Origin of the sequence: Stenotrophomonas sp. 1278, assembly GCF_029892765.1 — a bacterium.
GTDB lineage: Bacteria > Pseudomonadota > Gammaproteobacteria > Xanthomonadales > Xanthomonadaceae > Stenotrophomonas > Stenotrophomonas indicatrix.
Window position 1 is genome coordinate 1 of sequence record NZ_JARXWD010000016.1, and the last position, 97398, is coordinate 97398.

The following is a 97398-nucleotide window of genomic DNA, read 5'->3' on the forward strand; positions in this document are numbered from 1 at the left end:
GGCCAACCGCCACCGGAAATCTGTCAGAGGCGGGGCGGTGTCGGAGTGCGGGGTGTCAGCCGCATGGATGCGGCTGCCAAGCCTACAGGGACGTACTTGCGGCGTCCCCGCACTCCGACACCGCCCCGCCAACCACGGAATGCCGCTCTTGCTGTTGCTCTGGCAGTGGCCTCTGCAGGTGCAGGGCGCAGCCCTGCCGAAACACACTTACCGCACTTGCTCCTGCTTGCGCACGATCGCCATCGCGATCTCCAACGACTGCTCGTAGTTCAATCGCGGGTCGACGGTCGAACGATAGGCGCGTTCCAGGTCACGTTCGGTCAGTTCGCGCGCACCGCCGGTGCATTCGGTCACATCCTCACCGGTCAGCTCCAGATGCACGCCGCCCAGGCGGGTGCCTGCGGCCGCGTGCAGGTCGAAGGACATCTCGACCTCGCCGCGCACGTTGTCGAAGCGCCGCGTCTTGAAGCCGTTGGCGGTGCTTTCGGTATTGCCATGCATCGCATCGCACACCCACAGCACGCGACGACCATCGCGCTTGACCGCATCCAGCAACGGCGGCAGCTTCTGCGCGATCTGCGCCGCGCCCATGCGGTGAATGAAGCTCAGGCGGCCCGGCTCGTCATCCGGGTTGAGCACATCGATCAGGCGCAGCAACTGGTCCGGCGTCACCGACGGCCCCACCTTGATCGCGATCGGATTGCGCACGCCGCGCAGGTACTCCACGTGCGCGCCATCCAGCGCGGCGGTACGCATGCCGATCCACGGATAGTGCGTGCTCAGGTTCAACCAGCCCTGCTGGCGCGGCACCTGCCGGGTCAGCGCCTGCTCGTAGGGCAGCAGCAGCGCTTCATGCGAGGTGTAGAAATCGATGCGGTTGAGGTTGTGCACGCGGGCCCCGGCCAGGGTCTCCATGAAGTGCACGGCATCACCGATCGAGGCCACCATCTTCTGGTACTCGGCGGCCAACGGCGAATGGCTAACCCATTCCAGGTTCCAGTATTCGGGATGGTGCAGATCGGCGAAGCCGCCATCGATCAGCGCCCGCACGAAGTTCATCGTCATCGCCGAATGCGCGTGGGCCTGCAGCATCCGCTTCGGGTCGGGCAGACGCGCCGCCTCGGTGAAGGCCGGCGCATTGATCACATCGCCGCGGTAGCTGGGCAGGGTCACGCCGTCGCGGGTCTCGGTATCGGCCGAGCGCGGCTTGGCGTACTGGCCGGCGAAACGGCCGACGCGGATCACCGGCTGGCGCAGGCCGTGCACCAGCACCAGGCTCATCTGCAGCAGCACCTTCAACCGGTTGGAGATAGTGCCCGATTCGCAGTCGCTGAAATTCTCCGCGCAGTCGCCGCCCTGCAACAGGAAACGCTTGCCTTCCTGGGCGTCGGCCAACTGCTGCTTCAGCGCCAGGATCTCCCACGAGGTCACCAGCGGCGGCAGCCGCTTCAGCTCGTGCAGCGCGGCATCCAGTGCCACCGGATCGGGATAGGTCGGCATCTGCAGCGCGGTCTTGCCCCGCCAGCTCTCCGGTGACCAGGCGGCGCCAGCAGCGATGGCGGCAGGATCGGGGGCGGGCGGAACGGCGGACAGGCTCATCACGGACATCCGGGGGTGGGGGGCGGTCATGGTCGCAGAGCCAGCCGCTGGCGCAAAGGGCTGGGCCGGTCATGACTGCCTGAACGGTGTGGAAAGGGGCCGTGTGATCGGCCAGAAACGGCATGGTCGCCATCGCCGGACAAGCGCATGATCGGTACGCAGTTGTTACGGAGTAACACTCCCTCATGGACCGGCCCCCCTCCCCCCTTCCCTGCCCATTTCCCATGAAGCCCTCCCTGCTCACCACCGCCATCACCTTCGCCCTGATCCTCACCAGCCAACCCGTGCTTGCCGCAGACACTGATGGCAGCGCGGCTGCGGTCAAGGACCTCGACGTAGTCACCGTCAGTGCTCAGCTCGACCAGGCCCGCAACGCCCTGTCACCGGACATCGGCAGCAGCCAGTACCAGATCACCGCCGAGGACATCCAGAAGCAGCCGCTGGGCGCCTCTGCCCCGCTCAGCCAGGTGCTGCTGCAGGCCCCGGGCGTGGTCCAGGACTCCTACGGCGGCGTGCACGTGCGCGGCGACCACGCCAACCTGCAGTACCGCATCAACGGCGTACTGCTGCCCGAATCGATCTCCGGCTTCGGCCAGACCCTGGATGCCCGCACCATCAAGAGCATCCGCCTGATGGATGGTGCGCTGCCGGCGCAGTTCGGTGAACGCACCGCCGCGGTGGTCGATATCACCACCCGCAGTGGCGCCGAGCTGGGCAACGGCGGCAGCGCTGGCATCACCGCCGGTTCGTTCGGCAAGGTCAACCCGAACGCCTCCTGGTGGGGCAACCAGGGCCGCTGGAGCTGGTTCCTGACCGGCAACTACGACCAGAACGAGGTCGGGCTGGAGAACCCCACCAGCGCACGCAGGCCGCTGCATGACGACACCCACCAGGGGAAGGCTTTTGCCGACCTGACCTATCTGGTCAACGACAGCACCCGCCTGAGCGTGTTCGCCGGCTTTGCCAACAACCGCTTCCAGATCCCGGTCAACCCGGGGCAGGCCCCGCAGTTCGGCTACCTGGACACCACCACCTTCGATTCCAGCCTGCTGGACGAAACCCAGCGCGAGGCCACCCGCTTCGGCATGCTGGTGCTGCAGGGCACGCTCGGCCAGACCGCGTACCAGCTCTCGGCCGGCCAGCGCTACAGCGATGTGGCCTTCAACCCGGACGTCGTGGGCGACCTGGTGTTCAGCGGCGTCGCCTCGCAGGTCCGGCGCAGCAACCGCGCCAACACCCTGCAGGCCGATTTCTCCACCCCCCTGGGCGACAACCACACCCTGCGTTATGGCTTGTATGGCAACTACGAACACGCCGCCGCCAACAACAGCAGCTGGGTCTTCCCGGTCGACGCCGATGGGCGGCAGACGAGCACCACGCCGCAGCTGATCCCGGACCGCAATGCCTTCCACGCCAGCACCGCAGCCTTGTACGTGCAGGACGAGTGGCGCATCGGCGATGACTGGACCGTCAATTACGGCCTGCGCGGCGACCGCTTCAAGGCCTTCGATCACACCGAGGGCCAGCTCAGCCCACGCCTGGGTGTGGTCTGGAACGCCAGCGACAGCACCACCGTGCACGCCGGCTATTCGCGCTACTTCACCCCGCCCGCCAGCGAACTGGTTGCCGGCAGCGATCTTGCCCTGTTCGATGGCACCAGCAACCAGCAACCCGCCGATGGCAGCAACACGCCGTTGTCCGAGCGCAGTGACTACTACGATATCGGCGTGTCACAGCAGGTCGGCGACCACCTCACCCTCGGCCTGGATGCCTACGACCGACGCGTGCACCGCCTGCAGGACGAAGGCCAGTTCGGCGCCGCCTACATCTATTCCACCTTCAACTATCGCCGCGGCCACATCCATGGTCTGGAGTTCAGCGCCGACTACAGCAACGGGCCGATCAGCGCGTACTTCAACGCGGCCTACAACAAGGCCATGGGCACCCAGGTCATCACCAGCCAGTACAACCTCGATCCGGATGCACTGGCCTACGTGCAACAGAACTGGATCCATCTGGACCACGACCAGAAGCTGACGTCTTCCGGCGGCGTCAGCTATGCGTTCGCTGGCCACAATCGGGTCGGTGCGAACTACGTGTACGGCAGCGGCCTGCGCTCGGACATCGAGGGCGTGCCCAATGGCGGCGAACTGCCGTCGTACCTGCAGGTCGATCTCAGCGCCGCGCATGACTTCAACGCCGACAGCGGTCATCCGCTGCATGTGCAACTGGCGGTGATCAACGCGCTGGATCGCAGCTACCAGCTGCGCGATGGCGGCGGCATCGGCGTGTTCGCACCGCAATGGGGACCACGTCGCGGCGCCTATCTGAGCCTGCAGCAGGACTTCTGAGGTACCACCGACTGCCGGCCAGCGGCCGGCACTACCGGAAAACAGTAGAGCCACGCCATGCGTGGCTCCGGACTGGCTCAGTGCTTGACCTTGCGCAGCGACACCACCAGCGCCCACAGGGCCAGCAGCACGAACCAGACCCCCGACCACATCGGCATGGTCAGGCCAAGGAACGTCCAGTCGATGTTGCCGCAGTTGCCGGTGCCGGTCAGCACGGTACGGAACACTTCCAGCGGCCCCATGGTCTCGCGCAGGAAGGCCAGCGGCGGGCCACAGGTCGCCCCCATTTCCGGCGGCAGCATCTGCACGTAGACATGGCGCGCGGCGATGCCCACGCCCACGGCGGCAGCGATGAAAGCGAGGATGCCGTAGGTCGCCCGCCCCGGACGGTTGGACGGCCCATGCAGGGCGCCGATCAGGAACAGCAGGCCCAGGGCCGCGAACGCCAGGCGCTGGAAGATGCACAGCGGACACGGTTCCAGCCCCATCTTCAGCTGCAGGAAAATCGCGTAGCCCAGCAGGCCCGCGCAGATCAGGAAGCCCAACAGGAACTGGGCGCGGAAAGGCCAGCGCAGAGGATTCATCGGCAACGCTCGTGTAGTACGGACCGCAAGCGTAACCGAGAGTGCGCGCCGTTCGAACCGCCACAACGTCGCGCCCGTCGGAACACGCCGGCGCGCGCGCCGCAACATGCGGGATCATCCACGCCCGGCGTGGATCTCCATCCGTCGCCCAGAAACGGAAAAACCCGGCACGAGGCCGGGTTCTTCGCCGAATGACGGGTGTCGCGCGTCGATTACTCTTCGACGGCTTCAGCCACGACCGGACGGTCAACCAGCTCAACGTAGGCCATCGGCGCGTTGTCGCCGGCGCGGAAGCCGCACTTCAGCAGGCGCAGGTAACCGCCCGGACGGTTCGCGTAGCGCGGGCCCAGGATGGTGAACAGGTTGCCGACGGCTTCGTTGTCGCGCAGGCGGGCAAAGGCCAGACGACGATTGGCGACGGAGTCGACCTTGGCCAGGGTGATCAGCGGCTCGGCGACGCGGCGCAGTTCCTTGGCCTTCGGCAGGGTGGTCTTGATCAGCTCGTGCTTGAACAGCGAGGCAGCCATGTTCTTGAACATCGCTTCGCGGTGGGCGCTGGTACGGCTGAACTTACGGCCGGATTTCTGGTGACGCATGGTGATATTCCTTGGTTAATGATGTGGCTTTGCGGATCGTTGTCGCCTTCCTGGCGCTGCTGCTCGGACTGCGGTTGGTCCTGGCCATCCGTCCTGGACGACCTGCCCGCGAACCTTCGTTCGTCGTGGCGGTATTGCCTTGGTGCAATGGCCCCGTCGTTGCCGACGGGGCCATGCGGTCTTGCAGAAAGGCGGTATCAGCCCAGCATGCCGTGGCTGGCGACGCCGGCCGGCGGCCAGTTCTCCAGCTTCATGCCGAGCGACAGGCCACGCTGGGCCAGCACTTCCTTGATCTCGGTGAGCGACTTCTTACCCAGGTTCGGGGTCTTCAGCAGCTCGACTTCGGTCTTCTGGATCAGATCGCCGATGTAGTAGATGCTCTCGGCCTTGAGGCAGTTGGCCGAACGCACGGTCAGTTCCAGATCGTCGATCGGGCGCAGCAGCACCGGATCCACGCCGTTGTTGGCCGGCTTCGCCGCACCGCGGTCGCGATGGGTGAAGTCACCGAACACCGACAGCTGATCGCTGAGGATGTCGGCAGCGGTACGCACTGCTTCTTCGGCGTCGATGGTGCCGTTGGTCTCGATATCGATGACCAGCTTGTCCAGGTCGGTGCGCTGTTCGACACGAGCCGCTTCCACGGCATAGGCGACACGGCGGACCGGCGAGAACGAGGCATCCAGGACCAGACGGCCGATGGCACGGGTTTCTTCGTCCGGACGACGACGCGCAGCTGCCGGCTGATAGCCGAAACCACGCTCGATCTTCAGACGCATGTTCACTGCCGTGTCCTTGGTCAGGTGGCAGATCACGTGGTCGCCGTTCAAGATCTCCACATTGTGGTCGACCTTGATGTCGGCAGCGGTGACAACGCCCGGACCCTGCTTGGACAGGGACAGAGTCGCGTTGTCGCCGGAGTGCATACGGATGGCCACGTCCTTCAGGTTCAGCAGGACTTCCAGCACGTCCTCCTGCAGACCTTCGACCGTGGTGTACTCATGCAACACGCCGTCGATTTCGACTTCCGTGATGGCGAAGCCCGGGATGGACGACAGCAGCACGCGACGCAGGGCATTACCCAGCGTATGCCCGTAACCCCGCTCCAAAGGTTCGATAACGACCTTTGCACGGGTGTCGGTAATGCGTTCGATCTGCGGACCGCGAGGACGCAGAACCTGGTTGGCGGTAACCGTCATGTTGCGGGTTCTCCTAGTGAACCCCCGGCCGTCGCCGGGGGCTCTCCAATGTGAATTACTTCGAATACAGCTCGACGATCAGCGCTTCGTTGATGTCCGCAGGCAGATCCGAACGATCCGGAACAGCCTTGAAGATGCCGGAGAACTTGCCGGAATCCACTTCAACCCACGACGGGCTCAGGTCATGCTGGGCGGCGACGGTCAGGGCTTCCTGGACGCGCAGCTGCTTGGCAGCCTTTTCAGACAGGGCGATGGCGTCGCCAGCCTTGACCTGGTACGAGGCCAGGTTGACCGACTTGCCATTCACGGTGACGCCGCGGTGCGACACCAGCTGACGGGCAGCCGGACGGGTCACGGCGAAGCCCATGCGGTAGACAACGTTGTCCAGGCGGGTTTCCAGCAGCTGCAGGAGGTTCTCGCCGGTGTTGCCCTTCTTGGTCGAGGCCTTCTTGTAGTAGTTGCGGAACTGACGCTCCAGCAGACCGTAGATACGCTTGACCTTCTGCTTTTCACGCAGCTGGGTAGCGTAGTCGGACAGCTTGCCCTTGCGGGCAGTGGCGCCATGCTGGCCGGGCTTCTGCTCCAACTTGCACTTGGAGTCCAGCGCACGCGCCGGGCTCTTCAGGGACAGGTCGGCGCCTTCGCGACGGGCGAGCTTACAGGTAGGACCGATATAACGAGCCATTTCTTATCGCTCCCTTTAGACGCGACGCTTCTTCGGCGGACGGCACCCGTTGTGCGGGATAGGCGTCACGTCGATGATGTTGGTGATCTTGTAGCCGACGTTGTTCAACGAACGCACGGCCGACTCACGGCCCGGACCCGGACCCTTGATGCGGACTTCCAGCGACTTCACGCCGTAGTCCAGCGCAGCACGACCGGCCTTTTCGGCAGCCACCTGGGCTGCGAACGGGGTCGACTTGCGCGAACCGCGGAAGCCAGCGCCACCGGAGGTCGCCCACGACAGAGCGTTGCCCTGACGGTCGGTGATGGTCACGATGGTGTTGTTGAACGAAGCGTGGACGTGGGCAACGCCGTCGGTGACGACGCGCTTGATCTTCTTCTTGGTCTTAGCAGCAGGCTTAGCCATTTATATGTCCCTTACTTCCTGATCGCCTTGCGCGGGCCCTTGCGGGTGCGGGCGTTGGTACGGGTGCGCTGGCCACGCAGCGGCAGACCGCGACGGTGACGCAGGCCGCGGTAGCAGCCCAGGTCCATCAGGCGCTTGATCGCGATACCGATTTCACGGCGCAGATCGCCTTCCACGATGTACTTGCCGACTTCGGCGCGCAGGCGCTCGATTTCCGGCTCCGACAGATCGCGGATCTTGGTGGTCGAAGTGACGCCTGCGACTTCGCAGACCTTCTTCGAACGGGTACGGCCGATGCCGTAAATGCTTTGCAACCCGACCCAGACATGCTTCTGGGCTGGCAGGTTGACGCCTGCAATACGCGCCATGACGCGGTTCTCCAGCTGAGTGATGGCCGACAGCGCGCTCGAGGCACGCCGATCCGGCAGGATGGATCAAAAAAGTGAACCAGTGATACTAACAAGGTTCCGGTTTACTTGGAAGCCCGTGAAACCAGAGGTTTCATGAACCCGGCCCGGGGAGTGTGCCCAGGCTCCGGCGCCGGATGGGGTTGGACCTGGAGTTGCCTCCCGGGCCGCCCGCGCTACTCCAGCGCGGGACCACCTCATCACACCCCCACCCGGAACCGCTGCGGGGGCCGCCCTTCGTTTGTGTGGCCAGAGTCCGCGAAGCGGAGGACCATCACGTCAGGAAGACGAAAGTATAACAGGCTAATCAGCCGCGAGCAAAACCGCCGCGGTTGCCGCCCTTCAGGTTGGCCTTCTTCAGCAGGCTCTCGTACTGGTGGGACATCAGGTGCGCCTGCACCTGGGCGATGAAGTCCATCACCACCACCACCACGATCAACAGCGAAGTACCGCCGAAATAGAACGAGGCGTTCAGCTGCGTGCGCATCAGTTCCGGCAGCAGGCAGACGATCACCAGGTAAGCCGAACCGGCAGCAGTCAGTCGGGTCAGCACGCCGTCGATGTAGTCGGCGGTGGCCTTGCCCGGACGGATACCCGGAATCAGCGCGCCCGACTTCTTCAGGTTGTCGGCGGTTTCCTGCGAGTTGAACACCAGCGCAGTATAGAAGAACGCGAAACCGGTGATCAGCGCAGCGAACACGATCATGTGCAGCGGCTCGCCCGGACCCAGGGCATTGGCGACCTTCTGCAGGGTCTGGCCAAAGGTGCTCTGGTTGGCAGCTTGGCCGGACCACATCGCCAGGGTGGCCGGGAAGGCCAGCAGGCTCGAGGCGAAGATCGCCGGGATGACGCCGGCCATGTTCAGCTTCAGCGGCAGGAACGAGGTCTGGTTCATGTACGCGTTGCGACCGCCCTGGCGGCGCGCGTAGTTCACCGTGATCCGGCGCTGACCACGTTCGACGAACACCACGAAGAAGGTGAAGGCGAGCACGACGATGGCGATCAGCAGCAGCTGGATGAACTGGATGTTGCCGTCGCGGTAGGCGTCGAAGGTGTGGATGACCGCACCCGGCAGGCCCGCCACGATACCGGCGAAGATGATCAGCGAGACGCCGTTGCCGATGCCGCGCTCGGTCACCTGCTCACCAACCCACATCAGGAACATGGTGCCGGCGGTCAGTGCGACCACGGCAGTGAGCACGAAGCCCATGCCCGGCATGTACACGACCGGTGCACCGGTCGGCGACACCTGGCCCTGCAGCGCCAGCGCGATCGAACCGCCCTGCACCACTGCGAGCAGCACAGCGCCGATGCGCGAATACTGGGTGATCTTGCGGCGGCCGGACTCACCTTCCTTCTGCATCGCCTTCAAGGCGGGGAAGATGTGCACAGCCAGCTGCATCACGATCGATGCCGAGATGTACGGCATCACGTTCAGCGCGAAAATGCTGAAACGGTGCAGGGCGCCGCCCGAGAACATGTTGAACATGTCCACGATGCCGCCGCCCTGCTGTTGCATCATGGCAAGCATGGCATCGGGATTGACGCCCGGCACCGGCACGTAGCAGCCGATGCGATAGACGATCAAAGCCCCGACGACGAACAGCAAACGTTGGCGAAGTTCAGTGAACTTGCCCATTCCGCCCGCGAGGTTACCGATGCCAGCTTGCGCCATGATTCTCTTACTCCGTTACGCTGCCGCCGGCAGCTTCGATCGCAGCCTTGGCACCGGCCGTGGCAGCAACACCCTTCAGGGTGAACGCCTTGGTCACTTCGCCCTTGACGACGACCTTGGCCTTCTTGGCAGTGCTCGGGACCAGCTTGGCAGCACGCAGGACAGCGAAGTCGATCTCGCCGGCCGGCAGCTTGTCCAGCTGGTACAGCAGCACTTCAGCGGTGTCCTTGGCGATCGGCGAACGGAAGCCGATCTTCGGCAGACGACGCTGCATGGGGGTCTGGCCGCCTTCGAAGCCAGCCTTGATCTTGCCGCCACCCTTACGGGCAAACGAACCCTTGTGGCCGCGGCCGCAGGTCTTGCCCAGGCCGGAGCCGATACCGCGACCGACGCGGGTACGCTCTTTACGAGCGCCCGGTGCCGGGCTCAATTCATTCAGATGCATGGTCATTGGATTATTCCTCAACCTTGACGAGGTAGTGGACCTTGTTGATCAGACCGCGAACCTGCGGGCTGTCCTTCAGTTCACGCACATCGTTGAGCTTGCCCAGACCCAGCGCACGCACCGACAGGCGATGACGCGCCTGGGCACCACGCAGGCCGCGAACCAGACGGACCTTGACGGTCTTGTTGGTTTCATTAGCCATGGTTGAGATCCTCCACCTTCTTGCCGCGCTTGGCCGCGATGCGAGCCGGCGACTGCGCTGCAGTCAGGCCCTTCACGGTGGCACGCACCAGGTTGATCGGGTTGCGCGAACCGGTGGCCTTGGCCAGCACGTTCTTCACGCCAACTGCTTCCAGCACGGCGCGCATGGCACCACCGGCAATGACGCCGGTACCTTCGGAAGCCGGCTGCATGAACACGCGCGCTGCGCCGTGACCATCCTTGATGGTGTGCCACAGGGTGCCGTTGTTCAGATCGACGGTGACCTGGTTCTTGCGAGCCTGCTCCATCGACTTCTGGATGGCGACCGGCACTTCGCGTGCCTTGCCATAACCGAAACCGACCTTGCCTTCGCCGTCGCCGACAACAGTCAGGGCGGTGAAGGTGAACTGACGGCCACCCTTGACGGTCTTGCTGACGCGATTGACCGCGACCAGCTTTTCGATCATGCCGTCATCGACTTTCTCTTCGCGGTTACGGTCGCGATCGCGACCCCGCTGCTGACGTTCTTCTGCCATGTTTATTCCTTGGTTGTTGGGTTATGTACGGCTCGAGGCCGCTTATGGTTGTGGAGTGGTGCGTTGTTGCGGTGGGCCGCTGCAGAAGAACGGCGCCGCCCAGCCTCACTCAGGCTGGCGAGCAGGCGGGCATGGGGACCGGAGTCCCCTGCCCTGATCCCTTAGAACTGCAGGCCGGCTTCGCGGGCAGCGTCAGCCAGGGCCTTGATGCGGCCGTGGTAACGGTAACCCGAACGATCGAAGGCAACCTTCTCGACGCCGGCGGCCTTGGCACGCTCAGCGACGATGCGGCCAACCTTGGCGGCGGCATCGGCGTTCTTGCCGTTCTTCAGGCCTTCCTTGATGTCGGCCTGGGTGGTGTTGGCGGCAGCCAGCACCTTCGAGCCGTCAGCGGTGAAGACCTGTGCATACAGGTGCTGGCCGGTGCGCAGCACCGACAGGCGGGCCACACCGAGCACACGGATGTGGGCACGGGTCGACTTGGCGCGACGCAGGCGGGCGATGTTCTTGTTCATGATCTTTTTCCCTGGAAAGCGGAAGGTCCTAATTAGGCCTTCTTGGCTTCCTTGCGAATGATGACTTCGTCGGAGTACTTCACGCCCTTGCCCTTGTACGGCTCCGGCTTGCGGAACGCACGGATCTTGGCGGCAGCTTCACCGACGGCCTGCTTGTCAGCGCCCTGCACCAGGATTTCAGTCTGGGTCGGGGTGGTGATGGTGATGCCTTCCGGCGCCACGAACACGATCGGGTGCGAGTAACCCAGCGACAGGCTGAGGTCCTTGCCCTGCATCGCGGCACGGTAACCCACGCCGACCAGCTCAAGCTTGCGCTCGAAGCCTTCGGAAACACCCTTGACCATGTTGGACAGGATGGCGCGGACGGTACCGGTCAGCGGGATCAGCTCCACGTTGTCGGTGCTCAGGGTGGCAACGCCGTTTTCGACATTGATGTTGATGCCAGCCGGCTTGGCCAGCGACAGGGTGCCCTTCGGGCCCTTGGCGATGACGTTGTCGTTCTGGACGTTCAGTTCAACCTTACCCAGGTCGATCGGCTTCTTGGCTACACGGGACATGGTCTACTCCTTTCGCCTTAGGCCACGAAGCACAGGACTTCGCCGCCGACGCCCAACTGGCGCGCCTGCGCATCAGTCATGATGCCCTTGGAAGTGGAAATGATGGAAATGCCCAGGCCGTTCATGACCTTCGGCAGTTCGCTCTTGCCGCGGTACTGGCGCAGGCCCGAACGCGAGAAGCGCTTCAGGGTCGCGATGACCGGCTTGCCTTCGAAATACTTCAGCACGATTTCCAGCTCGGACTTGTTGTTCTCGAGCGCGGTCACGCGCAGGTCGGCGATGTAACCCTCGTCCTTCAGGACCTGGGCGATCGCAACCTTGATCTTGGACGACGGGGCTTTCACCGTCTGCTTGCCAACCGCTGCCGCATTCTTGATGCGGACCAGCAGGTCGGCGATGGGATCAGTCATGCTCATATGAGTACCTTTGAGTGCACCGATATCCGCTTTCGCGAAAATCTGTTGTCTCCTGGAAACGGGCCAGGCCCCCTACCCCTACGCGTTGCGCAGAGCAAGACGCGGGAGTATACGCCAAAAGAGCCCGACTTGCGTCGGGCTCTTCGGTTTTTTGCACAGGGAAAGCTGAACGTCTCCCCTCCCCGGCTGCGAAGCCCCCCCGGGGGGAGCCCTCGCTGGCAGGACCGGCTGGGGTTACCAGCTGGCCTTGCGCAGGCCCGGAACGTCGCCACGCATGGTGGCTTCACGCAGCTTGTTGCGACCCAGGCCGAACTTGCTGTACACGCCACGCGGGCGGCCAGACAGTTCGCAACGGTTGCGATGGCGGCTCGGCGACGAATCGCGCGGCAGCTTCGACAACTTGGTGGCGGCCTCGATCTTCTCTTCGTAGCTCGCATCCGGGGAGGACACGATCTTCTTCAGAGCAGCACGCTTGACAGCGAACTTTTCAGCCAGCTTCTTCCGCTTGATGTCGCGGTTGACCATGGAGGTCTTTGCCATTTCGGTTTCCTCGACGAATCAGTTACGGAACGGGAACTTGAACGCTGCCAGCAGCGCCTTCGCTTCCGCGTCGGTCTTCGCAGTGGTGGTGATGGCGATATCCATACCGCGGATCGCGTCGACAGCGTCGAAGTCGATTTCCGGGAAGATGATCTGTTCCTTCACACCCATGTTGAAGTTGCCGCGACCGTCGAAGGAACGACCGGAAACACCACGGAAGTCGCGCACGCGCGGCAGCGAGATGTTGATCAGGCGGTCCAGGAACTCGTACATCTTGTGGCGACGCAGCGTGGTCTTGCAGCCGATCGGCCAACCATCACGGATCTTGAACGATGCCACCGAGATACGCGACTTGGTGACGATCGGCTTCTGGCCCGAGATCTTGGTCATGTCGCCAACGGCGTTTTCCAGGATCTTCTTGTTGGTGGCCGCTTCGCCGACACCCATGTTCAGGGTGACTTTGACCAGCTTCGGCACCTGCATGGAATTGGTGTAACCGAACTGCTTCATCAGCGCCGGCACCACTTCTTCCTTGTAAAACTTTTCGAGACGGGAAGTCATCTTCTCATTCCTCAGGCGTCGAGCGCCTCACCGCTGGAGCGGAACACACGCAGTTTGCGTCCATCCTCCAGCACCTTGAAGCCAACGCGCTCGCCCTTGCCCGAAGCCGGGTTCAGCACATTCACGTTGGAGATATGGATCGACGCTTCACGCTCGACCACGCCGCCGGCAACACCTGCCTGCGGGTTCGGCTTGGTGTGGCGCTTGACGATGTTCACGTTGGCGACGACCAGACGGTCGCCATCGACGCGGACGACTTCGCCCTGCTTACCCTTGTCCTTGCCGGCGTTGACGACAACCTGGTCGCCCTTCTTGATACGGTTAGCCATGATTATCTCCTGTCGCTCACAGCACTTCGGGAGCGAGCGAGACGATCTTCATGAACTTCTCCGAACGAAGTTCACGAGTCACCGGCCCGAAGATACGGGTCCCGATCGGCTCCTGCTTGTTGTTAAGCAGAACGGCGGCGTTGCCGTCGAAGCGGATCAGCGAGCCGTCGGCGCGACGCACACCCTTGCGGGTACGCACCACGACGGCGTCATACACTTCACCCTTCTTGACCTTGCCGCGCGGAATCGCATCCTTCACGGTGACCTTGATGATGTCGCCGATGCCGGCGTAACGGCGCTTGGAACCACCCAGCACCTTGAAGCACATCACTCGCTTGGCACCAGAATTGTCGGCGACGTCAAGGTAGCTCTGCATCTGGATCATGATTCAGACTCCTTATTCAGCCGCACGCGTGATGACTTCCACCACGCGCCAGTTCTTGGTCTTGGACATCGGAGCAATCTCGGTCACGCGGACGACATCGCCTTCCTTGCAGGCGTTGTCGGCATCGTGGGCGTGCAGCTTCGTCGAGCGCTTGATGTACTTGCCGTACAGTGCGTGCTTGACCTGACGCTCGACCAGGACGGTAACCGTCTTGTCCATCTTGTTGCTGACGACACGGCCTTCGACCGTGCGCAGCGCTTTGTTTTCAGTATTGTCGCTCATAGCGGCCATCCTTACTTCGTGCTGCCGAGCAGGGTCTTGACGCGAGCAATTTCGCGACGCACCCGGCGGATGTCGTGTGTCTTCGGCAGCTGGCCGGTGACCTGCTGCATACGGACAGAGAACTGTTCCTTACGCAGGTCGATCAGGTGGGCCTTGAGGTCGTCAGCCGACTTTTCACGGAGAGTTTTGATATCCATCAGCGCACCGTCCGGGTCACGAAAGTGGTGGTGACCGAGAGCTTGGCAGCGGCCAGGCGGAACGCCTCGCGTGCCACTTCCTCGGTAACACCCTCGATTTCATAGATCATGCGGCCGGGCTGGATCTGGGCCACCCAGTATTCCACGTTGCCCTTACCCGAACCCATTCGAACTTCGATGGGCTTCTTGGTGATGGGCTTGTCGGGGAACACTCGGATCCACATCTTGCCGCCGCGCTTCACGTAGCGGCTGATCGAACGGCGAGCCGCTTCGATCTGACGCGCGGTCAGCTGACCGTGGGCGGTTGCCTTCAGGCCGTACTCGCCAAAGCTGACAGCGTTTGCGCTCCAGCTGAGGCCTTCGTTACGGCCCTTGTGCACCTTGCGGTACTTGGTTCGCTTGGGTTGCAACATTGTCGTTACCTCGCTTCACGAGCCGGGCGCTGACGGTCACCGCGGTCGCCGCGATCATGACGATCGTTGCGCGACGGGGTGTCGTCCTGCTTTTCCTGGCCAACCTGGGAGAAATCGAAGACCTCGCCCTTGTAGATCCAGACCTTGATGCCGATGATGCCGTAGGTCGTCTTGGCTTCAGCGAAGCCGTAGTCGATGTCGGCACGCAGCGTGTGCAGCGGCACGCGGCCTTCGCGGTACCACTCCGAACGGGCGATTTCTGCACCGTTGAGGCGGCCACCGACGTTGACCTTGATGCCCAGGGCACCCAGGCGCATCGCGTTGCCGACCGAGCGCTTCATTGCGCGGCGGAACATGATGCGACGCTCCAGCTGCTGCGCGATCGATTCGGCAACCAGCTGTGCGTCCAGCTCGGGCTTGCGCACTTCGGTGACGTTGATGTGCGCCGGGACGCCCATCATCTCGCTCACTTCCTTGCGCAGCTTCTCGATGTCCTCACCGCGCTTGCCGATCACCACGCCCGGACGGGCGGTGTGGATCGTCACGCGAGCGGTCTTTGCCGGACGCTCGATCAGGATCTTGCTGATGCCGGCCTGCGCCAGCTTCTTGCGCAGCATTTCGCGCACTTTCAGGTCGGCTGCCAGGTAACCAGCGAACTCGGCCTTGTTGGCGTACCACTTGGAGTTCCAGTCCTTGGAAATGCCGAGGCGGATACCAATCGGATGAACTTTATGACCCATGGTCTTTTCCTTATCCGCTTACTTGGCGGCGCCCACAACCACAGTGATGTGGCTGGTGCGCTTGAGGATGCGGGTACCGCGGCCTTTCGCCCGCGCCATGAAACGCTTCAGGGTCGGACCTTCATCTACCATGATGGTCTGAACCTTCAGCTCGTCGACGTCGGCGCCCTGGTTGTTCTCGGCATTTGCAATAGCCGACTCCACCACCTTCTTGATCAGGTGGGCAGCCTTCTTGTCCGAGAACTTCAGCAGGTTGACGGCACGCTCGGCCGGCAGACCGCGCACCTGGTCAGCGACCAGACGTGCCTTCTGCGGGGAGATGCGCGCGGTGCGCAGGATGGCTTTCGCTTCCATTGTCATCTCTCCTTACTTGCCCGACTTCTTGTCACCACCGTGACCCTTGAAGGTCCGGGTGATGGCAAATTCGCCGAGCTTGTGGCCGACCATGTTCTCGTTGACGAGAACCGGGATGTGGTTCTTGCCGTTATGCACGGCAATGGTGACGCCTACCATGTCAGGCAGGATCATCGAACGACGCGACCAGGTCTTGATCGGACGCTTGCTACCCGCAGCGGCAGCCACCTTAGCAACCAGGTGGTGATCGACAAACGGGCCCTTCTTGAGTGAACGTGCCATGGTCGATTAGCCCCTACGATCGCGGACGATGAACTGCTGAGTGCGCTTGTTATGGCGCGTCTTGTAACCCTTGGTCGGAACACCCCACGGGGTGACCGGATGCGGGTTACCCTGGCCGGCCTTCGCCTCACCACCACCGTGCGGGTGGTCAACCGGGTTCATGGCAGCACCACGAACGGTCGGGCGGACGCCGCGCCAGCGCTTGGCACCGGCCTTGCCCAGCTTTTCCAGGCTGTGCTCGTCGTTGCCGACTTCGCCGATGGTCGCGCAGCACTCAACCGGAACCTTGCGCATCTCACCCGAGCGCAGGCGCAGGGTGGCGTAGATGCCTTCACGAGCAACCAGCTGCACGGCAGCACCTGCAGCGCGAGCAATCTGAGCGCCCTTGCCCGGCTTCAGCTCGATGCAGTGGATGGTGGTACCGACCGGGATGTTGCGCAGCGGCAGGGTGTTGCCCGCCTTGATCGGAGCATCCGAACCAGCGATCACCTGATCACCAGCCTTCAGACCCTTCGGGGCGATGATGTAGCGACGCTCGCCGTCGACGTAGCACAGCAGGGCGATGTGCGCGGTGCGGTTCGGATCGTATTCGATGCGTTCCACGCGCGCCGGGATGCCCAGCTTGTTGCGCTTGAAGTCAATCAGGCGGTAGTGCTGCTTGTGGCCACCACCGACGTGACGCACGGTGATGCGGCCGTGGTGGTTACGACCACCGGAACGGCTCTGCGACTCGACCAGCGGAGCGTGCGGAGCGCCCTTGTGCAGGTCGGGAGTAACCACGCGCACGGCCGAACGGCGACCGGGAGAAGTGGGCTTGAATTTCATCAATGGCATGGGATGTACCTCAGGCCTTGGCCGTTACATCGATCGACTGGCCGTCGGCCAGGCGAACGTACGCCTTGCGCCAATCGCCGCGGCGGCCAGCACGGTTACGGAAGGACTTGTTCTTGCCCTTGACGTTGACCACGTTGACTGCTTCGACCTTGACGTCGAACAGCTGCTCAACCGCGGCCTTTACATCGGCCTTGGTGGCTTCGTTCGAAATTTCGAAGACGTACTGATTGGAGAGTTCCTGCAGGCGCGCGGTCTTTTCGGAGACACGCGGGGCGAGCAGCACGCTGAAGATTTTTTCGTTGCTGTTCATGCCAGCCACTCCTCGACCTTCTTGACCGCGTCAGCGGTGATGACGACCGTGTCGGCACCGACCAGCGACACCGGATCCAGGCCCTGGACGTCACGCACTTCCACGTAGGGAATGTTGCGAGCCGACAGGTACAGGTGCTCGGAGGCTTCTTCAGTGACGATCAGCGGGCGCTTGCCCACTTCCAGGCCGGCCAGCTTGGCGATCAGAGCCTTCGTGTTGGTCGCTTCGACATCGAAGGACTCCACGATGGTCAGACGGCCCTGACGGTTCAGCTCGGACAGGATCGCGCACATGGCGGCACGGTACTGCTTACGATTGACCTTCTGCTCGAAGCTGCGCGGCTTTGCCGCGAAGGTGACACCGCCGCCGACGAAGATCGGAGCCGTCAGTGCGCCATGACGCGCGCCGCCGCCCTTCTGCTTCTTCGACTTCTTGGTGGTACCTGCCACTTCGGAGCGAGTCTTCTGCGCCTTGGTGCCGGCGCGACCGGCGTTGCGGTAAGCAACGACGACCTGGTGAACCAGATCTTCGCTGAAATCGCGACCGAACACGGCGTCGGAGACCGAGACCTTGTTATTGCTACCCGTGATAACGAGTTCCATCGTCATCTCTCCTTATGCCTTGCTCGCCGGACGGACGATCACGTCGCCACCCGCCGCGCCCGGAACGGCGCCGCGAACCGCGATCAGACCGCGTTCGACGTCGACCTTGACAACTTCCAGGTTCTGGGTGCTCTGCTGCACGGCGCCCATGTGACCGGACATCTTCTTACCCGGGAACACGCGGCCGGGCGTCTGGCGCTGACCCAGCGAACCCGGCGCGCGATGCGACAGCGAGTTGCCGTGGGTAGCGTCACCCATACGGAAGTTGTAGCGCTTGATGGTGCCCTGGAAGCCCTTACCCTTGGTGACACCCTGGACGTCGACGATCTGGCCGACTTCAAAGATGTCCGCCTTGACTTCGCCACCCACGGCGAAATCGCCGAGCTGGGCGTCTTCAACGCGGAATTCCCACAGGCCACGGCCCGCTTCCACTTTCGCCTTGGCGAAGTGGCCGGCTTCCGGCTTGTTGACCAGGGCAGCGCGACGCGCACCGACGGTCACCTGCACGGCGCTGTAGCCGTCAGTTTCGACGGTCTTGATCTGCGCGATGCGGTTGGGGGTTGCTTCGATCAGGGTCACCGGGATGGAACGGCCATCTTCGGTGAACACGCGGCTCATGCCAGCCTTGCGGCCCACGAAGCCCAACGAATACTTCTTCGTCATGGTCGTAGTCCTCAGGTCAGCTTGATCTGAACGTCGACGCCGGCAGCCAGTTCGAGCTTCATCAGCGCGTCCACGGTCTTGTCATTCGGGTCAACGATATCGAGCACGCGCTTGTGCGTGCGGGTCTCGTACTGGTCACGCGCGTCCTTGTCGACGTGCGGGGAGACGAGGATGGTGTAACGCTCGATCTTGGTCGGCAGCGGGATCGGGCCACGCACTTGCGCGCCGGTCCGCTTCGCCGTCTCAACGATCTCGCTGGCCGAACGGTCGATCAGACGATGATCGAACGCTTTCAGCCGGATCCGGATCTTTTGGTCCGCCATGGCGGTAGGTTCCTTCGATAAAAGAGCGACAGACAAAGCCTCTGGGTTGCTTTGCCCCATGAAATCCCTGAATACAGACGGCCCGCATTCCCGCAGGCCGACAAGGTCAATCCGTAGACCCCAAATGCATAGGCAGACCCGTGAAACCGGCCTGCCCAGACGGAGAAGCATAATGGCACGCAAGGCAGCTGTCAACAGTCTCCTGTTGACGCCGCCTGAATGGCATTGACCCTTCCTGGTCCGGGGAACACAAGGCACATCCTGTGCCTACTTTCCCGTTTGATACGCCCCGATGCCCTACCCAGGCAACATCGGGGCGCAGAGTCTAGCAGATTACTCGAGGATGTTGGCAACCACGCCAGCACCGACGGTACGGCCACCTTCGCGGATGGCGAAGCGCAGGCCGGCGTCCATGGCGACCGGGTTGATCAGGGTGACAACCATCTTCACGTTGTCGCCCGGCATCACCATCTCGACGCCTTCCGGCAGCTCGACCGCACCGGTGATGTCGGTGGTACGGAAGTAGAACTGCGGACGGTAGCCCTTGAAGAACGGGGTGTGACGGCCGCCTTCGTCCTTCGACAGCACGTACACTTCGGCGTCGAACTTGGTGTGCGGCTTGATCGAACCCGGCTTGGCCAGAACCTGGCCACGCTCGACGTCGTCACGCTTGGTGCCGCGCAGCAGCAGACCGGCGTTGTCGCCTGCCTGACCCTGGTCCAGCAGCTTGCGGAACATTTCCACGCCGGTCACGGTGGTCTTCTGCACCGGGCGGATGCCGACGATTTCGATTTCTTCGCCGACCTTGATCACGCCGCGCTCGATACGACCGGTCACCACGGTGCCGCGGCCCGAGATCGAGAACACGTCTTCGACCGGCATCAGGAACGCCTTGTCGACGTCACGCTCCGGGGTCGGGATCCAGGTGTCCAGCGCCTCGACCAGCTTGATGACGGCCGGCACGCCGATGTCGCTCTGGTCGCCTTCCAGCGCCAGACGGGCCGAACCCGAGATGATCGGGGTGTCGTCGCCCGGGAAGTCGTACTTGCTCAGCAGCTCGCGGACTTCCATTTCGACCAGTTCCAGCAGCTCGGCATCGTCAACCATGTCGGCCTTGTTCAGGAACACGACGATGTACGGCACGCCGACCTGACGCGACAGCAGGATGTGCTCGCGGGTCTGCGGCATCGGGCCGTCAGCGGCCGAGCACACCAGGATCGCGCCGTCCATCTGGGCAGCACCGGTGATCATGTTCTTGACGTAGTCAGCATGGCCCGGGCAATCGACGTGGGCGTAGTGACGAACGGTGGATTCGTACTCGACGTGCGCGGTCGAGATCGTGATGCCACGTGCCTTTTCTTCCGGCGCGGCGTCGATCGCGGAGTAATCCTTGAACTCGCCACCGAAGCGCTCGGCACCGATCTTGGTCAGTGCGGCGGTCAGCGTGGTCTTGCCATGATCGACGTGACCGATGGTGCCGACGTTGACGTGCGGCTTGGTGCGCTCGAACTTACCCTTTGCCATTTCGTTCTACCTTTTAGTTCGTAAGTGGTTTGGAGGACCTGAGCGTTACGCTCAGGACTTCTTCATGACTTCGTCGGCGATGTTGTTCGGCGCCGGCTCGTAGTGGTCAAATTCCATCGTGAAGGTGGCGCGGCCCTGGGTCTGCGAACGCAGCGAGGTCGCGTAGCCAAACATTTCGCCCAGCGGGATCATCGCGTTGATGATGCTGGCCGAACCGTCACCGGTGGTATCAGAACCCTGCAGAACGCCGCGACGACGGCTCACGTCGCCCATCACGTCACCCTGGTAATCCTCCGGGGTCACGATCTCGACCTTCATGATCGGCTCCAGCAGGACCGGCTTGGCCTTGCGGAAGCCTTCCTTGAAGGCCATCGAGGAAGCGAGCTTGAACGCCATTTCCGAGGAGTCGACGTCGTGGTACGAGCCGAACACCAGCTTCACCTTGACGTCCACGACCGGGAAGCCAGCCAGCGGACCGTTGGTGATGGTTTCGCGCAGACCCTTTTCAATCGACGGAATGAATTCCTTCGGAATCACGCCACCGGTGATGTCGTTGATGAACAGGAAGTCGTCCTTGATACCCGCGGCGATCTTCGGATCTGCACGATCAGCATCGGTGATCGGCGACAGCTCGATCACGACGTGACCGTACTGACCCTTACCACCGGACTGCTTGGCGTGCTTGTAGTCCGACTTCACGTCCGACAGGGTGATCGTTTCGCGGTAAGCCACCTGCGGCTTGCCGACGTTGGCTTCAACGTTGAACTCGCGCTTCATGCGGTCAACGATGATGTCCAGGTGCAGCTCGCCCATGCCCGAGATGATGGTCTGGCCGGATTCTTCGTCGGTCTTGACGCGGAACGACGGATCTTCCTGGGCCAGACGACCCAGTGCCAGACCCATCTTTTCCTGGTCGGACTTGGTCTTCGGCTCGACGGCCATCGAGATGACCGGTTCCGGGAACACCATGCGCTCGAGGATGATCGGCTGATCCATGGAGCACAGGGTGTCACCGGTGGTGGTGTCCTTCAGGCCCACGGCGGCGGCGATGTCGCCTGCCAGCACTTCCTTGATTTCTTCACGGTTGTTGGAGTGCATCTGCAGGATACGGCCGATGCGCTCCTTCTTGCCCTTCACCGAGTTCAGCAGCTGGTCGCCTGCATTCAACGTGCCCGAGTAGACACGGAAGAAGGTCAGCGCGCCGACGAACGGGTCGGTGATGATCTTGAAGGCCAGGGCCGAGAAGGGAGCCTTGTCGTCAGACTTGCGGCTCATTTCCTTGGTTTCATCGTCAACGTCGGTACCGGTCACGTCCGGCACGTCGATCGGCGACGGCAGCAGCTGGATCACGCCGTCCAGCATGGCCTGCACGCCCTTGTTCTTGAACGCCGAGCCGCAGTACATCGGCACGATGTCGGTCGCCAGGGTGCGCACGCGCAGGGCTTCGATGATCTCGGCCTCGGTCAGCTCATCGCCGCCCAGGTACTTGTCCATCAGCTCTTCGCTGGCTTCGGCAGCCGCTTCGATCATGAAGGTACGGGCTTCGGTCGCTTCAGCCAGCAGGTCGGCCGGCACATCGCTGTACTCGAACTTCATGCCCTGCGAAGCCTCATCCCAATGGATGGCCTTCATCTTCAGCAGATCGACGACGCCCTTGAAGCCTTCCTCAGCGCCGATCGGCAGCTGCATCGGAACGGCCTTGGCACCCAGCTTCGCCTTCAGCTGGCCGACGACCTTGGTGAAGTTGGCGCCGGTGCGGTCCATCTTGTTGACGAACGCGATGCGCGGCACCTTGTAACGGTTGGCCTGGCGCCACACGGTTTCCGACTGCGGCTGCACGCCACCGACGGCACACAGCACGAAGACGGCACCGTCGAGCACGCGCAGCGAGCGCTCCACTTCGATGGTGAAGTCGACGTGCCCGGGGGTGTCGATGATGTTGAAGCGGTGCTCCGGCAGGGACTTGTCCATGCCCTTCCAGAACGCGGTGGTCGCAGCGGACTGGATCGTGATGCCACGCTCCTGCTCCTGCTCCATCCAGTCCATGGTGGCGGCGCCGTCATGCACTTCACCGATCTTGTGGCTCTTGCCGGTGTAGAACAGGATGCGCTCGGACGTGGTGGTCTTGCCGGCATCGATGTGGGCCATGATGCCGAAATTGCGGTAACGCTCGATGGGAGTGGAACGGGCCACGGGGAGCCTCTCAGATTTCTTGGATTTCGGATGGCCGAACGCCGCCTTTCGGCGGCCTTCGGATTGGCGCAGCCCTTCTGGGGCCGCGAGGCAGCACCGAGATGGTGCTGCCCTGCCTGTTTTACAAGGCCGTCAAACTCACCAGCGGTAGTGGGCGAATGCCTTGTTGGCTTCGGCCATGCGGTGGGTTTCTTCGCGCTTCTTGATGGCGCCGCCACGGTTTTCCGAGGCGTCGATCAGTTCAGCAGCCAGCTTCTTCGGCATGGTGTTCTCACCACGCTTGCGCGCGGAGTCGATCAGCCAACGCATGGCCAGAGCCATCTTGCGCGAGGCGCGCACTTCGACCGGCACCTGGTAGGTGGCACCACCGACGCGGCGGGACTTGACTTCGACCGACGGAGCCACGTTTTCCAGAGCCTTCTGAACCAGCTCGACGGAATTCGGGTTCTTCTCACCGATCACGTCCATGGCGCCATAGACGATCTTTTCAGCGACCGACTTCTTGCCGCTCAGCATCACCATGTTGATGAAACGGGCGATGGTTTCGCTTCCGTGCTTCGGATCCGGCAGGACTGCGCGCTGCGGCGTATTACCTTTACGAGACATGTGTGCTTTCCCTTAGCTCTTCGGACGCTTGGCGCCGTACTTGGAACGGCCCTGGCGACGCTTGGCAACGCCAGAGGCGTCGAGCGAACCACGAACGGTGTGGTAACGCACACCCGGCAGATCCTTGACGCGACCGCCACGGATCAGGACCACGGAGTGCTCCTGCAGGTTGTGGCCTTCACCGCCGATGTAGGAAATCACTTCTTCCTGGTTGGTCAGGCGAACCTTGGCAACCTTGCGAAGGGCCGAGTTCGGCTTCTTCGGAGTAGTGGTGTAAACGCGCGTGCAGACGCCACGGCGCTGGGGGCACTTTTCGAGAGCCGGCGAGGCGCTCTTATAAGTGGTTGCCTGCCGCGGCTTGCGGACAAGCTGATTGATCGTCGCCATCAGTATGTTCTTCTGAGAGAGGCCGAAAAAAACCGGCCATGAATGCGGATATGTGCGAGCAGGCGAAAGACCGGCCTGCTGAGACAGACGATTGTAGCAACCTGGCGAAAACGCGGTCAAATGCGCACACGCCAAGCCAGCCCTGATCCTGGGCCGTTACAGGGGAGCCTTCTCCATGCCCCCCGTTCAGGTTGTCGCCCGACCCATCGCTGGGCCGGGGCGGCATCCTACCTCATCGACGGCGAACAGACCAGCGGCCTGGGCCCTCGAGTGCAGATCCCGCCGAGGCGGGTCCTGCGTGATACGTGTCCGGCACGGAGCCGGACCATGAAGCAGGGACCGGCCGATGGCCGCCCCCTGCCCGATCGAGGTCCGGCCTGAGCCGGACCGGCCGATCAATCCTCGGCCTGCTCGGCGTCGGTCGACTCCACCACCACTTCCGGTGCTGCCACGGCCACGGCGGCTGCAGCTGCCGGGGTGCCGGCCAGGGTCTGCATTTCCGAGTCCGTCAGCCCGCTCGCATTGCGGCGGCGGTTGGCGTGGTAGGTCAGACCGGTACCGGCCGGAATCAGACGGCCGACGATCACGTTTTCCTTCAGGCCGCGCAGGTTGTCCTTGGTGCCGCGGACGGCAGCCTCGGTCAGCACGCGGGTGGTTTCCTGGAAGGAAGCAGCCGAGATGAACGATTCGGTAGCCAGCGATGCCTTGGTGATGCCCAGCAGGACCGGATCGAAACGAGCAATCAGCTCGTTGCGGGTGGTCAGGCGTGCATTTTCCTCGATGACGCGCTGGCGCTCGACCTGTTCGCCGTTCAGGAACTTGCTGCTGCCCTGATCGGTGATCTCGACCTTGCGCAGCATCTGGCGGGTGATCACCTCGATGTGCTTGTCGTTGATCTTCACGCCCTGCAGGCGGTACACGTCCTGGATTTCCTTGACCAGGTAGGCGGCCAGCGGCTCGACACCCAGCAGACGCAGGATGTCCTGCGGGCTCGGTTCGCCGTCGACGATGGTTTCGCCCTTGGTCACGTGCTCACCTTCGAACACGATGACCTGACGGTACTTCGGAATCAGCTCTTCGTGTTCCGAACCATCGGTGTCCTTGATGATCAGGCGCTGCTTGCCCTTGGTGTCCTTGCCGAAGCTGATGATGCCCGAACGCTCGGCCAGCACTGCCGGATCCTTCGGCTTGCGGGCTTCGAACAGATCGGCCACGCGCGGCAGACCACCGGTGATGTCGCGGGTCTTCGACGCTTCCTGCGGGATCTTGGCAACCACGTCACCCACGCCGACGGCAGCGCCGTCCTGCAGGTTGACGATCGAGCGCGGCGGCAGCAGGTACTGCGCCGGCAGGTCGGTGCCCGGAATCGACAGGTCGTTGCCCTTGCCATCGACGATGCGGACGATCGGGCGCAGATCCTTCGCCTGGGCGCCGCGGCGCTTCGGGTCGGTGATTTCGCGCGACGCCAGGCCGGTCAGCTCATCGGTCTTCTCGATGACGGTAATGCCGTCGACGAAGTCGATGAAGCGGATGAAACCGGCCACTTCCGAAACGATCGGATGGTTATGCGGATCCCAGTTGGCCACGGTCTGGCCAGCCTTGACCGCATCACCGTCCTTGGAGGTGATGGTCGCACCGTACGGCAGCTTGTAACGCTCACGCTCACGGCCGTGCGCATCGAGCACCGACATTTCACCCGAGCGCGACACCGCGACCAGCGAGCCGTTGGCATGGGCAACCGACTTGAGGTTGCTGAACTTGACCGAGCCGGTGGTCTTGACGGTGATGTTGTCGACCGCAGCAGCTCGCGATGCCGCACCACCGATGTGGAACGTACGCATCGTCAGCTGGGTACCCGGCTCACCGATGGACTGCGCGGCGATGACGCCGACCGCTTCACCGATGTTGACCAGGTGACCACGGGCCAGATCGCGGCCGTAGCAGCGAGCGCAGACGCCGAAGGCCGATTCGCAGGAGATCGTCGAGCGGACCTTGATGGTCTGCACGCTGGCCTCTTCAAGCTTGGCGACCCAGGCTTCGTCGAGCAGGGTGTTGCGGGTGACGATCGGATCTTCGTCGTTGCCCGGCAGGAACACGTCCTCGGCAACCACGCGACCCAGCACGCGATCCTTCAACGGCTCGACCACGTCGCCGCCTTCAACGATCGGGGTCATGATCAGGCCTTCGGTGGTACCGCAATCCACCTCGGTGATCACCACGTCCTGCGCCACGTCGACCAGACGACGGGTCAGGTAACCCGAGTTCGCGGTCTTCAGCGCGGTATCGGCCAGACCCTTACGGGCACCGTGGGTGGAGTTGAAGTACTCCTGCACGTTCAGGCCTTCGCGGAAGTTCGCCTTGATGGGCGTCTCGATGATCGAGCCATCGGGACGGGCCATCAGGCCACGCATGCCGGCCAGCTGACGGATCTGCGCCTGGCTGCCTCGTGCACCGGAGTCGGCCATGATGTACAGGGAGTTCATCGACTTCTGGTCGATGGTCTCGCCCTTGGCATTGATGACCTTCTCGGTACCGATGGTGTCCATCATCGCCTTGGCGATGCGCTCATTGGTGCGCGACCAGATGTCGACCACCTTGTTGTAGCGCTCGCCGGCGGTGACCAGGCCCGACTGGTACTGCTCCTGGATTTCCAGCACTTCGGCTTCGGCCTCGGTGAGGATGCCCTTCTTCTCGTCCGGGATCAGCATGTCGTCGATGCCGATCGAGACGCCGGCGCGGGTCGCGTAGGCGAAGCCGGTGTACATCAGCTTGTCGGCGAACACGACCGTGTCCTTCAGACCCAGCTGGCGGTAGCTGGAGTTGATCAGGCGGCTGATGTTCTTCTTGGTCAGCTCGGTGTTGGCCAGCGCGAACGGCAGGCCTTCCGGCAGGATTTCAGCCAGCAGGGCGCGACCGATGGTGGTATCCACGATCGAGGTCTTGCTCTGCTTGTTGCCTTCCTCGTCGGTCACCACCTCGGTGATGCGGACCTTGACGCGCGCGTGCAGTTCCACCACGCGGTTGTCGTAGGCGCGCTTGACTTCGGCGATGTTGGCGAAGGCCATGCCCTCGCCCTTCTTGTTTTCCAGCGAGCGGGTCATGTAGTACAGACCCAGCACGACGTCCTGCGACGGCACGATGATCGGCTCGCCGTTGGCCGGCGACAGGATGTTGTTGGTGGACATCATCAGCGCACGCGCTTCCAGCTGGGCTTCCAGCGAAAGCGGCACGTGGACGGCCATCTGGTCACCGTCGAAGTCGGCGTTGAACGCGGTGCAGACCAGCGGGTGCAGCTGGATGGCCTTGCCTTCGATCAGGACCGGCTCGAAGGCCTGGATGCCCAGACGATGCAGGGTCGGCGCACGGTTCAGCATCACCGGATGCTCGCGGATGACCTCTTCCAGGATGTCCCAGACTTCGGCTTCTTCGCGCTCGACCAGCTTCTTGGCGGCCTTGATGGTGGTGGCCAGGCCACGACGCTGCAGCTTGGCGAACACGAACGGCTTGAACAGTTCGAGCGCCATCTTCTTCGGCAGGCCGCACTGGTGCAGGCGCAGGTACGGACCGACCACGATGACCGAACGGCCCGAGTAGTCGACGCGCTTGCCGAGCAGGTTCTGGCGGAAACGACCCTGCTTGCCCTTGATCATGTCGGCCAGCGACTTCAGCGGGCGCTTGTTGGTGCCGGTGATGGCACGGCCGCGACGGCCGTTGTCCAGCAGCGCATCGACCGATTCCTGCAGCATGCGCTTTTCATTGCGCACGATGATGTCCGGCGCGCTCAGTTCGAGCAGGCGGCGCAGGCGGTTGTTGCGGTTGATGACACGGCGGTACAGGTCGTTCAGATCGGAGGTCGCGAAGCGGCCACCATCCAGCGGAACCAGCGGACGCAGGTCCGGCGGCAGCACCGGCAGGACGGTCATGACCATCCACTCCGGACGGTTGCCCGATTCCAGGAAGGCTTCGATCAGCTTGATGCGCTTGGTCAGTCGCTTCAGCTTGGTTTCCGAACCGGTGCTGGCGATCTCTTCGCGCAGGCGGGTCATTTCCGACTGCAGGTCGATGGTGCGCAGCAGCTCGTACACGGCCTCGGCGCCCATGGCGGCGTCGAAGTCGTCGCCATGCTCCTGGCGGGCCTGCAGGTACTGTTCTTCGGTCAGCAGCTGGCGGCGCTCCAGGGCGGTCAGGCCCGGCTCGGTCACCACGTAGGCTTCGAAGTACAGCACGCGCTCGATATCGCGCAGGGTCATGTCCAGCATCAGGCCGATGCGCGACGGCAGCGACTTCAGGAACCAGATGTGCGCGACCGGCGAGGCCAGGTCGATGTGGCCCATGCGCTCGCGACGCACCTTGGCCAGGGTCACTTCGGTGCCGCACTTCTCGCAGACCACGCCGCGGTGCTTCATGCGCTTGTACTTGCCGCACAGGCACTCGTAGTCCTTGACCGGTCCGAAGATGGCGGCGCAGAACAGGCCGTCACGTTCCGGCTTGAAGGTACGGTAGTTGATGGTTTCCGGCTTCTTCACTTCGCCGAAGGACCACGAACGGATAAGGTCCGGCGAAGCCAGCGCGATCTTGATCGCGTCGAAGTCCAGCGTCTGGCGCTGCTGGTTGAAGAGGTTGAGCAGGTCTTTCATGGTGTTCTCCAGAAGGAGGAATGCTGTGTCGATGGGCTTTCAGTTCACTGCCAGCGGCGCGGCGGCGGTGGCCGCCGCGCCGGCATGGATCAGTTGTCTTCCAGTTCCATGTTGATGGCCAGCGAGCGGATTTCCTTCACCAGGACGTTGAAGGATTCCGGCATGCCCGCGACCATCTCGTGCTCACCGTCGACGATGTTCTTGTACATCTGGTTGCGGCCCTGCACGTCATCGGACTTCACCGTCAGCATTTCCTGCAGGGTGTAGGCCGCGCCGTAGGCTTCCAGCGCCCAGACTTCCATTTCACCGAAGCGCTGGCCGCCGAACTGCGCTTTGCCGCCCAGCGGCTGCTGGGTGACGAGCGAGTACGGACCGGTCGAACGGGCGTGCATCTTGTCGTCGACCAGGTGGTTCAGCTTCAGGTAGTGCATGTAGCCAACGGTGGTGTGGCGATCGAAGGCTTCACCGGTGCGGCCGTCATACAGCTGGGTCTGGCCACTGCTCGGCAGGTCGGCCAGTTCCAGCATGCGCTTGATTTCCGCTTCGGTGGCACCGTCGAACACCGGCGTTGCCATCGGCACGCCGTCGAACAGGTTGCGGGCCAGGCGCAGCAGTTCCTCGTCGCTGAACTGCGAGAGGTCGACACGGTTGGCCACGTTGGTGTCATCGTGGTTGTAGATGTCGTCCAGGAACTTGCGCAGGTCGGCGACCGCGGCCTGGGCTTCCAGCATTGCCTGGATCTTGCGACCCAGACCCTTGGCTGCCCAGCCCAGGTGCACTTCCAGGATCTGCCCGATGTTCATACGCGACGGCACGCCCAGCGGGTTCAGCACGATGTCCACGGTTTCGCCCGAGGCCATGTACGGCATGTCCTCGACCGGCACCACGTTGGACACCACACCCTTGTTGCCGTGGCGGCCTGCCATCTTGTCGCCCGGCTGGATGCGGCGCTTCACTGCCAGGAACACCTTGACCATCTTCAGCACGCCCGGGGCGAGGTCGTCGCCAGCGGTGATCTTGCCGCGCTTGTCGGCGAAGCGACGCTCGAATTCCTTCTCGTGCGCCTGGATCTGCTTCTGTGCGCGCTCGATGGCTTCGGCGGCGTCCTCGTCCTTCATGCGCAGCACGAACCAGTCGGCCTTCTTCAGGCCATCCAGGTAGGCGTCGGAGATGACGTCGCCCTTCTTCAGGCCGGCGCCACCGTTGACCACCTTGCCGACGATCTGCGAACGCAGACGGGCATAGATGGCTGCTTCCAGGATGCGGAACTGGTCGTCGAAGTCCTTCTTGACGCGCTTGATTTCAGACTCTTCGATCTGACGGGCGCGCTTGTCCTTCTCGATGCCGTCGCGGGTGAAGACCTGCACGTCGATGACGGTGCCGTCCATGCCCGGGGGCACGCGCAGCGAGCTGTCCTTCACGTCCGAAGCCTTCTCGCCGAAGATCGCGCGCAGCAGCTTCTCTTCCGGGGTCAGCTGGCTTTCGCCCTTCGGGGTGACCTTGCCGACCATGATGTCGCCGGCGCGGACTTCGGCACCGATGTACACCACGCCGCTTTCGTCCAGGCGGTTCAGCGCCTGCTCGGAAACGTTCGGGATGTCGGCCGAGATTTCCTCCGGCCCCAGCTTGGTGTCACGCGCAACGCAGGTCAGCTCTTCGATGTGGATCGTGGTGTAGCGATCCTCTTCCACCACGCGCTCGGAGAGCAGGATGGAGTCTTCGAAGTTGTAGCCGTTCCACGGCATGAAGGCGATCAGCATGTTCTGGCCCAGGGCCAGTTCACCGATGTCGGTGGACGGACCATCGGCCAGCACGTCGCCACGCGCCACCACGTTGCCCACTTCCACCAGCGGACGCTGGTTGATGCAGGTGTTCTGGTTGGAGCGGGTGTACTTGATCAGGTTGTAGATGTCCACGCCGGCGTCGGACGCGTCGGTGATCTCGGCTTCATTGACCTTGACCACGATGCGGGCGGCGTCGATCTGCACGATCTCACCACCACGACGGGCGTTCACGGTCACGCCCGAGTCACGCGCCACGGCGCGCTCGATGCCGGTACCGACCAGCGGCTTCTGCGCACGCAGGGTCGGCACGGCCTGACGCTGCATGTTGGCGCCCATCAGTGCGCGGTTGGCGTCATCGTGCTCCAGGAACGGAACCAGCGCGGCCGCGATCGACACGGTCTGCATCGGCGAGACGTCCATGAAGTGGACTTCCGCCGGCGGCTTCAGCAGCGATTCGCCCTGGTAACGGCAGGGGACGAACTGCTCGGTCAGCACGCTGTTGGCATCGGTCAGGGCGTTGGCCTGGGCGATGACGTACTCGTTTTCTTCGATGGCCGACAGGAACTCGACTTCGTCGAAGACCTTGCCGTCCACGACCTTGCGGTACGGGGTCTCGAGGAAACCGTACTGGTTGGTGCGGGCGTACACGGCCAGCGAGTTGATCAGGCCAATGTTCGGGCCTTCCGGCGTTTCGATGGTGCAGACGCGGCCGTAATGGGTCGGGTGCACGTCGCGCACTTCGAAGCCGGCGCGCTCACGGGTCAGGCCGCCCGGGCCCAGGGCCGAGACGCGACGCTTGTGCGTGACTTCCGACAGCGGGTTGTTCTGATCCATGAACTGCGACAGCTGCGAGGAGCCGAAGAATTCCTTGATCGCCGCAGCCACCGGCTTGGCGTTGATCAGCTCCTGCGGGGTCAGGCCTTCCGACTCGGCCATCGACAGGCGTTCCTTAACCGCGCGCTCGACGCGGACCAGGCCCACGCGGAACACGTTCTCGGCCATTTCACCGACCGAACGCACGCGACGGTTGCCCAGGTGATCGATGTCATCGACCACGCCGCGACCGTTGCGGATCTCGGTCAGGACCTTGATCACGTCCAGGATGTCCGAGCTGTCGCCGTGGGCGGCAACCAGGCGCTTGGACTCTTCGTCGTTGCGCTCGCCGTAGTACTTGCGGTCGTACAGCACGGCTTCGCCGGTGGTTTCCTTGCGGCCCACGCGACGGTTGAACTTCATGCGGCCGACTGCGGACAGGTCGTAGCGCTCGAAAGTGAAGAACAGGTTGTGGAACAGGTTCTGCGCGGCATCCTTGGTCGGCGGCTCGCCCGGACGCATCATGCGGTAGATCTCGACCAGGGCTTCCAGCTGGGTCTTGGTCGGATCGATGCGCAGGGTGTTGGACAGGTACGGGCCACGATCCAGGTCGTTCACCCACAGGGTGCCCACGGCATCGACGCCGGCCTTGCGGAAGGCCTGCAGCTGTTCGTCGGTGATTTCGTCGTTGGCCTGGGCCAGCAGTTCGCCGGTGGAGGCATCGACCACGTCGTGCGACAGGATGCGGCCGACGATGTAGTCGTCCGGCACGGCCAGGGCGGCGATGCCCGAGGCTTCCAGCTGCTTGATGTGGCGCGCGGTGATGCGCTTGCCGGCTTCCACGATGACCTTGTCGCCGTCGGCGAGGTCGAAGCCCAGGGTTTCGCCGCGCAGGCGCTCGGGCACCAGCTCCAGCTGGACGCCTTCATCCGGGTTGATGTGGAAGGTGTTGATCTCGAAGAACTCGGCCAGCATCTCTTCGTTGCTGTAGCCAAGCGCACGCAGCAGGATCGACACCGGCAGCTTGCGGCGACGGTCGATACGGGTGAACAGCGCGTCCTTCGGGTCGAACTCGAAGTCCAGCCAGGAGCCGCGGTAAGGAATGATGCGGGCGCTGTACAGCAGCTTGCCCGAGCTGTGGGTCTTGCCACGGTCGTGGTCGAAGAACACGCCCGGCGAGCGGTGCAGCTGCGAGACGATGACGCGCTCGGTGCCGTTGACGATGAAGGTGCCGTTGTCGGTCATCAGCGGGATTTCGCCGAGGTAGACCTCCTGCTCCTTCACGTACTTGATGGCCTTGGTCGACGACTCGCGGTCGTAGATCACCAGGCGCACGGTCACGCGCAGCGGCGCACCGTAGCTCATGCCACGCTGACGGCACTCACGCTCGTCGAAGACCGGATCGCCCAGCTTGTAGCCGACGTATTCCAGGGCAGCATTGCCGCTGTAGCTGGCGATCGGGAAGACCGACTTCAGTGCAGCGTGCAGGCCGTGGTCCGTGCGCTTGGCCGGATCGACGTTTTCCTGCAGGAATTCACGGTAGGAATCCACCTGGATGGCGAGCAGGAACGGCACTTCGAGAATCGAACGCTGCTTGCCGAAATCCTTGCGGATACGCTTTTTTTCGGTGAACGAATAGGACGTCATGAGGTCTTCCACCTTGTTGTGCGAGTCGTGCGCCCACGACCCGAAGGGAACTTGAAATTGTCAGTTGGAAGTCGCTGGTATTGCCGGCACCAGCACGCCTTCTCCCGCTACTTCCAACTGCCAACTCGTCTGCATCCACTCCCCCGCCGCCGCGCGTTGCGCTGGCCGGCCAGGGTTTGACCGCAGCCCGTGTTGGGCTTTTTCACCGTATTTCCGTAGAACCGCGCCACGATTGGCCGGGCCTACAACAACGACCAAAGGCCGGGGGCTTACGCCCCCAGCCTTGGCTGCATCGCCGGATTTCGATGGCGACGCAATGGAAGTGCTTACTTGACTTCGACAGTCGCGCCAGCAGCTTCCAGGTCCTTCTTCATCTTCTCGGCTTCGTCCTTCGAAGCGTTGTCCTTCAGGACGCCGCCGGCTTCGGCCAGGTCCTTCGCTTCCTTCAGGCCCAGGCCGGTGATGGCGCGGACGGCCTTGATGACTTCGACCTTCTTGTCGCCAGCGGTCTTCAGGGTGACGACGAATTCGGTCTGCTCTTCAACGACGGCAGCCGGGCCAGCCACAGCAGCGGCGACCGGAGCAGCGGCGGAGACGCCGAACTTCTCTTCGATGGCCTTGACCAGCTCCATCACTTCCATCAGGGACTTCTCGGCGATGGCGTCGACGATCTGTTCGTTGGTAAGGGACATGATAATTACCTTTGGATGTTTTTCTGGATTGAGGTTCCGTCAGGAACCACGATTAGTCGAAACTCAGGCGGTCTCGGCGGCCGGTTCAGCAGCGTCGGCGGCGACGTCGCCACCATTCTGCTTGTCGCCGATTGCCTTGATGGCGCGGGCGAACATCGTGACCGGCTCGGTCAGGACGCGTGCCAGCATTGCCAGGGCCTGGTCGCGGGTCGGCAGCGAGGCCAACACGTCGACATGGCTTGCCGGGAACACTTCACCACCGATTGCGACGACCTTGGCCTTAAGCTTGTCGTTGCCCTTGGCGGCATCCTTGATCAGGCGACCGGCAGCACCGGGCTCCTCGAGCGAGAACGCGTACAGCAGCGGACCAACCATCTGGTCCTGTGCGACTGCGAACTCGGTGCCTTCAACGGCACGCGACGCCAGGGTGTTCTTGACAACTTTCAAGAAAACGCCGGTTTCACGAGCCTGCTTACGCATCGCGGTCATCTGAGCGACCGTGGTGCCAGCGTATTCGGCTGCGATCAAGGAGTGGGCCTTGGCGGCGATGTCTGCCAGCTCCGCGACTACTTCTTGCTTCTGGGACAGATTGAGAGCCATTGCACTCCTCCGATTGAACTCCGCTTACGGCTCCTGCCGTGTGCGGTCCTGTGCGGCATCCGTCCTGGACGCCGGGAACATCGGAATGATGTTCCGGGGGGTGGGCCGTTCTAGACCTGGAGTGGGCCAACCTGGGTAACCCCAGACGTGCGTGAACCAGAAAAACTCCAGAAGGGCACCATCTACGCAGGGTGATTCCGGGGAATCGATTAAGCGTTCGTGACTGCTCCGGCGGCGACTCCCTGCCAAATCGAGCTTCCGTGCCCGTCGCCGGCATGCCACGACCGCACCTGCGGTCTTTGACGGCTACCACCGGCGATGGGTTGCCGGCGATGCCTTCAAATGTCACGGTCGCGGGACCCGAGGGACCCGCGACCGCTTGAAACGATTACTTCAGGCTCAGCGACGACTGGTCGACGGTGACGCCCGGGCCCATCGTCGAGCTGACCGAAACCTTCTGCAGGTAGGTGCCCTTCGAGGTGGCCGGCTTGGCCTTGATCAGGTCCAGCAGCAGCGCGGTCAGGTTCGACTTCAGCGCGTCTTCGGCGAAGTCGGCCTTGCCGATGGTGCAGTGGATGATGCCGGCCTTGTCGGTGCGGTAACGCACCTGACCCGACTTGGCATTCTTCACAGCCTCACCCGGGTTCGGGGAGACGGTGCCGACCTTCGGGTTCGGCATCAGGCCGCGCGGGCCCAGCACGGTACCCAGCTTACCGACAACGCGCATTGCGTCCGGGGTCGCGATCACGACGTCGTAGTTCAGATCGCCGGCCTGCATCTTCTCGGCCAGGTCGTCCATACCGACGGCTTCGGCGCCAGCGGCCAGGGCTTCATCAGCCTTGGCACCGGCCGGAGCGAAGACAGCGACGCGGACCGACTTGCCGGTACCAGCCGGCAGCACGGTGGAGCCACGGACCTGCTGGTCGGACTTCTTCGCGTCGACGCCCAGGCGCACAGCAACGTCGATCGACTCGACGAACTTGGCCTTGGTGGCGGTCTTCAGGATGTTGATTGCGTCCTCGAAGGCGTATGCCTTGCCCGGAACGATAGCGGCCTTGATGGCCTTCTCACGCTTGGTCTGTGCCATCTTCTTAACCCTCCACCACGAGGCCCATGGAACGGGCAGAGCCAGCGATGGTACGCACGGCGGCGTCCAGGTCGGCGGCAGTCAGATCCGGTTCCTTCGCCTTGGCGATCTCTTCCAGCTGCTTACGGGTGACCTTGCCGACCTTCTCGGTGTTCGGGCGCTTGGAGCCCGACGAGATGCCAGCGGCCTTCTTCAGCAGGGTGGTGGCCGGAGTGCTCTTGGTGATGAAGGTGAACGTACGGTCCGAATAGGCCGTGATGATCACCGGAACCGGCAGACCCGGCTCGAGCTTCTGCGTGGCGGCATTGAAGGCCTTGCAGAATTCCATGATGTTCAGGCCGCGCTGACCCAGCGCAGGACCGACCGGCGGCGAGGGGTTGGCCTGACCGGCCTTCACCTGCAGCTTGATATAACCGACAACTTTCTTTGCCATGTGAGTACTCTCCGGGTGCTAGCGCCTTGCGACAACAGGCTCCCCATCGGACCGGGAATCACGCGTCCCGGCATCGCGTTTTGAAATCATGCCGAAGGCCACCTTTCGGTGGCCTCGTCCCGCCAGCCTCCCAACGGGAGCCGCGCAGCATATCAGGTTTTTTCTTCACATGCCTGAAGCGGCATATGAATGCAGATCAGACGGCCTTTTCGACCTGACCGAACTCAAGCTCGACCGGGGTGGCGCGACCGAAGATCAACACCGAGACGCGCAGACGGCTCTTCTCGTAATTGACCTCTTCGACGACACCATTGAAGTCGTTGAACGGCCCTTCGGTGACGCGGACCATCTGGCCCGGCTCGAACAGCACCTTCGGACGCGGCTTCTCGACGCCTTCCTGGACACGGTTCAGGATCGCCTCGGCCTCGGAGTCGGCGATAGGCAGCGGACGATCGGCGGTTCCGCCGATGAAGCCCATGACGCGCGGGGTTTCCTTGACCAGATGCCAGCTTTCGTTGTCGATGCGCGGAATACCGGCTTCTTCGTGAGTCTCGATCTGGACCAGCACGTAACCGGGGAAGAACTTGCGCTCGGAACGGCGCTTCTGGCCGGCGCGCATTTCGATCACTTCCTCGGTCGGAACCAGGACGTCGCCGAAGCGCTCTTCCATGCCGTCACGGACGATGCGATCGCGCAGAGCCTGCGCCACCGACTTCTCGAAGCCCGAATAGGCGTGAACGACGTACCAACGCTTCATGCATTTCTCCTTAGCGGCTCAGGAACCACTGAGTCAGTTTCTGGATGAGGAAGTCGAACCCGCCCAGCAGCAAGCTGAGAATCAGGACGACGACAATCACCACCCAGGTCATGCGAATGGCTTCCTGGCGGGTCGGCCAGACCACTTTACGCAGTTCAAAGCGCGACTCGGAGAGGAATTCGCGTGTGTCGCGCCCCTTGCCGGTCAGCATGAACACGCCGATACCGCCAACCAGGCCGACCACGACCGCCAACGCACGCAGCTGACCCGCCCACGCGCCCAGCTGGGCAGCGCGACCGGAGTCGGCGGAGAACCAGAACCAGACGAACAGACCTGCCAGCACCAGCAACGATGCGAGGACGTACTTGACGATATCCCCGCCTTGCGCGGAGGTGTCCTTGGAATGTTCGATCTTGCTATTCATCAGGCTGTGTCTGCTTTAGCGGCAGGGCCGCTCGGTAAGGTGGGCAGATGGCACGCCAGGAGGGACTCGAACCCCCAACCTGCGGTTTTGGAGACCGCTGCTCTGCCAATTGAGCTACTGGCGTACGTTGAAAACTTGCCTTCCCTTAGACGGCGAAGGCGGACCGAGGTTCCCGGCCCGCCACTCGCCAGACCGGCAGCGCTATGCGACCGCCGGCATGCAGGCTTACTCGAGGATGTTGGCAACCACGCCAGCACCGACGGTACGGCCACCTTCGCGGATTGCGAAGCGCAGGCCGGCGTCCATGGCGACCGGGTTGATCAGGGTGACAACCATCTTCACGTTGTCGCCCGGCATCACCATCTCGACGCCTTCCGGCAGCTCGACCGCACCGGTGATGTCGGTGGTACGGAAGTAGAACTGCGGACGGTAGCCCTTGAAGAACGGGGTGTGACGGCCGCCTTCGTCCTTCGACAGCACGTACACTTCGGCGTCGAACTTGGTGTGCGGCTTGATCGAACCCGGCTTGGCCAGAACCTGGCCACGCTCGACGTCGTCACGCTTGGTGCCGCGCAGCAGCAGACCGGCGTTGTCGCCTGCCTGGCCCTGGTCCAGCAGCTTGCGGAACATTTCCACGCCGGTCACGGTGGTTTTCTGCACCGGACGGATGCCGACGATTTCGATTTCTTCGCCAACCTTGATCACGCCGCGCTCGATACGACCGGTCACCACGGTGCCGCGGCCCGAGATCGAGAACACGTCTTCGACCGGCATCAGGAATGCCTTGTCGACGTCACGCTCCGGGGTCGGGATCCAGGTGTCCAGCGCCTCGACCAGCTTGATGACGGCCGGCACGCCGATGTCGCTCTGGTCGCCTTCCAGCGCCAGACGGGCCGAACCCGAGATGATCGGGGTGTCGTCGCCCGGGAAGTCGTACTTGCTCAGCAGCTCGCGGACTTCCATTTCGACCAGTTCCAGCAGCTCGGCATCGTCAACCATGTCGGCCTTGTTCAGGAACACGACGATGTACGGCACGCCGACCTGACGCGACAGCAGGATGTGCTCGCGGGTCTGCGGCATCGGGCCGTCAGCGGCCGAGCACACCAGGATCGCGCCGTCCATCTGGGCAGCACCGGTGATCATGTTCTTGACGTAGTCAGCATGGCCCGGGCAATCGACGTGGGCGTAGTGACGAACGGTGGATTCGTATTCGACGTGCGCGGTCGAGATCGTGATGCCACGTGCCTTTTCTTCCGGCGCAGCGTCGATCGCGGAGTAATCCTTGAACTCGCCACCAAAGCGCTCGGCACCGATCTTGGTCAGTGCGGCGGTCAGCGTGGTCTTGCCGTGGTCGACGTGACCGATGGTGCCGACATTGACGTGCGGCTTGGTGCGCTCGAACTTACCCTTGGCCATGGCTGCTTATCTCGAATTCGTCTGGTGTGGTGCTGAAGATGGTGCTCACAAAAGGAATCGAACCTTCGACCTCTTCCTTACCAAGGAAGTGCTCTACCGACTGAGCTATGTGAGCGAGTTTTGCATTATGGCATGAACTCGATAATATTCAAAGTTCATTCAATGGAGCGGGAGACGGGAATCGAACCCGCACCATCAGCTTGGAAGGCTGAGGTTCTACCATTGAACTACTCCCGCACCGGGAATGTGCCACAACGTGAAGCTGGTGGAGGGAGGTGGATTCGAACCACCGAAGGCGTAAGCCAGCAGATTTACAGTCTGCCCCCGTTGGCCGCTTGGGTATCCCTCCTTACCACCCCATTCCGTGCCGCCGAAGCGTTGCGGTGTGTGGTGGTGAGCCCGCAATTCTGGAGATGAAGCCGGGGTCTGTCAACGCTTTTTTTCACTTTTTTTCACGCGCGTCGCAAACCCCTTGATACGCAAGGGTCTGCTCAAGGCAGCGCGATTGTCTCGTCGGCAAAGATGGCCACATGGGCAACGCCATCGGCCCCGATCCAGCCCCGATACATGCCCTGGGTGTTGAACGGCGCTGCCGCTTTTCCATCTGCAGAGAGCACGATCGCCCCGCCGTCGCCGCCCATCTGCGGAATCGCGTCGTTGATCACGCCCTTGCCCGCCTGTTCCGGCGACTGACCGAGGTAGCGCATGCGCGCGCAGATCTCATGGGCTGCCGCGGTACGGATGTAGTACTCGCCCCAACCGGTACCCGACACCGCACAACGCGCATCGGCCCAGGTGCCGGCACCGATGATCGGCGAATCGCCGACACGTCCATAGCGCTTGTTGGTCATGCCGCCAGTGGAGGTGCCTGCAGCAAGATGCCCCTGTGCATCCAGGGCGACCGCACCGACCGTGCCGAAGTGCTTTGCGGTTTCCAGGTCGGCATGCGCCTGCCCGCTCGCTTCTTCCTTCAATGCACGCTGCAGCTGCCGCCAGCGCTTGTCGGTGCGGAAGTAGGAGGGGTCGACCAGGGTCACGCCCTGCTCGGTGGCGAAGGCTTCGGCGCCCTGCCCCACCATCATCACGTGCCTGGACTTCTGCATCACCGCCTGCGCGAGGAGGATCGGGTTGCGCACGCGCTGCACGCCGGCCACTGCTCCGGCCGCCTGGGTGGCACCGTCCATCACCGCCGCGTCCAGTTCATTGCGGCCTTCGTGGGTGAACACCGCGCCCTTGCCCGCGTTGAAGGTCGGATCATCCTCGAGCACGGTGATGGCCGCGGTGACCGCCGCCAGTGCCGGACGCCCGGCTGCAAGTTCGGCATGGCCCTTCAGCAATGCCGCCTTCAGCGCAGCGCGCGCGGCCTGTTCTTCTGCCGCGGAGAGATCCTTGCGCTCCACCCCGGCACCGCCGTGGATGACCAGCAGCGGTGATGCGGTGGGTGCGGCCTGGGCCAGCAGTGGCAGGGACAACAGCGCGGACAGCGCCAGGCGCAGTTTCATGGAAGCAGATCTCCAGCAGGACAAGGATTGGATTGCACGGTAGCGTCGGGCCACGCCTGGTGGAAGGCACAGCGCGGCGGCATCCGCCGGGCATGGCCCGGCGCTACCGGATCATTGGCGGACGACTTCAATCTCGCCATCGCTGATTTCAGCCAAAGCCTGGTAGGCCGCGTCGGCCTGCAGGTCGTCCAGGCGCATGCGACTGCCGCTGGCAACCACGGTGACCGGCACCGCATGGAAGCGCAGCGGTTCGCCTTCCACCAGCCGGTCGGCATCGCGTCCGGGGCTGACCACCCAGACCTTGCCTTCGCCGTCGGCACTGTAGACCTGGGCCTGGCCGTCAGGCTCCACGCACAGGGCCGTGTCTTCGTCGACGCCGATGCCGACCATGTCCGGGTCACCGCTGTCATGCGCGGCGCGGGCCACGAACACGATCAGGCGGCCGAGACGGTCGCGCTTGTCGAAGTGGGTGTCGGTGACCACCCGCTGCAGGTAGGGCAACTGCAGGAAGCCGCGGTCCAGGGTCACCGCCTCGCCCATCGGGTCGGCCATGGCGCTGGCCGAATCGATGCTGCCGCCGTCCAGCGCGCCATAGGCGTAGCCGCCGAGGATGGCCAGCCCGGCGCTGGTGCCGGCAATCGGCTTGCCGGCGCGCACGTGGGCATTCAGCGCGCGATTGAGCGCGGTGCCTTTCCAGAAGCGGATGTAGCGGGACTGATCGCCGCCGGCGATGAAGATCGCATCGGCCGCGGCCACGACCCGCAGCACGGCCGGGTCATCGGCGCCGCGGCGGTTGTCGAACACCAGGGTCTGCACGGCGGTGGTGCCGCCAATCTCCCGGTACAGACGGTCCTGCAGCTCATCGGTGCCGGAGGCGCGCAGGATCAGCACACGGCCATTGCCGGCCTGGCGCAGCCACCACTGGAAGGCTTCAGGCACCCATTCGCCACCGCCCATCAGCATCATCGCGGGGGCTCGCGGGCGAGGCCGCGGTGCATCCAGATCGCCCACTTCGTAGTAGGCGAAGCCCGGGTCCATCAGTTCCTGTGCCGCCGCTGGCGATGACCAGAAGAGCGCCGACAGCAGCAAGGCGATGAGCGGGCCACGCAGCCCGTAGCGAAGGCGTCGCATTTTGATCTCCCTGAACAAAAACGACCTGCAACCGTTTTCACTCTTTGCCAGACATATCCCCAGTAGTCAAGGACATGAAAAAGGCGTTAAATGCGCGCGCCCATTCCTGAAATGTGAATGGGGGACAGGGCCCCTCCTCTGTGGGCCGGCATTACTTCCGAGAATTTCTCATGCGTAGACAGGCGATGGCGTGGTCGATCCAGCTGGCGTTGATGGGCGTTGCTGCTTCGGCGGCGGCACAGACTCCCGCTTCCTCTTCGGTACAACAGCTGGATGCGGTGCAGGTGACCGGCTCACGCATCCCGCGCGCCCAGGTGGAAGGACCGGCGCCGATCACTGTCATCAACGCAGAGCAGATCCGCTCCAGCGGCTTCACCACCGTGCCGGACGTGCTGCGCGCGATGACCCAGAACGGCGGTGAGACGCAGAGCCAGCAGTCCTCCGGCGGGGCCGATTTCTCGCCGGGTGCGCAGCAGGTCGACCTGCGCGGGTTGGGCCCGAACCACACCCTGGTGCTGGTCAACGGCCGTCGCATCGCCGACTTCCCGATGCCGTTCAAGGGCCGCAGCAACTTCACCGATGTGTCCAACATTCCGCTGGGCATGATCGACCGCATTGAAGTGCTGACCGGCAGCGCGTCGGCGATCTACGGCTCGGATGCAATCGCCGGCGTGGTCAATTTCATCCTGAAGAAGAAGGCCGATGGCACCACCATCGACATGCGCATGGGCACCACCACCGAAGGCGGTGGTGAGTCGTTCGACATGAGCCTGGCCAGCGGCTTCAGCAGCGGCAACTTCAACGCGGTGTACAGCGTCGAACTGCAGTCGCAGACGCCGCTGTGGGCCTACGACCGCGACATCCAGGACTCGACGCAGGACGGCCCGACCGAAGGCGCGCGCATCGCCCGTCGTTCCTACCTGCGCACCGATTACAACGATGACTACCTGGACCCGGGCGCGGCGACCTGCGAGGCGTTGGCCGGGCAGAACCAGGGCAGCACCTACCGCGCGTTCCGTCCGCGCTACGGCTACTACTGCGGCAGCGACAGCTCGATCGGCTACGGCACGATCCTCAGCAAGCGCCGCGGCGCCAACGGCTATGCCTCGCTCAGCTACGACTTCGACAACGGTCAGCAGTGGTTCGCCGACGTGCAGCTGGGCTACCACACGATGTCACTGATGCGCGATGTCACCAAGTGGGGCCGCATGGCCGCCGACGGCGATGAGTCGGGTTACTTCAACAATGAAGCCACCGGCGAGATCGAGTTCTGGCAGCGCCAGTTCTCGCCCGAGGAAATGGGCGGGCTGGACAATGCGATGGTGCGCAGCACGCAGAAGACCTTCAGCGTGACCACCGGCTTCAAGGGCAACCTGACGGGCAAGTGGGACTACGAAGCAGCACTGAGCCATTCGCAGTACCAGTCGCGGATCAGCTGGGCGCAGATCATCGCATCCAAGGCCAACGACCTGTTCCTGGGCCCGCAGCTGGGCGAGGACGAGGACGGCTTCCCGATCTACAACGCCGATCCGTCGCGCCTGTACCGGCCGCTGACCCGTGCCGAGTACGATTCGATCGCCGCACGCACCACCTATACGCCGAAGTCGCGCACCGAGACGGCTGCGTTGACCCTGACCAATGGGTCGCTGTTCACCCTGCCCGGTGGCGATGCCGGCTTTGCCGCGACGGTGGAAGTGGGCCAGCAGGCCTACGCGCTCAACCCGGACCCGCTGGCGACCGACTATTACTACTACAGCTGGAAGGATTCGGACGGCAAGGGCTCGCGCAACCGCTGGGCGACTGCCGCCGAGCTGCGCATGCCGCTGCATGAGACGGTCAACCTGAGCGTGGCCGGCCGTTACGACCAGTATCGCTATTCGGGCCACACCATCGGCAAGGCGACCTGGAGCGGCGGCCTGGAATGGCGCCCGATCGACACGCTGCTGGTGCGCGGCTCGTACGGCACCGCGTTCCGTGCGCCGGACCTGCACTATGTGTTCGCCGGCCCGGGCAACGACGAGACCAGCGCGGAAGATCTGTACAACTGCCGCGCCGACGCCGCCGATGATTGCGCCGATTACGAGCGCAACGTGATCCGCAGCCGCAGTGGCAACCGCGAGCTGGAACCGGAAACCAGCACCTCCTGGAGCGCGGGCTTCGTGTGGTCGCCGGCCACCGGCCTGGACCTGTCGGCCGACTGGTTCAACATCGACATGCGCGACCAGGTGCAGGACATGGACGTGCGTACGATCCTGGCCAGCGAAGCAAACTGCCGCCTGGGCAGCGCCGACATCGGTTCGCCGACCTGCGTGGATGCCCTGGCCCGCATCACCCGCACCGCCGACGGCCGTCTGTACGGTGTGCACGTCAATCCGATCAACGTGGCGCGCGAGTCCACCTCCGGCATCGACGTCGGCCTGCGCTACCGCCTGCAGACCGGCATCGGCGACTTCATCTTCAATGGCACCCACACCTGGGTGAAGAAGCATGACTTCCAGCGCTATGCCGGCGATGTGACCGAAGACCAGTTCGCGATCAACAGCGGCTTCGATATTCCCCGCACCAAGACCAGCGTCAGCGTGACCTGGGAAAAGGACGCCTGGTCGGCCACCGTGTACGGCTCGCGCCTGGGCAAGCTGCCGACCTCGGACAGCTACGACCAGGTGTTCGACGAGGAAAGCGGCGACAGCCCGTGGATCAAGGCGACCTACCGCTACAACGCTTCGCTGCAGTACCGCTTCGACGATCACTCGCGGTTGTCGCTGTCGGTGGTCAATGTGTTCAACAAGATGCCGCCGAAGGACAAGACCTATACGGCGTACCCGTACTACGACGTGTCCTGGTTCGACAGCGTCGGCCGTACCATCAACCTGCAGTACACCCACAAGTTCGGTGGCAGCGCGCTGTAAGGACGCCCTGCTGCTGGCTCGCCACAGACCCCCGCTTCGGCGGGGGTCTTTTTTTGACCGCCAGCCGCTGCCCCAGCCTGAACGGTTCCCCCGCCGGCGGCGGCCTCCACGGCGGGCGCGCCGCTTTTTAGGACATGGCTGATTCCGGGCGGGTGACGGTCCTCCCTAGGATCGGTGCATGTTCCGATTCCCTCGCCCTTCCCTGCCCCTGGTCGCACCGCCGACCACCGCCTCGGTGCTGCTGCGCTGGCTGACGGTGTGCGTGTTCCTGTGCCTGGCTGCCGCCACCGGCTTCTACCTGCTGACCGCGTTGACCGAAGATATCTCCAGCCACCGCCGCGACATGAATGCCGCCGCGTACAGGGCGCAGATCTACTTCGACCAGCGTGAGGCCCTGCTGCGCTATCTGGGCGATTCGGTGGTGGTGGGTGATCCGTCGGCGCCGTCCAGCGAGGGCGTACGCCAGCTGCCGTTGGACGGGCCGGGTGGCAAGCCGGGCCAGCGCCTGCTGCTGTCGCCGCGCGCAGAACACACGCTGCAGACCCTGCAGACCCATCTGCTGCTGGTCGACGCGCAGGGAACGCATTGGCTGGCCGGCGGCCAGGCCGACGTGGACATCGCCGGCCTGCCCACGCTGCATGTACTGCGGCAGCGCAGCGGCACGCTTGCCGGTACCGATCCGGTGTACTGGCTGCGCGCGGGCGACGCCGGGGTCGCTCTGGCACAACCGGTACAGGCCGGACCGCAACCGGGCCAGTGGTTGATGCTGCTGCTGGACAGTGCGGCCGCCTCGGACATGATCGATGGCCAGGGCATCGGCGGCTACGCCCTGCTGGACCGCGACGGGCAGCCCGCCCTGTCGAGCCTGGCTCCGCGCCTGGACAGCGCAGGCTGGAAAGCACTGCAGCAGCGCCAGGACGACAGTTTCGGCGTGCTCTGGAGCACAGGCCTGCCACGCGGCGTGGCCTTGGTGAAGGGCGTAGGCAATGACGGCTGGCGGCTGGTCTATCACCTGCCTCCACGCCTGCTGCTCGGCGACATGGCGACCTCGCTGCTGATCAGCAGTGCGTTGCTGCTGCTGGCGGGCATCGCGCTGCGCCTGCTGCGGCATCGCGTCGACCGCCAGTTGATCCAGCCGGCCCTGCTGCAGCACCGGCGCCTGCTGGAAAGCCTGGATTTCAGTTCCACGGTGATCGACCTGGCGCCGGTCGGCATCTGTGTCCTGCGCCGCAGCGACCGCCAGCTGCTGCTGTCCAACCAGCTGCTGCGCGACTGGCTGGGCGAGGAAGGCACGGACAGCGATTGGCAGGCACCGTGGCGCGGGCATGCCGGCGAACGCGGTCGCGGGCTGGAGTTCACCGCACGCGACGGTCGCCAGCTGCAGGTACTGCATGCGGCCTGCCGTTACCAGGATGACGACGTGCTGCTGTGCGTGTTCCATGACATCTCACGCCATCGCCAGGCGCAGGCGGCGCTGTCCTCGGCGCGGCAGGCGGCCGACGCCGCCAACCAGGCCAAGAGCGCGTTCCTGGCGACCATGAGCCATGAGATCCGCACGCCGCTGTACGGGGTGCTTGGCACGCTGGAGCTGCTCGGTCGCACGCCCCTGGATGCGCGCCAGTCGCAGTACCTGCGCACCATCGAGAGTTCCTCGTCGGTGCTGTTGCAACTGATCAGCGACGTGCTGGATGTGTCCAAGATCGAGTCGGGCCAGCTGAGCCTTGAGCCGGCATCGTTCTCGCCGCGCGAGCTGACCGAGAGCGTGCTGCGCAGCTTCGCCGCTGCGGCGACGCGCAAAGGCCTGCAGGTACTGGTGTGCACCGATCCCCGGTTGCCGACACGGGTGCTCGGTGATGCCGACCGGATCCGCCAGGTGCTGGGCAACCTGCTCAGCAATGCCATCAAGTTCACCGAGCATGGCCGGGTGGTGCTGCGCGTACGACTGGTGCAGCGCGAAGGCGAGTCGAGCGTGCTGGCCTGGCAGGTCACCGATACCGGCGTGGGCATCGCCACCGAGGAACAGGCACGCCTGTTCGAGCCCTTCCGTCAGGTCCGTGGCGCTGCCAGTGCGCAGGGCACCGGGCTGGGCCTGTCGATCAGCGACCGCCTGGTGCGCTTGATGAGTGGCGAACTGCGCGTGGTCAGCGAGCCGGGACTGGGCAGCAGTTTCACCGTGCGCCTGCCCTTGCCGGTGCTGGCGGCGACCGAGGATGGCCCCGCGTTGCTGGCCGAACCGCCGGTCTACGTGCGCGGCCGCGATCGCGAGCTGGTCGATAGTGCCTGTGGCTGGCTGCGCCGCTGGGGTGCCAATGCGCAGCCGCTGCAGGGCGATCCTGCCCTGCTCGACCACGCCGGCGCGATCCTGATGGATGGCGAGGCGGAACAGCCGTTGGCCTGGCAGGGACCGCGGGTGCTGGCCTCGATCGATGGTGGCGACCAACCGGCACCTGCCGCCGATGGCGCGCTGCTGGTCACCCTGCATGGCATGTCCTCGATCGCCTTGGCGGTGGCACGCCAGCAGCGCCAATGCGCAACGCTGCCGACCGCAGCGCGCGATGTGCAGCCAGGCCCGCTGGGACTGCGGGTGCTGGCCGTGGAAGACAATCCCATCAACCGGGTGATCCTGGCCGAACAGCTGCAGGCCCTGGGCTGCGAGGTGGAGCTTGCGCAGGATGGTGTCGAGGCGTTGCAGCTGTGCCAGACCCATGACTTCGACCTGGTGGTCACCGACATCAACATGCCGCGCATGGACGGCCACACCCTGGCGCGCCGGCTGCGGGCGGAGGGCGTTCTGCTGCCGGTGATCGGCGCCACCGCCAACGCTACCGCCGAGGAGCGCGAGCGCTGCCTGGCCAGTGGCATGCAGGGCTATCTGAGCAAACCCATCGACATCGCACGCCTGCGTCAGGCGCTTTCCGCCGTTCGCCAAGGAGATCCTGCATGACCCGCCGTGTCCTGATCCTGGAAGACCAGCCGTTCCAACGCGGCTATCTCGTCAATCTGTTCAGCGCGCGCGCCGGCGTGCAGGTCGACGCCTGCGAAGACGTCGATGCGGCTATCGCCCTGTGTGCCTGCCAGGCCTATGACCTGGTGGTGAGCGATCTGTTGATGCCCGGCCAGGATGGCATCCAGTTCATCCAGGCACTGGCCGCGCAGCCGCGTCCGCCTCGGCTTGCCGTGGTCAGCGCAGCCTCGCGGCGGATGATGAGTTCGGCACGGTTGATGGCTGAATCACTGGGCCTGGACGTGGTCGGGCTGCTGGCCAAGCCGGTCGCCGCCAGCGATGTCGATGCGCTGCTCGATGCACTGGCGCAGACCCGGCCAGCCGTACGCACCAGCCCGGCCGCGCTGACTCCCGAGCCGGACGCGGTGCAGCTGCGGCAGGCGCTGGCCGACGGCAGCCTGACTGCCTGGTTCCAGCCGAAGAAGTCGTTGCAGTCCGGGCGCGTGGTTGCCGCCGAAGCACTGGTGCGCTGGCGCCATCCGCAGCTCGGAACACTGGCGCCTGGAAGCTTCCTGCCGGCACTGTGCCGCCATGGCCTGGAGGGCGAACTGCTGCGCGCGATGCTCACCGCCAGCATCCAGGCGCAGGCGCGCTGGCGCTCCCAGGGATTCCGCGTGCCGGTATCGATCAACCTGCCACCGCATCTGCTGGAGCAATCCGATCTTCCCGATGAGCTGCTGGCATTGACCCTGGCCGCCGGCGGCAACCCGGCTGACCTGTGCTTCGAACTGATGGAGAACAGCACCACCCGCCACGTCAGCGACTTCTATGCAGGCGCGTGCCGGTTGCGGATGAAGGGGTTCGGCCTGGCCCAGGACGACTTCGGCCAAGGCCTGAGCTCGGTGCACAACCTGGTCAACACCCCCTTCACCGAGGTCAAGATCGATCGTGCGCTGGTCAGCGGCTGCGCGCGCGATCCCGCCCTGCACCTGACCTTGACCACCGTGATCGCGCTGGCCAACCAGCTCGGCCTGACCATCGTTGCCGAAGGCGTGGAGAGCGATGCCGATCTGGCCGCGCTGCGCCAGCTCGGCTGCAACCAGGTACAGGGCTTCCTGATTTCGCAGGCGCTGCCCTCGGACGACTTCACCCGACTGCTGGACGAAGATGCTCCGGATGAGGGCGCGCGCGGCAGCCGTGCAGCATCGCGCTGACAGTCGAGGCTGGAAGGCTTCACAATCCCATCAAGAGTCATTGACGATCCTCTCTGCGCGGCGGTACCGGCCGTGCCCCGGGCCCTTCGGGGCCGCCATCGACCGCCTACTGCTCCGAGACCTGCCCATGCCGGCCGAGGCCGCTCCCGTACGCCGACTCGCCCGCCGCTCCCTGCGCGTACATGCCCTGCTGATTGGCGTGGTGGTGCTGGCAACCCTGCAGGCCGGCCTGCTGCTGTCCACCGGCAGCCAGCTGTTCAACGAAGAACAGAGCAAGATCCGCTATCACTTCCGTCGCCTGGACGGCACGCTGCAGGAACAGGACCGCTTCCTGCGGCAATGGCGCCTGCATGACGTGGGCAGTCGCGGGCAGCCAGTGGACGAATCTGCCTCGCGTGTGCCGCCCAGCCCCTTGTTCGCCAGTTTCGCCCGGATCGGTGCCGACAGCGGCGCTTCGGCACAGGCAGCGGACGAACTGGGCGACCGCTTCCTGCGCTTCTACGGCGCCTTCTGGGCGGCCTCCCGGTTTCCGCCTCCGCAATGCCTGCTGGTCGATGGCCAGGGCCGCCGTGGCCTGCTTGCGCCGATCCAGACAACGCGTGGTGATCCGGGCCAGAGCAGCCCGCATCACCTGCATCCGGCACTGGCCGCCATCCACCAGGTCCTGCGCGAACGTCCAGCGCTGCGCCGCGGCAGCGTGGTCTGGACACCGGTGGCCTGGCGCGAAGGCCAGACCCGGCTGCTTGCCATCGCGCACGCGCCGCAGGATGCCCGCCTGTGGGGCGAGAACGAGGACGAGTCACTGGCCGCCGTGGCCTGCCTGCTGGATCCCGGCCGCGTCGATGACTACCGCCAGGTGATGGGTACGCCGGTGTTCGAACGGATGTCACTGTTCGATGGCAACGGCCGCCTGCTGCTCGGTGATGCCAGCGATGCCAGCCGCGCCGCTACGTCCTGGCGCGCGGGACTGGACGGCCTGCTGTTCCGAATGCGCAGCGAACACGGCTGGCTGGCGGTGTATCACGTGGGCTGGCAACAGGTGTTCCAGCACCCGCGCGGGCCCCTGCTGGGCAGCATGGTGGTGGCACTGCTGCTGGCCACCGGTGGCGTGCTGATCCTGCGTGCCTACCGGCGTTCAGTGATCGAACCACTGCGCCGCAACCATGCGCGGTTGCTGGAAAGCGAAGCCTTCAGCCGCACCATCCTCGACAACGCACCGATCGGATTGTGCCTGCTGCGTCGCACCGATGGCCGCGTGCTGCTGGACAACGCGCTGGCGCGTCAGTGGTTGGGGGAAGACCACGACGAGGGTGGCTGGCACGGGCCCTGGCGACGCAGTGTGCTCGCCGCCGGCGGCACTGCCGCGGGCGACGGCCTGGCCTACACCACGCCGGACAACCGCCACCTGCTGATCACCGCCACGCCCGCGCGCTATCGCGGCGAACCGGCTGTGCTGTGCCTGTTCATCGATCTCAGCAGCCAGCACGAGGCCGAGCAGGTGCTGCAGCAGGCACGGCGCGCGGCCGACCAGGCCAACCGCGCCAAAAGCCAGTTCCTGGCCACCATGAGCCATGAAATACGCACCCCGCTGTACGGCGTGCTCGGCACGCTGGAACTGCTTGGCCTGACCCCGCTGGATGCGCGCCAGCAGGACTACCTGGACACGATCCAGCGCTCGTCATCGACATTGATGCAGCTGATCAGCGACATCCTGGATGTCAGCAAGGCCGAGGCCGACCAGCTGAGCCTGGAACCCGGCGCGTTCGATCCGGTGCGGTTGACCGAGGACGCACTGGACTCCTACGCCGCTGCCGCCGCACACAAGGGCCTGCAGTTCTACGCCTGCATCGACCCGGACGTACCGGCTGCGGTCAACGGTGATGCCGCGCGCATCCGCCAGATCCTCAACAACCTGATCAGCAATGCGCTGAAGTTCACCGACAGCGGTCGGGTCGTGGTGCGCCTGGGTGCACAGCACGTCGATGATCGCTGCTGGCTGCGCTGGCAGGTGGCCGATACCGGCATCGGCATCGCCAGCGAGCACCAGGCACATCTGTTCGAACCCTTCTTCCAGGCCAACCCGGGCACCGATGCCATGCGTGGCACCGGACTGGGCCTGGCGATCTGTGCACACCTGACCGCGATGATGGACGGCCACCTGCGGGTGGTCAGCGAAAGCGGCCTGGGCAGCAGTTTCTCGGTCGAACTGCCGCTGCCTGAGGCAACGCCCGACCCACTGCAGGCGGCTTCACCGCAGTTGCCGGCAGGGCTGCCGGTGCAGGTTCGCGGCAGCGTTCGCGAGTTTGCACAATCGATATGCGATCGGCTGCAGCAGCGTGGCGCACAGGCCAGCGTGCACCGCGAGGATGCGCCGGCGCTTGTCGACCCTGGCACGGTGATGCTCGACCTTGTGCTGGACGAGGGTGCGCCTGCGTGGAGTGGACCGCAGGTGGTGGCCTGCCGCGAAGGCGGAATGCAGCCGCAACAGGTGCAGGGACATTGGCAGGTCGGCGTGCATCGCCTGGATGCGATCGTGATGGCGCTGGCGGCTGCAGCCGGGCGAGCACTGCCCGCCGAGGTCAACGGGCGTCTGCCCGCGACACGCAGGTTCGGCGGGCTGCAGGTGCTGGTCGCCGAAGACAACCCGATCAACCAGGCGATCCTGCGTGACCAGCTGGAGCAGCTCGGCTGCCACGCCGTGGTCGCCAGCGACGGCAATGAGGCCCTGCGCTATTGGCCACAGCGTCCTTTTGCCCTGGTGTTGACCGACCTCAACATGCCGGGACTGGACGGTTACGGTCTGGCCCGTGCATTGCGCGCGCGTGGGGTAGGCGTACCGATCCATGGCGCAACCGCCAACGCCGACCCGGCCGAACGGCAACGCTGCCACGAGGCAGGGATGCAGGGGGTGCTGGTCAAGCCGATCACCCTGGCAGCACTGCAGCGCCTGCTGACCCAGGTCACGGCCGGGCCGCATAGCGAACCCAGCGACGACGATGCCGATGCTCCGCTGCAGGTTCCGGAAAAGATGCAGGCGTTGTTCGTGCAGACCATGCAGGCCGACCTGGACAGCCTGCAGCGGGCGATCGGCGATGCCTCGCCCGAACGCGTGGCACAGGTGCTGCACCGCATCCGCGGCGCGCTGGTGATCGTCGGCGCACCGGCACTGGTGGCACACGGCCAGCAGATCGAACAACAGATCGGCGACGGCGACACGCTGCCTGCGCTGGCCGGGGCGCTCGACCATTTCCAACGGCGCCTGCAGCGGCTGCTGGAACCATTGACGCACGTCGCCGCCCCCTCACCTTCCCGCAACCCGACACTGCCATGACCACCCGCATCCTCATCGCTGACGACCACCCGATCGTGCTTGCCGGCATCCGCGATGTCCTGGCCGGCGAACTGGACCTGGACGTGGTCGGCGAGGCCGCCGATCCGGCGACTCTGATCGAGTTGATGACGAGCACCCAGCCCCATGCGGTGATCACCGATTACAGCATGCCCGGTGGTGACAGCTTCGGCGATGGCATCAAGCTGATCTCGTTCCTGCGCCGCAGCTTCCCGGACACGCATGTACTGGTATTGACGATGGTCTCCAACCCTTCGCTGGTGGCGGCCATGTATGCCGCTGGCGCGGGCGGCGTGGTGCTCAAGAGCCACGGCCTGGGCAGCCTGGTGCAGGCGCTGCGCACGGTGCTGGCCGACCGCATCTATCGCCCGCCCGGACTGATGCCGGTTGCCGCGGCGGAACCGGCCGATGCCGCGGTGGTGCTGGCGCGTCTTTCTCCACGGGAACTGGAAGTGATCCGCCTGTTCACCGGCGGCATGAGCGTGGGAGACATCGCCCGCCAACTGCAGCGCAGCGCGAAGACGGTCAGCACCCAGAAGATCAGCGCGATGCGCAAACTGGGCGTGGACAGCGACCAGGCGCTGATCGAGTACTGCCTGCAGGCCTCGTTGTTCGCCTGAGGCGTCCACAACGCTGAACCGTGCCCGGCCCATGCGCCGGGCACGAAGTGCTTTAGGAAACGCCTGATTCCATAGGACAGGGCTGATTTCTAGTCTGGATGCATCCCGCCACGGTGACGACGTCCCATCGTCATCGCGTTACCGGCGGGAGGGAAACCGGATGGCGCCTGCAGCGGCCATCGCACGCGGTTTCCACAGCGACGCGGCCCTGCCGCGCCAGATCGCGCAGCCGCGCTGCGCCCTGCCACAGGAATCCAACAGCATGAACGCCTCTCCCCCACGGCGCCGCCGTGCGCCCGCCTGCGCGCGCGTGGCGCGCCTTCCCCTGATTCCCAGCCTGCTGGCCAGCGCCTTGTGGGCCGCCCTGCCCGTGCATGCGGCCGAACTGCAGGGGCCGTTGAAGGTTACCGATGGTGGCAGCCTGCAGCTGGGCGCCGACGACACCCTGCAGCACAGTGCAGGCGGCTACGCGCTGGAGGCCAATGGTGTTGGCAGCAGCATTACGGTCGATGGCAGCTGGATCTCGAGCACCGGCGGCGGCAGCGGCATCCTTGCCAGCGCCGGTGGCAGCGTCGTCATCGAGGGCGGCATCCTGCAGATCGGCAACGGCAGCACCACCGTCGGCTATGCGCTGAACGCCAGCGGTGCGGGTAGCGTGATCCGGGCCAACAACCTGGTCATCAATGCTTACCGGAACGGTTCGGGCTACGGCACGGTCAATGCCACCGGTGGTGGCAAGCTCTGGTTGAATGGCGGCAGTGTGAGCAGCGCCGGACATGCTCTGTACTCCACTGGGCGTGGCAGCGAACTGCACGTGACCGGTACGGAGATCAACAACGGTGCCAACAGCGCAGTGTACGCCGAGGGTGGCGCGCTGCTGTCGCTGGAATCGCTGAAGATGACCTTCGACGAAGCCAGCAGCGGCTACAGCGGCCGTCTGTCCTCCGGCGGCAGCGGCAGCGTGCTGTCGCTGCGCGACGTGGACGTGGTCAACGGCTACTTCGACATCGACAACGGTGGCACGCTGCAGATCGTGGGCGGCAGTGCCAGCAGCAGCGGCAGCAGCATCCGCCTGCTCGGCAACAGTGGCAACCGCGTGTACTCCACTGCCGATATCACCGGCGGCCGTTTCGAGACCGTCGGCGGCTACGGCGTCAACGTCAACAGCTGGGCCAAGCTGACCACCAACGGTGCCCACTTCACCGTGCGCGACGGCTATTCCGGCATCTGGCTGTCCGGCGCGGACTCGCTGGCCGACCTCACCGATACCAGGCTCAGCACCTATGGCGACAACGGCTACGGCCATGGCGTGGACGTCTGGGGTGGTACCGCCACGATCACCGGCGGCAGCATCGATACCCACGGCGATGGGGTCTACGGCCTGCGTGCCTCGGGCAGCAATCCGCCGACGCCCTACTCGCGCATCCGCGCCAAGAACCTGGACATCACCACCTACGGCACCGGCGGTGGCGGCGTCTTCCTTGGCGGCAGCACGGCCGATGCGCAGCTGGACGGAGGCTCGATCACCACACTGGGTGCATCCTCGTTCGGCATCGTGCAGATGAACACGGCCAAGCTCACCGCCGACAACCTGAGCATCCATGCGCAGGGCACGAATTCGGGTGCCTATCGCTCCTACATCACGGTGTTCGGGCCGTACTGGGACCGCCTGGTGTTCAACAACAGCAGCCTGCAGACCCAGGACGGCCCCGCGCTCTGGCTGCAGGGCAGCAACCACGAGCTGACGCTCAACAACACCGATGTCATCGCGCGCCGGCAGGGCAACCTCGACGGTGGCCGCCTGCTGCGGGTGAGCGACACGGTGTTCACCGATGGAAGTTCAGTCGCCACCGCAGACATTCTGTTCACTGCCGACAACAGCCGCCTGACCGGCGATGTGGTGGTCGACAGCGCCACCGCCAACGTGCAGATGACGCTGCGCAACGGCACCGTGTTCAACGGCGCGCTGCGCAGCGACTCCGGCTACCAGGTCGCGCAGCTGGCGATGGACGGCAGCAGCCAATGGAACGTGCGTTCCAGTTCCAGCGTCGGCTCGCTGGACCATGCCGGCACCATCGCCTTCGTCGCCCCCACCACCGACGACTTCAAGACCCTGACCGTCACCGGCGACTATGTCGGCAACGATGGCCACTGGCTGTTCAACCGCGCGCTGGGCGACGATGCCTCGCTGGGTGACCAGCTGGTGATCCAGGGCAACAGCAGTGGCACCGCCTCCGTCAGCGTGCGCAACGCAGGGGGCGCCGGTGCCCTGACCAGCGAAGGCATCCGCCTGATCAGCGTGGGCGGCCAGTCCGATGCGCAGTTCTCGCTGCAGGGACGCGCGGTGGCCGGCGCTTACGACTACTTCCTGTACAAGGGCGGCGTCTCCACGCCGGATGACGGCAACTGGTACCTGCGCTCGGAATACGTCCCTCCGGTCGACCCGCCGGAACCGCCCGGTCCGCCGATTGATCCGCCGATTGATCCGCCGACTCCGCCGATCGATCCGCCTGCTCCGCCGATCGATCCGCCGGTAGTTCCGCCGGTCGATCCGCCACTGCCGCCGGCACCGCCGCGCGTGGAGCGTCCGGAGCCGGCGGTATACATGGCCAACCAGAGCAGTGCGCTGGGCATGTTCCGGCACAGCCTGTACGACCGCAGCGGTGATCCTGCCGAGGCGAACGGTGGTGGCAGCGACGCCATTGCTTGGGCACAGGTGCGCAGCAGCGCGCCCGGCAGCCGCGGCCACCAGGTGGATGTGGACAGCGAGCTCAACAGCGTGCTGCTGGGCGTCGGTCGTCGCTTCGAAGCCAATGCCGGCGGTCAGCTGCAGGCAGGTGTGATGGCCGGCCAGGGCCGGGCACGCAATGACAGTCGCTCGCAGGTGACCGGTTACACCGCGCACGGTGTGGTCAACGGCACCAGCCTGGGCCTGTATACGACCTGGTTGCAGGACGCGCGGATGGAGCACGGTGCGTATGTGGACGGCTGGCTGCAGTACGGGCGTTTCCGCAACAGCGTGCAGGGCGAAGGGCTGCAGAAGGAGCACTATCGTTCGCACAGCTGGACCGGTTCGGCCGAGGCAGGCTATGTGCTGCCCGTGCAGCGCACGGCCCAGCGCGGTGTCTACCTGGAGCCACAACTGCAGGTGATCCACAGCCGCTACGACGCCGACCGCGTGGTCGAGGCCAACGGCACGGTGGTTGAAGGACTCGACAAGGACAGCACCACCACGCGTGTGGGGCTGCGCCTGTACACGCGTTCGCTGACGCAGCGCCAGGGGCAGGTACAGCCGTTCGTCGCGGTGAACTGGTGGTCCGGTGGCAACGACGCGACCATCGCCGTGGACGGAGAACACCTGCGCCGGCAGTTGCCGCGTGACATCTACGAAGCCAAGGCCGGCGTGCAGGTGAATCTGTCGGGCGGCTGGCGCGGCTGGGGTGAGATCAGCCACCAGACCGGTGGCATGGGCTTCCGCGATACCAGCGGCCAGCTGGGCGTCTCTTACCGCTGGTAAGCGCTGCGACGGGTGATCCCAGCGAGGGGTCCGGCGATGTGTCGTCGGACCCCTTGTTGTTTTCCACACCACGCGTGGAAATCGATGGGGGTTGGATGTGGACAAGTGGCCATGAGCCACGCACGACAAGCGTTTTCAGACCTGGTCATTTTTTATCCAATCAATCCACCGCGCCCGCAGGTGCATGTTTTCCACACAGCAGGTGGAAAGCGCTGCGGACTTGATGTGGACAACCCGGCTTGAACGTTATGCCGCAAGCGTTTCAGGGTGTGGCTGTTTTTTGTCCAAGCGCTTTGATGGTTTTCCACACATCGCGTGGAAAGCCGTGGGGGTTTGGTGTGGACAAGTAGCTGCGAGCCCTGCACGGCAAGCGTTTCAAGGCGTGGTGAATTTCTGTCCACGGCCACCGGCAGCACTGCGCTGGCGCTTCCGCAGCAGAAGCGCGCAGCGGCACTGCTCGTGCGCCCCTTCTGACAGGCGCCCGATACAACAAGACCCCGCATTGCGGGGTCCTGTGGACAATCACTGCGCTGCGTCGTCGATCAGACGTTGAAGCGGAAATGCAGGATGTCACCTTCCTGCACGCGGTATTCCTTGCCTTCCAGGCGCAGGCGACCGGCTTCCTTCGCACCGGCTTCGCCCTTGTACTTGATGAAGTCGTCATACGCGATGGTTTCGGCGCGGATGAAGCCCTTCTCGAAGTCGGTATGGATGACCGCGGCAGCCTGCGGCGCGGTGGCGCCCTTGCGCACGGTCCACGCGCGGACTTCCTTTACACCGGCAGTGAAGTAGGTCTGCAGGCCGAGCAGGCTGTAGGCCGCATTGATCACACGGTTCAGGCCAGGCTCGGTCAGGCCAAGGTCGGCCAGGAAGGTATCGCGGTCTTCGTCATCCAGCTGCGACAGCTCTTCTTCGATCGCCGCCGACACCGGCACCACCTGCGCGCCTTCTTCGGCGGCACGGGCGCGCACGGCGTCCAGGTGCGGGTTGTTCTCGAAACCGTCTTCCAGCACGTTGGCGATGTACATCACCGGCTTCAGGGTCAGCAGGAACAGATCGCGCACCAGCGCCTTCTCTTCCTCGTCCAGGCCCGCCGAACGGCCGGCCTTGCCATCGGCCAGCGCGGCCTGCAGCTTGGCCAGCACCGGCTTGCGTGCCGCTGCGTCCTTGTCACCGCCCTTGGCCGCACGCTCGGCGCGGTTCAGTGCCTTCTCGACGCTGTCCAGGTCGGCCAGGGCCAGTTCGGTATCGATGGTGTCGATGTCCGAGATCGGGTCGACCTTGTTGTTGACGTGGATGACGTCAGCGTTCTCGAAGCAGCGCACCACATGGGTGATCGCATCCACTTCGCGGATGTGGGCCAGGAACTTGTTGCCCAGGCCTTCGCCACTGGCCGCACCGGCCACCAGGCCGGCGATGTCGACGAACTCCACCGCGGTCGGGATGACCTTCTGCGGGTTGATGATCGCCGCCAGCTCGTTCAGGCGCGGATCCGGCACCGGCACGATGCCGACGTTGGGCTCGATGGTGCAGAACGGGAAGTTCGCCGCGGCGATGCCCGCCTTGGTCAGCGCGTTGAACAGGGTCGACTTGCCGACGTTGGGCAGGCCGACGATGCCGCATTTGATACCCATGGGTGACAGCTCTCTGGGGTGAAAGTGATTGGTGAAACAGCGCACGCGCCGCTTGACCAATCCATCTCGGTGTCGTCGATCAACATCTGTGCCAACCAAGGTTGGCACCTACCGGGGCCGGTTGGCACCTACCGAGGCCGGCTGGCACCTACCGGGGCCGGTTGGCACCTACCGGGGCCGTTGGCACCCGTTGCCGGCCAGCGGCCGGCACTACCGGTTATTTCGGGGTGTGCAGCCGCTTCATCGCTTCGCTGAAATCGCCCTGCACCGCCAACGGCAGCACGTCGATCGCATCGTCGATGGCGCGGGAGATCAGTACTTCATCGTCCTTGGAGGGGCGTCCCAGCACCCAGCCCACCACGCGGTCCTTGTGGCCGGGATGGCCGATGCCCACGCGCAGGCGATGGAACCTGCCGTGGCCGAGCAGGCGGATGGTGTCGCGCAGGCCGTTCTGTCCACCGTGGCCACCGTCGAACTTCAGCCGCGCCACGCCGGGCGCGAGGTCCAGTTCGTCGTGAGCCAGCAGGGTGTCCTCCGGCTCGATCTTCCAGAACCGCTGTGCGGCGGTGACCGACTTGCCGCTGAGGTTCATGAAGGTGGCCGGCTTGAGCAGCCACACGGTCTGTCCGGCAATGTCGACCTTGGCGGTCTCGCCAAACAACTTGCTGTCCACGTTCCATCGTGCACCGGCTTTTTCAGCCAGGGCCTCAACGAAATGAAACCCGGCATTGTGCCGGGTCCGGGCGTGCTCCGATCCGGGGTTGCCCAGACCGACGATCAGTCGCAATCCTGCCATCGTTCCATCCAGATACGGCGCCTGCCCCGAAGGACAGGCGCCGCGGGGTATTACTCGGCCGCTGCTTCTTCAGCGTCGGCAGCATCCTGCTTGCCGTGCTTGGCAGTGACGATGGCGTCGTCGTGGTCCTTGCCCAGCGCCAGCGCCGGGATTTCCACGCCCTTCGGCAGCTTGATGTCCGACAGGTACACAACGTCGCCAGCCTTCAGCTCGCCCAGGTCGATTTCGATCGACTCCGGCAGGTCCTTCGGCAGGCAGCTGATGGCCACTTCCTTCAGTTCGTGGGCGACCACGACGTCGGCAGCCTTGCCAGCCGGCGAGGTGTCTTCGTTGATGAAGTGCAGCGGAACCGAAGCGGTCAGCTTCTCGTTCTCGTTCACGCGCAGGAAGTCCAGGTGCATGATCAGCTGCTTGTACGGATGGCGCTGCATGTCACGCAGCAGCACCTTCTGCACCTGGCCGTCCAGGTTCAGGTCCAGGATCGAGGCATAGAACCACTCGTTCTGCTGGGCCAGCCAGATTTCGTTGTGGTCCAGGCTGATGGCGACCGGTTCGGCGTTGCCGCCGTACACGATCGCCGGGATCACACCAGCGGTACGCAGGCGGCGGCTCGCACCCTTACGCTGCAGTTCACGCTTGGTGACCTTGATTTCATGGGTCTTCGACATTTTCGACTACTCGGTTGTTGCCTTGCCTTGCGGCTTGGCGGTTGAAGGCACTTCCGCGACCAGAAGCGCCCGGTGTGTCCCTGCCGTTGCCGGCGAGGACGAAAAATCAATCCACGTACAGCGAGCTGACCGACTCGCCGAAGGCGATGCGGCGCATCGTTTCGGCCAGCATTTCCGCCACGCTCAGCTGGCGGATCTTGCTGCACACCCGCGCGGCGTCCTTCAGCGGGATGGTGTCGGTCACCACCAGCTCATCGAGCTGGGAATTGGTGATGTTGTCCACCGCCGGGCCCGACAGCACCGCGTGGGTGCAGTAGGCGGCGACCTTCAGCGCACCGCGCGCCTTCAGGGCAGCAGCAGCGGCGCACAGGGTGCCGGCGGTGTCGACGATGTCATCGACCATCACGCAGGTCTTGCCTTCGACGTCACCGATGATGTTCATCACGGTGGAGACGTTGGCGCGCGGACGGCGCTTGTCGATGATCGCCAGATCGGCGTCATCCAGGCGCTTGGCCACTGCACGGGCGCGGACCACGCCGCCCACGTCCGGCGACACCACGATCAGGTTCTCGGTGCCGTAGGCGCGCCAGATGTCGGCCAGCAGCAGCGGCGAGGCATACACGTTGTCGACCGGAATATCGAAGAAACCCTGGATCTGGTCGGCGTGCAGGTCGACGGTCAGCACGCGATCAGCGCCGGCGGTGCTGAACATCTTCGCCGCCAGCTTGGCGGTGATCGGCACGCGCGAGGAACGCATGCGGCGATCCTGGCGCGAGTAGCCGAAGTACGGCACCACGGCGGTCACGCTGGCCACCGATGCGCGCTTGAGCGCGTCGATCAGCACCAGCAGTTCCATCAGGTTTTCCGCGCTCGGCGCCGAGGTCGGCTGGATCACGAACACGTCCTGCTTGCGGACGTTCTCTTCGATTTCCACCTGCACTTCACCATCGGAGAAGTGCGAGACCAGCGCCTTGCCCGGGCGGACTCCCAGTTCCTTGCAGATGTTCTGCGCCAGACGTTTGTTGGCGTTGCCGGAAAAGACCAGCAGGTTCGGGGACTCTTGCATCATGATTGTCTCGGGCGGGGACGAGTGGCGGGGATCCGGTAGCGGCAAGGACCACGTCGGCCCCTGCTGCTGACAACACCGCGGCTGTTCCCACGTCCCGCGCAGGTGATGCGCTGGAAGGCGCGGACGCAGCCGCATTGGCAGGGGCGGGAGGATTCGAACCTCCGAATGCCAGGATCAAAACCTGGTGCCTTGGGCCTCTTGGCGACGCCCCTGCATTGATGAATCAGTGTTGCTCGAGTGCATCCAGCAGTGGCGAACGTGCAACGCCCGCAGCCACCCTTGCCCGCAACTCCTTCGACAACTTCGCTCGTCCCTGCTCGGCGGCAGCCTGCGAATCGAACTCGACGAAACAACCACTTCCCGAACCGGTCAGTCGTGCCGTGCCGATGTCGCTCAACGCAGCAAGCACCGCCTCGACGGCAGGCTCACGGCGGCGCAGCACCGGTTCGAACACGTTCCCGACCAGCGTGCCGGAAGCGAAGTCCTCTATTTTCGCCTGTGGACTGTCGCGCGTCAAATCCGGATCTGCGAACAGCAGCGGGGTCGGCACATGAACGCCCGGTTCGACCACCACATACCAGGCCTGCGGCAGGGTGATCGGCCGCAGCCGCTCCCCCACCCCCTCGGCCCAGGCGTTGTGGCCACGCACGAACACCGGCACATCGGCGCCGAGGCGCAAGCCCAGCGCCGCCAGCGTATTTTCGTCCAGCCCCGCGCCCCAGAGCCGGTTCAGCACCACCAGCACGGTGGCCGCATCGGACGAACCGCCGCCGAAACCGCCGCCCGCAGGAACGTGCTTTTCGACGACGATATCGACACCTTTCTCGACATTCGCCACCTCTTTGAGCAATCGCGCTGCGCGAACCGCCAGATCATCCGCCTCCGCGACACCGGCCAGGCCATCGCCCTGCCGCCGCACCTGGCCGTCTTCACGCAGGCGCAGGCCGATCCGGTCGCCCCAGTCGAGCAGGCGGAACACGGTCTGCAGCTCGTGGTAGCCGTCGGCACGGCGGCCGGTGATATGCAGGAACAGGTTCAGCTTGGCCGGGGCCGGCCACCAGGACCAGCCCGCGTCATCCACCCGCGCGTTCATGGCGCGCCCTGCCCCCACTGGTCGACCAGCAGGCGCACCTTGGCGTCACCATTGACCGCCTCGACCCTGCGCGGCAGGGCCGGACGCCCGGCTTCGGCCGGGTACCAGTCCAGATACTGGATCACCCAGCCCATCTGCTGCATGCGCCGCGGACGGCCATCGGCATCACGCTCGATCTTTTCCGGCCCAGCGCTGTCTCCGGCGACCAGGCCGCGTACCCAGTCCGGCAGCTGGTTGACCGGGATGTCCCAGCCGGTGGCTTCCAGCAACAGGGCCTGCGCGTCTTCACCGTCTCGCGGACCACCGGCCAGTCCTTCCAGACGGCCGGCTTCATGATGGCTGTCACCGCTCAACTTCCAGCTCTGGCGGGTGACCGGCGCGCTCAGTTCGACGACATAGCGTTGGCCTTCCTGTTTCCAGTCGATGCGGCCGCTGCCACCATCCTTGCCCTTGCTGACCGCCACCCGGCCCTGGAAATTCCACTCCGACGCCGATCGCAGCGCGTCCACGCGTGCGGCCTCGGCGGCGGTCGCTTCGGCGGAAACGGTGGTGACCACGGCCGGCGCCGGCGTTTTCTGCCGGCCAACGGTGGTACAGGCACTCAGGGCCAGGGTCACGGCCACCAGCAGCAACGGCCGGATCGTGGAAACACTCATGGGTTGAATTTCTCGCGGGCGCGCAGCAGCGCGCGGTTTTCAGGGTCGAGCCTGGCCGCTTCCTCGAAGAAGTGACGGGCTTCATCGTGCTTGCCCAGCACCCACAGCACCTCGCCTACGTGGGCGGCGATTTCCGGGTCCTTGGCCAGCGTCCAGGCGCGGCGCAGCTGTACCAGCGCGTCGGCGTTGCGCCCCAGCCGATACAGCACCCAGCCATAACTGTCGACGATGGCGGCGTTGTCCGGTTCGGCCACGCGCGCGCGGTCGATCAGTTCGAGCGCTTCCTGGTAGCGACCGGTCCGGTCGGCCAGGGTGTAGCCCAGTGCATTCAATGCCGGCACGTTCTCCGGCTCGGTCACCAGGATCTTGCGCAGGTCGGCCTCGGCACGGGCGATGTCATCGCGGCGCTCCCAGGCCAGCGCACGGGCATACAACAGGCCGTTTTCGTCCGGATACGCGGCCAGGCCACGGGCCAGTGCGTCGATCTCGCCGGGAAGGTCGTCGGCGCGCTGGCGCAGCTCGGCTTCCAGCAGATACGCATCGCGCCGCACATCGTCATCCACGCTGGCATCGGACTGGATGGCATGCACTTCATCCAGCGCCAGCGACTGCCGGCCCGCCAGACCCTGCGCATTGGCCGCGCGCAGGCGCGCTTCATTCAGCTCATCGCCGCCAGGAACGCTGTGATACCAGTTGACCGCCTCCGGGTAGCGCTTGAGGTACTCGGCGATCTTGCCCAGCAACAGGCGCTGCGCCGGGTCCGGCTTGGCCGCCTGCCGCGACAGTTCGTTGTACAGATTGGACAGCGCGGCCTTGTCGCCCTGCTTGGCCAGCAGCGAAGCGCGCATGCCCCACGTCTGCACATCCTGGGGACCGACCGCCAGCACGCGCTCGGCCGCTGCCGGCTGGCCGAGGCTGTCATAGGCGATGGCCACCGCGTTGCGCAGCTCCGGGTCCTGACGGGTCTTCGGCTCCACCCCATGCAGCAGCGACAGCGCCTGGTCGGTCTGGCCGGCCTGCTGCAGCTGGCTGGCGCGCAGCAACGCCACGCGTGGCTCCTCGGGGAAGCGCTTGACCACCTCATCGATCATGCGCCGTGCCAGCTCGGGCTTCTCCATGCGCAGCGCAAGGCGTCCAAACTCCTGCCAGGCCTCGATCTTCTGGGGAATGGCGTTGGCATCGACCAGCTCGCCCAGCACCTGGGCCGGCACGGCCGGATCGCGGCCACCGCCGATCAAGGCGCCCAGGGCGAACTTCCAGCCCTCATCCCCCGGGTCCTGCAACAAGGCCTGAAGCTCGCTGCGCGCAGCCTTCACGTCGCCCTGGCGCATCGCCAGCGCACCGGCGGCGCTGCGCATCGCCAATGAACGCGGCGCACGCTGCTGCCACAGGGCCAGGCCCTTGGCCGCGGCGCCATCTTCGTTGGCCAGCATGGCGATACGGGTCGCCCGCTCGGCCAGGCCGGCGTCGCCGTCGGTCTGCTGGGCCGCCTGCAGGTACCAGCGCGCGGCCTCGGCCAGCTTGCCGGCCTGCAGGGCGAACTCGCCGGCCAGCACCGGCTCCAGCGCCAGTTCCTCAGTCACCGCAGGCCGTGCAGGCGCCTTGGCGGGCACCGCCGCCAGGGCCTGCGCACAGGCCAGAGACAGCAGCAGAACACTGGGGATGCGAATCAATGCGGGCATCGTCGGCATCGGGGCCTTAAAATGTCGTCCAATGGCCAGCAGCTTATCGCAAGCAACTGAACAATGACCCTGTGGGTGCTCGGACTGAATCACCAGACCGCACCGGTGGAACTGCGCGAACGCGCAGCCTTCGCCGGTGACGCGTTGCCGCGCGCGCTCGGTTCGCTGCGCGATACCCCGCAGATCGCCGAGGCGGTGCTGCTGTCCACCTGCAACCGCACCGAACTGTATGCCGTGGCCGAGTCCGCGCAGGCGCTGGACCAGTGGCTGCAGAGCCAGGCCGGCGACCTGCAGGGCTACCTGTACCAGCACGCCGATGCCGATGCCGTGCGCCACCTGTTCCGGGTGGCGACGGGGCTGGATTCAATGGTGCTGGGTGAGCCGCAGATCCTGGGCCAGGTGAAGGACGCCTGGTCGACCGCGCGCGACCACGGCCTGCTCGGCCAACGCCTGGACCGCCTGTTCCAGCAGACGTTCTCGGTGGCCAAGCGCGCGCGTACCGATACCCAGGTCGGTGCCAACCCGGTATCGGTGGCCTCGGCAGCGGTGCGCCTGGCGCAGAACGCATTTGCACGCCTTGACGATTCCACCGTGCTGCTGGTCGGCGCCGGCGAGACCATCGAGCTGGCCGCACGCCACCTCAGCGAAGGCAAGGTGCGGCGGCTGCTGATCGCCAACCGCACCCTCGCCCATGCGCAGGAACTGGCCAGCCGCCATGGCGGTGTGGCGCTGCCGCTGACCGAACTGGAGCGTCACCTGGCCGAGGCCGATGTAGTGTTCTCGGCCACCGCCGCCCGCGAACCGGTGATCCACCGTGCTGCAGTGGCCAACGCCCTGCGCGCACGCCGGCACAAGCCGATGCTGCTGTTCGACCTGGCCGTGCCGCGCGACATCGAGGCCGACGTTGCCAGTCTCAACGATGCGTTCCTGTACACCGTGGACGACCTCGAGCGCGCGGTGGAAGACAACCGCCGCAGCCGCCGCGAGGCGGCCGCCGAAGCGGAAACGATCATCGACCTGCAGGTCTCGCGCTTCGTCGAAACCCTGCAGGCCAGTGCCCACCAGGCACCGCTGCGGCAACTGCGCGCCTTCGGCGAGGCCACCCGTGCCGAACTGCTGGAGCGCGCGCGCCAGCAGCTGGCCAACGGCAAGCCGGCCGACGAAGTGCTGGAACTGCTTGCCCATGGATTGACCAACCGCCTGCTGCACCCGCCGACCGCCGCCCTGCGCGCGGCCGCGCTCAGCGGCGACGCCGACCTGACCCGCGCCGCCGAGCGCCTGTTCCCGGCTGCGCCGGGTTACCACCACCCACCTGTGAGAACCGATGACGCCGACCCTGCGCCGTAAGTTGGAAGCGCTGGCCGAGCGCCGCGAAGAACTGGAACGTCTGCTCGCCGAACCGGAGGTGGTCGCCAACAACGCGCGCTTCCGCGATCTTTCGCGTGAGTTTTCCCAGCTCGAACCGATCGCCACCGCGCTGGCCGATGAAGTGCGTGCCAAGGCCGACCTGGCCGCGGCCGAAAGCATGCGCACCGATCCGGACCTGCGCGAACTGGCCGACGAGGAGATCGCCGCCGCCCAGGCCCGCCTGCAGGAACTGGAGCAGGAACTGGCGCTGCTGCTGGTGCCGCGCGACCCGCGCGATGAAGGCAACCTGTTCCTGGAAGTGCGCGCCGGCACCGGCGGCGACGAGGCGGCGATCTTCGCTGGCGACCTGTTCCGCATGTATGCCCGCTACGCCGAGCGACAGGGCTGGAAGGTCGAGATCGAATCGGACAACCCCGGCGAACATGGCGGCTACAAGGAAGTGGTGGCGCGCGTGGTCGGCCGGGGCGCGTTCTCGCGCCTGAAATTCGAATCGGGCACCCACCGCGTGCAGCGCGTGCCGGCCACCGAATCGCAGGGCCGCATCCACACCTCGGCGGCCACCGTGGCGATCATCCCGGAAGCCGACGAAGTCGATGAGATCGTCATCAACCCGGCTGACCTGAGGATTGATACCTACCGCTCCTCCGGCGCCGGTGGCCAGCACGTCAACAAGACCGAGTCGGCGATCCGCATCACCCACGTGCCCAGCGGCGTGGTGGTGGAGTGCCAGACCGAACGCAGCCAGCATGCCAACCGGGACAAGGCGATGAAACGCCTGAAGGCGCAGCTACTCGATGCCGAGCGCCAGCGCCACGACGCAGCGCAAGCCGAATCTCGGCGCCTACAGGTCGGCAGCGGCGACCGCAGCCAGCGCATCCGTACCTACAACTTCCCGCAGGGCCGGATCACCGACCACCGCGTGGAAGGGCTGACCCTGTACGACCTGCCCAACGTACTGGCCGGCGATCTCGATCCGCTGCTGCAGCGATTGAGCCACGAGCACCAGGTCGACGCCCTGGCCCAGCTTTCGGCGGGCTGACCAGCATGTCGGCCTGGCAGCAGCGGCAGCAACTGCAGCAGGCGATCACGCGCCAGCCCGGCGACTTCGTCGCCTGGGTGATGCTGGCCGACCTGGAACTGGAAGCCGGCGATATCGCGGCCGGCGAGCAGGCCGCGCGGCGCGCACTGCAGCTGCGGCCCAATCATCCTGAAGCGCTTGCACGGCTCGGCCGGGTGGCGTGGATGGCAGGAGCGCATGCCGATGCCGCTACGCTGCTGGGCCAGGCCTCGGCGCTGGCACCGGAGCACCCGGGCATCGCGTTGTGGCTGGGGCACGCGCTGGAAGATGCCAACGATGCCGAAGGTGCATCAGCGGCCTATCGCCGCGCACATGCACTGATGCCCGATGAGCCATATATCGCCGCGCAACGCCTCGCCTGGCAGCGTCGCCTGTGCGATTGGCAGGACGTGGATGCGCTGGCCGATCAGGTGCGCGGTGCACTGGTGTCCGGCCAGGGCGTAGTGGAACCCTTCGCGTTTCTCAGCGAAGACGCCAGCGCGGCCGAACAGCTGGCCTGCGCGCGTGCACGCGCCGCCGCTGTGGCGGCATCGGTGCGGCCCCTGCCGCCGGCGAAGCTGCGCGTACGAGGCCCACTTCGCGTGGGCTTCCTTTCCAACGGCTTCGGCGCCCATCCCACCGGATTGCTGACGGTGGCGCTGCTGGAGCAGATGAGCCGCGACCCGGCCCTGCAACTGCATCTGTTCGCGCTCAACGCGGACGATGGCAGCCGCATCCGCCAACGCCTGCAGGCCGCCACCCGGCTGCATGACGTGGTGGGATTGCGCCACGCCGATACGGCCGCGCGCATCCGTGCACAGGGCATCGACCTGCTGCTGGACCTGCGCGGCTGGGGCGGTGGCGGCACGCCGGAAGTACTGGCGATGCGCCCTGCCCCGCTGCAGTTGAACTGGCTGGCCTACCCCGGCACCTCCGGTGCATCGTGGCTGGATGCAGTGATCGCTGACGACTTCGCGCTGCCGTCCTCGCTGGAACCGCACTACAGCGAACGCGTGCTGCGCCTGCCGCGCGCGTTCCAGCCCTCCGACAACACCCGCGTGCTGGAACCGGCGCCGGACCGTGCGGCGTGTGGGCTGCCCGCGCAGGGCACGGTGTTCTGCTGCTTCAACAACAGTTACAAACTCAACCCGCGCAGCATGGGCCGTGCGTTCGCGGTGCTGCAGGCAGTACCTGGCAGCGCGCTGTGGCTGCTGTCCGGCCCCGGCCAGGCCGATGCAAGGCTGCGTTCCGCCGCCAAGGCTGCAGGACTGGATCCGGCGCGCCTGGTGTTCATGGCCAAGCTGCCGCATCCGCAGTATCTGGCCCGCTATCAGCTGGCCGACCTGTTCCTGGACACCAACCCGTACAACGCGCACACCACCGCATCGGATGCGCTGTGGGCCGGCTGCCCGGTGCTGACCAGCCCCGGCGCTACCTTCGCCGCGCGCGTGGCCGGCAGCCTCAACCATCATCTGGGGCTGGAGCACATGAACGTCGCCGACGATGCGGCCTTCGTCGCCACCGCCAGTGCACTCGGCAACGACCCGGCCGCGCTGGCTGCCCTGCGTGCCGAACTGGCGCAGGCACGCGAGCGCAGCGGCTTGTTCGACATGACGGCCTTCGCGCGCGATCTGTCCGCACTGCTTCAGCAGTTGGCCCGCGAACAGGGCTGGCAGGGCCTCGACACGCCCTGACATCGCCCTGCGCTACGCTCGGGCTTCCCTCCCGCGTGGCATGACGATGGCCAAGCTCAAGCGCAAGGAATACGACGAACTGCTGCAGCCGCTGCAGCTGGAACTGACGGCGATGGCACGCTGGGTGCAGCACAGCGGGCAACGCCTGCTGGTGCTGTTCGAAGGACGCGATACCGCCGGCAAGGGCGGTGCGATCCAGGCCATCAGCCAGCACCTCAACCCACGCCAATGCAGGGTGGTGGCGTTGCCCAAGCCCACCGACCGCGAAGCCACGCAATGGTATTTCCAGCGCTACGCCACGCATCTGCCGGCCGCCGGCGAGATCGTGCTGATGGACCGCAGCTGGTACAACCGCGCGGGCGTGGAACGGGTGATGGGCTACTGCAGCGAGACCGAGTACCAGCAGTTCCTGCATCAGGCACCGGTGTTCGAACAGCTGCTGGTGGATGACGGCATCCTGCTGTTCAAGTACTGGCTGTGCGTGGACCAGGAGCAGCAGGAGAAGCGTTTCGCCGAACGCCATCTTGATCCGTTGAAGGGGTGGAAGCTGTCGCCGGTGGATCTGAAGTCGCGCAGCAAGTACAGCGCGTACACCGAAGCGCGCGAGGCGATGCTGCGCGCGACCCATCGCGACGGTGCGCCGTGGACGCTGGTGGATTTCAACGACCAGCGGCTGGGTCGCCTGACTCTGGTCCGCAATCTGCTGGACCGGCTGCCGGACACGCGGGTGGATGTGCCTTTGCCCGAGCTGCCGAAACTGAAGGGCAAGCTGCATCGCGAGCACTACGACGTGCTGAAGCCGATCGAGGATTTTCCGGTCGAAGAATAGGGTGGGTCGGCAGGGCCTGCGGCCCTGCACCTGCAGAGGCTTCAAGCAACGGCCGAAGCAACAGCAAAAGCGGCATTGCGTGGGATGGCGGGGCGGTGTCGGAGTGCGGGGACGCCGCAAGTACGTCTTTGTAGGCTTGGCAGCCGCTTGCTCGTGTGCGCAGTCCTGCGCACACGGCAAGGCCGGGGTTGGGCGTCCTGCCCAACCCGCCCGAGGCACGCCTCGGGCCCATGCGGCTGACACCCCGCACTCCGACACCGCCCCACCTTCGACAGATTTCCGGTGGCTGTTGGATTCACGCCATGCGTGAATGTATGTCCATCGAAATCGAATATTTCGACAATTGAACGAAGAGCATCCACGCATGGCGTGGATCTACGTGTCGACCAAGGTCGACACCCATCAAGAGCAGGCCATGTAATTCCCGCAGCTTGCGGAGAATTGTCGAAGGCGGGGTGGGTCCGGTTGCGGGGGCGTGAGCCGCATGGATGCGGCGACCGAGCCTACAGGGACGTATTTACGGCGTCCCCCGCAACCGGACCCATCCCGCCCCCCCTCAGGAAACCTGCTTCTGCTGTTGCTTCGGCTGTTGCTGTTGCTGTTGCTGTCGAGGTTGCCGGCCAGCGGCCGGCACTACCGCTTCGGTGGGTGCAGGGCGCAGCCCTGCCCCTCCCCTTATTTGGCAGCAGCAATCTGCTTTTCGATGTCCGCCGCGGTGACCGGGCCCAGGAAGCTGTGGGCCAGCTTGCCCTGCGGGTCGATCAGATGGGTCAGCGGCAGGCCACGCGGGGTGGCGAAGTCGGCCGGCGGGTCGAACGGATCGACGACCACGATCGGATAGGTCACCGGATGCTTGGTCAGGAACGCCTGCATCTCCGGAATCTCGATGTCCTCGTAGGCCAGGCCCACCACTTCGATGTTGCTGCGCATGGCATGCAACGCCGACAGCTCGGGCATTTCCTTGCGGCAGGGCGCGCACCAGGTCGCCCAGAAATTCACCACCACCCACTTGCCACGATGCGCGGCCAGGTCGTAATCGCTGCCATCGACGGCCTTCATCTTCAGCGTCGGGAACTCGGCAGTAACGCGCTCGGCGGGCGTATCCTCCACCGGCGCCGGCGCGGCCGGAGTCGGTGCCTGTGCCGGCGGCTGGCTGCTGGCCGGGGTCGGCTCCTGTGCGGGTTTGCAGGCGGCCAGGGCCAGCAGCGCAGCCAGCAGCAACGGGGTCTTGCAGGTCATGGGGCGTCTCCAGAATCAGAGTAGATGTCGCTGACGCGACGCTTGAGGCGTTCACGCAGCGGCAGGCGCAGTTCATCCAGTGCGGCCAAGGCGGCCCGGCCGAGGCTGTCATCGCGGTAAGGCAGGTGTTGTTCGGCCACCGGAATGCGCAGCTGCGTGCATTCGTACAGATCGCCCAGGCTGACCTGGTCCAGGTCGCGGGCCAGCAGCCACTCGCCGCGCTCATCGCGGCGCAGCAGACCGATGCCCTCCAGGTGGCAGGCCAAGTCCTGCAGCAGCGAGTCGGTCAGCATCGGTTCCAGCCGCAGGATCTCGTCGTCGGCCAGGCCCCTGCCCTTGGCACGTGCATGCTGGAAGCGCCCGAGCAGGCGCAGCAGGCCATAGAACTCGTACCCCTGCGGCAGGCGCAGCTCCACCGGCTGGTAGCGGAAAGCCGCCATTGACGACGCCAGCGACGCGCCCAGCAGCACGGCCACCCAGCAGAGGTAGATCCACAGCAGCAGGATCGGCACGAAGGCCACCGTGCCATACAGCTTCTGGTAGGACTGGAAGCTGCCCAGGTAGGCGCCGATGCCCCACTTCACCAGCTCCAGGATCACTGCGGCGAGAATCGCGCCCGGAACCGCATGGCGCCACTTCACGGTGTGGTGTGGCACCACCCGGAACATCAGGGTGATGCAGACGAATTCGATCAGGATCGGCGCCAGCCGCAAGGCGAGATCGGCCAGCCAGCGCCCCTCCTGCGTGCCGAACAACGGCATCGCGAACACCCGCGCCGACACCGCCAGCGATGCAGCGGCGAGCATCGCGCCCAGGGTCAGCACCGTCCAGTAGACCAGGAAGCGGGTCAGCCGCGGCCGACTGCTGCCGACGCGCCAGATCTGGTTGAAGGTCTCTTCAACACTGTTGAGGGTGATCAGCAGCGAGATGACCAGGGCGATGAAACCGGCGGCAGTGAGCTGGCCGGCGCTGGCCGAGAACTGCCGCAGGTAGCCTTCGGCAGCGCGCGCGGCATTGGGCACGAAGTTGGAGAAGACGTAGTCGCTGAGCTGGTCGCTCCAGCGATCGAACACCGGGAAGGCCGAGAGCACGCCAAATACCACGATCGCCAACGGCACCAGCGCGAACACCGTGGTGTAGGCCAGCGCGGCGGCGGCCTGGAACAGGCGGTCGTCGAGGAAGCGGCGCCACAGGAAGCGGCCGAAGCTGGCGGCGCGTGCGCGATCCCGCGCGCGCTCCATCCACAAATTGAGCGTATCCAAAGGTTCCATCGGCGCAAGGGTACCCGATGCGGAATCGGTGCAGGATAGCCATACTGGCGTCCACACGATGAGGAGAGCTGGGCGCGATGGGCGAAATCCTGGTGCTGTACTACAGCCGCGGCGGTTCGGTGGCACGGCTGGCGCGCCAGATCGCGCGGGGCATCGGCGAGGTTCCGGGCATGGCAGCGCGGCTGCGCACGGTGCCGCCGGTGGCTGCCGTTACCCAGACCGCGCAGCCGCCGGTACCCGACGATGGCGCGCCCTATGTAAGCGTGCAGGACCTGGCGGAGTGCCAGGGACTGCTGCTGGGCAGCCCTACCCGTTTCGGCAACATGGCCGCGCCGGTCAAGCATTTCCTTGACGGCCTCGGCGCCGAATGGGTGAACGGCACGCTGGCCGGCAAGCCGGCCGGGGTGTTCACGTCCACTGCGTCGATGCATGGCGGCCAGGAGTCGACCCTGCTGTCGATGCAGGTACCGCTGCTGCACCACGGCTGCCTGATCGTCGGCATTCCGTTCACCGAGCCGGCGCTGAGCCACACCACCAGTGGCGGCACGCCGTATGGCGCCAGCCACGTGGCCGGCGCCGCCGACGACCCGCAACCCACCGACGATGAGGCGGTACTGGCGCGGGCGCTGGGCCGGCGCGTGGCCGACATCGCGCAGCGGCTGGCGCGATGAGCACCGCGCCGCGCACCGTGCTGCTGCTGGCCCTGATGGGGCTGGCGGCGCTGTTTGCCGGCTGGTTCATCAACGACAGGCACTGGCTGGCCACCCAGCTGGTGTTCACTGCGCCGCCGATGGCGCTGGCCATCGCCCTGCGGCTGGGCTGGCGCAAGGCCGGGTTCTGGGCGGCGGTGCTGGCCCTGGGCTGGTTCAGCCACGGCGTGATGAGCGCCTGGAGCCATCCCGAGACCCGCTGGCTGGCACTGATCGAAATCGTGCTGGCGCTGCTGGTGATCTTTTCGGCCAGCCTGCCCGGCCTGCGCGCCCGTTTCGGGCGGCGGCGCTGACGCTGCGCCCGGTGGGCCGTATCATCTGCGTTCCCGGCCCCGCGCCGCTGTACCTGCCTTGGTTTCGCGCATGCACATGATGGAAGAGCTCCTGGTCGTCACCACCGGTGGCACGATCGACAAGATCTATTTCGACGACAAGTCGGACTACCAGATCGGCGACCCGCAGATCGGCATGATCCTGCGCGAACTGGGGGTCACGTTCCGTTTCAACGTGATTCCGATCCTGCGCAAGGATTCGCTGCACATCAACGACGACGATCGTGAGCTGATCCGCGCGACGATCGCCGCGCAGCCCACCCGCCACGTGCTGGTGACCCACGGCACCGATTCGATGGTGCAGACCGGCAAGGTGCTGGCGACGATCCCGGACAAGACCATCGTGATGACCGGTGCGCTGAGCCCGGCGCGTTTCCGTGGTTCGGATGCGGAGTTCAACATCGGCTGTGCGATCGGTGCGGTGCAGTCGCTGCCGGCGGGGGTGTTCATCGCGATGAACGGCCGGATCTTCGACCCGCAGCATGTGCGCAAGAACGTGGCGGCGAACCGGTTCGAGTCGGTTTGAGGGATTGAAGGCGCGCTGTCGCGCGGATGGGTTCAGCGTTTTGGTTGCTGCTGGGTTGAGGGGGTGATCCCCCCGACGCAGGACACGCCATAAACCCATCCCTGGGGGCTCGATGGCGCCTTGCTCGTGTGCGCTGTCCTGCGCACACGGCAAGACCGGGGTTGGGCGTCCTGCCCAACCCGCCCGAGGCATGCCTCGGGCCCATGGCGCCAACGGTCCTGCGTCGGGGGGATCACCCCCTCCTGACAGATCATCGCGCGCGGCCAGCAAGGTCAAGGGCAGAGCAAGAGCAAATGCACTGCTGCACATTGCTTTCTCCGCTTCGCCGCCCCTAAAAAAACACCCCGGCCGAGGCCGGGGCGTGCCCATGGAGAGGGGCTTGGGCTCAGTACTGGGCGTTGACGGTCACGCCCGAGAAGGTGCTGTAGGCCTTCACCCGCACGTACCAGGTACCGGCGGTGGGGCTGTTGACGGTGCAGGTCTCGTTGTTGCCGCTCAGGTACGGGCGGCAGGTGTAGACGGTGTCGGTCGGGGCACTGCCCTGGCGCAGGTACAGGTCGGCATCACCGCTGCCGCCGCTGATCGCCACGCGCAGCTGCGTGCTGCCAGCCGGGACGTTGACGGTATAGCTGAGCGATGCGCCGCTGGCTGCGCCGAGGCCGGTAACCGGCACGTTGTTCTGCAGCACGGTGCCACCCGGGTTGGGCGTGGTGCCGTTGATCGCGGCAGTCACCGCGGCATCGGCGTCGATGATGCCGGCGCCGCAACCACCCGAGCACGCACCCGGCAGCGGACGCGCGGTGCTCTTGATGATGCTTTCCACCTGCGCCGGGCTGAGCGGGCTCGGTGCCACCGACTGCATCAGTGCAACCACGCCCGCCACGTGCGGTGCCGCCATCGAGGTGCCGTTGTAGGACGCATAGCTGGCGCTGCCCGGGGTGGTGGTGCCGCTGTTGAGGGTGGACAGGATGCTCTGGCCCGGTGCGGAGATGTCGATGCCGGTGCCGTAGTTGGAGAAGCTGGCACGCGCACCCGCCGAGGTGGTGGCCGCCACGGCGATCACGTTCGGGCAGTTCGCCGGTACCGCGCTGGAGACGTTGGTGTTGCTGTTGCCGGCAGCGACCACCACGGTGGTGCCGCGGCCGACCGCGCCGTTGATCGCGTTCTGGTAAGTGGTCGAGCAGCTGCCGCCGCCGCCCAGCGACATGTTGATGACCTCGGCCGGATTGGCATTGGCCGGCACACCGCTGACCGTGCCACCGGAGGCCCAGACGATCGCGTCGGCGATGTCGGAGGTGTAGCCGCCGCACTTGCCGAGCACGCGCACCGGCACGACCTTGGCGTTGAAGGCGGTACCGGCCACGCCGGTGCTGTTGTTGGTCACCGCAGCGACCGTGCCGGCCACGTGGGTGCCATGCCAGCTGGAGTTCGAGCCCGGATAACCGGCCTGGCACTCGTTGTCGCCGTACCAGTCACCCTCATCGTTGGGATTGCTGTCACGGCCACCGCCATCGCGCGCCATCGCCGCGTCGCTGATGAAGTCATAGCCGGGCAGGATGTTGGCGTTGAGGTCGGCATGGTTGGTGATGCCGGTATCGATCACGGCCACGACCACGCCGGTACCGGTGGCCTTGTCCCAGGCCGGACGCACGTTGATCGAGGCGTTGGACGTACCGAAGCCCCATTGCTCGCTGAAACGGGTGTCGTTGGGGGTCAGCGTCGCGCGCATGATCTGGTCGACTTCGACGTATTCGACGTTCGGGTCGGCGGCCAGCTTGCGCATCAGCAGCTCGGATTCGGCCTGGTCCAGCGCACGGTCGGTCCTGACCACGGTGGAGCCGACGGCAAGCCTGCGGACCTGCTGCAGGCCCAGCGCGCGGCCCTGGCTGCTGGCGATGCCGGCAGCGGCCGTCTTCAGCGAAGAGGCCAGCGCGGTGGTGTTGGCCACCGGCGCACTGCCGTCGCGGTACTTCACGATGAAGCGCTGGTGGGTCGGCGCGGACTGCAGGCCGCTGAGCTGGACATCACCGGCCAGCGCAGGCGTGGCCAGCAGCAGCGATGACAGGACGGACGCACCAAGGACCACCCACACACGACGCACACGCGGTTGCGTTACCTGGGACATCGGATTTCCCTTCTAATGGTAGGAATGCCGGAATCGGCAGAAGCACCGGCCTGAACCGTGGGCTGGCTTGCGATGGCGAGGTTCGGGTCCGGCGAGCCAGCGGATTCCCCTGACCATCCGCTGTGTTGATGACGCTAGTGGCTCAAACCGGACACCACAAGATTTTCAGCGTCTTTTCAGCAAGATGAAATGTTGGATCTGAGACTTTCCGGGTCGAGGGTTTGTGAAGGTGAAGGAACTTTCGCGTCAGCTGCACGTACCTGACTGCGGAATGTCCTGTCCCGCCATGTCTTTGCCGACATCGGCGAACAGCCGCCGGGCATGGCCCGGCGCTACCGTGGTACGCGTACATTCGCCGGGCATCGCCGCGCGCAGGGGGAGCCGTTGATCCTGGTAGCGCCGGGCCATGCCCGGCGGACGTACGCCTGAAACGCAGAAAGCCCGTCGCGGGGACGGGCTTTCCGGGGATGCGGCCGGGCGTAACCCGGCGCCAGCGTTCAGCGCAGGCGATCAGCCCAGCTTGACCAGCCAGCCGTGGCGGTCCGGCAGGCGACCGTACTGGATGTCGGTCAGTTCCTTGCGCAGTGACATGGTCACTTCGCCAGCCGGCGCATTGATGTCGCCCACCGAGAAGCCTTCGCCCTTCAGCTGGCCGATCGGGGTGACCACCGCAGCGGTACCGCAGGCGAACACTTCGGCGATCTCGCCGGAGGTCACGCCCTGCTTCCACTCATCGATGGTGACCTTGCGCTCTTCGACCTTCATGCCGCGGTCGCGGGCCAGCTGCAGGATGCTCTCGCGGGTGATGCCCTCGAGGATGCTGCCGGACAGTTCCGGCGTGACCAGGGTGCCGTCCTTGTAGATCAGGAACACGTTCATGCCGCCCAGTTCTTCCAGGTACTTGCCTTCGACCGGGTCCAGGAACAGCACCTGCGAGCAGCCCTGTGCCTGCGCCTTCTGCTGCGGCAACAGCGACGCGGCGTAGTTGCCACCGCACTTGGCCGCACCGGTACCGCCCTTGGCCGCACGCGCGTACTCGGTGGACAGCCAGATCGACACCGGGGCGACGCCCTTGGCGAAGTACGGGCCAGCCGGGCTGGCGATGACGTAGTAGCCGGCCTTGTGCGCGCCGCGCACGCCAAGGAACGCTTCATCGCCGATCATGAACGGACGGAAATACAGGCTCGACTCATCGGCCGACGGCACCCACGCGCTGTCGACGGCGATCATCTGCTTCAGCGATTCGACGAAGATCTCCACCGGCAGTTCCGGCAGCGCCAGGCGCTGCGCCGAACGCTGCAGGCGACGGCCGTTGGCATCGGGGCGGAAGGTCCAGATCGAACCATCGGCATGGCGGTAGGCCTTGATGCCTTCGAAGATCTCCTGGCCGTAGTGCAGCACGGCCGCGGCCGGGTCCAGCTGCAGCGGACCATAAGCGCGCACGTTGGCGTTGTGCCAGCCGGCATCCTTGTCCCAGCGCACTTCCACCATGTGGTCAGTGAAGTGCAGGCCGAAGCCCGGCTTCTCCAGGATCTGGGCGCGCTCTTCAGCGCTGCGCGGGTGGTCCGAACGGGTGACGGCGAAGCTGGGAATGGACTGGGACACCGGAGATTTCCTGTTCTGGTTGCGGGTAATGCCGGGCCCGCGTCACTGCGGGCCGTGGGTCAAAGCATGCCGGTTTCGAGGCGCGCGGCCTCGGACATCATGTGCTGGTTCCACGGCGGATCGAAGACCAGCTCGACGTCGGCCTCGGCCACCGTCGGGATCATTTCAAGCTTGCTGCGCACGTCGTCGACCAGGATGTCGCCCATGCCGCACGCAGGCGCGGTCAGGGTCATCTTCACGTCGATCTCGCGCTGCCCTTCGTCGAGGTGCTTGATCTCCACCTCGTAGACCAGGCCCAGTTCGACGATGTTGACCGGAATTTCCGGGTCGAAACAGGTGCGCAGCTGCTGCCAGACCAGTTGTTCGACCTGCTCGTCGCTGGCACCGTCGGGCAGTTCCAGCGGTGCCGGCGCTTCCTTGCCGATGGCATCGCCATCCTTGCCGGCGATGCGGAACAGATTGCCCTCGACGAACACCGAATAACTGCCGCCCAGCGCCTGGGTGATGTACCCATAGCTGCCGGCGGGCAAGGTCACGGTGTCGCCCTGCGGGACCATCACGGCCTCGCAATCGCGTTCGAAGTGGACAGGTTCGCTGCTACGGGAATACATGGGGACCGATATGGGGCTGCGGCATAAGCCACGCAAGCGGTCATTCTAGCGTAGGCGCCCCGCCCTCGCCGGTGCACTGCGGCAAACCACAGTATCCTGTGGGCGACCTTCAGGAGCTTCGATGTCCTCCAATGCCGCACGCGCCAGGACCGTTACCTGGCTCTGGCCCTTCATGTTGTTGCTGGCGCTGGCCACCGCCCCCCTCGCCTGGATGCTGATCGCCCTGTTCACCGGCCGTCCGGTCGGCTGGATGGCGGTACTGACCGCCCTGGAACTGGTATTCATGCTGCGTCTGGGCACGCTCGGTCCCGGCAAGCTGCGCATCGCCCTGGTCGTGCTGGGCACGCTGCTGGTGGCCGCGATCTCGAACTGGGCGATCGCCAGTGCCTGGATGGGCGGTTCGATGGGCCTGAACCCCTGGGACGCCTCGCTGCGGATGGGCCCGCACCTGGCCTGGACGCTGATCACCCTGGCCAATGGCGTGGTCGAGTGGCTGTGGCTGGCGGTGGCCGTGGTGGTCGGAGCCTGGCTGGCGCGCTGAGCGCGCCGGACGTGGGTAGCGCCGGGCCATGCCCGGCGAGCGCAGCGGTCTGCACGCAAAGCCGCCGGGCATGGCCCGGCGCTACCGCACTGCCTCAATGCCCGCCGTCGAGCGCCTTCAGCTCGCTGACCAGCGACGCCGCCGCCTCGGCACCATCGCCGTACAGCATGCGGGTGTTGTCGGCGTAGAACAGCGCATTCTCGATACCCGCAAAGCCGGTGCCCTTGCCCCGCTTGATCACCACCACGTTGCGGGCATTTACCACGTCCAGTACCGGCATGCCGTAGATCGGACTGGCCGGATCGGTGCGCGCCACCGGGTTGACCACGTCGTTGGCGCCGATCACCAGCACCACGTCGGTAGTGGCGAACTCGGGATTGATGTCGTCCATGTCCGCGATCAGGTCGTACGGCACCCCCGCTTCGGCCAGCAGCACGTTCATGTGCCCGGGCATGCGCCCGGCCACCGGGTGGATGGCGAACTTGACCTTCACCCCGCGCGTGATCAGCCGCTGCGCCAGCTCCCAGATCTTGTGCTGGGCCTGGGCCACGGCCATGCCATAGCCGGGCACGATCACCACGCGTTCGGCAAAGCCCATCATCGCCGCCACGTCGGCCGCCTCGATGGGCTTCTGCGAACCGGAAATCGCCTGCGCCTCACCACCGGCGCCACCACCGAAGTTGGAGAACAGCACGTTGCGGATCGGCCGGTTCATCGCCTTGGCCATCAACCGGGTCAGCAGGATGCCGGCCGCACCGACCATCATGCCGGCGATGATCAGCGCCTCGTTGCCCAGCACGTAGCCTTCGAACGACACCGCCAGGCCGGTGAACGCGTTGTACAGCGAAATCACCACCGGCATGTCGGCGCCACCGATCGGCAGCGTCATCAACACGCCCAGCGCCAGGGCCAGCACGAAGAAGGCAACGATGGCCCAGGTGCTGAGCGTACTGGCGGCGATGATGCCCAGCACCACCACGGCCAGCGCCACCAGCAGGTTCATCACCTGCTGGCCCGGCCAGGTCACGCGCTTGTCGAGGCGACCATCGAGTTTGGCCCAGGCGATCACCGAGCCGGACAGCGACACCGCACCGATCGCCGCGCCCACCACCGCCAGCACCAGCACCGTGCCGGACGGCTGCCGCGCGGCCAGATCGGCCAGCGCCTGCGCACTCCAGTGGGTGGTATCGCGGTTGGCCAGGAACGCATAGCGCAGCAGTTCCACCGCACCGATGGCGGCCGCCGAGCCGCCGCCCATGCCGTTGTACAGCGCGACCATCTGCGGCATGTCGGTGACGGCGACCTTGCCCGCCGACCACCAGGCCAGGCCGGCCCCCAGCAGCAGTGCCACCAGGATCAACGGCACGTTGTGCAGTTCGGGCAGGAAGAAGGTCGCCACCGTGGCCAGCAACATGCCCAGCCCCGCCCAGCGGATACCGCTGCTTGCGGTCATCGGCGAGGCCATGCGCTGCAGGCCGAGCAGGAACAGGGTGGCGGCGACCAGGTAGCTGGCCTTGACCAGCCAATCGAGCAGTTCGACGGTGCTGATGTTCAAGCCTGCGGCTCCTTCGGTTCATCGTTGCCGGACTTGCGCACGCTCGGCTTGAACATTTCCAGCATGCGCGCGGTGACCACATAGCCGCCGGCGGCGTTGCCGGCGCCGAGCACCACGGCAAGGAACCCCAGCACCTTCTCCAACGGCGTCTGTGCGTGCCCCAGCACCACCATCGCGCCGATCAGCACGATGCCATGGATGAAGTTGGAGCCCGACATCAACGGGGTATGCAGGATCACCGGGACCCGGGAAATGATCACGTGGCCGGCAATGGCGGCCAGCATGAAGATGTACAGCGCCACGAACCCGTCACTCACCGGCAACGCTCCTGCTCTGTCTTCGTCGCCCCATCATAACCATGGGCTGAACCCTGCGCGCGTCCCGGTCAACCACGGCCGCGCTCACGCGTTGTCGATGGTGACCCCTGCCGAGGAACCGTACCCTGTGCTGGTGAGCAGCCCTGTCCCCTCAACCACCGATGCCGACGCCGTTCCGGCCTCGCTGGAAGCATTCCTGGCCAGCGTCGGGCCGCGCGCCTTCCGCTTCGCCGAGGCCGGCCTGCGCCAGCGTGATGACGCGCTGGATGCGGTGCAGGACGCGCTGCTGCGCATGCTGGACTATGCCGACAAGCCGGCCGCCGAGTGGGCGCCGTTGTTCTGGAGCATCCTGCGCCGGCGGGTGATCGACCTGCAGCGCCGCCGCCGCTTCCGCCTGCCGTTCTGGCGCGACAACCAGGATGCCGATGGCGGCGAGATCGACTGGGCCGACCCCGCACCGGACCCTTCGCAGGCGCACGAGCAGCGCCAGCAGTACCAGCAGCTGGTGCAGGCACTGCGCGACCTGCCCGCCCGCCAGCGCGAGGCATTCACCCTGCGCGTGCTGCAGGACCTGGACGGGGCCACCACCGCCCGCGCCATGGGCTGCAGCGAAGGCGCGGTAAAGACCCATCTGGCGCGCGCCCGACAGGCGCTGCAGAATCAACTGGAGATGCACCCGTGAACCGCCCCCAGCCTTCCGATGACGCCCTGCGCAGCCTGCACGCGCAGTCGCTGCAAGCGCTGTCGCCGGCCACCCTGGCACGCCTGCGCAGTGCCCGTCACAACGCCGGTGCGGCGCGCGCCGGTCGCTGGCGCTGGTGGCTGGCCAGCGCCTGTTCGCTGGTGATCGCGCTGGGCATCGGCGTCCAGTTCGTCGGCCCGGGCGATCATCAGGGCCCGATCAGCACGCCGATCATCGCTGCGGAAGAAGACAATGGCGTGCTGTACGACGAGAATCCCGATCTGTACCTGTGGCTGGGCGACAACGACCTGGCGATGGAGTGAACCATGCTGCGATACCCCTCCCTGCCCCTGCTGATCGCCCTGACCCTGCTGCCCGCTGCATCGGCACTGGCGCAGGCCACCGCGCCAGCGCCTGCCGCGCGGCCGGCACCAGCTGCCGCGCCGCTGCCGAACTGGGAACAGCTGAGCCCGGCCCAGCGCGAAGCGCTGTTGGCACCGCTGCGTGACCGCTGGAACGGCGCCGATTCCGCGCAGCGCCAGCGCATGCTGTCGCACGGCCAGCGCTGGCAGTCGATGAGCCCGGAAGAACGCGACAAGGCCCGCCGCGGCCTGCGCCGCTTCGAGCACATGAGCCCGGAACAGCGTGAGCAGGCCCGGGCGTTGTTCGGCCAGATGCGTGACCTCAGTCCGGCCCAGCGCGATGCCATGCGCGAGCGCTGGTCGCAGATGACCGCAGACGAACGCAGGGAATGGGTGCGGGACAACCCGCCGCCGGCGAAGCCGCGGTAACCCCTATCGAAGCGGTAGCGCCGGGCCATGCCCGGCGGATTCACCGGATGCCGCTGCGCTAGCCGGGCATGGCCCGGCACTACCGACTCAGGCCTGCCAGCGCGTTTTCGCCAGCAGCTCATCTTCCCAGTCGAAGCCCAGCTGGCCGTCGCGCACGAACAGGGCGACGAAGTTCATCAGGTTGCGCGCATACATCTCGCTGGCCTGGGTGGCACCCCGGCTGGCCAGGCCCAGCGGGCCATCGATGGTCACGCCCTGGTGCTCGATGCATTGGCCGGGCTCGGTCAACGCGCAGTTGCCACCGCTCTCGGCGGCCAGATCGACGATCACGCTGCCGGCGGCCATGCCTTCGACCATCGCGGCGGTGACGATCGTCGGCGCCTGACGTCCCGGCACCGCGGCAGTGCAGATCACCACGTCCACGCTGCGCAGGTGGTCGCCAAGACGGCGCTGCTGTTCCCCACGCTCTTCATCGGTCAGCGCCCGCGCATAACCGCCCTCGCCGACCGCGCTCACCCCCAGGTCGAGGAAGCGCGCACCGAGCGACTGGATCTGTTCGCGGGTTTCCGGGCGCACGTCGAAGCCCTCCACCTGCGCACCCAGGCGGCGTGAGGTGGCAATGGCCTGCAGGCCGGCGACACCGGCGCCGATCACCAGCACCTTGGCTGGACGCACGGTACCGGCCGCCGTGGTCAGCATCGGGAAGAAGCGCGGCGCGCGTTCGGCAGCAATCAATGCCGCCTTGTAGCCGGCCATGCCGGCCTGCGAACTGAGTACGTCCATCGCCTGTGCGCGCGTGGTGCGCGGCAGCTGCTGCAGCGGGAACAGGTGCAGGCGGTCATCCGATGCCAATGCGGCCAACGCAGGGTCGGCCGCCGGGGTCAGCAGGCCGACCACACTGGCGCCCGGCTTGAGCTGGGCCAGCACCTCGGCCGGTGGCGCCTGCACGCACAGCAGGATGTCGATCTCGGCCCAACGGGCGGCGTCGAAGGCGCGGGCACCTGCGTCGTCGTAGGCGGCATCGGTGAAACCGGCCGTCTGGCCCGCACCCGGCTGATACCACACGGTGATGCCCAGCGCACCGAGCTTGCGCGCCGTTTCCGGCGTGAGCGCAACGCGTCGTTCGCCCGGCGCGGTCTCCTTGATCCCCAGCAACGCCACGGCCATGCAGATTCCCGCTGATCGGTGAGTGGGTCCGATCCTAGCAGGCGTACGTGGCTCAGTGCAGCGTCGCACCACCCGGGTCGAGGCGGTCGAGCACGCCCTGCATGGCGCTGTCGAAGGCGCCATCGTCGATGTGGGGACGCAGGCGACCCAGCCGCACCATCACCGCCAGTTCCTCGGGTGAGGCCACGCAGAAGCGCACGCCACGCCGGTTGACGAACAGCAGGCGCGAGGAAATCGGGCTGATCCACGACAGTTTGCCCGCCTGCACCTTGCCATCCTTGTCGACGAAGTCCAGCCAGTTGCCGATCTCCATCCGGCGGAAGCGGTCGGCATCGGCATTGTCGAAATCGTCGGTATTGAAGGTACCGCCCAGTTCCACTGCCGGTGTTTCCGGGGCCGGCGGCGCGGGCAGCACCACCTGCGGCAGCTCCGGCAACGCGCGCTGCAGCTCCGGTCGCGATTCGGCGATGCCCTGCAATGTGTCGTGCAGCGCATCGATGGCTGCGGTGGCTGCGTCGCCATGCACGCCGACGCTGGCAAACACCTTGGCCAGCATCGGCTGCCAGGCCTGCAGCCACGGCTTGCCGACGATCTGCCGGCGGGCCTCGGCCACTTCCTCAAGCAGGCCATCAGCCAGGGTCAGCGCCTCGGCCACCGAGGCACCCTCCTCGCCCTCGCGCAGCAGCGCCAGGGTCAGATGGTGCTGCCAGGGCTGGCGCAGGAACTCGGCGATGGCCGGCGGCAGGGTGGCATCGCCGATGCGGCGATCCAGTTCGGCGCCGGCACGGGTGCGGGCCATTTCCAGCTTTTCCTGGCCGCGCTGGGTCTCGGCGGCCCGCCGCTCGGCGATTTCCACGCGACGGCGGTGCTGTACCAGGAAATCGCGGAATTCTTCTTCCAGGGTCAGGAAGATCGCCAGGTTCTCGTTGAACTCGGCGACCAGCCGCTCGATGATCTCCTCCACCTTGGCCATCAGCATGCGTTCGGCCTGGCTTTCGCCGGTGTTGCCCTCGCAGGCTTCGGCCAGCGAGTTGAGCAGCTTGCGCGCCGGATGGGTCTTCTGCACGAACATGCGGCGGTCCAGCATCGCCACCTTCACGAACGGAACCACCAGGCGGCCGATCAGCTCGCGCGAGCGGCCTTCCAGTTCGCGCTCATCGAGCATCACGTCGAACAGCATGCCGACCAGGTCGATCGCATCCTCGTCCTGCGCGTCCAGCCGGGTCTGGCCCGGGTCGACGCCCAGCCGGGTAGCGCTGGACAGCACTTCGCTCTTCAGCCGCTGCGCCAACGATTCGCCGTCCTCGCCGATCGCCGCACGCAGGGTCGCACTCGGCGTCGCCTGCAGCAGCGACAGCACCGACATCATTTCGCGCTGGCTCAACGGGCGATGCTGGCCGACCGCGACCTGCGCCGCAGAGGTTGCGTCGTCGCGCACGTGGCGGGTCTGCTGCAGCAGTTCGTGCAGCGCTTCCAGCAGCATGCCCTGCTGGCCGGAATAGGCTTCACCGGACGGGTTCTCCTCGCCACCAGCATGCTGCTGCATGTGGCCACGACGCTCCGACCAGCGCGCGGCAAATCGCTGCGCCCAGGCCGGTGCGGCCTGTTCGTCGTCATTGAATTCGTTGTCAACGCCCGGTGCCGTGCGCTGCTCGACCAGATCATCCAGGCCATGCGGAACGTGCTGCGCCGGGGCCGGCGCAAGTGGTCGGCGCGGCGCACCCATCTGCGACATCACCCCGGCCGCAGCCAGGTGTTCGTCCAGCTTCTCGTAGATGCGGCCTACCGGCGCGCGCAGGTCGCGCTCGCACAGCTTGATCAGCACCAGGTGTACTTCCGGGGCCAGCTCACAGCCGGCGAAGGCTTCGTGGATGGCCACGCCCAGATGCTCGGGGCTGATCGGGTTGCGGTCGGCGTCGAGTTCGATACCGCCGCCCAGCCAGCCCAGGCGGCGGTCGAGCCGCGCCAGCACCGGCTTGAAGTCGCGCAGCAGCACGGTGGCGAAGTTGCGCACCGCCAACCGCGATTCCAGTACATGTTCCGGCACCAGGCTCAGGCCATCCTGGGCCTGCCCGGCCAGGGTCAGCTCGGCAGAGAGCGGCTCGCCTGCAGCCAGACCGTCCCAGGCATGGCCAAGATGGCCGGCAAAGCCAGCGGCAATCTCCTCACGGCGGCGGCGCAGCTCGCGCATCGCGTCCAGGAACAGCAACTGCGACGAGCCGGCATTGCCGGCACGGTCGAACAGGGCATCGTCGAAGCGGGCCAGTGCCGCGCCAAAGGCCTGGCACAACGCCGGCAGGACGATGTCCCGGGCAAGCTGGAGCTGGGCCGGGTCACGGCCCGGCGATCCCATCGGAGTGGGCGCGCTCATCATTCGGGAAGGCTCCCCACCTTCTCTGGTGCGACAGACATCATGGACATCGCGACGGCCGGTACACCCCATGCACCGGTCCCTCGATGGTAGGCCGCCCAGCCCATCGCGGACAGTGAAACAGTCCTCACTTCAAACCTCATGAACGGCGGCCCGGCAATATTACGTATCGTAAGCCGTGCGGGGCCTGCGAGGCGAGGGGAAGCGGGGCTCCGTGATCCGCCAGTGGCATGATGTTCATCACAGTTTGCTATTCAGGGGTCTGACGCGACACAAACGGCGTCATCTACCTCCCCGACTATAATCAGCGACCCGTGATGACCGGTTCAGACTCCATGCCCGACCCTGCCGCCCTGCTTGCCCTGGATGCCCGCCGCTCGGTGCCCTCGCGGCAACTGGGCGAGCCCGGACCGGACCCGGCCACCCTGCAGCGGATGCTGACCTCGGCGGTCCGCGTGCCCGACCACGGCAAGCGCGTACCGTTCCGCTTCCTGAAGATCGCCGGCGATGCGCGTCACACTCTGGGCGACTTCCTGGCCGCGCGCAGCCGTGAGCGCGACCCGCATGCCGGCGACGCCGTGTTCGAGAAGGACCGCCAGCGCTTCAGCCATGCACCGCTGGTGATCGTGGTGGTGGCCAGCCCCCGTCCGGACCCGAAGGTACCGGCACAGGAACAGCTGATGACCGCCGGCTGTGTGTGCTTTGCTCTGTTGCAGGCGGCACAGGCGCTGGGCTTCGGCGCGCAGTGGCTGACCGCATGGATGGCCTTCGATCCTGCCGTGCATGCCCACCTGGGGCTGGCCGAGGGCGAAGGCATTGCCGGCTTCATCCACATCGGCACGCCCAAGGCCGAAGTCCCCGAGCGCGAGCGCCCCGATGCCGCGGCCCTGCTGCAGGACTGGACCGGCCAGTGAACGCCGTGATTCCCGTGGCGATACCGCCGCCGCTGTACCTGGTCGACGCCAGCATCTACGTGTTCCGCGCCTGGCATTCGCTGCCGGACGAATTCCAGGACAGCCAGGGCTGGCCGACCAACGCCGTGCACGGCTTCGCCCGTTTCCTGCTGGACCTGCTGGAGCGCGAACGCCCCCGGCACATCGCCATCGCCTTCGACGAAGCACTGGACAGCGGCTTCCGCCACCGCCTGTACCCGGCCTACAAGGCCAACCGGGACCCGGCGCCGGAAGCGCTCAAGCGCCAGTTCGTGCACTGCAAGGCGCTGTGCGCAGCGCTCGGCCTGGTGGTACTGGCGCATCATGATTACGAAGCCGACGACCTGATCGGCAGCGCCCTGCATGGCCACCGCAGCAGCCATCGCGGCGTGATCATTTCCGCCGACAAGGACCTGTCGCAGCTGCTGCTCGACCATGACGAGCAATGGGATTACGCACGCAACCAGCGCTGGGACGTGGCCGGGGTCAAGGCCCGGCACGGCGTGCACGCGCACCAGATCGCCGATTACCTGGCGCTGTGCGGCGATGCGGTCGACAACATTCCGGGCATCAGCGGTGTCGGTGCCAAGTCGGCGGCCGTGCTGCTGGCCCATTTCGGCAGCATGGACGTGCTGTACGAACGCCTGGACGAAGTGCCGTTCCTGCGCCTGCGCGGCGCGGCCCAGATGGCCGTGCGCCTGCGCGAGCAGCGCGAGCACGCCCAGCTCTGGCGCCAGCTGACCACCATCGCCCTGGACGCACCCTTGGAAGGCTGCCAGCCCGGCATGCCGCGCCAGGCGGCCGATCCAGAGCTGCTCGGCGGCCTGTGCCAGACCCTGCGCTTCGGCCCCATGACCCGCCGCCGGCTGTTCAGTGCCGCCGGCATTTCCGACCCCTTCCCTACTTCCAGCGAGCCCGCATGAGCCAGCGCAACACCGAAGCACCGCGTGTCGTCTACGAAGGCAAGTACCAGCGCATGGTCGTGCGTGGCAGCTGGGAATACAGCGAACGCACCCACGCCGGCGGCCTGGCCGCGATCATCATTGCCGTCACCCCCGAGGACAAGGTGCTGTTCGTCGAGCAGTTCCGCGTGCCGCTGCAGGCGTCGACCATCGAGATGCCGGCCGGGCTGGTCGGCGACATCGATGCGGGCGAGTCCATCGAAGTTTCCGCTGTACGCGAGCTGGAAGAGGAAACCGGCTGGACCGCCGAGCACGCCGAAGTGCTGATGATCGGCCCCACCTCCTCCGGTGCCAGCAGCGAGAAGATCGCCTTCGTGCGTGCCACCGGCCTGCGTCGCATCGGCGAAGGCGGCGGCGACGAGAGCGAGGACATCACCGTGCATGAAGTGCCGCGCACGCAGGCGGCCGCCTGGCTGGTGCAGAAAATGGCCGAAGGCTATGAAGCCGATGCCAAGCTGTGGGCCGGCCTGTGGATGATCGAGCACCACCTGGACGGCCGGCCCCGTGGCTGACGCCGGCCTGCACGCGCTGCCGGCACTGCTGGGTGCCGACGATCCGGCGATCTTCAGCGTGCACCGTGCGCAGGGCGCCTCACCGTTCCTGCTGCTGGCCGACCATGCCGGCCAACAGGTGCCGCGTGCACTGGCCGACCTTGGATTGCCGCAGGCCGAACTGGACCGGCATATCGGCTGGGACATCGGCATCGGCGGCACCACCCGTGCATTGGCCGAGCGGCTGGATGCGTGGGCGATCGAGCAGACCTATTCGCGGCTGCTGATCGACTGCAACCGGCCGTTGGTTTCGCCCACGCTGATTCCCGAGGTCAGCGACCACACCGTGGTGCCGGGCAATGCCGGGCTGTCGCCCGCACAGCGGCAGCAGCGCATCGATGCGATCCACGCGCCCTACCATGCACGCATCGATGCCGAACTGGAGGCGCGCCGCGATGCGGGACGGCCGACGCTGCTGGTGATGATGCACAGCTTCACCCCGGTGATGAACGGCATGCAGCGCCCCTGGCACGCCGGCGTGCTGTACCACCAGGACACACGCTTTGCCCACGCGTTGCTGCAGGCACTGCGCGATGAAGGCGACCTGGTGGTGGGCGACAACGAACCGTATTCGGTCAACAGCAGCAGCGACTACGCGGTGCCGGTGCATGGCGAAGGTCGCGGTCTGGTGCATGTGGAACTGGAAATCCGCCAGGACCTGATCGCCGATGCCGCCGGGCAGCAGGCGTGGGCGGAGCGGTTGGCGCGTATTTTCAACGCGTTGCAGCCGCAGTTGTTGGCGTTCGGATGACCGCATCCACGCATGGCGTGGATCTACTGCAGCGCTGCCGGACATCCGCATTCGGCGAAAAGAAAGAACGAGGCCGGTTCCCAGTAGATCCACGCCATGCGTGGATGATTTTCGTCAACGCAGCACGGGAACATCCATCCACGGGAAGGGCTTGAAGCCTTGCACCTGCACGCGAACGCCGATCGCTTCAACATCGTCCTTGATCGCCTGCGCGCGATGCCGATCCAGTGCTTCACCCAGCAACATCGGCAGCGCGCGACAGCGTGCCAGCGCTTCGCCCACCGGAATGTCGAGCAGCTGCGCCACGCGCTGTGCCGCTCCCTTGATCTGCTCGCCCGCACACGCCGCCAGCGTCAGCTCGAACGCGGCGAAGATGCCCGGCCCGACACCGGCTGCGCGCGCAGCGTCCTGCTCGGCGGCACCGGCCTCGCCCAGCGCTTCATCGACACCGTCCACCTGCAGGAAGGCGTCGTACTCGGCGTAGTACGCCAGCGCTTCGGCGTAATCCTGCAGGGATGAGAGCGGACGCTGGCGCTTCTGCACATCCAGTACGTCAGCGAACGTGGCCGGTTCCAGGCAGGCCGACAGGCCCAGCGCCTGCACGGCCTCGGGCACTTCACCGTCGTCATCGAACGCGGCGTCTTCATCTGCCGGCAACCAGAAACGCGCCGCCAGCAGATCGCCCTCGCTGGCATGCACCCAGCCGAACGACGCCCATACGTCGTGGTCGTCATTGCAGGCGGCAAACGCGTCCAGCGTCTGGCGAAGATCAAGCAGTGCAATCATGCGTCGTTTGGCAGGGCGTCGGGAGAGCTGCAGTCTACCCGTGCCGGACGCAGGCCCAGCGCGATGACCACGCCGAGCGCGGCGAACAGCGCGGCGCCGTACTGTGCATTGACCATGCCCTGCAGGGCATCAGGACTGGTTGCCGCCTGCGTGCCGCGTGCGGCGTTGGCCACCATCACCAGTACTGCCAGACCCAACGCGCCGCCGATCTGCTGTGCGGTAGCGGCCATGCCGGACGCCACACCCTGCTGCGGCCCCGGCACGCCCTGCCCGGCCACGATCCACATCGCCGTCCAGCTCATGCCCTGGCCCACGCTGAGCACCACGATGCCCGGCAGCAGCGGCCAGTAGCTGGCGCCGTGCGGCATCGCCAGCGCCACCGCGGTGATGCCGATGGCACCGGCAGCGAAGCCCCAAGCCAGCACCTGCCGTGGCGAACGGCGCTGCAGCATGCGCTCGGCAATGCGGATGCCGAAGGTGCACACCAGCGTCGGCAGCAGGAAGGCCATGCCGGCCTGCAGCGGGCTCCAGCCATAGCCATCCTGGAAGTACAGCGCCAGGAAGTAGTACTGCACGCCATAGCTGCTCATGAACGCGAAGGTCAGGCCGAGTGCTGCACGCAGGCCGGGCAGGCGCAGCAGCGCGAACTGCATCAGCGGGTCGCGGCTGCGCTTTTCGATCTGCACGAACACCGTCAGCAGCACGGCTGACAGCAACAGGCAGATGAGCGTGGCCGGCGCGGTCCAGCCCCATTCCGGCCCCTGCACCAGGGTGGTGACCAGCAGGCTGCCGCCGGCGGTGACGGCGAGGCAACCGGCCAGATCGAAGGAACGGCCGCGCACGCGCGGGCCATCGGCCGGCAGCCACGCGCCCGCGGCGACCGCACAGGCCGTGGCCAACGGCACGATCACCGCCAGCACCGCCGGCCAGCCGAACGCCTGGGTCAGCACGCCGCCCAGCAGCGTCCCCAGCGCGAGGCCCGCCGCACTGGCCATGCTCCAGATTGCCAACGCGCGGTTGCGCACCGGGCCTTCTGCATACAGCGTATTGATCAGGGCCAGGGTGGCCGGAAACAGCAGCGCCGCACCGATGCCCTGCGCCGCACGTGCCACGATCAACAGCGTGGCATTGGGCGCCAGCGCACCCAGCAGCGAGGCCAGCGCGAACAGCAGCATGCCCAGCCGGTAGAAGCGGCGGCGGCCCAGCAGATCGGCCGCACGCCCGCCCAGCAGCAGGCTGCCGCCAAAGGCCACCGTATAGGCGCTGACCACCCACTGCAGCTGCTGCGCATTGATCTGCAGCGCGCGGCCCATGTCGTGCAGAGCGACGAAGATGATGGTGGCGTCCAGAGCGATGATCAGCTGCGCGGTGGCCAGCAGGGTCAGCGCCCAGCGCGGGTATTTCAGGGGAGGCATGCGGCGCCCGGTTCGGAGGGGGGACGGCAGTCTCATTGATGCAGCTGAATCAATAAACCCCCTCAGCGCGATTTCTGTCATGATTTTCCGCATGAATGGATCCTCGATGGACCTCAACGCGGTGCGCATGCTGGTGCAGGTGGCTGAGGCGCGCAGCTTCACCGTCGCCGCCGGCCAGCTCGGCTTGAGCCAGTCCGGGCTGTCACGCGCGATCGGCCGGCTGGAAGCCTCGCTGGGGGTAAAGCTGCTGCAGCGGAATACGCGCAATGTCGCGCTGACCCCGGATGGTCAGCAGTTCGTCGAGCAGGTGGGACCGTTGCTGTGCGGGATGGAAGACGCCGAGCGGCTGCTGGCCGACCGCCCCTGCACGCCATCGGGCACGTTGAAGATCAGCGCTCCGTCGATGTTCGGGCGCAAGGTGCTGGTGCCGTTGCTGGGACCGTTGCTGCAGCAGCATCCGCAGCTGCAGGTGGAAGCGGTGCTCAGCGACCGCCTGGTGGATCTGGTGGAGGAAGGCTTCGACGCCGCCCTGCGCACCGGCACCATCGCCGACCAGCGCATGGTGGCGCGTCCGTTGCAGCCACTGCGCTGGGTGACCGTGGCCAGCCCGGCCTACCTGGCCGCGCAGGGTGAGCCGGCCGATGTGGCGGCATTGCAGAACCATGCCTGCCTGGCGGTGCGCAACCTGCGCAGCGGCCGGCTGGTGGACTGGCAGTTCCTGCAGGACGGGCAGCTGCGCGAGGTCACGCCGCCGACGCGGATGGTGTTCGACTGCGGCGACCCGCTGGTGGAGGCAGCGATTGCGGGCATCGGCATCGTGCAGGTGATGGATTTCGCGGTGGCCGACGCGTTGGCCGATGGCCGCCTGCAGCGCGTGCTGCAGCCGTTTGAAGGCCGCAGCCGCGCGCTGTCGTTGGTCTACCCGCCCTCGCGCCAGCACTCACCGAAACTGCAGGTGCTGGCCGAAGCGTTGTTGGCCGGGGATTGGTAGATCCACGCCATGCGTGGATGAGCGTTTCAACGCAAAAGCCGCCGGGCATGGCCCGGCGCTACCGGGCCGTAGTAGATCCACGCCATGCGTGGATGAACGTTTCAACGCAAAAGCCGCCGGGCATGGCCCGGCGCTACCGGTAAGGCGTTGCCGGCCAGCGGCCGGCACTACCACGGCCCGATCAGGCGAAACTATCGGTGGCACGCACCAGCGCGTCGACGTTCTCTGCTTCGAACGCCGAATGCCCCGAGGCCGGGGTGATCTCCAGCTTCGCCTTCGGCCACACCTTGGTCAGGTCCCAGGCGTTGGCCAGCGGGCAGACCACGTCGTAACGGCCGTGCACGATCACGCCCGGGATGTCGGCGATGCGGTGCGCGTCGCGCAGCAGCTGGTCTTCCACTTCGAAGAAACCGCCGTTGACGAAGTAGTGGTTCTCGATGCGGGCAAACGCCAGCGCGAAGTGCGGGTCTTCATGGCTGTTGATGAAGTCGTCGTCCACGTGCAGGAAGCTGGTCGCGCCCTCCCACACTGCCCAGGCTTTGGCCGCGTCCAGGCGCGTTGCTTCGTCTTCGCTGGTCAGGCGGCGATGGAAGGCGGAAATCAGGTCGTGGCGTTCCACCGCCGGAATCGGCTTGAGGTAGTGCTCCCACGCATCCGGGAACAGGCGGTTGGCGCCTTCCTGGTAGAACCATTCCAGCTCCCAGCGGCGCAGCATGAAGATGCCGCGCAGCACCAGTTCGGTCACGCGCTGCGGATGGGTCTGCGCATAGGCCAACGCCAGGGTCGAGCCCCAGCTGCCACCGAACACCTGCCAGCGATCGAGCTTGAGGTGCTCGCGCAGCTTCTCGATGTCGGCCACCAGGTCCCAGGTGGTGTTGTCCACCAGATCGGCGTGCGGGGTGGAACGACCGGCACCGCGCTGGTCGAACAGGATGATGCGGTACTTGGCCGGGTCGTGGAACTGGCGCATCTTGTCGCTGCAGCCGCCGCCGGGCCCACCATGCAGCATCACCACCGGCTTGCCGTCCGGGTTGCCGCACTGTTCGAAGTACAGCGTGTGGCGGTCGTCGACCTTCAGGGTGCCGACGTCGTAAGGGGTGATGGCGGGGTACAGCGTACGCATGCTTGCAGCTCCGTGGTGGTGCCCTGCCCTTGGCAGGAGAACCCCCATTCTAGGCCGGTCGCCGGCCCAGGGTGACCCGGTCGCGCTGCTCCAGGTCCTGCACGGTCTGCACGTCGATGTAGCCGGCCTGCTCGAACAGCGCGCCGATGGCATCGCCCTGGTCCCAGCCGTGCTCGATCAGCAGCCAGCCGCCGGGCTGCAGGTAGTCGCCGCCGCCGACGATGATGCGACGGATGTCATCCAGCCCATCGAGGCCCGAGGCCAGTGCCGTGGCCGGCTCGAAGCGCAGGTCGCCCTGTTGCAGGTGCGGGTCGTCGCTGGCGATATAGGGAGGATTGCTGGCGATCAGGTCGAAGCGTTCACCGTGCAGCGGCGCGTACCAGTCGTGACCACCTTCAGAAAAACGCACGTTGCCCAGCTCGTGGCGCGCGGCGTTGCGGGCCGCCACCGCCAGCGCAGCGGAACTGGCGTCGGTGGCCAGCACCTGCGCCTGCGGTCGTTCGCTGGCCAGGGCCAGGGCGATGGCGCCGCTGCCGGTGCCAAGATCGGCCAACCGCAGTGCACGGTCCGGCGGCAGGCGCTCCAGCGCCAGTTCCACCAGCAGTTCGGTTTCCGGGCGCGGAATCAGGGTGGCGGGGTCGACTTCCAGATCGAGGGTCCAGAAACCACGACGGCCGGTCAGGTAGGCCACAGGCTCGCCAGCCAGGCGCCGGCCCAGCAAGGCCTCGAACGCGGCCTGCTCGGCGGCGGGCAGTGGATCGGTGGCGTGCGCGAACAACCAGCTGCGCGATCGCTGCAGCACATGCAGCAGCAGCAGCTCCGCTTCATGACGGGCCTCTACGCCCCCCAGGCGGCCGCTGGCGTCGGCCACGACCTGGCGCAGGGACGGTTCGAAATCGGCGGGCATGGCAGGCACTGGCGCGGGCGGTGGGCCCGCAATTGTAGAGTCTGGATACCGTTCAGGTTCGCTGGGGCGGGATTCGCTGCCGTGGGATATGAGAGACCTATCGACCGGTTTCCGCAGCCGCTGATGATTTCCCTTGTCATACAGCGGGTTACAGGATGCAGGTGGCCTGATTCATTGCCGGCTCAGCGCACATCAATAGACTGCATCTATCAAATAGATGTAATCAATGCATTATCCTTATCGAAATGGAACCAGTAACCTAGGTCCTGTCGATTCACCCACTCCCCTTCACCCAGAGGAAAAACGATGTCCCTGATCAACACCCAGATCCAGCCGTTCGAAGCCAACGCTTACCTGAATGGCGAGTTCATCAAGGTCTCCGACAGCACCCTGAAGGGCCAGTGGTCGGTCCTGATCTTCATGCCGGCAGCCTTCACCTTCAACTGCCCGACCGAGATCGAAGACGCCGCTGACCATTACGCCGAGTTCAAGAAGGCCGGCGCCGAGGTCTACATCGTCACCACCGACACCCACTTCTCGCACAAGGTCTGGCACGAAACCTCGCCGGCCGTGGGCAAGGCCCAGTTCCCGCTGGTCGGCGACCCGACCCACCAGCTGACCCGCGCCTTCGGCGTGCACATCGAAGAAGAAGGCCTGGCCCTGCGCGGCACCTTCATCATCAACCCGGAAGGCGTGATCAAGACCCTGGAGATCCACTCCAACGAGATCGCCCGTGACGTCTCCGAGACCCTGCGCAAGCTGAAGGCTGCCCAGTTCACCGCCGCCAACCCGAACCAGGTCTGCCCGGCCAAGTGGAAGGAAGGCGAGAAGACCCTGACCCCGTCGCTGGACCTGGTCGGCAAGATCTAAAGCAGCACCGGCCTGCCGCAGCCCCACGCTGCGGCGCGCCCATCCCCGTGCCGGCCACATCGCCGGCGTGGGGGTGAACCCAAGACGGCCGCGCCCGCATCGCCCCTTCCACAGGTCCGCGCTGCCCTCTTGGGTTCACCCCTACCCCCTCGCTGGTCCGCTACCTTCTACAGCGGTGCCACGCCCCCGTTTTGCCTGAAGCCAGGAGAAGACCATGTTGGACGCCAACCTGCAGTCGCAGCTGAAGACCTATCTGGAGCGCGTGACCCGCCCGATCCAGATCACCGCGCATGCCGACGACGGTGCCAAGTCGCAGGAGATGCTGGAACTGCTGCAGACCCTGGAAAGCCTGTCGGACAAGATCTCGCTGCAGGTGCTGCGCGACGGCCAGGGCCGCGTGCCGTCCTTCGACCTGGGCACGCCGGGCCAGGACATCCACCTGACCTTCGCCGGCCTGCCGATGGGCCACGAGTTCACTTCGCTGGTGCTGGCCCTGCTGCAGGTCGGCGGGCATCCGTCCAAGGCCACTGCCGAGCTGATCGAGCAGGTGCAGAACCTGGAAGGCGACTACCGGTTTGAAACCTATTTCTCGCTGTCCTGCCAGAACTGCCCGGACGTGGTGCAGGCACTGAACCTGGCCGCGGTGCTCAACCCGCGCATCCAGCACGTGGCCATCGACGGCGCGCTGTTCCAGGAGGAAGTCGAGCAGCGCGAGATCATGTCGGTGCCGACCGTCTACCTCAACGGCGCGGTGTTCGACCAGGGCCGCATGACCCTGGAGCAGATCGTGGCCAAGCTGGACACCAACGCCAGCAAGCGCGATGCCGAGAAGATCGCCGCCAAGGACGCCTTCGACGTGCTGGTGGTCGGTGGTGGCCCGGCCGGCGCTGCTGCGGCGATCTATGCCGCGCGCAAGGGCATCCGTACCGGCATCGCCGCCGAGCGTTTCGGTGGCCAGGTGCTGGACACCATGGCGATCGAGAACTTCATTTCGGTGAAGGAGACCGAAGGCCCAAAGCTGGCCACGGCGCTGGAACAGCATGTGCGCGAGTATGAAGTCGACATCATGGACCTGCAGCGCGCCAGTGCGCTGGTGCCCGCCGGCGAAGACGGCCTGGTGCAGGTGCAGCTGGAAAACGGCGCGGTGTTGAAGTCGCGCTCGGTGATCCTGTCCACCGGCGCGCGCTGGCGGCAGATGAACGTGCCCGGCGAAGACCAGTACCGCAACAAGGGCGTGGCGTACTGCCCGCACTGCGACGGCCCGCTGTTCAAGGGCAAGCGCGTGGCGGTGATCGGTGGCGGCAATTCCGGCGTTGAAGCGGCCATCGACCTGGCCGGCATCGTGTCGCATGTGACCCTGCTGGAGTTCGATTCCAGCCTGCGTGCCGACGAAGTGCTGCAGAAGAAGCTGCGCAGCCTGGCCAATGTCACCGTGCTGACCAGCGCGCAGACCACCGAAGTGCTGGGCGACGGCAGCCGCGTCACCGGCCTGGTCTACAAGGACCGTGTCGGCGGCGACTCCCATCGCGTCGAACTGGAAGGCATCTTCGTGCAGATCGGCCTGCTGCCGAACACCGAATGGCTGAAGGACACCGTAGCCCTTTCGCCGCGTGGCGAGATCGTCATCGATGACCGCGGGCAGACCAATCTGCCGGGTGTGTTCGCCGCGGGCGATTGCACGACGGTACCCTACAAGCAGATCATCATTGCGATGGGCGCCGGTTCGACCGCCGCACTGAGCGCTTTCGATCACCTGATCCGCTCCTCGGTTCCCAAGAGCAGCGGTGCGGTGGCCGAAGCGGCCTGATCCAACGTTCCCAGGCCATCGGGAGCACCATCAACCGGCTGGGTACGCCCTGCCGGTGCAGTACCCCGAGAGGTCTGAGGATGAACCTGCGTGACCTGAAATACCTGGTGGCCCTGGCCGATCACAAGCACTTCGGCCGGGCCGCCGCCTCCTGCTTCGTCAGCCAGCCCACGCTGTCGACCCAGATCCGCAAGCTGGAAGAGGAACTGGGCCTGCCGCTGGTGGAACGCGCACCGCGCAAGGTGATGTTGACCCCCGCCGGCCACGAAGCGGCCGCGCGGGCACGGGTGATCGTGGCCGAAGTGGAGCAGCTGAAGGAAGCGGCGCGACGCAGCCGCGATCCCGAAGCGGGCACGGTGCGCCTGGGGATCTTCCCCACCCTGGGCCCCTACCTGTTGCCGCACGTGATTCCGCGCATCCGCACGCGCTTCCCCGAGCTGGAACTGCTGCTGGTGGAGGAAAAGAGCGATGTACTGCTGGAGCGCCTGCGCGAAGGCAGGCTCGACGCCGCGCTGTTGGCACTGCCGGTGATCGACGACCAGCTGCACGCCGAATTCCTGTTCGAGGAACCGTTCCTGCTGGCCGTATCCGGCCGCCACCCGCTGGCCACCCGCGAGCATCTGGACGTACAGGAACTGGCCACGCAGAAGCTGCTGCTGCTGGAAGACGGCCACTGCCTGCGTGACCAGGCGCTGGAAGTCTGTCGCCTGTTCGGCGCCAACGAAAAATCCGAATTCCGCGCTACCAGCCTGGAAACGCTGCGACAGATGGTCGCCGCCGACGTGGGCATCACCCTGCTGCCCAGCCTGTCGGTACAGCCGCCGGTGCCGCGCTCGAACAACATCCGCCTGCTCGACTTCGTCGGCGAGGGCCGTCCCAGCCGTCGCATTGCCATGATCTGGCGGCGCAGCTCGGCAATGAACGAGTTCCTGATGGAGCTGGCCGAGCAGTTCAAGCGCCTGCCCGATGCGCTGTTCACGCTGGAGGCGCTGGCCCCGCCAAGCGGCGATGCTGCCACCCCGCCCACGCCGGTGCTGAACGGCTGAGACACCGCAGCCGGGCATCGAAACCGGCGGGAGTCGATTCCAGCCGCATTTGTCCCCACAATACAGTCAGGCGGCGCCAGCAGGTGCCGCCTTTTGCATGGCTTTCAACCAAGGAGCGTCACCATGAACACCGCCAGCGGCCTTCCGCCGTCGATCACTGTTTCCACCCTTGACATGGACCGCCTGGACGCCATGCTCGAATCCCCGGCACACAGCCAGACGCCGGCCGCGCGCACGCTTGCCGACGAGCTCAACCGCGCAACCGTGTTGCCGCCAGACCAGATTCCCGAAGGCATCGTCATGATGCATTCGCGCGTGGAGTGCGAAGATGAAGTGTCGGGCGAGAAGCATGTCCTGACCCTGGTCTTCCCCCGCGAAGCCAATGTCGATGAAGGCAAGGTGTCCGTGCTGGCGCCCGTCGGCAGCGCCCTGCTTGGCCTGGCCGTTGGCCAGAGCATCGACTGGACCGCCCCGGGCGGCCGCAAGCTGCGGCTGCGCGTGAGCGCGGTCCACAACGACCGTCCCTGACCTGCGCTGCGAACCGCGCGCGATCAGTTTCCCTGCAATCCCCGCACCAGGAGCCGTAATGAGTACCCCGTCCAAACTGTCCCAGCTGCGCGAACTGTCCGTGGTCGTTGCCGATACCGGTGACTACGAGGCGATCAAGCGCCTGCAGCCGGTGGACTGCACCACCAATCCGACCCTGGTGAAGAAGGCGCTGGACCTGCCGGTCTATGCGGAACTGATCGAACGCGAACTGGCCTGGGGCCGCCAGCAGGGCGGCGACCGCGAGGCCGTGGTGCACGCCGTGGCCGACCGCCTGACCATCGGCGTCGGTGCGCTGCTGAGCACGCTGGTGCCGGGCCGCGTCTCCACCGAAGTGGATGCCGACCAGGCCCACGACACCGCCGCGACCGTGGCCAAGGCCCGTCAATTCATCCAGATGTATGCCGATGCCGGCGTGCCGCGCGAGAAGATCCTGATCAAGATCGCTGCGACCTGGGAAGGCGTGGAAGCCGCGCGCGTGCTGCAGGCCGAAGGCATCGACTGCAACCTGACCCTGATCTTCAACCCCACCCAGGCGCTGGCCTGCAGCGAAGCCGGTGCGTTCCTGATCTCGCCGTTCGTCGGCCGCATCCTGGACTGGTACGTGGCCAACGGCCAGACCCCGGCGAACATCGACGAGGACCCGGGCGTGGTGTTCGTGCGTGGGGTGTATGCCGAATTCAAGCGCCGCGGTTCGCCGACCGTGGTGATGGGCGCCTCGTTCCGCTCGACCGCGCAGATCGAAGCGCTGGCCGGCTGCGACCGCCTGACCATTTCGCCGGACCTGCTGGAGAAGCTCGACGCCGACCACGGCGCGCTGCCGCGCAAGCTGGTGGCCGGTGCCGCTGAAGCGGTGCAGGTGACGCCGATCGACGCGGCGAAGTTCGCAGCCGACCTGGCGGCCGATCCGATGGCGACCGAGAAGCTGGCGACCGGTATCGATGCGTTTGCCAAGGATCTGCAGGCGCTGCGCGAGCGCATTCGCTCGGAACTGTGATTCCAGCCAACGGCTGAGCCCCTCGTGGCGGGGGCTTGGTCGCGAACTGCATGAAGCAACAGCCGCGCTGGGTCGGGCGGGTTGGGTTCGCGGGGGACGCCGTGAATCCGTCCCTGGAGGCTTGTCCGCCGCATCCATGCGGCGGACACCCCCGCG

General features: G+C 65.6%; 92 protein-coding genes and 5 tRNA genes. 28 read left to right on the forward strand and 69 right to left on the reverse strand.

Features of this window, described 5'->3' with window-relative positions; all coding sequences use genetic code 11:
• Positions 1 to 207 precede the first annotated feature (207 nt).
• Positions 208 to 1599 carry a 3-deoxy-7-phosphoheptulonate synthase class II gene (locus M2299_RS13890; RefSeq protein WP_025879324.1) on the reverse strand — a complete coding sequence of 464 codons (1392 nt, stop codon included), beginning with the start codon at positions 1597 to 1599 and terminating at the stop codon, positions 208 to 210.
• A 224-nt stretch (positions 1600 to 1823) separates the two neighbouring features.
• Between M2299_RS13890 and M2299_RS13895 the strand changes: the two genes are divergently transcribed.
• Positions 1824 to 3950 carry a TonB-dependent receptor gene (locus M2299_RS13895; protein WP_280884552.1) on the forward strand — a complete coding sequence of 709 codons (2127 nt, stop codon included), beginning with the start codon at positions 1824 to 1826 and terminating at the stop codon, positions 3948 to 3950.
• Between the two features lie 77 nt (positions 3951 to 4027).
• Here M2299_RS13895 and M2299_RS13900 read toward each other — a convergent pair whose 3' ends face one another.
• The 47 genes from M2299_RS13900 to M2299_RS14130 all read right to left on the reverse strand — a co-directional run bounded on the left by M2299_RS13900 (position 4028) and on the right by M2299_RS14130 (position 40616).
• Entirely contained in the window at positions 4028 to 4534 is a 507-nt protein-coding gene (locus tag M2299_RS13900) for a disulfide bond formation protein B (RefSeq protein WP_025879322.1), read from the reverse strand.
• Between the two features lie 212 nt (positions 4535 to 4746).
• Complete coding sequence (gene rplQ, locus M2299_RS13905; protein ID WP_025879321.1) at positions 4747 to 5130, reverse strand: 50S ribosomal protein L17; 384 nt, start codon at positions 5128 to 5130, stop codon at positions 4747 to 4749.
• A gap of 197 nt (positions 5131 to 5327) precedes the next feature.
• Positions 5328 to 6326 carry a DNA-directed RNA polymerase subunit alpha gene (gene rpoA / locus M2299_RS13910; RefSeq protein WP_025879320.1) on the reverse strand — a complete coding sequence of 333 codons (999 nt, stop codon included), beginning with the start codon at positions 6324 to 6326 and terminating at the stop codon, positions 5328 to 5330.
• A gap of 55 nt (positions 6327 to 6381) precedes the next feature.
• Positions 6382 to 7011: a 30S ribosomal protein S4 gene (gene rpsD / locus M2299_RS13915; RefSeq protein ID WP_025879319.1), complete on the reverse strand. Its 630-nt coding sequence runs from the start codon at positions 7009 to 7011 to the stop codon at positions 6382 to 6384.
• 15 nt (positions 7012 to 7026) lie between these two features.
• Positions 7027 to 7416: a 30S ribosomal protein S11 gene (gene rpsK / locus M2299_RS13920; protein WP_004145443.1), complete on the reverse strand. Its 390-nt coding sequence runs from the start codon at positions 7414 to 7416 to the stop codon at positions 7027 to 7029.
• Between the two features lie 11 nt (positions 7417 to 7427).
• Positions 7428 to 7784, reverse strand: a complete 357-nt coding sequence (gene rpsM, locus M2299_RS13925) for a 30S ribosomal protein S13 (RefSeq protein WP_025879318.1) — start codon at positions 7782 to 7784, stop codon at positions 7428 to 7430.
• Between the two features lie 346 nt (positions 7785 to 8130).
• Positions 8131 to 9498, reverse strand: coding sequence for a preprotein translocase subunit SecY (gene secY / locus M2299_RS13930; RefSeq protein WP_025879317.1), 1368 nt, complete (start codon positions 9496 to 9498; stop codon positions 8131 to 8133).
• Between the two features lie 7 nt (positions 9499 to 9505).
• A complete protein-coding gene (gene rplO / locus M2299_RS13935) occupies positions 9506 to 9949 on the reverse strand; it encodes a 50S ribosomal protein L15 (protein ID WP_025879316.1) in 444 nt (147 codons plus the stop codon).
• A gap of 4 nt (positions 9950 to 9953) precedes the next feature.
• Positions 9954 to 10145 (reverse strand): 50S ribosomal protein L30, encoded by a 192-nt coding sequence (gene rpmD / locus M2299_RS13940; protein ID WP_025879315.1) that lies wholly within the window; start codon positions 10143 to 10145, stop codon positions 9954 to 9956.
• A complete protein-coding gene (gene rpsE, locus M2299_RS13945; protein ID WP_025879314.1) occupies positions 10138 to 10680 on the reverse strand; it encodes a 30S ribosomal protein S5 in 543 nt (180 codons plus the stop codon). The genes rpmD and rpsE overlap by 8 nt, the downstream gene beginning before the upstream one ends.
• A 161-nt stretch (positions 10681 to 10841) precedes the next feature.
• A complete protein-coding gene (gene rplR / locus M2299_RS13950) occupies positions 10842 to 11195 on the reverse strand; it encodes a 50S ribosomal protein L18 (protein ID WP_025879313.1) in 354 nt (117 codons plus the stop codon).
• 32 nt (positions 11196 to 11227) lie between these two features.
• Positions 11228 to 11752, reverse strand: a complete 525-nt coding sequence (gene rplF, locus M2299_RS13955; protein ID WP_099782946.1) for a 50S ribosomal protein L6 — start codon at positions 11750 to 11752, stop codon at positions 11228 to 11230.
• Between the two features lie 17 nt (positions 11753 to 11769).
• Positions 11770 to 12168, reverse strand: coding sequence for a 30S ribosomal protein S8 (rpsH, locus tag M2299_RS13960; RefSeq protein WP_025879311.1), 399 nt, complete (start codon positions 12166 to 12168; stop codon positions 11770 to 11772).
• Between the two features lie 234 nt (positions 12169 to 12402).
• Positions 12403 to 12708, reverse strand: coding sequence for a 30S ribosomal protein S14 (gene rpsN / locus M2299_RS13965; protein WP_032977438.1), 306 nt, complete (start codon positions 12706 to 12708; stop codon positions 12403 to 12405).
• 18 nt (positions 12709 to 12726) lie between these two features.
• A complete protein-coding gene (rplE, locus tag M2299_RS13970; RefSeq protein ID WP_025879309.1) occupies positions 12727 to 13269 on the reverse strand; it encodes a 50S ribosomal protein L5 in 543 nt (180 codons plus the stop codon).
• Positions 13270 to 13280: 11 nt separating this feature from the next.
• Positions 13281 to 13598: a 50S ribosomal protein L24 gene (rplX, locus tag M2299_RS13975; protein ID WP_025879308.1), complete on the reverse strand. Its 318-nt coding sequence runs from the start codon at positions 13596 to 13598 to the stop codon at positions 13281 to 13283.
• A gap of 16 nt (positions 13599 to 13614) precedes the next feature.
• Positions 13615 to 13983 carry a 50S ribosomal protein L14 gene (gene rplN / locus M2299_RS13980; RefSeq protein ID WP_025879307.1) on the reverse strand — a complete coding sequence of 123 codons (369 nt, stop codon included), beginning with the start codon at positions 13981 to 13983 and terminating at the stop codon, positions 13615 to 13617.
• A gap of 12 nt (positions 13984 to 13995) precedes the next feature.
• Positions 13996 to 14265 (reverse strand): 30S ribosomal protein S17, encoded by a 270-nt coding sequence (rpsQ, locus tag M2299_RS13985; RefSeq protein ID WP_004145355.1) that lies wholly within the window; start codon positions 14263 to 14265, stop codon positions 13996 to 13998.
• A gap of 11 nt (positions 14266 to 14276) precedes the next feature.
• A complete protein-coding gene (gene rpmC, locus M2299_RS13990) occupies positions 14277 to 14462 on the reverse strand; it encodes a 50S ribosomal protein L29 (protein WP_025879306.1) in 186 nt (61 codons plus the stop codon).
• Complete coding sequence (rplP, locus tag M2299_RS13995) at positions 14462 to 14875, reverse strand: 50S ribosomal protein L16 (RefSeq protein WP_025879305.1); 414 nt, start codon at positions 14873 to 14875, stop codon at positions 14462 to 14464. The genes rpmC and rplP overlap by 1 nt, the downstream gene beginning before the upstream one ends.
• Positions 14876 to 14880: 5 nt before the next feature.
• Positions 14881 to 15615, reverse strand: a complete 735-nt coding sequence (gene rpsC / locus M2299_RS14000) for a 30S ribosomal protein S3 (protein ID WP_004145350.1) — start codon at positions 15613 to 15615, stop codon at positions 14881 to 14883.
• Positions 15616 to 15633: 18 nt separating this feature from the next.
• The gene (gene rplV / locus M2299_RS14005) at positions 15634 to 15969 is read right to left on the reverse strand and encodes a 50S ribosomal protein L22 (protein WP_004145348.1); all 336 of its coding nucleotides are present in this window, start codon (positions 15967 to 15969) and stop codon (positions 15634 to 15636) included.
• 12 nt (positions 15970 to 15981) lie between these two features.
• A complete protein-coding gene (rpsS, locus tag M2299_RS14010) occupies positions 15982 to 16251 on the reverse strand; it encodes a 30S ribosomal protein S19 (RefSeq protein WP_004145340.1) in 270 nt (89 codons plus the stop codon).
• Between the two features lie 6 nt (positions 16252 to 16257).
• On the reverse strand, positions 16258 to 17085 hold the full coding sequence (rplB, locus tag M2299_RS14015; RefSeq protein ID WP_025879304.1) for a 50S ribosomal protein L2: 828 nt from the start codon (positions 17083 to 17085) through the stop codon (positions 16258 to 16260).
• Positions 17086 to 17095: 10 nt separating this feature from the next.
• Positions 17096 to 17395 (reverse strand): 50S ribosomal protein L23, encoded by a 300-nt coding sequence (gene rplW, locus M2299_RS14020; protein ID WP_025879303.1) that lies wholly within the window; start codon positions 17393 to 17395, stop codon positions 17096 to 17098.
• Positions 17392 to 17997 (reverse strand): 50S ribosomal protein L4, encoded by a 606-nt coding sequence (gene rplD, locus M2299_RS14025; protein WP_025879302.1) that lies wholly within the window; start codon positions 17995 to 17997, stop codon positions 17392 to 17394. Before rplD ends, rplW begins: the two co-directional genes overlap by 4 nt.
• Before the next feature lie 12 nt (positions 17998 to 18009).
• Positions 18010 to 18660: a 50S ribosomal protein L3 gene (gene rplC / locus M2299_RS14030; protein ID WP_025879301.1), complete on the reverse strand. Its 651-nt coding sequence runs from the start codon at positions 18658 to 18660 to the stop codon at positions 18010 to 18012.
• A gap of 11 nt (positions 18661 to 18671) precedes the next feature.
• Positions 18672 to 18983, reverse strand: coding sequence for a 30S ribosomal protein S10 (rpsJ, locus tag M2299_RS14035; RefSeq protein WP_010341589.1), 312 nt, complete (start codon positions 18981 to 18983; stop codon positions 18672 to 18674).
• A 333-nt stretch (positions 18984 to 19316) separates the two neighbouring features.
• Positions 19317 to 20507: an elongation factor Tu gene (tuf, locus tag M2299_RS14040; protein ID WP_032977440.1), complete on the reverse strand. Its 1191-nt coding sequence runs from the start codon at positions 20505 to 20507 to the stop codon at positions 19317 to 19319.
• 51 nt (positions 20508 to 20558) lie between these two features.
• Positions 20559 to 22700, reverse strand: coding sequence for an elongation factor G (gene fusA, locus M2299_RS14045; protein WP_025879342.1), 2142 nt, complete (start codon positions 22698 to 22700; stop codon positions 20559 to 20561).
• A 138-nt stretch (positions 22701 to 22838) separates the two neighbouring features.
• Complete coding sequence (gene rpsG, locus M2299_RS14050) at positions 22839 to 23306, reverse strand: 30S ribosomal protein S7 (RefSeq protein ID WP_025879343.1); 468 nt, start codon at positions 23304 to 23306, stop codon at positions 22839 to 22841.
• A gap of 12 nt (positions 23307 to 23318) precedes the next feature.
• A complete protein-coding gene (gene rpsL / locus M2299_RS14055) occupies positions 23319 to 23693 on the reverse strand; it encodes a 30S ribosomal protein S12 (protein WP_025879344.1) in 375 nt (124 codons plus the stop codon).
• A 395-nt stretch (positions 23694 to 24088) separates the two neighbouring features.
• Positions 24089 to 28330, reverse strand: coding sequence for a DNA-directed RNA polymerase subunit beta' (rpoC, locus tag M2299_RS14060; protein ID WP_025879345.1), 4242 nt, complete (start codon positions 28328 to 28330; stop codon positions 24089 to 24091).
• An 89-nt stretch (positions 28331 to 28419) separates the two neighbouring features.
• Positions 28420 to 32574: a DNA-directed RNA polymerase subunit beta gene (rpoB, locus tag M2299_RS14065; RefSeq protein ID WP_025879346.1), complete on the reverse strand. Its 4155-nt coding sequence runs from the start codon at positions 32572 to 32574 to the stop codon at positions 28420 to 28422.
• A 326-nt stretch (positions 32575 to 32900) separates the two neighbouring features.
• A complete protein-coding gene (rplL, locus tag M2299_RS14070) occupies positions 32901 to 33266 on the reverse strand; it encodes a 50S ribosomal protein L7/L12 (protein WP_025879347.1) in 366 nt (121 codons plus the stop codon).
• Positions 33267 to 33329: 63 nt separating this feature from the next.
• Complete coding sequence (gene rplJ / locus M2299_RS14075) at positions 33330 to 33866, reverse strand: 50S ribosomal protein L10 (protein ID WP_025879348.1); 537 nt, start codon at positions 33864 to 33866, stop codon at positions 33330 to 33332.
• Positions 33867 to 34254: 388 nt separating this feature from the next.
• Positions 34255 to 34953 carry a 50S ribosomal protein L1 gene (gene rplA / locus M2299_RS14080; RefSeq protein WP_025879349.1) on the reverse strand — a complete coding sequence of 233 codons (699 nt, stop codon included), beginning with the start codon at positions 34951 to 34953 and terminating at the stop codon, positions 34255 to 34257.
• 4 nt (positions 34954 to 34957) lie between these two features.
• Positions 34958 to 35386, reverse strand: a complete 429-nt coding sequence (gene rplK, locus M2299_RS14085; protein WP_004145248.1) for a 50S ribosomal protein L11 — start codon at positions 35384 to 35386, stop codon at positions 34958 to 34960.
• A 196-nt stretch (positions 35387 to 35582) separates the two neighbouring features.
• Complete coding sequence (nusG, locus tag M2299_RS14090; protein ID WP_025879350.1) at positions 35583 to 36143, reverse strand: transcription termination/antitermination protein NusG; 561 nt, start codon at positions 36141 to 36143, stop codon at positions 35583 to 35585.
• 10 nt (positions 36144 to 36153) lie between these two features.
• Positions 36154 to 36567: a preprotein translocase subunit SecE gene (secE, locus tag M2299_RS14095; RefSeq protein ID WP_099841962.1), complete on the reverse strand. Its 414-nt coding sequence runs from the start codon at positions 36565 to 36567 to the stop codon at positions 36154 to 36156.
• A gap of 48 nt (positions 36568 to 36615) precedes the next feature.
• Positions 36616 to 36691, reverse strand: a tRNA-Trp gene (locus M2299_RS14100).
• Positions 36692 to 36792: 101 nt separating this feature from the next.
• Positions 36793 to 37983, reverse strand: a complete 1191-nt coding sequence (gene tuf, locus M2299_RS14105) for an elongation factor Tu (protein WP_032977440.1) — start codon at positions 37981 to 37983, stop codon at positions 36793 to 36795.
• Between the two features lie 39 nt (positions 37984 to 38022).
• A tRNA-Thr gene (locus M2299_RS14110) sits at positions 38023 to 38098 on the reverse strand.
• A 48-nt stretch (positions 38099 to 38146) separates the two neighbouring features.
• Positions 38147 to 38220, reverse strand: a tRNA-Gly gene (locus M2299_RS14115).
• 26 nt (positions 38221 to 38246) lie between these two features.
• Positions 38247 to 38332, reverse strand: a tRNA-Tyr gene (locus tag M2299_RS14120).
• Between the two features lie 142 nt (positions 38333 to 38474).
• Positions 38475 to 39485 carry an isoaspartyl peptidase/L-asparaginase gene (locus tag M2299_RS14125; RefSeq protein ID WP_280884553.1) on the reverse strand — a complete coding sequence of 337 codons (1011 nt, stop codon included), beginning with the start codon at positions 39483 to 39485 and terminating at the stop codon, positions 38475 to 38477.
• Positions 39486 to 39596: 111 nt separating this feature from the next.
• Complete coding sequence (locus M2299_RS14130; protein WP_280884554.1) at positions 39597 to 40616, reverse strand: cyanophycinase; 1020 nt, start codon at positions 40614 to 40616, stop codon at positions 39597 to 39599.
• Positions 40617 to 40786: 170 nt separating this feature from the next.
• On the opposite strand from M2299_RS14130, the gene M2299_RS14135 reads away from it, so the two are divergent.
• The 6 genes from M2299_RS14135 to M2299_RS14160 all read left to right on the forward strand — a co-directional run bounded on the left by M2299_RS14135 (position 40787) and on the right by M2299_RS14160 (position 55169).
• Entirely contained in the window at positions 40787 to 43525 is a 2739-nt protein-coding gene (locus tag M2299_RS14135; RefSeq protein WP_280884555.1) for a TonB-dependent receptor, read from the forward strand.
• Positions 43526 to 43703: 178 nt separating this feature from the next.
• Positions 43704 to 46469 (forward strand): response regulator, encoded by a 2766-nt coding sequence (locus tag M2299_RS14140; protein ID WP_099782940.1) that lies wholly within the window; start codon positions 43704 to 43706, stop codon positions 46467 to 46469.
• Positions 46466 to 47683, forward strand: coding sequence for an EAL domain-containing response regulator (locus M2299_RS14145; protein WP_025879154.1), 1218 nt, complete (start codon positions 46466 to 46468; stop codon positions 47681 to 47683). The genes M2299_RS14140 and M2299_RS14145 overlap by 4 nt, the downstream gene beginning before the upstream one ends.
• 127 nt (positions 47684 to 47810) lie before the next feature.
• A complete protein-coding gene (locus M2299_RS14150; protein WP_280884556.1) occupies positions 47811 to 51014 on the forward strand; it encodes a hybrid sensor histidine kinase/response regulator in 3204 nt (1067 codons plus the stop codon).
• Entirely contained in the window at positions 51011 to 51652 is a 642-nt protein-coding gene (locus tag M2299_RS14155; protein WP_025879152.1) for a response regulator transcription factor, read from the forward strand. Before M2299_RS14150 ends, M2299_RS14155 begins: the two co-directional genes overlap by 4 nt.
• A 262-nt stretch (positions 51653 to 51914) precedes the next feature.
• Positions 51915 to 55169 carry an autotransporter outer membrane beta-barrel domain-containing protein gene (locus M2299_RS14160; RefSeq protein WP_280884557.1) on the forward strand — a complete coding sequence of 1085 codons (3255 nt, stop codon included), beginning with the start codon at positions 51915 to 51917 and terminating at the stop codon, positions 55167 to 55169.
• 542 nt (positions 55170 to 55711) lie between these two features.
• Here the strand turns inward: M2299_RS14160 and ychF are convergent.
• The 8 genes from ychF to M2299_RS14200 form a co-directional block, all read right to left on the reverse strand.
• Entirely contained in the window at positions 55712 to 56803 is a 1092-nt protein-coding gene (gene ychF, locus M2299_RS14165; protein WP_025879150.1) for a redox-regulated ATPase YchF, read from the reverse strand.
• 217 nt (positions 56804 to 57020) lie between these two features.
• Positions 57021 to 57599 (reverse strand): aminoacyl-tRNA hydrolase, encoded by a 579-nt coding sequence (gene pth / locus M2299_RS14170; protein ID WP_025879149.1) that lies wholly within the window; start codon positions 57597 to 57599, stop codon positions 57021 to 57023.
• A 50-nt stretch (positions 57600 to 57649) separates the two neighbouring features.
• Entirely contained in the window at positions 57650 to 58267 is a 618-nt protein-coding gene (locus M2299_RS14175; protein ID WP_280884558.1) for a 50S ribosomal protein L25/general stress protein Ctc, read from the reverse strand.
• Positions 58268 to 58373: 106 nt separating this feature from the next.
• On the reverse strand, positions 58374 to 59333 hold the full coding sequence (locus M2299_RS14180) for a ribose-phosphate diphosphokinase (protein ID WP_025879147.1): 960 nt from the start codon (positions 59331 to 59333) through the stop codon (positions 58374 to 58376).
• 138 nt (positions 59334 to 59471) lie between these two features.
• Positions 59472 to 59548 (reverse strand) — tRNA-Gln (locus M2299_RS14185).
• Positions 59549 to 59559: 11 nt separating this feature from the next.
• The gene (gene ispE / locus M2299_RS14190; RefSeq protein WP_280884559.1) at positions 59560 to 60429 is read right to left on the reverse strand and encodes a 4-(cytidine 5'-diphospho)-2-C-methyl-D-erythritol kinase; all 870 of its coding nucleotides are present in this window, start codon (positions 60427 to 60429) and stop codon (positions 59560 to 59562) included.
• Positions 60426 to 61085: a lipoprotein insertase outer membrane protein LolB gene (gene lolB / locus M2299_RS14195; protein ID WP_025879145.1), complete on the reverse strand. Its 660-nt coding sequence runs from the start codon at positions 61083 to 61085 to the stop codon at positions 60426 to 60428. Before lolB ends, ispE begins: the two co-directional genes overlap by 4 nt.
• Positions 61082 to 62767 carry a tetratricopeptide repeat protein gene (locus tag M2299_RS14200; protein WP_170919620.1) on the reverse strand — a complete coding sequence of 562 codons (1686 nt, stop codon included), beginning with the start codon at positions 62765 to 62767 and terminating at the stop codon, positions 61082 to 61084. The genes lolB and M2299_RS14200 overlap by 4 nt, the downstream gene beginning before the upstream one ends.
• Positions 62768 to 62830: 63 nt before the next feature.
• Here M2299_RS14200 and hemA point away from each other — a divergent pair, with 63 nt between their 5' ends.
• From hemA to ppk2, 4 genes are read left to right on the forward strand one after another with little or no spacing between them, the layout of a single operon-like run.
• Positions 62831 to 64114, forward strand: a complete 1284-nt coding sequence (gene hemA, locus M2299_RS14205; protein WP_025879143.1) for a glutamyl-tRNA reductase — start codon at positions 62831 to 62833, stop codon at positions 64112 to 64114.
• The gene (gene prfA, locus M2299_RS14210) at positions 64092 to 65174 is read left to right on the forward strand and encodes a peptide chain release factor 1 (RefSeq protein ID WP_025879142.1); all 1083 of its coding nucleotides are present in this window, start codon (positions 64092 to 64094) and stop codon (positions 65172 to 65174) included. Before hemA ends, prfA begins: the two co-directional genes overlap by 23 nt.
• A gap of 5 nt (positions 65175 to 65179) precedes the next feature.
• Entirely contained in the window at positions 65180 to 66886 is a 1707-nt protein-coding gene (locus tag M2299_RS14215) for a tetratricopeptide repeat protein (RefSeq protein ID WP_280884560.1), read from the forward strand.
• Between the two features lie 46 nt (positions 66887 to 66932).
• On the forward strand, positions 66933 to 67715 hold the full coding sequence (ppk2, locus tag M2299_RS14220) for a polyphosphate kinase 2 (RefSeq protein ID WP_093818980.1): 783 nt from the start codon (positions 66933 to 66935) through the stop codon (positions 67713 to 67715).
• A gap of 675 nt (positions 67716 to 68390) precedes the next feature.
• On the opposite strand, the gene M2299_RS14225 is transcribed toward ppk2, so the two are convergent.
• Positions 68391 to 68954, reverse strand: a complete 564-nt coding sequence (locus M2299_RS14225; protein ID WP_032977467.1) for a TlpA disulfide reductase family protein — start codon at positions 68952 to 68954, stop codon at positions 68391 to 68393.
• Positions 68951 to 70225, reverse strand: coding sequence for a YihY family inner membrane protein (locus M2299_RS14230; protein WP_280884561.1), 1275 nt, complete (start codon positions 70223 to 70225; stop codon positions 68951 to 68953). Before M2299_RS14230 ends, M2299_RS14225 begins: the two co-directional genes overlap by 4 nt.
• 77 nt (positions 70226 to 70302) lie before the next feature.
• Between M2299_RS14230 and wrbA the strand changes: the two genes are divergently transcribed.
• The 3 genes from wrbA (at position 70303) to M2299_RS14245 (ending at position 71793) form a co-directional block, all read left to right on the forward strand.
• Positions 70303 to 70896, forward strand: a complete 594-nt coding sequence (wrbA, locus tag M2299_RS14235) for an NAD(P)H:quinone oxidoreductase (RefSeq protein ID WP_025879137.1) — start codon at positions 70303 to 70305, stop codon at positions 70894 to 70896.
• Positions 70893 to 71228: a DUF2069 domain-containing protein gene (locus tag M2299_RS14240; RefSeq protein WP_099782928.1), complete on the forward strand. Its 336-nt coding sequence runs from the start codon at positions 70893 to 70895 to the stop codon at positions 71226 to 71228. The genes wrbA and M2299_RS14240 overlap by 4 nt, the downstream gene beginning before the upstream one ends.
• 79 nt (positions 71229 to 71307) lie before the next feature.
• A complete protein-coding gene (locus tag M2299_RS14245; protein ID WP_033830416.1) occupies positions 71308 to 71793 on the forward strand; it encodes an asparaginase domain-containing protein in 486 nt (161 codons plus the stop codon).
• Positions 71794 to 72178: 385 nt separating this feature from the next.
• On the opposite strand, the gene M2299_RS14250 is transcribed toward M2299_RS14245, so the two are convergent.
• The 3 genes from M2299_RS14250 to sufT all read right to left on the reverse strand — a co-directional run bounded on the left by M2299_RS14250 (position 72179) and on the right by sufT (position 76134).
• The gene (locus tag M2299_RS14250) at positions 72179 to 73918 is read right to left on the reverse strand and encodes a S8 family peptidase (RefSeq protein ID WP_033830414.1); all 1740 of its coding nucleotides are present in this window, start codon (positions 73916 to 73918) and stop codon (positions 72179 to 72181) included.
• A 510-nt stretch (positions 73919 to 74428) separates the two neighbouring features.
• Positions 74429 to 75523, reverse strand: coding sequence for a branched-chain amino acid aminotransferase (locus M2299_RS14255; RefSeq protein WP_280884563.1), 1095 nt, complete (start codon positions 75521 to 75523; stop codon positions 74429 to 74431).
• A 59-nt stretch (positions 75524 to 75582) separates the two neighbouring features.
• Complete coding sequence (gene sufT / locus M2299_RS14260) at positions 75583 to 76134, reverse strand: putative Fe-S cluster assembly protein SufT (protein ID WP_280884564.1); 552 nt, start codon at positions 76132 to 76134, stop codon at positions 75583 to 75585.
• Positions 76135 to 76255: 121 nt separating this feature from the next.
• Between sufT and M2299_RS14265 the strand changes: the two genes are divergently transcribed.
• On the forward strand, positions 76256 to 76675 hold the full coding sequence (locus M2299_RS14265; protein ID WP_088101134.1) for a hypothetical protein: 420 nt from the start codon (positions 76256 to 76258) through the stop codon (positions 76673 to 76675).
• Between the two features lie 94 nt (positions 76676 to 76769).
• On the opposite strand, the gene M2299_RS14270 is transcribed toward M2299_RS14265, so the two are convergent.
• Both M2299_RS14270 and M2299_RS14275 read right to left on the reverse strand, forming a co-directional pair.
• Positions 76770 to 78230 (reverse strand): NAD(P)(+) transhydrogenase (Re/Si-specific) subunit beta, encoded by a 1461-nt coding sequence (locus M2299_RS14270; RefSeq protein ID WP_025877971.1) that lies wholly within the window; start codon positions 78228 to 78230, stop codon positions 76770 to 76772.
• Positions 78227 to 78547 (reverse strand): NAD(P) transhydrogenase subunit alpha, encoded by a 321-nt coding sequence (locus tag M2299_RS14275; RefSeq protein ID WP_218788744.1) that lies wholly within the window; start codon positions 78545 to 78547, stop codon positions 78227 to 78229. Before M2299_RS14275 ends, M2299_RS14270 begins: the two co-directional genes overlap by 4 nt.
• Positions 78548 to 78644: 97 nt before the next feature.
• Between M2299_RS14275 and M2299_RS14280 the strand changes: the two genes are divergently transcribed.
• The 3 genes from M2299_RS14280 to M2299_RS14290 are packed head-to-tail and all read left to right on the forward strand — an operon-like array spanning position 78645 to position 80020.
• The gene (locus tag M2299_RS14280) at positions 78645 to 79229 is read left to right on the forward strand and encodes an RNA polymerase sigma factor (protein ID WP_080149966.1); all 585 of its coding nucleotides are present in this window, start codon (positions 78645 to 78647) and stop codon (positions 79227 to 79229) included.
• Positions 79226 to 79552, forward strand: a complete 327-nt coding sequence (locus M2299_RS14285; RefSeq protein ID WP_099841949.1) for a hypothetical protein — start codon at positions 79226 to 79228, stop codon at positions 79550 to 79552. Before M2299_RS14280 ends, M2299_RS14285 begins: the two co-directional genes overlap by 4 nt.
• A 3-nt stretch (positions 79553 to 79555) precedes the next feature.
• Entirely contained in the window at positions 79556 to 80020 is a 465-nt protein-coding gene (locus tag M2299_RS14290; RefSeq protein ID WP_099841948.1) for a DUF3106 domain-containing protein, read from the forward strand.
• 87 nt (positions 80021 to 80107) lie between these two features.
• Here the strand turns inward: M2299_RS14290 and M2299_RS14295 are convergent, their stop codons facing one another.
• Together M2299_RS14295 and M2299_RS14300 are read right to left on the reverse strand one after the other, a co-directional pair.
• Entirely contained in the window at positions 80108 to 81187 is a 1080-nt protein-coding gene (locus M2299_RS14295; protein WP_032977478.1) for an NAD(P) transhydrogenase subunit alpha, read from the reverse strand.
• A 52-nt stretch (positions 81188 to 81239) separates the two neighbouring features.
• Positions 81240 to 83561, reverse strand: coding sequence for a DUF1631 domain-containing protein (locus M2299_RS14300; protein WP_099841947.1), 2322 nt, complete (start codon positions 83559 to 83561; stop codon positions 81240 to 81242).
• Between the two features lie 332 nt (positions 83562 to 83893).
• Between M2299_RS14300 and M2299_RS14305 the strand changes: the two genes are divergently transcribed.
• From M2299_RS14305 to M2299_RS14320, 4 genes are read left to right on the forward strand one after another with little or no spacing between them, the layout of a single operon-like run.
• A complete protein-coding gene (locus tag M2299_RS14305; RefSeq protein ID WP_025877963.1) occupies positions 83894 to 84472 on the forward strand; it encodes a nitroreductase in 579 nt (192 codons plus the stop codon).
• Positions 84469 to 85413: a 5'-3' exonuclease H3TH domain-containing protein gene (locus M2299_RS14310; protein WP_243378945.1), complete on the forward strand. Its 945-nt coding sequence runs from the start codon at positions 84469 to 84471 to the stop codon at positions 85411 to 85413. Before M2299_RS14305 ends, M2299_RS14310 begins: the two co-directional genes overlap by 4 nt.
• On the forward strand, positions 85410 to 85964 hold the full coding sequence (locus tag M2299_RS14315) for an NUDIX hydrolase (protein WP_025877960.1): 555 nt from the start codon (positions 85410 to 85412) through the stop codon (positions 85962 to 85964). Before M2299_RS14310 ends, M2299_RS14315 begins: the two co-directional genes overlap by 4 nt.
• Entirely contained in the window at positions 85957 to 86754 is a 798-nt protein-coding gene (locus M2299_RS14320; protein WP_100435840.1) for an N-formylglutamate amidohydrolase, read from the forward strand. The genes M2299_RS14315 and M2299_RS14320 overlap by 8 nt, the downstream gene beginning before the upstream one ends.
• A 114-nt stretch (positions 86755 to 86868) precedes the next feature.
• On the opposite strand, the gene M2299_RS14325 is transcribed toward M2299_RS14320, so the two are convergent.
• Entirely contained in the window at positions 86869 to 87540 is a 672-nt protein-coding gene (locus M2299_RS14325) for a hypothetical protein (protein ID WP_280884566.1), read from the reverse strand.
• Positions 87537 to 88955 (reverse strand): MFS transporter, encoded by a 1419-nt coding sequence (locus M2299_RS14330; RefSeq protein ID WP_223484635.1) that lies wholly within the window; start codon positions 88953 to 88955, stop codon positions 87537 to 87539. Before M2299_RS14330 ends, M2299_RS14325 begins: the two co-directional genes overlap by 4 nt.
• Positions 88956 to 89061: 106 nt before the next feature.
• Here M2299_RS14330 and M2299_RS14335 point away from each other — a divergent pair, with 106 nt between their 5' ends.
• Positions 89062 to 89946 carry a LysR family transcriptional regulator gene (locus tag M2299_RS14335; protein ID WP_280884568.1) on the forward strand — a complete coding sequence of 295 codons (885 nt, stop codon included), beginning with the start codon at positions 89062 to 89064 and terminating at the stop codon, positions 89944 to 89946.
• 181 nt (positions 89947 to 90127) lie between these two features.
• Here the strand turns inward: M2299_RS14335 and pip are convergent, their stop codons facing one another.
• Both pip and prmC read right to left on the reverse strand, forming a co-directional pair.
• A complete protein-coding gene (pip, locus tag M2299_RS14340; RefSeq protein ID WP_100435837.1) occupies positions 90128 to 91069 on the reverse strand; it encodes a prolyl aminopeptidase in 942 nt (313 codons plus the stop codon).
• 49 nt (positions 91070 to 91118) lie between these two features.
• Positions 91119 to 91976, reverse strand: coding sequence for a peptide chain release factor N(5)-glutamine methyltransferase (prmC, locus tag M2299_RS14345; RefSeq protein ID WP_280884567.1), 858 nt, complete (start codon positions 91974 to 91976; stop codon positions 91119 to 91121).
• A 306-nt stretch (positions 91977 to 92282) separates the two neighbouring features.
• On the opposite strand from prmC, the gene ahpC reads away from it, so the two are divergent.
• The 5 genes from ahpC (at position 92283) to M2299_RS14370 (ending at position 97242) form a co-directional block, all read left to right on the forward strand.
• Positions 92283 to 92846, forward strand: a complete 564-nt coding sequence (gene ahpC, locus M2299_RS14350; protein ID WP_025877950.1) for an alkyl hydroperoxide reductase subunit C — start codon at positions 92283 to 92285, stop codon at positions 92844 to 92846.
• Positions 92847 to 93060: 214 nt separating this feature from the next.
• On the forward strand, positions 93061 to 94653 hold the full coding sequence (gene ahpF, locus M2299_RS14355; protein WP_033830402.1) for an alkyl hydroperoxide reductase subunit F: 1593 nt from the start codon (positions 93061 to 93063) through the stop codon (positions 94651 to 94653).
• 80 nt (positions 94654 to 94733) lie between these two features.
• A complete protein-coding gene (locus M2299_RS14360; protein ID WP_025877947.1) occupies positions 94734 to 95699 on the forward strand; it encodes a LysR substrate-binding domain-containing protein in 966 nt (321 codons plus the stop codon).
• Positions 95700 to 95822: 123 nt separating this feature from the next.
• On the forward strand, positions 95823 to 96227 hold the full coding sequence (gene rnk / locus M2299_RS14365) for a nucleoside diphosphate kinase regulator (protein WP_025877946.1): 405 nt from the start codon (positions 95823 to 95825) through the stop codon (positions 96225 to 96227).
• A 58-nt stretch (positions 96228 to 96285) separates the two neighbouring features.
• A complete protein-coding gene (locus M2299_RS14370; protein ID WP_032977493.1) occupies positions 96286 to 97242 on the forward strand; it encodes a transaldolase in 957 nt (318 codons plus the stop codon).
• Positions 97243 to 97398: the final 156 nt, after the last annotated feature.

Coding starts and splice junctions, on each gene's coding strand:
- M2299_RS13890 (WP_025879324.1), bottom strand. CDS start 1,599: ATGAGCCTGTCCGCCGTTCCGCCCGCCCCCGATCCTGCCGCCATCGCT.
- M2299_RS13895 (WP_280884552.1), top strand. CDS start 1,824: ATGAAGCCCTCCCTGCTCACCACCGCCATCACCTTCGCCCTGATCCTC.
- M2299_RS13900 (WP_025879322.1), bottom strand. CDS start 4,534: ATGAATCCTCTGCGCTGGCCTTTCCGCGCCCAGTTCCTGTTGGGCTTC.
- rplQ (WP_025879321.1), bottom strand. CDS start 5,130: ATGCGTCACCAGAAATCCGGCCGTAAGTTCAGCCGTACCAGCGCCCAC.
- rpoA (WP_025879320.1), bottom strand. CDS start 6,326: ATGACGGTTACCGCCAACCAGGTTCTGCGTCCTCGCGGTCCGCAGATC.
- rpsD (WP_025879319.1), bottom strand. CDS start 7,011: ATGGCTCGTTATATCGGTCCTACCTGTAAGCTCGCCCGTCGCGAAGGC.
- rpsK (WP_004145443.1), bottom strand. CDS start 7,416: ATGGCTAAGCCTGCTGCTAAGACCAAGAAGAAGATCAAGCGCGTCGTC.
- rpsM (WP_025879318.1), bottom strand. CDS start 7,784: ATGGCGCGTATTGCAGGCGTCAACCTGCCAGCCCAGAAGCATGTCTGG.
- secY (WP_025879317.1), bottom strand. CDS start 9,498: ATGGCGCAAGCTGGCATCGGTAACCTCGCGGGCGGAATGGGCAAGTTC.
- rplO (WP_025879316.1), bottom strand. CDS start 9,949: ATGACCATGCATCTGAATGAATTGAGCCCGGCACCGGGCGCTCGTAAA.
- rpmD (WP_025879315.1), bottom strand. CDS start 10,145: ATGGCTAATGAAACCAACAAGACCGTCAAGGTCCGTCTGGTTCGCGGC.
- rpsE (WP_025879314.1), bottom strand. CDS start 10,680: ATGGCAGAAGAACGTCAGCAGCGGGGTCGCGATCGCGACCGTAACCGC.
- rplR (WP_025879313.1), bottom strand. CDS start 11,195: ATGAACAAGAACATCGCCCGCCTGCGTCGCGCCAAGTCGACCCGTGCC.
- rplF (WP_099782946.1), bottom strand. CDS start 11,752: ATGTCCCGTGTAGCCAAGAAGCCGATCGACCTGGGTAAGGTTGAACTG.
- rpsH (WP_025879311.1), bottom strand. CDS start 12,168: ATGAGCATGACTGATCCCATCGCCGACCTGCTGGTCCGCATCAAGAAT.
- rpsN (WP_032977438.1), bottom strand. CDS start 12,708: ATGGCAAAGACCTCCATGGTCAACCGCGACATCAAGCGGAAGAAGCTG.
- rplE (WP_025879309.1), bottom strand. CDS start 13,269: ATGACTTCCCGTCTCGAAAAGTTTTACAAGGAAGAAGTGGTGCCGGCG.
- rplX (WP_025879308.1), bottom strand. CDS start 13,598: ATGGCTAACCGTATCAAGAAGGGCGACCAGGTTGTCGTCAACGCCGGC.
- rplN (WP_025879307.1), bottom strand. CDS start 13,983: ATGATCCAGATGCAGAGCTACCTTGACGTCGCCGACAATTCTGGTGCC.
- rpsQ (WP_004145355.1), bottom strand. CDS start 14,265: ATGAGCGACAATACTGAAAACAAAGCGCTGCGCACGGTCGAAGGCCGT.
- rpmC (WP_025879306.1), bottom strand. CDS start 14,462: ATGGATATCAAAACTCTCCGTGAAAAGTCGGCTGACGACCTCAAGGCC.
- rplP (WP_025879305.1), bottom strand. CDS start 14,875: ATGTTGCAACCCAAGCGAACCAAGTACCGCAAGGTGCACAAGGGCCGT.
- rpsC (WP_004145350.1), bottom strand. CDS start 15,615: ATGGGTCATAAAGTTCATCCGATTGGTATCCGCCTCGGCATTTCCAAG.
- rplV (WP_004145348.1), bottom strand. CDS start 15,969: ATGGAAGCGAAAGCCATCCTGCGCACCGCGCGCATCTCCCCGCAGAAG.
- rpsS (WP_004145340.1), bottom strand. CDS start 16,251: ATGGCACGTTCACTCAAGAAGGGCCCGTTTGTCGATCACCACCTGGTT.
- rplB (WP_025879304.1), bottom strand. CDS start 17,085: ATGCCATTGATGAAATTCAAGCCCACTTCTCCCGGTCGCCGTTCGGCC.
- rplW (WP_025879303.1), bottom strand. CDS start 17,395: ATGAACAGCAACGAAAAAATCTTCAGCGTGCTGCTCGCCCCGCGTGTC.
- rplD (WP_025879302.1), bottom strand. CDS start 17,997: ATGGAACTCGTTATCACGGGTAGCAATAACAAGGTCTCGGTCTCCGAC.
- rplC (WP_025879301.1), bottom strand. CDS start 18,660: ATGACGAAGAAGTATTCGTTGGGCTTCGTGGGCCGCAAGGCTGGCATG.
- rpsJ (WP_010341589.1), bottom strand. CDS start 18,983: ATGGCGGACCAAAAGATCCGGATCCGGCTGAAAGCGTTCGATCATCGT.
- tuf (WP_032977440.1), bottom strand. CDS start 20,507: ATGGCAAAGGGTAAGTTCGAGCGCACCAAGCCGCACGTCAACGTCGGC.
- rpsG (WP_025879343.1), bottom strand. CDS start 23,306: ATGTCTCGTAAAGGTAATACGCCGCAGCGCGCAGTCCTGCCGGATCCG.
- rpsL (WP_025879344.1), bottom strand. CDS start 23,693: ATGGCGACGATCAATCAGCTTGTCCGCAAGCCGCGGCAGGCAACCACT.
- rpoC (WP_025879345.1), bottom strand. CDS start 28,330: ATGAAAGACCTGCTCAACCTCTTCAACCAGCAGCGCCAGACGCTGGAC.
- rpoB (WP_025879346.1), bottom strand. CDS start 32,574: ATGACGTCCTATTCGTTCACCGAAAAAAAGCGTATCCGCAAGGATTTC.
- rplL (WP_025879347.1), bottom strand. CDS start 33,266: ATGTCCCTTACCAACGAACAGATCGTCGACGCCATCGCCGAGAAGTCC.
- rplJ (WP_025879348.1), bottom strand. CDS start 33,866: ATGGCTCTCAATCTGTCCCAGAAGCAAGAAGTAGTCGCGGAGCTGGCA.
- rplA (WP_025879349.1), bottom strand. CDS start 34,953: ATGGCACAGACCAAGCGTGAGAAGGCCATCAAGGCCGCTATCGTTCCG.
- rplK (WP_004145248.1), bottom strand. CDS start 35,386: ATGGCAAAGAAAGTTGTCGGTTATATCAAGCTGCAGGTGAAGGCCGGT.
- nusG (WP_025879350.1), bottom strand. CDS start 36,143: ATGAAGCGTTGGTACGTCGTTCACGCCTATTCGGGCTTCGAGAAGTCG.
- secE (WP_099841962.1), bottom strand. CDS start 36,567: ATGAATAGCAAGATCGAACATTCCAAGGACACCTCCGCGCAAGGCGGG.
- tuf (WP_032977440.1), bottom strand. CDS start 37,983: ATGGCCAAGGGTAAGTTCGAGCGCACCAAGCCGCACGTCAATGTCGGC.
- M2299_RS14125 (WP_280884553.1), bottom strand. CDS start 39,485: ATGAAACTGCGCCTGGCGCTGTCCGCGCTGTTGTCCCTGCCACTGCTG.
- M2299_RS14130 (WP_280884554.1), bottom strand. CDS start 40,616: ATGCGACGCCTTCGCTACGGGCTGCGTGGCCCGCTCATCGCCTTGCTG.
- M2299_RS14135 (WP_280884555.1), top strand. CDS start 40,787: ATGCGTAGACAGGCGATGGCGTGGTCGATCCAGCTGGCGTTGATGGGC.
- M2299_RS14140 (WP_099782940.1), top strand. CDS start 43,704: ATGTTCCGATTCCCTCGCCCTTCCCTGCCCCTGGTCGCACCGCCGACC.
- M2299_RS14145 (WP_025879154.1), top strand. CDS start 46,466: ATGACCCGCCGTGTCCTGATCCTGGAAGACCAGCCGTTCCAACGCGGC.
- M2299_RS14150 (WP_280884556.1), top strand. CDS start 47,811: ATGCCGGCCGAGGCCGCTCCCGTACGCCGACTCGCCCGCCGCTCCCTG.
- M2299_RS14155 (WP_025879152.1), top strand. CDS start 51,011: ATGACCACCCGCATCCTCATCGCTGACGACCACCCGATCGTGCTTGCC.
- M2299_RS14160 (WP_280884557.1), top strand. CDS start 51,915: ATGAACGCCTCTCCCCCACGGCGCCGCCGTGCGCCCGCCTGCGCGCGC.
- ychF (WP_025879150.1), bottom strand. CDS start 56,803: ATGGGTATCAAATGCGGCATCGTCGGCCTGCCCAACGTCGGCAAGTCG.
- pth (WP_025879149.1), bottom strand. CDS start 57,599: ATGGCAGGATTGCGACTGATCGTCGGTCTGGGCAACCCCGGATCGGAG.
- M2299_RS14175 (WP_280884558.1), bottom strand. CDS start 58,267: ATGTCGAAGACCCATGAAATCAAGGTCACCAAGCGTGAACTGCAGCGT.
- M2299_RS14180 (WP_025879147.1), bottom strand. CDS start 59,333: ATGCAAGAGTCCCCGAACCTGCTGGTCTTTTCCGGCAACGCCAACAAA.
- ispE (WP_280884559.1), bottom strand. CDS start 60,429: ATGAACGCGCGGGTGGATGACGCGGGCTGGTCCTGGTGGCCGGCCCCG.
- lolB (WP_025879145.1), bottom strand. CDS start 61,085: ATGAGTGTTTCCACGATCCGGCCGTTGCTGCTGGTGGCCGTGACCCTG.
- M2299_RS14200 (WP_170919620.1), bottom strand. CDS start 62,767: ATGCCCGCATTGATTCGCATCCCCAGTGTTCTGCTGCTGTCTCTGGCC.
- hemA (WP_025879143.1), top strand. CDS start 62,831: ATGACCCTGTGGGTGCTCGGACTGAATCACCAGACCGCACCGGTGGAA.
- prfA (WP_025879142.1), top strand. CDS start 64,092: ATGACGCCGACCCTGCGCCGTAAGTTGGAAGCGCTGGCCGAGCGCCGC.
- M2299_RS14215 (WP_280884560.1), top strand. CDS start 65,180: ATGTCGGCCTGGCAGCAGCGGCAGCAACTGCAGCAGGCGATCACGCGC.
- ppk2 (WP_093818980.1), top strand. CDS start 66,933: ATGGCCAAGCTCAAGCGCAAGGAATACGACGAACTGCTGCAGCCGCTG.
- M2299_RS14225 (WP_032977467.1), bottom strand. CDS start 68,954: ATGACCTGCAAGACCCCGTTGCTGCTGGCTGCGCTGCTGGCCCTGGCC.
- M2299_RS14230 (WP_280884561.1), bottom strand. CDS start 70,225: ATGGAACCTTTGGATACGCTCAATTTGTGGATGGAGCGCGCGCGGGAT.
- wrbA (WP_025879137.1), top strand. CDS start 70,303: ATGGGCGAAATCCTGGTGCTGTACTACAGCCGCGGCGGTTCGGTGGCA.
- M2299_RS14240 (WP_099782928.1), top strand. CDS start 70,893: ATGAGCACCGCGCCGCGCACCGTGCTGCTGCTGGCCCTGATGGGGCTG.
- M2299_RS14245 (WP_033830416.1), top strand. CDS start 71,308: ATGGAAGAGCTCCTGGTCGTCACCACCGGTGGCACGATCGACAAGATC.
- M2299_RS14250 (WP_033830414.1), bottom strand. CDS start 73,918: ATGTCCCAGGTAACGCAACCGCGTGTGCGTCGTGTGTGGGTGGTCCTT.
- sufT (WP_280884564.1), bottom strand. CDS start 76,134: ATGTATTCCCGTAGCAGCGAACCTGTCCACTTCGAACGCGATTGCGAG.
- M2299_RS14265 (WP_088101134.1), top strand. CDS start 76,256: ATGTCCTCCAATGCCGCACGCGCCAGGACCGTTACCTGGCTCTGGCCC.
- M2299_RS14280 (WP_080149966.1), top strand. CDS start 78,645: ATGGTGACCCCTGCCGAGGAACCGTACCCTGTGCTGGTGAGCAGCCCT.
- M2299_RS14290 (WP_099841948.1), top strand. CDS start 79,556: ATGCTGCGATACCCCTCCCTGCCCCTGCTGATCGCCCTGACCCTGCTG.
- M2299_RS14295 (WP_032977478.1), bottom strand. CDS start 81,187: ATGGCCGTGGCGTTGCTGGGGATCAAGGAGACCGCGCCGGGCGAACGA.
- M2299_RS14300 (WP_099841947.1), bottom strand. CDS start 83,561: ATGATGAGCGCGCCCACTCCGATGGGATCGCCGGGCCGTGACCCGGCC.
- M2299_RS14305 (WP_025877963.1), top strand. CDS start 83,894: ATGCCCGACCCTGCCGCCCTGCTTGCCCTGGATGCCCGCCGCTCGGTG.
- M2299_RS14315 (WP_025877960.1), top strand. CDS start 85,410: ATGAGCCAGCGCAACACCGAAGCACCGCGTGTCGTCTACGAAGGCAAG.
- M2299_RS14325 (WP_280884566.1), bottom strand. CDS start 87,540: ATGATTGCACTGCTTGATCTTCGCCAGACGCTGGACGCGTTTGCCGCC.
- M2299_RS14330 (WP_223484635.1), bottom strand. CDS start 88,955: ATGCCTCCCCTGAAATACCCGCGCTGGGCGCTGACCCTGCTGGCCACC.
- M2299_RS14335 (WP_280884568.1), top strand. CDS start 89,062: ATGGACCTCAACGCGGTGCGCATGCTGGTGCAGGTGGCTGAGGCGCGC.
- pip (WP_100435837.1), bottom strand. CDS start 91,069: ATGCGTACGCTGTACCCCGCCATCACCCCTTACGACGTCGGCACCCTG.
- prmC (WP_280884567.1), bottom strand. CDS start 91,976: ATGCCCGCCGATTTCGAACCGTCCCTGCGCCAGGTCGTGGCCGACGCC.
- ahpC (WP_025877950.1), top strand. CDS start 92,283: ATGTCCCTGATCAACACCCAGATCCAGCCGTTCGAAGCCAACGCTTAC.
- ahpF (WP_033830402.1), top strand. CDS start 93,061: ATGTTGGACGCCAACCTGCAGTCGCAGCTGAAGACCTATCTGGAGCGC.
- M2299_RS14360 (WP_025877947.1), top strand. CDS start 94,734: ATGAACCTGCGTGACCTGAAATACCTGGTGGCCCTGGCCGATCACAAG.
- rnk (WP_025877946.1), top strand. CDS start 95,823: ATGAACACCGCCAGCGGCCTTCCGCCGTCGATCACTGTTTCCACCCTT.
- M2299_RS14370 (WP_032977493.1), top strand. CDS start 96,286: ATGAGTACCCCGTCCAAACTGTCCCAGCTGCGCGAACTGTCCGTGGTC.